Here is an 82,427-nt window from a genome sequence, read left to right as displayed (position 1 = left end):
GCATGCTGACGGCGGACCGTGACGCCTTCTATGATGAGGCCGTTCTCCTGCTGCGCCGCGTCCGCAGGCGCGGCAGGCTCCCCATCTGGGCCAACACCCCTGAACGGAATTAGTCGGGATGGCTTAGAGTGCGCGTCCATGCGCGGGTGCTTTGTCTTTCTTGCAGTGCTGGGGCTGTTGTCCGGATGCAGCCACTACGGCCTTCCTCCTCCCAACGCGAACCATGGTCACCTGACCATGGCGATGGACGCCTACCTGCGGCACAAGGCCTCCTATCCGTATCTCCTGGATGCGGAGAACTTCGGGGTGCCCGTCCTCCGCAGGGCGGAGACCGATGCTCCCGCCCTGGAGTTGGACGCCGCACAGGCGGCCCTCGTCCACGAAGAGGTCGTCCGGACCTTGAAGGGCAAGCCCACGGAAGGCGAGGTCCTCCGGGCGCTGGGGGACCTGCGGGCCGCGTGTGACGCGGGCCATGAGCCGGCATGCACGTACCTGGAGAAGGAGTTCCAAGCGCCCAAGCGCGGCGAACACCCGTTGAGGTACCCGGATGTGAAGAAGCTCCCGGGGGGCGTCGAGTTCGCGGTCGTCATCGTCCAATGCCATATCTCCGCGGACGGGCGGATGCGGGGCTGCGATGTCATCGAGGACGGGGCGGGGGAGTTCTCACGGAGCTTCATCGAGCAACTGGGCGCGCACCCCTTCCAGCCCGCGACGCTCGCCGGCCACCGGTTCGCCTCGGAGTACCTGTTCGCCGTCACGTGCAGCAGGGGAGGGAACTACAAATACAAGCTGCCCCTGGAGCAGAAGATGGGATGGGCCCGGCTGAGGGTGTCACGCTTCCCGGAGAGCTCGGCGGCCTGGATCAACCTGGCCATGCAACTCGCCCTGCACGAACCCCAGGCGCCGGAGTATCCAGCGGTCATCGAACGGGCATACGCGCTGGCGCCCCGGGCCCGGTGGGTCGCCACGGAACATTCATGGCGGCAGGTCCAGGCGGGGCAGTACGCCGCTGCCCTTTCGGCCATCCGCCCCGCGCTGCATGACTCCGAGCAGCGGGAACACCCCAATCCCTACGTGCTGGAAACCGCCGCCGCCGCGCACTTCGGGCTCCATCGGTGTCCCGAGGCGCTGGCCGCGCAACGGCAGGCCGTGGACGAGCTGCCCATCGAGTGGCCCACCCCTGAGCGTGAGCGCTTCAAGCACAGGCTCCAGGAGTACGAAGCCACGTGCGGTGCGGCCCCGGCCGTCAGCGCAAGATGAAGCGTGACAGCCAGTCCGCCGCGTCGCGGGTCGCCTCCTGCCAGTCCGCTTCTCGCATCATGTGGCCGGACTCCGGGAACTCGCGGTGGCGCAGCCGCTCCGGGGCCTCGGCATAGAGGGGCTTCAGTTGCTCGTGGAGCGCCTTCGCGGGACCGGGAGGCACCACGTCGTCCTTCCCTCCGGTCTGGCTGAAGAGGGCCGTGGGGAAGAAGCGCTGCGGGTATCGGTGCGGGCTGGCCGGTCTGGGCAGGCCCCACTCCGGTGAGCCGAGGAACGGCACTGCGGCGCGCAGCCGCGGCTCCCGCACGAGCGCCGCGTAGGTGATGTATCCGCCCAGGGAGACACCGCCGATTCCCAGGCGAGCCGGGTCCGCGCCGTGTTCACCCACCAGCGCATCGAGCAGGGCGGGCACCTCGCTCGCGGTGGCCTCGACCACGTCGAGGAACTCCTCCAGCCCGCGGGGATTCCCATCGGCGAAGCGCGCGTCGAAGTCCGGGAAGCGGCGCTCGCCGTGTCCCACGGCGTCCACGCCCACCGCGAAGAGCCCCTGATCCGCGAAGAGCCGCAGCTCGCGCTCGTGGACCTCCGTGCCCCCGCCCAGCCCGTGGAAGAAGAGGACCACGCCCCGACGGAGCGCTTCCTGCCTCGACCCCTGGTGGACGCCCATCACGGGAGCCCGGGCCAGGACGAAACGCGACGTGTGGAGACTCATGGTCAGACTCCTTTGTGGCGAGGGCACTTGCCGCGAAGTGCTAGACCCCAGGATATGCTCCCCGAGAAGATCTACCTCATCGACCGCTCACCGCAGTTGGTGCGGGCCTGGACGGAAGCCTTTGATCCGTTCGACTTCGTCGCCGTGCGGGAGGAGGACTTCTTCGCCATTCCGACGGATGCCATGGTCAGTCCGGCCAACAGCTTCGGCATCATGGACGGCGGATTGGACCTGGCGATCCGCGACACCCTGGGCCTCCAGGTCCAGGAGGCCGTGCAGCGTGCCATCCTGGCGGAGCACCACGGCGAGCTTCCCGTCGGCGCCGCGGTGGTCGTCCCCTCCGGCGATACGCGCTGGCCGTTTCTCGTGGCCGCGCCGACCATGCGCATCCCGGAGAGCATCGCGCAGACGGTTCACGCCTATCTCGCGTTCCGCGCCGTCCTGCTCGCCGTGAAGCGCCACAACCAGTCCGCGGGCGCTCAGGCCATTCGCACCCTGGTCTGCCCGGGGCTCGGCACTGGCATTGGCGGGATGGATGTCCGGCGCTGCGCCGTCCAGATGCGGATGGCGTTGATGCACGTCCTCGACCCCGCGCGCATCCCATCCTTCCGGGACATCCACCTCGTGCACCGCGCGATGCGCTCCGTGTAGGACGGAGCCTCTCTAAAATCCGCGTGACATCTCCGGATGATGCATTGCGCACGCGCGCGGCCGGGGGCTCAAGGCGCGCGGCGGTCGCCCGTCGCACTCCCGCGCCAGGCCACCGTTCGCCGGAGGGGAAATGTCCCGCATGTGCCTCATCGCCGCGCTCATATGGCTCGCGGCCTGTAACACGCAGGTTTCCAACCCTGAGGAGCACGCGGCCCATGAACAGGTGGTTCAGGGCGAGCTCGAAGTCCGGGTCGTGGATGCGCCGTCGTTCAAGGCGTCACGTGAGGAGTTCTTCCTCTTCGTCGGGGACAAGCATCTGCCGCTGGTCTTCACCGGTGGAACACCGGAGGGGTTGCGCAGCGGTCAGCGGGTAACGCTGCGCGGGACCCAGGGGGAGCAGCGCTTCATGGCCCGGAGCGTGGACGTGGACCGCCACGCCGCGGCCGTGCAGGCCACTTCGGGCGAGTGTGGCGTCACCGGGGTGCAGCGCAGCCTCGTCATCCTCGCGGCCTTCCCGGGCATGCCCCAGCCGGCAGCCACCCCGCAGGGAATCCATGATGCGTTCTTCTCCACCACGCAGCGCTCGCTCGCGACCTACTGGAGTGAGGTGTCCGAGGGCCGCACCACGACCACGGGCAACGTGCGGGGCTGGTACACGCTGGACCGCGCCTATTCCTGCTCGGAGACGGACGCCATGCGTGACGCGGCCGTGCGCGCGGCGGACGCGGACGTGGACTTCCGGCAGTACGACCGCATCTTCATCGTCCACCCCAATCCCACGCAGGGTTGCGCCTACGCGGGGCAGGCCACCTTGTCTTGCGGACAGGTCGCGACGGCGGATGGCACCGTGACGGCCTCCATGGCCTGGCTCGTCGCGGACTGGATGACGAGCCACGACACCGCCGTGAAGCTGGTGACACATGAGGCAGGTCACAACCTCTCGCTGAACCACGCGAGTTCGCGCGACTTCGGCGCGCAGCCGCTGGGCATGCCGGGCACCCTGGGGACCATCGACGAGTACGGGGACCTCTTCTCGTCGATGGGCGATTGGAACCTGGGCCACTACGCGGCGCCGCACAAGGCACGCATCGGCTGGTTGGATTCATCCGCGGTGGCCCAGGTGGAGGGCACCGGCGGCACCTTCACGCTCGCACCGGTGGTGGCGTCCGGTGGACTCAAGGCGCTCAAGGTGCGCCGGCGCGCTGGTGCCAACGACTGGCTTTGGGTGGAGTACCGCCGGCCCGTGGGGTTCTTCGAGTCGACGTTGGCGTCCCAGGTGTTCGGCGGCGCGCTCATCCACCTGGAGGACGCGGACACGCGGGATGGCACCCACCTGCTCGACTTCACGCCGGGGACGTCCTCCTGGGGCGACCCAGCCCTGTTGCCGGGCACGACGTGGAATGACCCGTACAGCGACCTCTCCCTCACGGTGGATGCGGCGACGGCCGCGGGGCTGACGGTGAGCATCCAGTACCGCACGACGACCTGTGTGCAGGCCGTGCCCGAAGTGCGGGTGACGCCCCTGGAGCCGACCTTCTGGCCCGGAGCGCGGCCGGAGTTCGCGCTGGAGTTGATCAACCGGGATTCGGCCGGCTGCGGTCCGAGCACCTTCCAACTCTCCGCCATCATCCCCCCGGGCTGGGGCTTTGACCCGCTGCCCGCGCAGCGCACGGTCGCCGCCTCCAGCACCGACACCCTGGGCCTCCAGACATATGTGCCCTACAGCACGCCGCCCGGGCTCTACACGGCGGGTGTCACCATCACGAGAGGCAGTCAGAGTGTGCAGGGCACTGCCACGGTGGAGGTCGTCGAGCGTTGCATCGCGACGCCGCCCACGCTGTCGCTCTCGCCCGCGACCGTGACGGCGGCCCCGGGCTCGGACGTCACGTGGACGGTGAGCGTCATCAACAACGACTCCGCCTCGTGCAATTGGGTCTGGTACGACTTCTGGAGCACCCTGCCGGATGGCTGGGACACGTCCTTGTCTGACTGGGGCGTCAACCTGCCTCCGGGCGGCGACTACACCTTCACGATGACCAAGACCGTGCCTCCAGGCGCGCGCGGCACGCACACCGTGGACCTGATCATCAATCAAGATGAGTTCGGCATCGCGGCCAGTGCCACGGCCACGGTGAACGTGGTCGGCAGCGCGCGGTGACGGAAGCGGCGGTCCGCGTGCACCTCCCGACGCGGACCGCCTGCCTCTCCCTGTTGCCACCCGGCGCGTGCCGGGTTCCTCCCTACGGGCCGAAGCGCTGCCGGTACTCAGAGGACGTGATGAGTCCGTTGACGACGCCCCTGTAATCCCCCGTATCGAGCAGGTACCGGTACCAGAAGAGGACGCCGTCGGGGTCGCGGGTGCGTTGGAGGAACTTCCAATAGACGTGGTTGAGGAATGCGTCGTCGTAGTTGGGCGATGACGGGTTGAGCTCGGGGTACATCGACTGGCTCTCCGGCGACCGGAGCATGTCGAGCGCGATGGTGGCCCGGGTGGAGGCCACGCACGTCGGGTCGCCATTGCACGCGTTCAGCAGACCCAGATGGTAGTTCCACCCGGAGGTGTCTGGCTTGCGCTTGAGCACGTCGTAGTAGAGCTGCTGCACGAAGAAGCTCGACTGGGCAATGGGGTTGGCCGCTCCGTAGCTGACCGCGGCATTCACGGCGGCGGTCGCGTCGACGATGCCAATGCCGCACCCCATGCAAGCCGCCGGGAAGGGCCTGGACGTGGAGCGCAACAACGAGGTCACCGCGTCGACTCGCAAGAATGGGTTGGCCGACAACATCAGCGCCGCCACGCCCGCCACGTGCGGCGCGGCCATGGAGGTGCCGGAGCTGTAGTCATACGTGTCGCTCCCCGGGACGGTGGTGCCCGAGTTGTACGTCGAGAGGACATTCTCCCCGGGCGCCGCGAGCGCCACCGTCGGACCGTGATTCGAGAACCACGACCGGGCGCCCGATGCATCCAGCGAGGCCACGGCGACCACCCCCGGGCAATTGGCCGGCGCGGAGTTTGCGGCGTCAGTGCCGCTGTTGCCCGCGGCAACAACCACGACCGCCCCCCGGAGCCGAGCGCTGTCGATGGCATTGGCGTAGGTGTAGTTGCAGGCGCCGGGGCCCCCCAGCGACAGATTGATCACGCGCGCGGGAGTCGTGTTGTCAGGCACTCCAGCGACCGGCGCGCCCGCGGCCCACTGGATGCCGTCCGCGATGTCAGACGTGTAGCCGCCGCACATGCCAAGCACGCGCACCGGCAGGATTCTGGCGCCATGGGCCACGCCCGCGACGCCCAGGCCATTGTTCGTCAGAGCGCCGATGGTGCCGGCCACGTGGGTGCCGTGCCATGAGCTGGTCTGTCGATTGGGATCGCTGACGCACCAGTCGCCCGGATCCCGCGCATCGCCGTCGCGCCCATCGCCGTCATTGGGATTGACGGCACCACCCCAGAAGGGAAGCGTGACGAAGTCGTATCCCCCCAGGAGGTTGGCGGCCAGGTCGACATGCGGGCGATACCCGGTGTTCACCACCGCGACGACCACGCCGGCCCCTCGGGCGCGGTCCCACGCGGCGGGGGCGTTGATGCCCGGAAGGGAAGGGGAGAGATTGGGCTGGAAGGCGTAGAGCGGATCATTCGGCACCAGCGTGGGCCGCATGATGAGGTCCGGCTCGGCGTACTCCACCTCCGGGTTGGCGCCGGATATCCGCTGGGCCAACGCCAGGGCTTCCTCATACGCCATCTTCCGGTCCACGGCCCACACCTGCGCTCCCCGCCCGTCGGTGCGCAGTTGCCGGGCGCCCAGTCCGCGCTGCAGGGCCACGTCCATGACCTGGCGGCTTGCCAACCGCGCGGCGTCGGCGCTCTTCCGGGCCGCGGCATGGTCGCGGTAGCGGACGATGATGCGGTCCGTGGGATACGGATCCACCGCCCGGGTTTGCTGGCCCGAGGACCCGAACGCGAGCAGGGGCGTCAGCGTCAAAAAGGCAGCCAATCCCCTGGCGCGAGGATGAAGTGAAGAATGCACTGTCATGGCAAGGGTCCTTGAGAGGATGGGGGGCTGCCATCGAACCAGAAAGGGCCTCCAAGGCGGTATCGGAAACAGGAGGGTCAGTTCCTCGTGAACGTGAACTTGAATTCCCTCTCAAGAACGTCCATTCGCGTGGCGAGCGAGTAGTTGTCCCGGGCCTCCAGGTCGTACTTTCCGGCGTAAAGCAGCCCAACCGCCTCATTCGTCTCGGCATCGACCCAGACGGACCCCGAGTCGCCATGGTCGGCGACGGCGCCGCCTGCGAAGGGCATGATGACGAACTGCACGCCCTTGTCATTGGTGACAGGGGACTGGATTGCCTGGATGATCAGCATTCTGTCGTCGAGATGATGAACCCGCCCGTAGGTGACTCCGGTCACCGCCCCTGACTTCTTCACGATCATGCCGAGGCGTGGGGCCACTGCTGGCCCAATGAGATACGGCGGATTCCCACGGGCGTAGAAGCTGAAGTTGACGTTGTCTTCCAAGGGGCAGATGGCGACATCCAGCGCCTTGTTGGCAAGCATCGGCGTCGCATAGGCGATGACACGCGCCAGGCGATTTCCACCCCCGCCGTACTTGGGGTGGAAGATGGGGAGCAACTTGTTGGTCGTGGCCTTGGTCCACCAGGCCGGCAGCGGCCTTTCGTACAAGGTTGCTCGCATGGGCATCCGCTGCTGGAGCTCCTTCTGTTGCTCGGCCTCATCCGAAAACGCGACGTGGTGGTTCGTCAGAAGGCAATTGACGCCTCCAATCTGGACGAACGCACCCAGAGTTCCTTTGTCCGCGATGGTCGCACCACTGATGGACAGCCCGGGAGTCACCTGGATGTGAGTCTCTTCAGGCGGCGCAGGCTTCCTGTTGAGCGTCGTTGGCATTGCGTCCTTGGGGATGGAATGGGGTGCAGGAGGGGCGGCAGCAATCCATGTGCCAGCGCGGGCCGGCTCGTGGAGGATGGGCTCACACCGGGAGCGCTGCGTCCGAAGATAACGCAGCGCTGGCCGGGAAGGACGCGCTTCGCTGGGGCGTCAGCCGTACAGCTCACTGAGCGGTCCGGGCGCGATGCGCGTGCTGAACTCCAGCCCGAGTTGAAGTACGAGTAGGAGCTGTCGCTGGCGCGCTGGCCCTCGTCGTCGAACCCGGAGGTCTTCGCGGGGTCGTCCTTGAAGCCCAGGGCCAGGTGCTCGTAGCCCAGCCAGCGTCGCGGTGCGGTGGGGCGGGTTGGGCTCGGGCTCCTGCGGAGCGGGTCTTTCTGGCAGAGTGTGTGCTTTCGCTGGGGGCCCGCCATGCAGAGCAGTGTCATCACGGAAGTGTTCCTGCCGATTGCCCTGGGGGTGATCATGCTCGGCCTCGGGCTGAGCCTCACCCTCGCGGACTTCCGCCGCGTGGCGGTGTATCCGCGCGCGGCGCTGGTGGGCCTGGGCTGTCAGACGCTGCTCATGCCCGCGGTCTGTTACGCCATCGCGACCGGCTTCGGGCTGCCTCCCCAACTCGCCGTGGGGTTGATGCTGCTCTCCGCCACGCCGGGCGGTGCGACCGCGAACCTCTTCAGCCACCTGGCCAAGGGCGATGTCGCGCTGAACGTCAGCCTGACGGCGGTCAACAGCGTGCTGTCGTTGCTCACGCTGCCGCTCATCGTGAACTTCTCCCTGGCGCACTTCATGGGGGAGGAGCGCGCCATTCCGTTGCAGTTCGCCAAGATCGTCCAGGTGTTCGGCATCGTCCTGGTGCCCATCTCGCTGGGAATGCTTGTGCGCGCGAAGCGGCCGGCGCTCGCGAATGGCCTGGACCGGCCCGTGCGCATCATCTCGGCGCTGTTCCTGGTGCTCGTGGTGCTCGCGGCGACGCTCAAGGAGCGGGACCAGCTGGGCACGTACTTCCAGAGCGTGGGGCTCGCGGCGCTTGCCTTCAACCTGGCCAGCATGGCGGTGGGTTTCGTGGTGCCCATCCTGCTGCGTGTCGAGCGCAAGCAGGCGGTGGCGATCGCGATGGAGGTGGGCATCCACAACGGCACGCTCGCCATCGCCATTGCCTCCAGCCCCCGGTTGCTCAATGACGGCGTGATGGCCATTCCCGCGGCCATCTACAGCGTCATCATGTTCTTCACCGCCGGGGTCTTCGGCGCCCTGGTCGCCCGGAGACAGGCCACGAGCGCGACCGCGGAGGAGCTGCAGCCGCGCAGGGCTCCGTGAACGTCCTTGTCCGTGCACGGCTGAAGCACTGACACGACAGGCCTGCTCCCCCAGGACACCTCACGGGGGAACAGGCCTGTTCACGACGACCGCTGGGTTACACCTGCCGCGGGTCGCTCAGTACGTGCAGCGCAGGACCTGGCGGTAGGTGCCGCACTGGCTGAAGTCCGTCGTGCCCGCGGGCTTCGAGTGGTAGCAGGCGGAGACGGCGGGGTCGCAGGGCGCGCTGGGCCAGACGTCGTAGGCGTCGCCGTCGGTGAGCGCGAACTCCGTCACGCGCGCCACCAGCCGGGCGGTCTTCTGCATCGTCGCGCCGTTGTCGCCGCCAGCACTGAAGGCGAGCGGAACCGTGTGCGGGTCGATGGCCTCGTGCAGCTTCGTGTACGTCCAGTCGAGCTTGTAGTTGGGCCGGCCGTAGACGGACGGGATGCCGTCCGGCGCCGTGACGGAGAGCCAGTCGGTGTACCCGGCGACCGCGGCGTGGCCCCGGTAGATGAGGTTTTCGTTGCCCTGGACGACGTAGCGGGGGGTGACGGCCTCGTCGATCCAGATGCCCGAGTCGCCACGGAAGTCGTAGAAGCGCGGGGCCACCACGATGCGCGCGGTATACGAGCGCGGCGTGCCCGTGTTGGTGGTGACCTTGACGAAGAGCGGCAGGCCCGAGAGCATCGTGTTGAGCTCGTGCCCCTCGTGGAGGACGATCTCGAACCGGCGCTCGCTGATGACGTTCGCGTCGCCGAAGGCGTCGTCCGGAACGAAGCTGAGGACGTCCGCGAGGTAGCGGTTCGCGGTGGCGCGGATGACGAGCGCGCGGACGCCGTCACGCTGCTCGAAGGTGCCGAGCGTCTCGAAGCTCAGCTCGTTGTTGCCCACCGTGGCGTAGAGGCGGGTCGCCGTCTCCGCGGCGGTGCTGACGCCCAGCTCCTCCTGGGACTCGGCTTCGATGGGGGTGTTGTCACAGGCCGCGAGCGCGGTGAGGCAGGTCAATGCAAGGGCACGTAGATGCATGGGGGGATCTCCAGGTGAAGCATTATCTGTATCACACGCCCCTGACACCGCCCCTGATTGGGATTGTGCCAGCCTTGTCACAAGACACTCGTCACGGCTCTTCCTCCCGATGGGGGAATGGGGTCCACTTGGCGCCCCTCCACGAACGGGTGCCTGCTCCATGACGAAGAAGACGGTTGCTTCCGATGTGAACCCGACGGGGCTCTCCCGCCGCACGCTCCTCGGGGCCGCGGCGGCCGTGACGGGGGCGCTGGCCGCCCGCGATGCGCGCGCCGCCACGCCGACCGCCGCCGCGCCCGGGGCGTTCGCGCTCGAGGAAGCGACCGTCGCGGAGCTGCGCGCGGGCCTGGAGTCCGGCAAGCACACCGCGCGCGGGCTGACGGAGGCCTACCTCGAGCGCATCCGTGCGCTCGACCGCACCGGGGACCTGCCGTTGTGTTCGGTCATCGAACTGAACCCCGACGCGCTCACGCTGGCCGACGCGCTGGACGCCGAGCGCAAGGCGAAGGGCGCGCGCGGGCCGCTGCACGGCATCCCCGTGCTCATCAAGGACAACATCGCCACGGCGGACAAGATGCAGACCACCGCGGGCTCGCTCGCGCTGGTGGGCGCTGTTCCCCCGCGTGACGCGTTCATCGTGGAGCGGCTGCGCGCCGCTGGCGCCGTCCTCCTGGGCAAGACGAACCTCAGCGAGTGGGCCAACTTCCGCTCCACGCACTCGATGAGCGGCTGGAGCGGACGTGGCGGCCTGTGCCGCAATCCCTATGCGCTCGACCGGACCCCTTCCGGTTCAAGCTCCGGTTCGGGCGCGGCCACCGCGGCCAGCTTCTGCGCCGTGTCGGTGGGCACGGAGACGGACGGCTCCATCGTCTCACCCGCGTCCGCGTGTGCGCTGGTGGGTTTGAAGCCCACGGTGGGGCTCGTCAGCCGCGCGGGCATCATCCCCATCTCCTCGACCCAGGACACCGCGGGTCCCATGACGCGCACCGTGGCGGACGCCGCGGCGCTGCTGAGCGTGCTCGCGGGCGAGGACCCACGCGACGCGGCCACCGCCGCGGGCAAGGGCCGCGCCCACCCGGACTACACGAAGTTCCTCGACCTCCAGGGGCTCAAGGGGGCGCGCATCGGTGTCCCGCGCGAGCGGTTCTTTGGCTACCACCCGGCCACGGACGCGGTCGTGGAGCGCGCGCTCGAAGTGATGAAGGCGCAAGGGGCCGTGCTGGTGGATCCGGTGGTGCTGCCCAACCTGGCGAAGCTCGACGAGCCTGAGTTGGAGGTGATGCTGTATGAGTTCAAGGCGGGCCTGGAGGCCTGGCTCGCACAGCTGGGGGAGGGCGCCCCCGTGCGGACGCTCGCGGACCTCATCGCCTTCAACGAGAAGAACCGCGAACGCGAGATGCCCTACTTCGGCCAGGAGCTGCTGCTCCAGGCGCAGAAGAAGGGCCCGCTCACGGACACCGCCTACAAGAAGGCGCTCGCGGCGTGCCGCCGGTATTCGCGCGCCGAGGGCCTGGACGCGGTGATGAACAAGCACAAGTTGGATGCGCTCGTGGCTCCGACGCAGGCACCGGCGGGGCCCATCGACCTGGTGCTGGGCGACCACTGGCTGGGCAGCAGCTCCACGCCCGCCGCCGTGTCCGGCTACCCGACCCTGACGGTGCCCGCGGGTGACGTGTACGGGCTGCCGGTGGGGGTGTCCTTCCTCGGCCGCGCCTGGAGTGAGTCCGTGTTGCTCAAGCTCGCCTATGCCTACGAGCAGGCCTCGCACGCGCGGCGCAAGCCTGGATTCGTCCGGAGCGTGGACCTGCGCGGCGCGTAGGGGAGGGCGGAGGCTTCGGCCGCTACATGAAGCCGAAGCCCTTCTTGACGAGCAGCTTTCTGGAGGAGCTTGCCTTCACGGTGGTGAGCTCGATGGTGTCTTCGCTCACGCCGGTGACGTCCTCCTTCAGCTCACCGACGAACTTACCGTACTCCCCCGTCTTGGGATTCAGGACCAGGATGGAGACGATCTCGTCGTAGCCGTAGATGTCGAACTTGCACGACATCCCTCCCATGCTTCCACATTTGAGCTTGATCTGGATCGCCGCGTTCGTGGCGAAGCTGTCCAGGATGCCCCGGGCCGCCAGACAACTGTAGATCTTGATGGTGATCGCCTTGTCGGTCAGCCCGTCCGAGAACACCCGTGAGGCAAGCTCGTGCGGCTGGAGGACTTCCTGGGTGCCACCTTCCATGGGGCCCCGGTCGACCATGTGGTTCGGCGTCACGTCGCCGTGGCCAATGATGTAGAGCGTGTCACCGCTCTTCAGGTCGCCGAGCGGCTTGTCCGGGCCGTGTCGCACCCGCACCAGGTCCTTGGTCCAGCCCCGCGTCTCCTCTGCCTTGATCCACCTGTCGATGAGGTCTTCGATGCAGTCGCTCTTGAAGGGATTGTAGAGAAACACTCTGGGCATGTGCGTCATTGCACCATGCGTCCCCCTTCGAAGTCGAGCCGCACCGTCAACCGTACGGGGCAATGCATTGCTCGCGCTACAGGAAGCCATCGTGTGCTCGCTGAATGCGATGCTGGCCGAACTGGGCGAGCACGGCCTCCAGAACCAGGCGCTGTGGGAAGGGGCCGTGCCGGGCAATGGCGGCGACCTTGATGTCGCCGGGATGACCCGGGACTGCGCGGCCGCATGGCAGGAGGTGATGCGCCTGCGTGAGGCCGGCTGTGAAAGCCAGGCGCTGGTTTCACCGTATGTCGGCGGTTGGATGGACCCCATCGGTTCGCCGGACTGGCTGGACAGGCTGCGGCAGGGAGTGGCACGTCGAGACGCGAAGTGGGTCGACCGACTCACCCGAAGTCTTCGCGACGACGAAGCGTCCGACTGACGCCGCGCCCACTGACCTGGGATGCGTCTGCCCTTACGTCTCAGCGCCAGTCCTCCTCGGCCCCTCCACTCCAGCTCTTACCCTCAACATGGCTTCTCTCCCGCCTATACGCGTCCCAACAGCTACCTCCAGTCCTGCATGACTCCGAAGCCCTGGGCGACGAACTCGGAGCACTCACCGTCACCGAGGACGGACTGGTCGTGCTCAAGGTCGGTAAGGGGACGTCCCGCATCAGCATCTACAGTCGCTACCGGAAGAACTACCTGGATTGGGTGGAGAAGACCCACGGCCGGGCAGCTCGAAAGGCGGCGGAGGTTCGCATTGGCAGCGGTAACCCCATGCACCACCTCATCCCGGACGCGGTTGCCCAGAGACATCCGCTGATCCGCAAGGCCCTGGAGCGGATCGAGGGCTACACCATCGACCGAGGCACGAACATCCTCGACATGCCCTGCAAGGATCCGAAGGGGAAGATCATGCACCTGGGCAGCCATCCCAAATACAACAGCTACGTCACCACGCTGCTGGATGATGCACTGGAATCACTGGATGACGCCCTGGGTAAGCGCAAGCCCGGCTCCAACCTGACGCCGCGCGAGATCGAAGACGCGCTCCTCGAAATCGAGATGAACCTTCGCGAGGCCATCGAGTCTGGCAACCTCCCCATGGATGTCCTCAAGGAGTTGAGCGAGGATGGAATCGTCGTGGGCAAGAAGCTGGCGCTGCTGGAGTTGCCCTCCCACGAGGAGTCGCTCACGGCATGATGTACGCATTGACGGCCGACATCTCGCACATCGAGGAGGAAGGTGTCTTCGACGCTACCCTCATTGAGTTCGACGGCTTCGAGTCCGTCACGTTCCACAAGCCGGGCATCGACTATCAACGGGAGCGAGGCGCTCCCGAGGTCATCGAGTTCGTCGGCAACTTGAAGAACGCGGCCCGGCTCGATCACCTGTTCACCGCGCCCCGGGGGCTGCTGCTGCTCTCTCGGCGCATGATGGGGGTACTCGAATCCGTGGGGCCGTTCCGCCACCGACTCATCCCCACGGTCATCTACGCGGAACGCATCAAGTCCCTGGTGCGCGACCGCTTCACCGGGCAACGGACCTGGCACGCGTTAGAAGACCCGACCCTGAAGAACGAGGACTTCGTCATCCTCCAACTGCTGGAGGAGACCGACTGCCTCGACCGCGAACGTACCCTGGTGAAAGGGGTGCCCTTCCACCAGTCCAGAGCGGGATTGCTAGGCAAGGAGAAGGCGCACCCCCTTGTCCTCGAACCTCCAGTGGGAGGTTTTCCTCCGGTGTTCTCCGTCCCCGAATTCTCCTTCTACTGCTTCACGGAGGAGGCCCGGCAGGCGTGTGAACGCGCGGAACGGAAGGGGCTCTGGTGGCGTCCCCAACGGTGACGAACCTGCCCTGAGCCGCTACTTCCGCGGGGGCTTCGGCGCTTCCGCGGGTGGCGCCTTGGGGAAGGCGAGGTAGCCCTTCTCGGTGTACCAGGCGAGCACCTCCACCTGCAGCCGGCCCGCCTTGACCATCGGGTCCTGCTCGGCGAGCTGCCGCGCCTCCTGCTTCGTGGCCGTGCGGTAGATGCATGCGCCGCGCATGCCCACGTCGTCCTGCTCGTCGAAGGGGCCCGCGAGCACCATCTTCCCGCTCTCCCCCATGCGATTGAGGTGCGCGAGGTGCTCGCCCTGCAGCTTCTGGAGGGCATCGGGCTCCATCTTGGGCGCGTTGGGCGCGCGCTTGAGCAGGACGAGGTAGTGCTTGTCGAACTCGACCTTCTCCTCGGCCGGGGCCGCGGCCTTCGTTGCCGGCGCGCCTGGCGCGGCAGGAGTGGAGGAGAGGGCGAGCAACAGCAGCGTGGTGGTGAGCATGGTGTGTGGGCACCCTAGGGGGCTGACCCGACATCGTGCCATTGTCCCGCGGTGAAACCGGGTGCTCCGCGAGCCGGAACCGTTGAGGCTCCGGCTCGCTGCCGCCGTTGAGCGCGGCGGGCTATCCGCCCCGCCCCTCGAGCGCCAGCCCGCTGCTGTGCGCGGCGGTATACGCGTGCGCGGGGTGGGCGACAGGCTCCTCCACGGGCGCGGGCTGCATGAGGCCCGCCCCCAGGAGCGCACCCTCGAGCGAGCCGTGCATCCGCCCTTCGAGCAGGTGCTTCGAGAGCGGCTCGAGCGCGGCCTCCAGGTGGGGCGGCACCTTCACCAGGGCCAGGTGCGCGCTGCGCACGGCGAGGAACTCCGCCAGGTACTGGAGCGTCGCCACACCGGCGGCGTCCACCAGCGACACCCTCGACAGGTCGATGACCACCAGCTTCGCCCAGGGCGGACCGTCCACGAGGTCGTAGAGCTTGAGGTGGTTGATGAACAGGATGGGCCCGTCCACACGCGCCACCATGAGGTCCAGCGCCTCGGGGGCGTTGAGCGCTTCCGGCGCCTGCATGTGCAGGCCGCGCTGCAGCTGCGACGCATCCGTCACCCGCTGCACCTCCAGCCGCAGGGCGCCATGGCGACGCACGTAGAGGAGGCTCGCCAGCGCGAGACCGGCCCCGATGCCGACAAACACGTTGAACATTGCGATTCCCAGCGCGGTGACGAGCACCACGCTCAACGTCGACTTGGATTGATTCCACATGGCAACAAGGCCCTCCAGATTGAGCAGGCGCACCCCCACGACCAGCAGGATGGCGGTAAGTGCGGCAATGGGGATGCGCGCCACCAGCGGCGCGAGCAGCGCCATGGCCACGAAGAGCCACAGTGCATGCATGACGGAAGCGGCGCGGGTGCGCGCGCCCGCTTGAATGGAAGCGCTGGCGCGCACGATGGCGCCCATCACCGGGAATCCGCCAATCAGTCCGGCGGTGATGTTGGCCAGGCCTTGCGCCATCAGGTCCTGGTCCAGGTCACTGTGGGTGCTCGCACCCGTGAGCGCATCGAGCGAGCTCGTCGCGAGCAGCGAGCCGAGCGACGCAAGCAGCGCGAGGCCGAAGGCCGCCGGCAGGAGGCTCGCGAGGTGCACGCCCTCGAAGGACGGCAGCGTCGGCATGGGCAGCGAGCGCGGCAAGGCGCCCACCGCGTCGTAGCCCGCCCCGAGCCAGACCATGAGCACGGTGCCAATCGTCAGCCCCACGAGCACCGCGGGGATGCGCTTGTGCACCTTGGGCAGGGCCACCATGGCCAGCGCCGTGAGGGCTCCGGCGGCAACCCCGAGCCAGCCCACGCGCTCGCCCCAGTTGTGCTGCAGCGCGAGCGCCACGGCGTCCGCGTGCGTGTCCTCCACCGCGAACAGCCGCGGCAGTTGCGTGTTGAGCAACAGCAGACCAATGCCCACCGTGAAGCCCATCACCACCGGACGTGGGATGAGCCGCGCGAACCGCCCGGCGCGCAGGAGCCCCAACGCCACCTGCATGGCGCCCGCGAGCACCGTGGCGATGGCGAGGCCCACGGCCCCGTGCGCCGCCACGATGGCCGCGGCCAGGGGCAGCAGCGCCGCCTCCGGGCCCGTGACCTGGAAGCGGCTGCCGCTGAACAGCCCGCCCACGACGCCCGCCACCACGCCGGAGACGAGTCCCACGCTCGCGGGCAGTCCCGCGGCGGTCGCGAGCGCGACATTGAGAGGAAGTGCCACGCACGCCACGCTCAGGCCGGCGGCTGCGTCGGCTGGCAGGCTGCTGGGCTGTACCATCTCGCGCCAGCTGTGGATGAGCTCGCCCGCACGCCGGGTCGAGAAGGATGGCTTGGAGAGAGCGGTCGTCGAACGCATGGACGACACGCCTTTCAGGGGCCGTGCCAAGGGCCGTCTCAGAGGGGAGCGTGCCCCGCTGTCGGTCCATCCCCTCAGCGCCCCTGTCGGCTCGGACCAACACTGTTGGGACCGACAGACGGCCGTGCGAAGTGACGGGCCGTGCGCGCGGACGCGGGTTAGATTGCGCGCCATGTTGGTGCTTCGACTGCGTGCCCGGCTCTTGTTGTCCTACGCGGTGGTTACCGCGCTGCTGGTGGCCGCCTTCTCCCAGATGGCCGTGGGCCTCATGCGCACCCACGAGGTGGTGGCGAGCGTGGGCCGCGAGGAGCTCGCCTCCTTCGAGCGAGAGCAGCGCGTGTACGTCGCGGCCTGGGCGCTCGAGCTGGCGGTGCGGCGCGGAGTGGTGGCCTGTGAGCAGCACGACAGCAGCGCGGCCTCCGTGCACCGCGCTGTCGCCAGCGCGCGCCACGTGCTGCAGACCGCGCTCGGCACCGGCACGGTGCATCTGGATGCGGGCATCCGCGCGAGCGCCCAGGACTATGTGCAGTACGCCCTGCAATTGGAGCAGGCCGGCACCTGTGAGTCGATGCTGTCGTTTCCCCTGCGTGAGCGGCGGCTGCACCTGGATGAGGTCCTCACCACGGTGTGGTCCGAGCGCACGCGGGACATGCGCCTGGCCATCCAGGCGAAGGAGGACCAGGCGCGCTCCATCGGGTCGGCGGCGCTGAGCTCAGGCGGGCTTTTCGGCCTCCTGGGCATCGTCGCCGCGGGAGTGCTCGCCTTGTCGCAGGCTCGCGCGGTGTCGAACTCGGTGGCGCTGCTCTCCACGCATGCGCGCCGCATTGGCCAGGGTGACTTCAGCCCGCTGCCTCCATTGCGCGGCCCCGAGGAGCTGCGCGCGCTCTCGCTGGACCTGGACCGCATGCGGGGGCGCCTGGCGGAGTTGGATCAGCTCAAGAGCGCGTTCGTGGCCTCGGTGTCCCACGACCTGCGCACGCCGCTGGCCCGGGTGCGCGAGGCCCTCTCGCTCCTGGGCGATGGCAGCACGGGCCCCCTGACGCCGCAGCAGGCCCGCGTGGTGAAGCTCGCACAGGCCGCGTGCGAGCGTGAGATTCGCATGGTGACCTCCGTGTTGGACCTGTCGCGCGTTCAGTCCGGCCAGCCGCTGCAGCGCAATGCCGGGGCCTCGGTGGACCTGATTGTCCAGAACGTCCTCCGGGACCTCGCCTTCGAAGCGGATGAGCGCAAGGTCCAGCTGGTGTACGAGCCAGCCGCGAAGCCCGTGCGTGCGCCCATCGATGACCCCTTGGTCGAGCGTGCCCTGTCCAACCTGGTGAGCAACGCCATCGCTGTCTCCAGCGCGGGCAAGACGGTGCGCATCACGTGTGAGCTGGTGACCCGCAAGCGCCCTGGCGCCGCCAGCTCCGTGCCCGCGGTCCAGCTGTCCGTCGCGGACCAGGGCCCGGGCGTGCCCGCGCACGCGCGTGATTGGATCTTCCGGCCCTTCGCGAGCCTTGAAGTGGGCGGGCGCCGCAGCACGGGGCTGGGCCTGACCATCGCGCGCGAGATGATCACCGCGCACGGCGGTGAGCTGTCGCTCGCGGACACGTCCGGGCCCGGCGCCACCTTCACCTTCTGGATTCCCCTTGAAGACCCTGCGTCCCCTGGAGGCCGTCTTGACGCCTGAGTCCCCCGTCCAGCAGCCCCATGTGCTCCTGGTGGACGATGACCTCCAGCTCGCGGAGCTCATGTCCATGCGGATGACGTCACGCGGCTACCGCGTGACCGTGGAGGGCGAGGGCAAGAGCGCACTGCGCCGGCTCTCGCAGGAGCGCGTGGACGCGATGGTGCTCGACCTGCGCCTGGAGGACATGGATGGCATGGACGTGCTCCGGGCCGCGCGACAGCGGGCCCCCGAGCTGTCCGTCATCATGCTCACCGCGCACGGCTCCATCGAGACCGCGGTGCAGGCCATGCAGGAGGGCGCCTACGGCTTTCTCACCAAGCCGTTTCACGACCACGAACTCATGCAGAAGCTCACGCACGCGCTCGAGCGCTCGCTGCTGCGCCGGGAGGTGGCCGAGCTGCGGCGGCGCATGGGGGAAGAGGGCGAGCCCCTGCTCCTGGGCATCAGCGAGGCCATTTCGCGCGTGCGCGAGGTGATTGCCCGCATTGCCCCCACCGACGCCACCGTCCTGCTCACCGGCGAGAGTGGCACCGGCAAGGAGCTGGCGGCGCGGATGCTCCACGTGCTCTCGCGCCGCAACGCGGGGCGCTTCGTCGCCGTCAACTGCGGCGCCCTTCCGCCAGAGCTGCTGGAGAGCGAGCTGTTTGGACACGTGAAGGGCGCGTTCTCCGGCGCCGTGCGCGAGCGCGAGGGCCTGTTTGGCGCGGCCAACGGCGGCACGCTGTTCCTGGATGAGATTGGCGAGGCGTCCCCGTCCGTGCAGGTGAAGCTCCTGCGCGTGCTGCAGGAGCAGCGGCTCACGCGCGTGGGCGCGGACGTGGAGGAGTCCGTGGACGTGCGGGTGGTCGCCGCCACCAACCGGGACCTCGCGGAGGAGGTGGCCGCGAAGCGCTTTCGTCAGGACCTCTACTTCCGGCTGCACGTGGTGCCCATCGAACTGCCACCCCTGCGCGAGCGGCTGGAGGACATCCCCTTGCTCGCGCAGCTCTTCCTGGAGCGCACCGCGAACCGCTATGGCCTGCGTCCGCCACGCCTGGCGCCCGCGACGGTGGAGCTGATGCAGCGCTATGGCTGGCCTGGCAACGTCCGGGAGCTCATCCACGAGATGGAGGCCGCGGTGCTCCTGGCCGGCGCGGACGAGCTTCAACCGCGACATGTGCCGCGCCTGGGGCAGGCGCTGGAGCGGCCCCCCGCCGAGAGCGCGCAGCTGCCGGGTGTTCCCGTCGGGGCCGAGGCCTTGCCATCGCTGCGCGAGGCCCGCGATGCCTTCGAGCGCGCCTACCTCGCGGAGGCCATGCGCCGCAGCAGCGGCAGTGTCAGCGCCGCGGCTCGAATGGCCGGGCGCAACCGGAGCGACTTCTACGACCTGCTCAAGCGGCACGGCCTGTCCGCCGCTGACTTCAAGGAAACACCCTAGGGCGGGTCCTCACGCCATACCCACAGTGCCCTGGCGTTGGCATTGCAAAACCAGGGAAAAGCAGGCGAACCTTACGCATTCCCCGGGAGACACCATGGGCAAGATGAAGACGACCTCCTCCATCAATCAGGCCAGGCACTCGGTGCAGAACAACCCGATTGCCTCCAAAGCCCAGGTGCAGGCCGCGCAGGCGCAGGCGCAGGCCAAGCCGAAGAAGGAGCCGGCCCTCAAGCCGCCCCCGGAGCACAAGGTCTTCACGGACGGCTTTGGCGGCGCGGTGTACGGCTCCAAGAACCCGGACAAGACGCTGAAGCTGGACGACGGCAAGGCCCTGACGAACGAGCACCAGCGGCTGGCGGGCCTGGAGGCGAATGCGCGCACCGAGGGGGTGAAGGGGCGGAAGGAGGGCGGCGCGGGCCTGAGCAAGAACACCAACTTCTTCGCCACGTCCTTCGGCGCGGTCCACACGCAGGGGGCCTACACGAAGTCGGCGGGCTCCACCGTGCCTCCTCCGGAGGCGATGAAGCGCATGTACCACCCCAACGTGCATGACCTGACGAATGACGGCAAGCGCGTGTCCGTCAGCGGGATGAAGGACTCGTCGACGAAGACGCCCGGTTACGAGTTCAGCGGCTCCAAGGTCGCGGGCTCGGACGACTTCGGCCGCACCCCCAAGCGCAACGCGCTGCAATCCGGAGCGCCCGCGGAGGCCCGGTATTCGAAGCCCAATCCGCCCAGCGCGGACTTCAACACGACCTTCGCGCACAGCGAGCAGTCCGACGCCGCGAGGCTGATGGCGCCGGGCGCGGCGAAGGACATCGCCGCGTCCTTCAAGGGCACGCTGCCGCCGGGCTCGAAGATCCACGCGGTGACGTACAGCGGCCACACCACGCGCTTCACCTGCGCCAACTGCGAGTACACGACGGGCCACCTGGCGAAGAACCCGGGCCTGTTCCGCAAGGACCTGAGCGCGGAGTTGCAGGCGCAGGGCTTCCAGGTGCCGAAGGACGGCGTGCGCCTGTTGCCCATCATCTCCGCCCACGAGAAGACGAACGGCGTGCGGCAGAATCCCCAGACTCCGCGCCGTCCGCTGGAGGCGGGGGAGGTCGACCTCAAGGACCTCGCCGGCAAGGGCAAGTTCATCGAGACGCCGCTCGCCAACGTGAAGTGAGCCGCGCGCTCCTTCCCTCCAGGATCCGCTTTCGATGATGACCTCTTCCGAGACGCAATCGCTTCGCCAGCTCGCGGATTGTCAGACGCCGGAGTACGGCGCGGTGTCCGTGCATGGCACCACCTGCACGGACGACGGCTGCCTGTGCGACACCGTGAACCTGAAGGTGACCGCGGGCGGCGAGCAGAAGGCCCTGACTCTCACCTCCGACGGCACCTTGTTGGATGACGAGCTGCGCCCCGCCGAGGACCGCTGGGGCGGCGTCGTGCGCGCGGCGTCGCAGGCGCCCGGCTTCCAGGAGGGCTTCGACACGCTGGTGACCCAGCGCCGCACGCAGGTGCTGGAAGCGATGGGCCGGCTGGAGGGCGCCTTCGAGGTGCAGCTGCCGGAGTCGCTGCTGGGTGAGGGCGCGGATCTGGAGCGCGACATCCTGGGCCGCGTGGAGCTGGACGGGCAGCGCTACGCCTGGCGCATCGAGCTGTGCTCGGACCCCAAGTGTGAGTGTGAGAACCTCTTCCTGGTGGTGTGGCTGCCCGGGGAGCCCCAGCGCGCCGTGTTCGCCATCACTGCGGACGGCCGCTGGATGGTGGAGCAGGCTGGGAACGCGGCCCTGACCATGGACGCGGTGGAAGGGGCGCTGGTGGCCACGGAGGCGTTCCAGGCGCTGCTCGGCCAGATGCGCGTGGAGCGCATCCTCCAGAAGTATCACCGCTCCTTGCGAGGGCCCTCGGCCGTCTGAGGCGGGCCCACGACCACCTGCCCGTCCTTCATCACGAACCGGACCTGCTTCAACGCCCGAATGTCTTTCAGTGGATTCCCCTCCACCGCGAGCAGGTCCGCGAGCTTGTTCGGCGCGAGCGAGCCAACCCGGTCCTGCATGCGCAGCAGCTCCGCCGCGTTCACGGTCGCGGCACGCAGGATGTCCACGGGTTTGAGCCCCGCCTCGGCATAGGCGATGAACCACTTCACGGTGGCCTGGCCGCGCGTCAATCCTGGCATCACGATGTACATGTCCGAGCCGGCTGCGATCCGCACACCCGCGGCCACCGCGCGGCGGAGGCGTTCCTGGGCCTTGGCCATGTTTTTCTTGCAGCGCTCCTTCATCTGACGCCGGCGCTCGGCATTGCCGGTCTGGGTATCGAAGGAGTCGCACACGTCCATCGGGCCATCCGTCGGTACCAGGAAGATGCGATTGCGGACCATGGGCGCCAGCACGTCATCGGGGAGCGAGTACCCATGCTCGATGGAGTCGACGCCCGCCTGGACCGCGATGCGGATGCTGTCGACGGTGGTGGTGTGCGCCGCCACCGGGCGCTTCATGCGGTGGGCCTCCTCGACGATGACCTTCAGCTCCTCCAAGGAGAGGAGGTTGTGCCCGTTGTCGACGATGACCTTGATGCAGTCCGCGCCGTCCATGAGCGCCTGCCGCACGGCGCGCCGGGCCTCCTCCACGCCGGAGACGGTGACGTACTCCTGCTCGATGAGGGACTGCGCCGGAGGTTGGAGCGTGGGGAACTGACCGCCCTGGGGCGCGAGCGCGCGGGTGCAGGCGGAGATGCGCGGGCCCTGCACCCAGCCACGCTGGATGGCGTTGCGCAGCGCCACGTCGCCGTTGACCCCTGAGTTGCCCACGTCGCGCACCGTGGTGACGCCCGCCTCGAGCATCTCGCGGCCCAGCTTCGCGCCCATGAGCGCTCGCTCGGTGGTGCCGTTCTGGGCGACGGGGGTGAGGAGTCCGTCGACTCCGTTCTCCGGGTCGACCTCCAGCAGCAGGTGCGAATGCGCGTCGATCAGCCCGGGCAGCAGGGTGACGTCGCCCAGGTCGATGATCCGTGTCCCCGAGGGGATGGGGAGGCCGGTGCCCACGGCCTGGATGGACGAGCCTTCGATGAGCACGACCGCATCCGGAAGGAGCCGCTCACTCTTCCCGTCGAAGAGCCTGGCGGCCCGGAGGGCAATGCGCGGGGGCTCCGAGGGAGAGGGCGTCTGGCCCCAGGACGGCAGGGAAGCGCAGCACAGGAGGAGCGTGCCAACGACAGTCGTCAACAGGCGTCGGGACTTGGATGGCAAGGCGTGGCTCCTGGGTGCGCGCGGCTCAGTCATCGCACGCTTGCCGTCCCATCTCCTGAAAGCAAGCTCCCCGCGGCTACGGCATCCCGGGGGGCCTATCGGGGGGCGAAGGAGCCTTCGATGATCGAGCCGTAGATGCTGTTTCCGTAGAACGTCGGATTGCCTGGCAGCACCATGCCCACGGAGCCGTCGAAGGACGTTGCGTTTGGAAAGCGCGGGTAGCCGTCCATGTCCATTCCCAGCAGGCCGGGGAGGTACAAATCCATCTGGAGCGCGAGCTCGCCCGACACGCTCGTCAGCTCAACGGGCCTCATATAGACGTAGGAAATGGGCTGTGAGGTATCCGCTTCCAGGATGAACTGCATGGGAAGGCCCTGAAACGCTGGGATGACCTGGTGTTGCAAGACATCCGAGTGCTCGCCTCCGAACTGGAGGGTGATGGGGCTCGTCTGGATGATGAGTAGCTTGCGGAAATCCTCCTCGGCCCGGGTCGCCGTCGTCGACTCGAAGCTGATGACGAAGGGAACGGTCTTCTCCCACAGCTCATTGAAGAAGCCGAGGTAGTCGGGAGGGAAGTAGGGGGGAGGCGGAGGGCGAGGCCCGAACTTGAAGGATCCGGAAATCCACCCACCGTCGTCCACACTGAACCCCACGTCCGTGAGGATCTCTCCGGGGACTTTGAAGAGGAACCGCACCGGGCGCATCTCCCCCTCCGCCAGCGTGAACCGCATGGGGTTCGGAGACACCAACGTGGCCTGCACCGTCTGGCCGGGCGCGTCGGTGCGCTCGATGTGCCACGAGCCATTCATCTGGATCGAATAGTCGCCAGCGATCAGCGGCACGCTCACCGTGTCCGCCGACGTGTCGGTGATGGTCACGGACTGTTCCCCCGTGATGACGAACGTCGCCCCCACGAGCTTGTAGGTCCGCCCCGCCGCCGACGTTGAGACCAGGGGCAACTCCAGCGTCCCCTCACCCTTTTGCATGATGGGGCTGGGCTGCACGGACGAACCACCGCATGCGACCGCCAGCAGCACAATCGCTGTCATGAAACACTTCGTAAAGCTCTGCATGGAACTCCCCCTCACGAGAGGAGGGACGATAGGGTTTTGGACATTTCAGCGTCAAGTCAGGCGGGTTCTCACGGAGGGCGCGAGCGCGGGGCTTGCGATATCAACCAGGAAGGCGCGGAGGACGGAGGCGAAGGCCACGCTTCGCGCGGACGCACCTTGAGTGGACCCCGCGCGCACCGGGCCGGCATGGTTCCCGTGGTCCTTGGCGTCGCGCTGGAGTTCTTGGGCCGGGGTGGCGACGGCGGCGTGCCGGTGGTGCTGCTGGCCGGACAGGGCAACACGGCGTGCACCTTCGGTGACTTCAGTCCGCGCCTCACGGACCGGTTCCATGAGGTGGCCCTCATGCGCCGGGGGGCGGCCTCTCCAGCAAGGCCGAGGTCGGGAGCACGGGCGGCTGGCGAAGAGGGTGTGCTGAAAAAGCGAAAGGCCCGGAACCTTTCGGTTCCGGGCCTCTCTAGTGGCGAGGAGTACGGGACTTGAACCCGTGGCCTCCGGCGTGACAGGCCGGCGTTCTAACCAACTGAACTAACTCCCCACAAAAATCTATATGGGCGGAACAGGGATTGAACCTGTGACCATCGCCTTGTAAGGGCGCCGCTCTACCGCTGAGCTATCCGCCCTGCGCGGCCCCGCCGTGATTCAGTGAGGCGGCTTGTACCGTCCTCGTTCGGCCCCGTCAAGCATCTGTTTTCGGGCCCCCTGAATCACGCTCCGCTCCCTCGGAAGGGGGCGGATCCGACGGGCGCGGATCCGCCTGCTAGGCCCGGACCTTCCACCGACGCACGCGGCGGCGGGAACGGGGAATCATCACCACGGCGCCCACCAGCAGGGCCACCGGCACGAACACCAACATCGTCTGCATCATCGCCTCCATGCCCGACACCATACGGAGGCCCTCTGACATCCTGACGGGGAGTTCGTGACTTTCAGGAAACGACACTCCAAGCCGCCGGGTTTCCAGCCGTCCTGGCGAGCAGGGGGCCGGACTGCGAGTGGAGGACTATTCGCCTCGGGGAGGACCCCCCCGGCCGCCGTGGCCGGGACCGTGCGAGCGGCGCTCCGATTCCAGGAGCGTGCGGGCCTGGGTCTTCTGGGCATCCGTCAGGACCTGCTCGGCCTCCTGGTATGCCGCCATGTCGTTGGCGCGGAGTTGCTGGAACAGGCCTCGCGCCTGCTCATGGGCGGCCTGGTCCTGGGCGGACGGCGTGCCCTGGGTGCGGTCCGGCGGCGCGGGCGGGCGCAGGGCCTCCAGGGACTGCTTCACGGGCGCGTTCTTCGCGTCGAGCGCCGTTTGAATCCGGGTCAGGCTCGCGGCCTGGGCGTCGGTGAGGGCCAGGTCCTGGCGGTGGTCGATGATCACCTGGACGGGCGACTTGCGCTCGAAGGGGGGCGGCCGGCGCGCGCCCTGGGACGCGTCCTGCGTGGTGGTGGTGGATCCGGCGAAGGTGGGAACGGCGAACAGCAGGCCCAGCATGAACAGATGGCGCTTCATGGTGATGTGTACCTCCAGCTTGCGCGTGATGACCGCACCCGGAAGCCGTTGGCCTGATGGCACGGTGGACACCGTGAGGGACCGACTGGGAGGGGTTTGTCCCCCACGGCGTCCCGTGCCGTTCAGGCCCGGGGCTCCCGGGCTGACACGGTGCAAGGTGCTCCCGCCATGTGCCGCGAAAATGTCCCGCGCGTTACTGAATGTGTTTGCAGCCGCTATTCGGCCGCGGTCTGGATTTCCTGCGCCGGGACTGGCTTGTCCGCCGAGGCAGGGGCCTTGCCGTCGAGCGCGAGGTAGATGTTGAACCACGCCAGATAGGCGCGCCAGGCCGGGTCGCGCTGCTCGATGAGCGTTCGCCGCGCCTGCTCCATCCGCTGGGGCACGTCGAAAGGCATCCGAGTCTTGTCCTCGGATTGCAGCTGCGCCGCGAACCAGAGCACGTCCAGTTGGCCGGCATCGACCGGCGCGTGCGTGCGAGCCATCAGTGAGTCGGCGTGCTCCAGCGCCTTGCCCAGCCATTGCGCCGCCTGCGCCGGGTCGCGGCGGTCCACGGCGTTCTCCGCCAGCCGCAGCTCCGCCAACGTCACCGCGCGGATGTCCTCGTCGCGATCCAGTTCGTCGAACTGCTCCAGGAACAGCGCGCGTCGCTGCTCCAGCGCCCGGGCGGCGGCGTCCATGCGCCCGAGCCGCGTCTCCGCGTTGGCGCGCAGCCCCGCGGCGATGATGCGATACGCGCGCTGGACGAGCTTGGGCGCGGCGCGCGCCTGCTTCAGCGTGGCCTGCACGGCGGGCGTCGCCAGGTCCCGGTCCACCTGGTCCAGGTCCTCCAGCGCCCGCTGGGGTTGATCCGCGCCCAGCGCCGCGCCGCAGCGGGCCAGCCGCAGCACCAGCCGGTTGCGCAGGCCCTCCTCGTCGCGGGGGCCGGCTTCGATGCCGGGCAGCACGCGGTCGTAGAGCGTCAGGGCCCGTTCGAATTTGCCCGCGGCCAGGTTGTAGAGCGCCGCGCGGTCCATCACCAACGGGATGAACCGGGCCATCTTCGGCACGGACTCCACCGTGGCCAGGGCCTTGTCCGCCGCCTGCGCGGCCTCCGCCTCGCGGTTGACGTGCAGGAGCGCCCGGGCCCGGGCCAAGGCCACGGACAGCCCCGCTCCGCTGTCCGCGTAGGGCAGCTTGTCGCGCTCGTCCAGGTAGCCCAGGGCGATGTGGTAGTTGCCCACCTGCGTGTGCAGCAACCCCAGCGCGCCAAGGATCATGGCCTTGTAGCGCGCGTTGTTGCGCACCAGGTCCAGGGCGACCAGGTAGTGCCGGTTGGCGCGCTCGGCGGCGGCGGGGTTGCGACCGCGCAGGAAGTCCTCGTGGTGGATGGCTCCCATGAGGGCCTGCACCTCGCGCTGGTTCTTGAGCTCCTGCCACGCCGCGCGCAGCTCCGCGAGGCCGGTCTTCACCGCCTGGGCGTGGGCGTCGTCATCCAGCTTGGACAGCCGGCGCGTCGTCACGTAGGCCTTCACGAAGTGCGAGAGCGATACGGCCTTGCTCGGCACCTCCGTGGTGACCTCCTTGATCACCACCTCGGGGGCGACGCCCGCGCGCAGGCGCAGGCTCATGGACTCGACGGCGCTCTCCAGCGAGCCCGTCCTGCGGGTCACGAGGTCGAAGTCCGCGCGCGCCTCGTCCATCCGGTCCCGCCCCATGCTGCGGTAGGCGCGGCCCATCAGCGCGCGGCGGAACAGCCGCTCCGCCCGGCGCCGCTCCTCGGTGCCGGCCGGTGCGTCGTCGACGTAGAGCGTCGCCAGGGCCTCCATCACGCCGTCGGCGCCCAGGCTCGCCGCGCGCTCGGCGGCGTCCTGCACCACCATGCGGCGGCGGAGCGGATCCGTCTGCTGTTTGTAGAACGCGACCAGGGCGTCCCGGACGGGGCGGGGAGGGCGCTCCTGGTTCAACGCATTGACGTGGCGGCCCAGCTCCAGGGCGAACGCATACGGCGTCCCGGGAGGCTCCGCCGCGAGCGCCTGGGCCATGGTGGCGTCCGCTTCCGCGTAGGGGCGTCCCCGGTACAGCGCGCGGACGGCGCCGCGCGCGAAGTCCAGCTGGTCGTCCTGCTTGAAGACCTTGTTCTGGGAGAGCTTGCGGCCGGCGGCGACCAATGCGTTCCGGTCGTCCAGCTCGCGGTACAGCGCGTCCGCCTGTTCGTACCAGCCTTCCAGCACCGCGCGCGGCGTGGTGTCCGTCAGCTCGGCCGCCTCCAGCTCCTGGCGGGCGAGCGCGAAGTCGCCGGATGACTGCGCCAGCTCGCTGCGCACGACGTGACGGTAGACGGCGGAAGGCGGGCTGGGCGCGGCGGCGGGATCCAGGGCCGCCATGCGTTGGCGTTCGCCCTCCTGCAGCTCATCCACCATGCGGCCCCGGTCGCGCTCCTTCAGGGCCTTCCGGTGGGCGATGAGGATGCGCAGCGGCTCCGACAGCCCGGCGGTGACAGGGTCGTCCACCTTCGACATCTGGCGGGCGTAGAAGTCCGCGGCGTCGAAGTCGCCGTAGGCCAGGTGGAGCTGGCTCAGGCGCATCATCAACAACCGGCGGAGCTTGGGCCGGGTCTCGAGCAGCAGCCGTTGGCGGTAGAGGATGAGCTGATCCGCGCGCCGGCCCACCATGCCCAGCTCCTCGCTGAGGCGCTTCACGTCCCATTCACCGGGCACCTGTCCACCCAGCGGCAGCTGATACACGTCCAGCGACTGGCCCCGGGAACAAGTCGTGATGAGCGACGCGGCGGTGGGGGACGGGTACTCGCAGTTCCACGCCTCGCTGGTGAGCTGGTCCGGACTGGCGGCGGCGGCCTGGGCGGGCGCGTCGTCGCGCTCGGAGGCGAAGGGCACGCGGAACAGCACCCCGCTGTCGCTCGCGTCAATCACTCCGTCCCCGTTGGAGTCGGTGAAGAACTGCACCACGTACAGTGAGCGTCCGTCGCGCGCGAACACCGGCTGGCCCGTCTTCCCTGGGATGTCCAGCGTCAGCGGGACGGGGGCCGCGCCGGGGACATCCAACCGGATGGCCTCCAGGTGCGGCGCCGCTCGCGCGGCGAAGCCCGGTCCCACCTCCTGCACGGAGCGTTGGACCGGGACGTACACCAGCCAGCGTCCATCCGGGGAGATGGTGGGGCTGGTCAGGTTGCGGTCGAGCAGCGGCGTCACCTGCCATCCGGCCCCGAGCGCCACCTTCGACAGGCGCAGGTCTCCCTGGATGGTCGCGCGGCTCACCAGCGCGATGTGCGTGTCGTCGATCCACTCCGCCTGCAGCGCGCTGAGCTCTTCTTCCAGACAGCGGCGCTCCTTCGCCTCTGGCAGGTCCCTCACGCAGAGCTGGCCGCCGGCCTGGGTGCGGAACGAGATGTAGAGCAGCTGCTTGCCATTGGGGCTGATGCGCGGCCACGTCACGTCCGCGCCTTCGTCGAAGAGTCGGCGCTCGCGGCCCTTCTCCAGGTCCTGGACGAAGATCTCCGTGGCGATGTCCCGGTTGGACACGAACAGCAGCGAGTTCTCGTCGGGCCCCAGCTGCCCCAGGAACTGGTCGCCCATGCCCACGGTGAGCCGCTCGGGCAGGGCCATGCCTCCGTCGTTCTCGTCGTCCTGGGCCCAGGCGCCGCTCGCGAGGAGGACGGCCAGGGCCAGGAACCAGGGGCCTTGGCGCGTCAGCACTTCTTCTCTCCCCAGGTGCCGTCCTCGGCCTCCATCCAGCCGCCGCAGACGACGCCCTCCGCGTGCGCCAGACGCCAGTTCTGGCGCAGCGTCGCCTCCGGCACACCGGGGCGCACGGTCTTCATCCACTGCCAAAGCTGGCGCCGGGCGCGGTTCACCCGCTCCACCAGGGCGGCGTCATCCGCGGACACGCGCCCGGCCGTGCACTGCTTCCGGGTGAGCACCAGCAGCCCGTCCTTGCCCTCGCCCACGCAGTGGCGCCGCACCAGGTCGTCCACGCGGTCCGCCTGCGTCTTGCCCAGGTTCTCCACCAGCGGCGGTGGCTGGATGCCCAGGTCCTCCAACTGGTTGGGCGTCAGCGGCACCGGCGTGGGGTTCATGCCCGCGCGCGCCAGCCGCTGCTCCACGTCCTTGTACGAGCCCGCGGCCTGCTCCTCGAGCGCCGTCGCCCGGTCCACCATGACGATCTCCGGCGCGCTGATGCACCCGGAAGCCGCGAGGGTGGCCACGAGCAGCAACCCACGATGTGTCATGGCAGAGCCTCTGGAGGGAACATGGTGGTGATGAGGCGGTCGACGATGGGGCCCAGGGGGATGCCCCGGATTTCATCGATGCTGACCAGCTTGGCCAGGCCGCCCATGGTGATGAGCAGGCTGCCGAAGCCCTGCTTGAAGCTCACTCGCACGTGCTCCGGATACCCCAGGCCCAGCGCGTAGCGGACGCGGTTGGTGGCGGGGTCCGTGTGGTGCGGATCCTCCACGTCCAACAGGTCCAACAGGTGGCGGTTGCCGATGCGCAGAATCTCCGCGCGCCCGTTGATGCTGCGGTCCCTGGCGGAGATGACCATGGCGGCGTTGCCGTCGAAGGGCTCGCCCCGGGAGGACTTCACGCCCGTGGCCCGCACGTGGGCCTCCAGCGTGGAGTGCTTGCCCTGCCAGTTCAGCATGCACTGGCCGGTGATGCGCCCTCCGCGGACGCCCATCTCCAGCTGGCTCATGGAGAACACGTTCTGGTTGATGGCCAGGTTGCCCGCCAGCGGCGCGATGGTCACCCACGGCGTGGTGATGCGGTCCGCGGACATGAAGCCGCTGCGCGTGAGCAGCGGGTGTTGATCCGCGAAGCGCAGCATCGAGTACGGATTGACGTCCAGGTCGTTCAGCAGGCGCACGCCGTCCTGGGAGACCTCCACGTTCTCCGTCAGCGGCACGTCGCCGTTGAGCGCCTCCACGACGATGCCGGACTCGGGCATCCGCACGTTCACGTCCTGGAGCTTGAGGCTGGACGTGGTGCGGAAGACCACCAGGTCCGGCGACGCCACGCGGAAGTCCACCGTGACCTTGCCGCTGCCTTCGACCTGGCCGGGCCGCGCGAGGTGGGCCAGGTCCTGCTCCAGCGAGCCCCGGAGCCCCATGCGCTGCTGATCATTGCTCAGGTCGAGCCGCCCCCGGACCTTCAGCAGCGTCTGCGTTCCGCCATTGGACAGCCGCAGGTCCGGGATGCGGATGACGCCGGTGGGCTTGCGCACGACGGAGAACGACGCCTCCACGTCCTGGACGGGGTAGGGCAGCGCCGGCTTCTGTTCCATCGAGCGGACCTTCACGAGCTGCTTCAGCTCGATGTCCCCCTTCTCCCATTGGTCGGTGAAGGTGGCGGTGCTGGCACTGGACAGGTCCGCGAAGGTGAACCGGCGGTCGTTCATGCTGACGGTGAGCTTCTCCACCGCCAGGGTCGTGCGGACATTTCGCTGGGCGCCGTCGGCGTGGGACTCGCCCTCCCAGCGCAGGGCGGGGACGTTGATGGTCTGGTCCGCCTGCTTCCAGCGCACGCCGCGCAGGTCCATGTGGGCCTTGCCCTCGAAGCTGGCGGCGCGCGGAGGCATGGGGGCCAGGCGGAAGCTTCCGTCGGAGCCCAGGTGCGTGATGAGGCCGGTCAGGGTTCCGTGCAGTTCGCCGGTCATCGCGAGCTTGGAGGGGTCCACTTCCGGGGGCACGCGCGCCTTCGCCAGGAGCGGCGACAGGGGACCCAGCGGCGGGAAGTCGCCCTTCACGTCCATGCGGAGCGCGCGAGCCTTCGGGTTGAACGCCAGTGCCGCGTCGGCGGCGACCTTCAGGCCCTCATGGCCGGTGAGCCCCAACTTGAGCGAGAGCTTGCGGCGGTCGACGTCGAACGTCAGCGTCTGGTGCTGGGTGCCCGCATCGGTCTCTCCAATGCGCAGCCCTTCGACCTTCAAGGCCAGGTCTCCCTTGTGCTTCCACTCGTCGCCCTGGGAGCGCAGCGCGAGCGTGGTGCTGGCGGCCGAGATGTCGTCCCAGCCCGCCTTCTTCAGGCTCAGCTCCGTCTGGTGGTCCACGCGCGGCGAGGGCGCGAAGAGGGCCGTCAGCCTGCCCTTGGAGGCCAGCGTCACGGCCAGGTGCTTCCAGGGGAAGCGCGCGGCGACGTCATCCGGGATGAAGGGCCGTGCCATGACGAGGTCCGGCAGCTGGGCGTCCAGCGAGTACGCCACGTCGTCGGTGCCCTTCGTGGCGTCCAGCGACGCGTGCAGCGAGCCCACGTCCAGCTCCAGCCGTGCGCGGGCCTTGCTCAGCCGTGGCTCCTCCATCGTGGGGAATGCGTCCGTCACGTGGAGCTGCACTCGCGCGGGACCCTTCAGTACCTCGCGGCCTTCGGTGGTGATTCGCAGCACCTCCACGGGTACGTCCGCCTTCACCGAGAAGGGGGGCTTCGCCGTGAGAGGCACCTGGAGGTTGAAGCCCAGGCGCTCCGCCATCGCTCGGTATCCGGGGGCACGGACATCCAGTGCTTCCACCTTGGCGGACAGGGCCGCATCCCCCGCGACCCTGAAGGGCGAGGAGAGGTCGGGCCGCAGCTGATGCCCCGTCAGCTCGCCAGAGGCCTTCGGAACGCGAAGCGGAGTGGCGCCTCCGACGTCGAGTCCCTGGAGCGCGAACGTGAGCCGCGCGGCCAGTCCCTGGGGGGCATCTGGAGTCGCCGTCAGTGAGATGCGTCCATCGCCAAGCTCCACCTTGAGTGCCTCCTGCACGAGGAGGAGCTTTGCCACGTCGACGTCCAGCCCGAGCCGGCCCTGGGCTCCCAGCTGGGGCATGTCGCTGAGCGTGACCTCGCGGGCCTCCAGGTGCACCTTGCCGCGCTCCAGGGAGAACGGGCGCAGGTCGTCGGGGATCCATCGCAGCAGCCGTCCGAGGTCCACGTCCGCCAGGGCTTGTGTCAGCACGGGCGGGACTTCCGACGCATCCGGAAGCACCAGCTGGGCCTGCACCTCGGCGCTGTCGGTCAGCTTCGTTCGCTCAAGCTCGACGGTGGTGTGTTGCTTGCTGGCGTCGAACCTGGCTGTCACCGCGCCGTGCAGCAGCGAGCGGAGCGTGAAGCGCGGATCGAAGGTCTGCTTCGCGACGTCCAGGTCCACCTTCACGTGCGCGGCGTCCGTGCTCGCTTCCACTGACAGGGCCAGCTCCAGCAGGGCTTCGGCGGCGGGTGCTTCACGGTTCAGCGTCAGGGCCAGCGGCTTCCCGGCCTTGCCGAGGTCCACGAGCAGCTTCCAGCTCTTGTCTTGCGGCTTCGCTTCGATGCCGGCTTCGAGCCCGCGCAGTGACCAGCGGTCCACCACCGCGCCGTTCTGGACGCGGACATAGGTCAGCGACACGTTCGACAGCTCGATGCTCGAGACGGGGAACGGGGAGGCGAAGAGATCCGCGACCTGCTGGGAGGTTCCGGGGGACACTTCATCCACCGGTTCCGGCTCCGGCGGTCCGGTCAGGTTCGTGAGCGACGTGGTCCCTTTTTCATCCGCCACCAGGACGACAGTCGCGTCGCGCACCGCCACCCGCTCCACCCGGACCGGTCCCTTCAGCAGGGCTCCGAACGACCACGCCGCCTCCAGCGTGCCGACCCGCAGGAACTCGGGCGCGACGTCCTGGAATGGCGGCGGGGTCCGCACCACCAGTCCTTCCATGCGCAGGCCGGAGAGCACGTCGATCCGCGCGGTCTGGTAGTCCAGCCGCACGCCCGAGGCTTCTTCCACCTGCGAGACGACGTGCGGCTTCAGCCAGGGGTGGTCGAGGTTGTGAAGCGCGGTCACGACCGCGATGAGCAGGAGGACGATCGTCGCGAGGAGGATCAGGCCCGCGCCCGCGATGATTCGCGTCAACCGCCGACGAGGCCGTTCAGCACCGGGGGAGTCCATGATGTTCCGTCGAGGCGACCGGCCCGCCTCCTCCTACCATGCGACGGAAGCGGGCTTCAATCCGAGCATGCCTCGCGAGCCGGGCGGCGCCGTGCACCCGGAAAAACGCTTCAACCGAAGCTGGACGGAGTCATTCCCGCGGTGCCGCCCGCGAGGGGTTTGTAGGGGAAATAGAGGTTTCGCACGAAGCGGGTGAACAGGTGCTCCTCGTTCCAGCGCTGTCGGGCCATGCCGTACACGCCGGGTGCGCGCAGGTCGTGCGCGGAGACGCCGGTGACGAACTCGCGCTCGCTGTAGATGGCGAAGACCTCGTCCACCGCCGCGCGGCTTCGGTAGGTGCGGAGCATCGTGCGGTAGATGAGCTCGCTCTCCTTCTGGGTGAAGGCCAGCCCCTGGATGGCGTGCGCCATCTCGTGGAAGACCAGGTACTGCTCCGACTCCAGCCGGTCCTGCTTCAGCGCGATTCGTGCCCGGGGCCAGTCCGGATGATCCCAGAACAAGCCCGCGGTCTGGGGGGACACGGCACGGGGATAGCCGTACTTCGTCAGCGCGTGTCCGGGGGGAATCAGCTCCAGCGTCAGGGGCCTCGCGGCCTCCAGGCGGGCGATGAGCTGGAGGTTCCCGGCGAGCTGCCGGATGATCTCCTCCTGCACCCGCTTCACCTGCGTCGCCGGGGCGCCGTACGGCTTGAGCTCCAGCTTCGCGCTCACATAGGCGCGGGCGCGCGCGGGGCCTTCCGCGGGGGGACGGCCTCCGCGTGACTCGAAGACGTCGCCGCCCTCCAGCAGGGTGAAGGCGCTCAGCGGTTGCTTGAGCCCGACCTCCGCCGCCAGCGGGGTGACGTCCGGCGTGGAGCCGTCCAGTGTCTCGTAGCGCTCCGGGGCCATGGGCTCAGGAGCAGGTCTTCGCCTGCTGCTTGCAGGAGTCGGTGCAGGCCGGCGTCTGCGTATCGAGGGTGAGCCGCTCCGCGTTGCCCTGCACGGAGTCCGGCGGCTGCCTCGAGGCGGGCCGGCCGCGCGGCTGGCAGCTGTTGAGACACGCGTCGTACTGGTCGCGGCAGGCCGGCGACATGTGCGACGTGTCGAGCGTCGCGCAACTGGACAGCAGGGACAGGGCGGCCGCGAAAAGGGTGATGCCACGGACGAGGTTCATGCCAGGAGTCTAGACTGGGAGCCCCGGATGGGCACCCGGTGGAGGAGCAGGGCGTGAAAGGACCTGGAACAGCATGCCAATGGGAAGAACCTGGAACCGGAGCCTCGTCCCGCCCTCGCTGTTCGCGGCGCTCCTTGGGGTGGCGTTGGTCGCCTGCTCCCCAAGTCCCGAGCCTTCCGCGCCAGTGCTACCTTCCGATGCGGGTGTGACGGCGGCCGACGCGGGAGTGACTCCGGTGGCCATCGCCAAGCGCCGGCCCGACGTGTGGTGTGAGGGCCTTCCGCCAGAGCGGTGTGGTGAATTCCCCGAACTCTGCATCCGGCTGACGTACTGCGATGGTCAGCCGTTCTGCGCATCCCGCATGAACCGCCCAAAGGACCGCAAGTGTGGTTCGGTGAGCGTCTACGGCCTGGGCGAGCCGTGCTGCTCCGGACTGGTGAGCCGTTGCGGTGTGCTGACGCTGGACGACACCTGCGAACCGCAGCGCGACCCGATGGACATGCCTTCGTGTCTGGCGTGTGGCGATGGCGTGTGTGACGTGCACGAGCAGCGCTGCAATTGTCCCGAGGACTGCGCCGTCACCGCGAAGCGGCCCGGCATCCGCTATCGCGGCAGCAGCCCCGAAGGGCCCACCGGCCATCGCAACACCGAAGGCGTCACCCGCCCGGGGCAATGCCTGGATGCGCTGGAGAAGCCAGACGCCGTTCGACACTGCTTGAGGGAATGGGTGATGGCCCTCCTGGGACGCAGGTCCGCCAAGGAGCTTCGGCAGGCCGTGGACATCAAGCCGTTCGCCCGCTTCGACCTCGACCTGTTGGAGTGCCTGGATGAACCGGAGGACCGGGATCCGCCTGGAACCCGCTCCCGTCGCGATGTCTGTCTCGAAGCGCTCCAGCGGCGGACGAAGGACACGCGGCTGCGAAAACTGATGAACCCCTAGCCATGTCCCCCGAGCACTCCATGTTCCCGCGCTCCGCCCGTCATTCGACCTGTCTCGCGTCGCTCCTCGTGCTCCTCCTGGCCGGGGAGACCGCGCAAGCGACGTCCTATCCGCCCTGGCAGCCGCCAGTGAGGCGCGCCATCGTGAATGACGATGAGGTGGCCTTGCGTGCGTTACTGGCCGAGGGTGCGTCCCGGAACGTCATGGACGATCCGAGTCATCCGGGGGCGTATTCCCCGCTCATGGTGGCGTGCGAGGAAGGGAAGGAGAAGGCCGCCAACGTCCTGCTGGATGCGGGCGCGGATCCGTTGCTCATTGTTCCCCGGCATCAACGGTACTGGCCTCCGCCGGGATGGAGCGCTGTGTGCTTCGCGCGATTCAAGGGCCTGAAGCGAATCGAGCAGCGCCTGTTGGACGCGGGCGCCTCCGCCCGGTCCGCGTGTCTGTTGGATGCGGACTTCCTCGCTGCCGCCGTTGCGCGCCAGCCCCCCCAGGTGGAGCGCCTTGCCCGGCAGGGTCGGGGTGGAATCTCCCCCTCCGTCATCCAATACGCCATGGGGCAGGCCTTCGCCCACCGGGACGTAGCGCTGATGCGTGCCGTGCTGGTCGCGGGTAGGCCCGTCTCGTCCCGCGACGGGGCCGCCCTTCTCGAACGTTGGCTCAGTGACTTCAACGCCGTGAGTCCCGCGATGGTGGACGTCCTGCTGGAGGGTGGGGTGCGTCCGCCGCTTCTTCCGCTGGCGAAGGCGGGCCTCACGGCGCAGGTGGCGCGAGTCCTCAAGATGAGCGCTTCACCCGACAGCCGCCCGGATGATCTGAACTCCTCGTTGCAACTGGCCGCGAGGAATGGGCACGTGGAGGTCGTGCGGCTCCTGCTGAAGGCGGGGGCGGACCCGAATGGGACGAAGTTCAGCAACCCCGTTCCGCTGCTGGATGCGGCGGATCGGCTTCGTGAAGACAAGGGCGACCCCACGATGATGAAGCTGTTGCTGGATGCCGGCGCGCGCGTGGACGTCAAACACTTCGGCGGCTCTCCCCTCACGGTGGCCGCGAACGGCTGTAGCGCGGAGGTCGTCTCCCTGCTGCTGCGCAAGATGTCCCGTGGCGCGATCGCGGAGGAGCCGGGCACCTATCTGTATGCCCAGGCCCTGCGCGCAGGGGACTTCTGCACGGAGGCCAGGTCCGTGAAGGTCCTTCAGGCCCTCCTCTCGGGCGGGGTCCGCATCCGGGAGCAACGGGACATGCACGGGGACTTCCTCGTGACGCGGGCCCGGGAATCCCGCGCCATCAGGGCTGAATTGGTGAAGGCGGGGCTTCATCTGTCCGAGACGCCGTGAGTGGGCTGGCGTCCTCGCGCCCGGCGTGTCCTGCCCAGCGCCCAGGCCGCCCATAGCAGGACTCCCGCCACGGAGACGCCAGGGGCCGCGCCGCAGCCGCCCGCGTTGCCTTGCCCGCCCGGCTCCCCTGGACCGCCTGGAACCTGCGGCTCCAAGGGCATGGAGACAGGCGCCCCGCCCATGCGCGGGGCGGATGGGTTGCCCAAGGTCAGCTCCCCGTAGCGCTGGATGAGCCGCAGCCGCGCGCCATCGAACGCGGCGCCGTCATCCGGTACCTGCCATGCGTTGGGAATGAGCTCTCGCGCCACCTGGTGCGCGAAGGCCGGGTCGCCCGCGTCGCTCACCGCCTTGAGCCATTCATAGTCCTGCATGCCCTGACGGATGAGCTTCAGGCGCAGGGAGGCCACCGGCACGTCCGTCCGTCCGCCGATGATCGCGGGCGTGCCCGGGTAGAACAGCGTCCCGTCCCCGTTGCCATCGAAGTGGTACTGGTCCGTCCACGCCGTGGGGAGCATGCCCGCGGTCTCGTAGTACAGCTCGCCCTTGCAGCCGAAGAGGAAGGACAGCCACTCCATCGCGCGGGCCTTCGTCGAGGGGCGGTCCACCATGTACGACGGCCAACCCGCCCCCGGCTGGTTCTGCGGCACGGAGACGCTGGGCGCGCAGCCGTGGATCGCGCAGCTTTGATACATCCACAACTCCGTTCCAGGCCGCGAGAGGAACTCCACGTACGTCGCGGTCTGGTTTCCCACGAAGCCTGGATCCGTGCCCTCCAGGTGGTTCACCATCGGCACCATGATGTCCACCAGGGGCACCAGGCCGGTGGGCTTCAGTTGGCTGGCGTTCGTCGTCAGCATGGTGCGAAGGCCCGGCGCGGCCTGCCGCACCAGCGTTCCGGCGGCTTGCACCTGCTCGTAGCTGATCCAGATGGGCGGCTCGTCGCCGATCAGCGCGAAGGCCCGGTCCAGCCAGCCGCGCTCGCGCATGTGCCCGGTGAAGGCCGACAGGCCGCCAGCGGTGAGGGGCCCTGTGTATTCCAGGCTCGTCATCCGCGCGCCGGACAGCCGCGTGGGCGCGGTGCCATCCAGGCTGGGCCCCCACGTCGCGTCGAAATCGCTCCATGCCTTGGGCCCGGACGCGCGCAGGTAGAGCCGGGGCTGCGTGATGCGGTGCTCCAGCGCCATCTGCTGGTAGCGCACGAGGAACGGTTGCAGCTCCTCGTGCGAGCAGTCCGCCCGGCCCAGATGCGCGAGGCACACCTGGGCCGGCGACAGCGAAAACGCCGAGGCCAGTGAGGAAGTGCTCGGCATCACCGCTTCCACCACCGTCAGCCTCGCGGTCACCTGCCGCTGGAAGCCGCCTTCCGCCTCCACCGTCACCGTGCCCGTGTAGTCGCCGGGGGGCGCGTCCCCGGGCACGTGCATGTCCACCCAGACGGCTCGCGCCTCGCGCGCGGGCACGTCGAAGGGGAAGGCATTGCGTTGCTCCCTGGCGATTTCGTCCGTGTCTGGCACCAGCCCGTCCGGCCAGCGCCCCACCGGCTGCCCGGGCTCGGAGCCCTGCTTCGTGGTGATGTACGCCTGCCGGTACAGCGTCACGTCCGGTCCCGTCAGCGTCGCGGGCCCCTCCAGCGCGGGCAGGCGGGCGCGCACGCCCCTCAGGCCCCGGTCACCGCCGTGCAACGCCACCTGGAAGGAGACGAACTCATTGCGCGCGGCGGTGAGTCGTACCTCGGTGCTGCTTCCTGGCGCGGTGTTGTCGGGACGGACCTTCACCATCATCCCTTCGCCCCACACCGCGGGCTCGGCCGCGAACACCGGCCAGGCCGCGGACAACGCCAGCCAGCCGAGTCCACACTGTCGAAGTGCCAGCATGGGGAATGGATGCGCACGGGCCGTGTGCGGCTCCAGCCTCCCGGCTGTCCCGTCACCCGGGCCCACCAGCGCTCCCAGGCTCGGATGCCGAAGGGCGGCGCCATGGGCAGACACGAGAGGCCATCGACGGCTTGCTTCCTCGTCTGGTCGAGTAAGGTGCGCGCTTCGCATGACGGCGCGAGGCCTGGGGAGACTTCCGGTGGATGGCAGGGAATGGCGGGTGCGGGTCCTGGGGCTGGCGCAGCTGTGCGGCCCTGACGGTCAACGCGTGAGGTTGGAGCGGCGCACCGCGGCGCTGCTGGCGTGGCTGGCATTGCAGGGCCCCTCGCCCAAGTTCGCGCTCGCGTCCCTCCTGTGGCCGGATTCGCCGCCCACGACCGTGCGAAGCAACCTGCGGCAGTTGCTGCGCCGACTGCGAGTCGCCACGGAGGATGCGCCCCTGGTGGAGGGCGACGCCGAACGGCTGGCATTGGTCTCGCCCTCGTCCGTGGACGCCGCGGGCCTCAAGGCCGCCACGGAGGCCCGTGCCCATGCGGAGGCCCTGGCGTGTGTGGACGCCGAAGGCAACACGTTGCTGGCGGGCTTCGACTTCGATGACTGTCCGGAGCTCGCGCGCTGGCTGGACGGCGCCCGCGCGGGCATCGAGGGATGGGTTCGCGAGGCGCGCGAGGCCCGCATCGCCCAGCTCACCGCCGCGGGCGATTGGACCGCCGCCCTGGGGCTCGCGCAGGCGTGGGCGCGGCAGGAGCCCGAATCCGAGCAGGCCGGCCGCCACCTCATCCGGCTGCACTACCTGCAGGGTGACCGGGGAGCAGCGCTCGCGACCTTCGAACACCTGCGCGACGTGCTGGACCGGGAGCTGGGCGTCACCCCCATGCCGGAGACGCTCGCGCTGGTGCGGGAGGTGGAGCAGGCCCCGCCGCGCTCACGCTCCGTTCCAGGTGCTCGGCCTTCGCTGCCTCTTTCAGTGCTGCGTCCTCCGGTGCTGGTGGGCCGGGACGCGGCGTGGCGGCAGCTGGAAGCCGGCTGGGAGGCGGGCCAGTTGCTGTTCATCTCCGGTGAGCCCGGTAGCGGCAAGACGCGGCTCGCGGAGGAGTTCGCGGCCACGCAGGGCCGCTGGGGACGCATCGAGGCGCGAGCGGGAGACCGGGACGTGCCGTTCGCCTCCCAGGCGCGCGCCTTCCGCACACAGCTGCGGCGCTGGCCGGACGTGAAGCTGCCGGACTGGGTGCGCACCGAGCTGTCGCGCATCCTCCCGGAGCTGGGAGATGCGCGGCTGCTGCCGCCCCTGGCCTCCGAGGCCGGCACGCTGCGCTTCTACGACGCCATCGTGGCTGCGCTCCAACTGCTTCACGAGCACGAGGACATCAGCGTCGCGGACGACGTGCAGTACTGGGACGCGGCCAGCGCCAGGGCCTTCACCTTCGCGCTCTCCCGGCTGGCCGACACGGCCCCTCCAGGCGCACGCAGCCTGCGCTTCATCGACTGCTATCGCCGGGGAGAATTGTCGCCCGAGACGCGGATGCACGTGGCAGGGCTCGTCGAGGCGGGATTGGCGCGCGTCGTGGAGGTGGACGCGCTGACGGACGAGGACGTGAAGCGCATGGTGGCGGGCATGGGACTGCCGGGCGCGGAGGCGCACCTGGATGCCCTGGCCCGCTACACGGGCGGCAATCCCCTGTACGTCGTGGAGACGCTGAAGCACCTGCTGGAGACGGACTCGTTGCACCGTGAATGGCCCCAACGGCTGCCGCCTCCAGGGCGCGTGGGCCCCCTCATCCAGCGGCGCCTGGAGGGGCTGTCCCCGCTGGCGCTCCAGTGCGCGCGGCTCGCGGCGCTGGCGGGGGCCTTCTTCCGGACCTCGCTCGTGGCCGGGGGACTCCAGGTGAAGCAGGCGGAGGGTCATGAGGCGCTCGCGGAGCTGGAGGCGGCCCAGGTGCTGATGGGCGAGCGCTTCAGTCACGACCTGGTGATGGAGGCGGTCCTGGCAGGGATGGGGCCCGGCGAGGAGCGCGTGCTGCACGCCCGGCTCGCCTGGGTGTTCGAGGAGGACGGCGCCCCTCCCATCCTCCTGGCACACCACTGGCTCGGAGCTGGACGGACGGAGCGGGCACTGCCCCACCTGCTGGCGTCCGCTCGCTCCGACGAGCAGGTCCTGCCGCCCGAGCTGGCGGCGGAGCATTACGCGCGGGCCGCGTCGCTCATGCTGTCGCTGGGACAGCACGAGGACGCCGTGCAGGCGCGGGCCGCCGAGGCGCGCTGCCGGCTCCAGGCCACCTCCGCGGGAGTCCTCACCCCTGGGCCAGCAGCAGGCCCAGGCGCTCGCGGTCGCCGCGGCTGAGCTTCAAAGCCGGCTCAGGCGCAGTAGTACGTCGGGGCCAGCTCCAGCACGCGCTGCTCCGCGAGGGGAGAGAGCGCGCGCAGGCGGGAGAGGAAGAGAGGGGCCTTCATTCCCATCCCGATGAAACCCCAGACATACGAACGCTCCTGGGACTCGGACAACTGCTGGCGTTCGGTGGGCGTGAACGTGCGCCCCACCGCCTTCTCCAGCGTCTGGAGGTCCAGCGCGAGCTGCGCGTTCAGGGTGCCGCGCAAGGCCTGGAGCAGCTCCGAGTATTCAGTCAGGGCCGCGTCCAGGGCTTCGGGCGCCTGGGCGAGGATCTTCTGGGCCTCCAGGAAGTCCAGCCGGGTGTGCTGCGCCTCTTCCAGCCAGTGGTGCTTGAGCAGGTTGCAGAACAGCGGATCCAGCGTCTCGTCTTTGTTTCCGCGAACCGTCTCCTGGTAGTGCTGCTGCGTCATCAGCTCCATGTGCAGGTTGAAGATCAGCACGCCCAGGTTCGACTTCGCCATGATGGCCCGGGCCACCTCCACCTGGTTGTCGAGCAGGGCAGGGGCGACCTTGAAGCCCTTCGCGAACGCGCCGGTGAAGCGCGCGAAGAGCTGCTGGTGCTTCAGCTCCTCCTCGGTGAAGCGCAGCAGCGCCCGCATGTGCGTCGGGTTCCCGTGAAGCTCCAGGCCGGCGCGCTGGGCGGCCAGGGCGACGGCGTACTCCTCCAGGAACAGGAACAGGTGCGCGTAGCTGTTGGAGCGGATGTGGTTCAACATCAGCCGCTCCTCCGCGCTCAGGAAGGGAATGTCTTCCGTGCCGGTCAGCGCATCCGAAAGGAACCGGTGGCTGAAGTCGAGCACGGTGTCCTTGGGCAACAGCTCATCCAGACGCCAGGACACCCGTTCGGAACTCTGGATACAGGACTGGTACTCCGGGGTTTGATTGAGCATTGATGAATCAAACGGGTTTTCCCAGCCTTGGGTCAATGGTTGGGACTTCATTCCTACTCACCGCGGTGGGTCATTCCTGCCTGGGATTGGGTTGAGAGGGAGGGGTGGGCTATGAAGTCGCCATGCCCAGAAACCTCGTTCTGCCTTTGTTCGCGCTGCTCGCGTTCGTCGGCTGTACCCACCAGGTGCGGCCGAGCCCCGCGCCCATGTCCAACGCGGGGACGCCGCTGGCGCTTCGCGCGCGCTACTTCATCTCCCCCGAGCAGAAGGCGCGCATCGACTCGGACAGCTACTTCGTCCTGGGCGCCGGGCACACCTGGAACATCACCATTGGCGAAGGGCTCACGCGCAGCTTCCCGCAGATGATGGGCACCGTCTTCCAGTCCGTCCAGGAGGCGTCCAGCCCTGATGACATGGGCGACGCGGACGTGCTCATCGTCCCGGAGATCCAGTACTTCGACGTCAACGGCGGTGGCTTCGTGTCGCAGTTGAAGCTGACGGTGCGCTCCCGGGGGACCCAGGACGCCATCCAGGTGAGTGACCTGATCGAGGGCGAGTCCCAGAAGAGCAAGGCGGCCTCGGCGTGGTTGGGTGGGGCGTCCGCGGGGCAGGAGGCCCTGCGGCAGTCCACCGAGCTCGCCTTCGAGGACGTGATGCCCAAGGTCGCCACCCGCCTGCGCGAAATCTTCGCCAAGACGCAGGCCAAGGCGTCTCCGGGCGTGCTCTGACCCAAGTCTCCAGCGTCAACACACGTGAACACTCGAGGGCCCGGAACCAACCGTTCCGGGCCCTTTGTTTTTCCCAGACACGCTAACGCGCTGCGTATTGAGACCCCGGAATCCGGGGCCTACAAGGTTCCTTGTTGTCAAAGTGCCAATAGGCGCGGAGGCCGTGTATGAGACTGCGATGGAGCCGTACGTGGGCGTGTCCGAGTTCGCTGGTCCTCTTCCTGGTCAGTGCCGCGGCTGCCGCGGCTCCCTTACCGCTGCTGGAGACCACGGCGGTGCGGTCGCCATTCGTGGCGGCCTGCAATGGGAAGCCGGACTCAACGCCGTTGCCGGTGGATCCGCGCACGCTGGTGGTGCCGGGCGTCAACAAGCCGGGGGCGGCGGTCCAGTTCAACGCGTACTGGGTGGATCTGCACAATCCCCCGGCGCCGTTCGTCTCCACGCTGCCGCCCAATCCCACGACGTGCGGTGAGTTCCGCGCGAGCGTGGCCCGGGGGCGCAACAACATTGAAACGCGCGCCTACTTCCAGCCGTTCACCACCTCGCTCGCCTACTACAACCTCTACCTGCTCTGGGGCTTCCTCATCCGCCCTTCGGACTTCGACGAGCAGGTCATCAAGCGTTACGGCATGGCGAAGGCGCCGTTCCGCAATCCCTATCCGCTGCCGTGGGAGAACCCCAACCTCACCAACGGCGGCAGCGGCCAGCTCCCCCTGGGGCTCGTGCAGGAGAAGGACTCGAACGGGCGCTATACGGGCGCCATCAGCTCCAGCTGCTCGGGGTGCCACGACTCGCGGTTGGGGACCGAACAGGAGGCCGGCTTCGTGTGGGGGCGCACGAACGACGCGCTGGACGCGGGGTTGATCCAATCCGACTTCTTCCGCTCGACGGGCGTGGGCACCGTGCTGCAACTGGCGCCCGTGCCCTGGAGCGTGGGCCGCGGCACCAGTGACGCCATCGGCATCGTGGACCTGCTGCCCGCGCTCTTCGACATGGACTCGCTCGCGCTGGCGCCCAGCCTGCTCGAATACTTCCCCTCCCACGCGGGCGGCCAGTCCCGCGCGCCCAGCTGGTGGCACCGCGCCTTCAAGACGCGGCAGTTCTGGGATGGCGCCCTCACGTCGGACAACGTCCGCTCGGAGATGGCCTTCAGCATCGCGAACCTGGGGCGCACGCCCGCGCAGCGCCGGGCGATGACCGTCGAGTTCGAGGACAACGACAACTTCTTCATCTCGATGTCACCCCCCACGTACCCGAAGACGGTCAACACCGCGCTCGCCGAGCAGGGCGCGGTGCTCTTCCACGAGCGGGACCTGTGGGCCAACGGCGCCAACGCCAACATCCCCAAGGCGCCGGGCAACGGCTCCTGCGCGTCCTGCCACGGCGTCTATTCGCCGCGCCATGCCGCGGACCCTGCGTACCTGCCCGACCCGCGCCTCAAGGGCGTGGCGGGCGTGATTACGCCCATTGAGACCATCCGCACGGACCCCGCGCGCAAGGACCTGATGGCGGACATCCGCAAGCGCAAGGCCTGGAACTCGTCCTTCCTGGCCTACAACGACGAGGCCCCCAACCACGGCCCCTTCTACGACGACATCATCACCAGCGCCCTGCGGCGCGTGCCGCGCAGCGCGTATGACAACGGTCTGGGCCCCGTCTATTCACCCCTGGGGCCCAACGAGTGGATCAGCCCGTTTGGCTACATCGCGCCGCCGCTCTATGGCGCGTGGGCCTCCGCGCCGTTCTTCCACAACGGCAGCGTGCCCACCCTCTGGGACGTGCTGAAGCCGGCGGACCGGCCGTCGGTGTGGAAGCGCCTGCAGACCTCCGCCAACATCCTGGGGACCAACGCGGGCTACGACGCGAGCTACGCGTCCTATGACTTCGGGAAGCTGGGGTGGAAGGTGTCGTCGCTGCCCTGCGCCAACTCCCCGTCCAACGACCCGTTCATCCCGTGCAGCGAGGAGATGGCGACGGCCGACGTGCTCTTCGCGAACATCGCGAACCTGGTCGCCAACTACAACTCGCTCGCCTACCAGTCGCCGCCGCCCATCACCCAGAAGCAGATCCGCTCCCGGATGATCTTCAACACCCACTTCTACGGCATGGGCAACGAGGGGCATGACTTCACCCAGTCGCTCACCGACCCGGAGCGCTGGGCCCTCATCGAATACATGAAGACGCTGTAATCAGAGGGGAGGGGGCGCGGAAAGGGTCCGCGCCCCCTGGCCCGTCACAGGAAGCGGCGGAAGAGGTCCAGCTTCCCCGTGTAGGGCGGGTAGCGCAGCTTCATGTCCAGGATGAACGGCCGCTTCACCACGCTCTTCTTGTGGCTGAAGGCGTCGAAGCTGGACTGGCCGTGGTAGCCGCCCAGGCCAGACTCGCCCACGCCGCCGAAGGGCATCCCCTCCGCGGCGAAGTGGACGCACACGTCGTTGGTGACGGCGCCACCGCTGGACGTCTCCGCGAGCACGCGCTCGTTCACCGCGGCGTCCCGCGCGAAGGTGTAGAGCGCGAGAGGTTTCGGGCGGGCGCGCACGAAGCGGATGGCGTCGTCGACGTTCGCGCAGTCGACCAGCGGGAGCAGGGGGCCGAAGATCTCCTCCTGCATCAGCGGGCTTGTCAGCGGCGCGTCGGTGATGACGGTGGGCGCGAAGAAGCGGCTGGCTGCGTCGCGCTCTCCACCGAAGGCAATGTTCCCATGGGACGCGAGCGCGCTGACGCGCTCGAAGTGGCGGGCGTTGACGATGCGACCGTAGTCGGCGCTCGTGCTCGCGTCGTCGCCGTAGAAGCTCCGCACGGCCTTCTGGACCAGCGCCGTGAAGCGCTCCTGGAGGTCGGAAGGGATGAGCACGTAGTCCGGCGCGATGCAGGTCTGCCCGGCGTTGACGTACTTGCCCCAGGCGATGCGGCGCGCGGTGACCTCCAGGTCCGCGCTCCGGTCGACGATGCAGGGGCTCTTGCCGCCCAATTCCAGGACGGTGGGCGTCAGGTGCCGGGCCGCCGCTTCAGCGACGGTCCGGCCCACCTGCGGGCCTCCGGTGAAGAAGATGAGGTCCCACCGCTCGTCGAGCAGCGCGCGGCTCTCCTCCACGCCGCCCTCCACGACGGAGACGACCTCGGGCGGGAACGCCTCGCCCAGCATCTTCGCGAGCACGCGCGAGGTCGCTGGCGCGTGCTCACCAGGCTTCAACACGGCGGTGCAGCCCGCGGCGAGCGCCCCGATGAGCGGCGCCAGCGACAGCTGATAGGGATAGTTCCAGGGCGCGATGATGAGCGTCACGCCCAGGGGCTCCGCGTACTGCCAGGCCTTCGCCGGTTGGATGACGAGCGGCGCGGAGCCCTTGCGGGGCTCCATCCAGGCCTTCACGTGCTTGAGGGCCGTCTTCAGCTCCCCGTAGATGCTGCCCACCTCCGTCAGGTAGGCCTCCTCCGGGCTCTTCGAGAGGTCTGCCTTGAGGGCGGCCAGGATGGCCTCCTCATGCCTGCGGGCCGTCGCTTCGAGCGCCCGCAGCTGCTCCTGCCGCCATTTCAGCGGGAGCGTGACGCGGGTTTCGAAACAGGCGCGCTGCCTTGAAACGAGTGCCTTCACGTCATGCTCCCGCTGATTCCTCATGGGGCGACCTCTTGTGTGGGTAAGGGGTTACTCGAGCAGCTCTCCACGTTCAGCCTTGGCGACCAGGGACGCGGGCGGCAGGAAGTGCTTCCCGTAGCGCTCCGCCAGCTGGCGCGCGCGGACGACGAAGCCGCGAGGCCCCGTGCCGGAGGGGCCTTCGTAGCCGTTGATGTACTGCACCACGCCGCCCGTCCACGGCGGGAAGCCGATGCCCAGGATGGAGCCCACGTTCGCGTCCGCGGCCGAGCGCAGCACGCCCTCGTCGAAGCAGCGCACCGTGTCGATGGCCTCCGCGAAGAGCATCCGCTCCTTCATGTCCTCGAAGGGGATGGTGTGCCCGGGCTTGGTGTAGTGCTGCGCCAGCCCCGGCCAGAGGTTCGTCCGCTTGCCGTCCGCGTAGTCGTAGAACCCGCCGCCCGTGGAGCGGCCCTTGCGCCCGTGCTGATCGATGAGCGCGTCCATCACCGCGTAGCTGCCGTGGTCCACCCACGGCTGGCCCGCCGCCACCACGGCCGCCTTCGTCTCCTGGCGGATCTTCCGGGGCAGCGTCAGCGTCAATTCGTCCACCAGCTGGAGCGGGGCGGCGGGGTAGCCCGCCTGGAGTCCCGCCTGCTCGATGGACGCGGGCGCGATGCCCTCGCCCACCATGGCGATGGCCTCGTTGAGGAACGTGCCGATGACGCGGCTGGTGAAGAAGCCCCGGCTGTCATTGACGACGATGGGCGTCTTGCCAATCTGCACCGCGATGTCGATGGCCTTCGCCAGCGTCGCGTCACTCGTCTGCTTGCCGGCGATGAGCTCCAGCAGCGGCATCTTGTCCACGGGGGAGAAGAAGTGCATGCCGACGAAGTCCGGCGGCCGCGTCACGCCCTCCGCGAGCAGGCTGATGGGCAGGGTGGAGGTGTTGGACCCCAGCACCGCGTCCGGCGCCACCACGCCTTGAATCTCCTGGAAGACCTTGTGCTTGAGCTTCACGTCCTCGAACACCGCTTCGATGACCAGGTCGCAGCCCGCGAGCGCGGCCGGGTCCTCCGCGGGGGTGATGCGCGCCAGCAGCGCGTCGCCCTTCTCCTTCGTGACGGAGCCCTTGGAGACGGCCTTCTCCACCAGCTTGACGGAGTAGCCCTTGCCCTTCTCCGCGGCGGCCAGGGTCACGTCCTTGAGCACCACGTCGATGCCGGCCTTGGCGCACACGTAGGCGATGCCCGCGCCCATCATGCCCGCGCCCAGCACGCCCACCTTCTTCGCGGTGTGCTGCGGGAAGCCCTTGGGACGGCCGCCGCCGGAGTTGATGTGCTGCATGTCGAAGAAGAACGCCTGCATCATGTTCTTCGCGACCTGACCGACGACGAGCTCCGTGAAGTAGCGCGATTCGATGGTGAACGCGGTGTCCACGTCCACCTGCGTGCTCTCCACCGCCACCGCCATGATGGCGCGCGGCGCGGGCATGTTCGTGCCCTTGAGCTGCTTGCGCAGGTTGGCGGGGAAGGCGGGCAGGTTCGCCGCGAACGCTGGGTGTGAAGGCGTGCCGCCGGGAATCTTGTAGCCCTTCTGGTCCCACGGCTGCTGCGCCTTCGGGTTCGCCTTCACCCACGCCTTCGCCGCGGGCAGGAGCGCGTCCACGGAAGGCACCACCTCATGCACCAGCCCCAGCTCCTTCGCCTCCTGTGGGCGGTAGCGCTGGCCCTGGAGCAGCACCTTCATCAGCGCGTCCGTGATGCCCAGCATGCGCACCGTGCGCACCACGCCGCCGCCGCCGGGCAGCAGGCCCAGCGTCACCTCCGGCAGGCCCACCACCGCGCCCTTCACGTCCGCGAGGATGCGGTGGTGACACGCGAGGGCGATCTCCAGCCCGCCGCCCAGCGCCGCGCCGTTGATGGCCGCGACCACGGGCTTGCCCAGGGTCTCCAGCGCGCGCAGCTGCGCCTTGATCTCCTGGCCCAGGTCGAAGACCTGCTTCGCTTCGCTCTTCTTGACGTTGCGCAGGTCGTTGAGGTCGCCGCCCGCGAAGAAGGTCTTCTTCGCGGAGGTGATGACGACGCCGGTGATGCTGTCCTTCTCCTTCACCAGCCGGTCCACCGCCGCGCGCATGGACTTCACGTAGGCGGCGTTCATGGTGTTGGCGGACTGGGAGGGGTCGTCCATCGTCAAGACGACGATGCCGTCCGCGTCCTGTTCCCAGCGCAGGGTGTTCTGTTCGCTCATGGTGTTCGCTCGAAAGTCTTTGAAAGGGGAGGGAAGGGTCAGACGCGCTCGACGAGGGTGGCCACACCCATGCCGCCGCCGACGCACAGGGTGACGACCGCGCGGCGCGCGTTGCGCCGCTCCAGTTCATCCACCACGGTTCCAAGAATCATGGCGCCGGTGGCGCCCAGCGGGTGACCCATGGCGATGGCGCCGCCGTTGACGTTGAGCTTCTCGTCCGGGATGTCCAGGTCCTTCTGGTACTTGAGGACCACGGAGGCGAAGGCCTCGTTGAGCTCGAAGAGGTCGATGTCCTTCACCGACAGGCCTGCGATGTCCAGCAGCTTGCGGGTGGCCGGCAGCGGACCGGTGAGCATGATGGTGGGCTCCGCGCCGGACGTGGCCACGGCGGCGATGCGCGCGCGAGGCTTGAGGCCCAGCGTCTTGCCCACCTTCTCCGAGCCCACCAGCACCAGCGCCGCGCCGTCCACGATGCCGGAGGAGTTGCCCGGCGTGTGCACGTGATGGATGCGCTCCACCGCGTGGTACTTCTGGAGCGCCACCGCGTCGAAGCCGCCCATCTCACCCATGGTGGTGAAGGACGCGCTCAGCTGGCCCAGCGAGGCCACGGTGGAGTCCGGGCGCATGTGCTCGTCGCGGTCCAGGATGATGAGCCCGTTCTGGTCCACCACGGGGACGACGGACTTCTGGAAGTAGCCGTTCTTCCACGCGTGGGCGGCGCGCTCCTGCGAGCGCACGGCGTAGCGGTCCACGTCCTCGCGGGTGAAGCCCTCCATGGTCGCGATGAGGTCCGCGGAGATGCCCTGTGGCACGAAGTAGGTGTCGTAGTTGGTGGCGGGGTCCATGGCCCACGCGCCGCCGTCCGAGCCCATGGCGACGCGGGACATGCTCTCCACGCCGCCCGCGATGACCAGGTGCTCCCAGCCGGAGCGCACCTGCTGCGCGGCCATGTTCACCGCCGTCAGGCCGGAGGCACAGAAGCGGTTGAGCTGCACGCCGCCGGTGGTGTCCGGCAGGCCCGCGGCCAGCACCAGCGTGCGCGCGATGTCCGCGCCCTGGTCGCCCACGGGGGACACGACGCCCAGCACCACGTCGTCGATGTGCTTCGGGTCCAGGGTGGGGTTGCGCTGCTTGAGCGCGTCCACCAGGCCGACGAGCAGCGACACCGGCTTGGTGCCGTGCAGGGCGCCCTTCTTGCCCTTGCCGCGAGGGGTACGGACGGCGTCGAAGATGAATGCTTCCTGGCTCACGGGGAGCCTCCTTGTGAGAAGGGAGGGGCTACAGGGACCGGGCGACGAGCTCCTTCATGACCTCGTTCGCGCCGGCGAAGATTCGCAGGACGCGGGTGTCCGCGAACAGATGGGCGATGGGGTATTCCTTCATATACCCATACCCGCCGAACAGCTGGAGGCAGCGGTCCACGACGAGGCAGGCCTGGTCGGACACCCAGTACTTCGCCATGGCCGCCGTCGTCACATCGAGTGCGCCTTCCAGGTGGGACGCGACGCAGTCATCCACGAAGGTGCGGCAGACCCGCTGGAGGGTGGCGCACTCCGCCAGCTCGAAGCGCGTGTTCTGCAGGGCGAAGAGCGGCTTGCCGAAGACGTGGCGCTGCTTCGTGTACTCGACCGTGAGCTGGACCGCGCGCTCCAGGCTCGCCACCGCGATGATGGCCGTGGTCAGCCGCTCCTGGGGCAGCTGCTGCATGAGCTGGGCGAAGCCCCGGCCCTCCTCGCCTCCCAGCAGGTTGACGGCGGGGACGCGCAGGTCGTCGAAGAAGAGCTCGGTGGTGTCCTGTCCCTTGCCCCCCAGCTTGTCGAGGATGCGGCCGCGCTGGAAGCCGGGCGTCGTGTCGGAGACCTCCGCGCACAACAGGGAGATGCCCGCATGGCCCGGCTGCCCGGTGCGCACGACGATGATGATGAAGTCGCACACGTGGCCGTTGGAGATGAACGTCTTCGCGCCGCTCACCCGGTAGAAGTCGCCTTCACGCACCGCGCGGGTGGAGATGGCCTGGAGGTCGGAGCCCGTCCCCGGCTCGGTCATGGCGATGGCGCCCACCCACTCGCCGCTGGCCAGGCGGGGCAGCCACTTCTCCTTCTGGGCCTCCGACGCGTAGGCCAGCAGGTAGTGCGCGACGATGGCGCAGTGGACGGGGAAGCCCATGGATGGGTCCCCGGCGCGGATCTGCTCCTCGATGAGGACCGCCTCGTGCGCGAACGTGCCGCCCACGCCGCCGTAGGCCTCCGGGATGGACATGCACAGGAGGCCCAGCTCTCCGGCGCGGCGGTAGAGCGCCTTGTCCGGATGGCCCTGCTCCACGTGCTTGGGCAGGTTGGGGAGGACCTCCTTCGTGAAGTAGGTGGCCGCGAGCGTGCGCACCTGCTCGACGTCATCCGAGCTCCACCGGGGACGTGCCGTCGTCATGATGTCTGTCTCCTAGAGTCCGAAGGTCTTGCCGATGATGTCGCGCTGGATTTCGCTGGTGCCGCCGTAGACGGTGGAGATGACCGTGGCGCGCAGGTGCGACTCCATGTCGTATTCGGTGGCGTAGCCGTAGCCGCCCATCATCTGCATGCCCTCCAGGGCCACGCGCTTGGCGGTCTCCGTCGTCTTGAGCTTCGCCATGGAGGCCTCGCGGGGGAGCATCCGGTCCGGGTGCTCGTCGGCCATGGCCGCCACGCGGTAGACGAGCAGCTCGCAGCAATCCAGCTCCGTGGCCAGGTCCGCGATGCGGTGCTTGAGCGCCTGGAATGAGCCGACGGCGCGGCCGAACTGCTTGCGCTCCTTCACGTAGGCGACGGCGTCGTCGAACGCGCGCCGGCCCCGGCCCAGCATGGACGCGGCGAGCAGGAGCCGCTCGCTGTTGAGCCCCGCCATCAGCTGGGGCCACGCCTGGTCCACGAGGCCGACCACGGAGGACTCCGGCAGGAAGCAGTCCGTGAAGAAGACGTCGTTGACCTCCTTGCCGCCCATCGTGGGGATGCCGCGGATCTCCATGCCGGGCGTGCCCGCGGAGACGCAGAACATGGTGAGGCCTTCATGCCGCGAACCCACGGAGTTCGTGCGCGCCACGAGCAACACGTGGTCCGCGAAGTGCGCGTTGGAGCACCAGGTCTTCTGGCCGTTGACCACGAAGCCCCCGTGCGTCCGGAGCGCGCGGCAGGTGATGGCGGCGGCGTCGGATCCGGCTCCGGGCTCGGAGATGGAGATGGCCTCCACCCGGCCGCGCGCGATGCCGCCGAGGACGGTCTCCTTCTGCACCGGGGTCCCGAACTTCGCGTAGGGGCCCGCCGCCACCGCGGTGGTGATGTATCCGCCCACGGGCGCGAGCCCATAGGCGGTCCGCTCCGCGAAGAGGCACATCTCGGACATGCCTCCGCCGGACCCGCCGTACTCCGTGGGGATTCCCACGCCCAGCCAGCCCAGTTCGGCCATGTGGGCGTAGAGGCCGGGGGCGTGGGCCTCCGTGCCGTCGTGGGTCAGCGCGTCCCGCTGCGCGCGCGTGCCCGTCCTGGCGCGGCAGAACGCGTCGATGGCATCCGCGAACGAGGCTTGCTCCGGGGTTCTCACATGCATGGCGGTTCTCCGAAGGGACGTCAGGCGATCGCGTAGAGCACGGCGATGCGTTCGGCGTACTGCGCGAGCAGCACGCGGCGCTTGAGCTTGAGGGTGACCGTCAGCTCTCCCGTCACCGGGGACCATGCTTCCGGGACGACGTGGAAGCGTTTGATCTGCTCGGAACGGGAGAGGCGGACGTTGGCCGCGGCGACGAGGGATTCCAGCTCGGCCTGGACGGTGGGGTCTCGCGCGAGCTCCTCCAGCGACACCGAGGACAGGCCCCGGGCCTTGGCCCAGAGCGGCGCGGCCTCCGGATCCAGGGAGACGAGCGCCGTCACGTAGGGGTGGCCGTCGCCAATCGCGATGGCCTGGGCCACCAGCGGGTGGGCGCGCAGCATGCCTTCGAGCTTGGAGGGGGCGATGTTCTTCCCGCTCGACGTGATGATCAGCTCCTTCTTGCGGTCGGTGATGCTGAGGAATCCGTCCGCGTCGAGCGTGCCGATGTCGCCAGTGGCGAGCCAGCCGTTCGCGTCCGTCGCGCGGGCAATCTGGCCGTCCGCCGCGAGGTAGCCCATGAACACCACCGGACCGCGCACGAAGATTTCCCCGTCCAACGCCAGCTTGAGTTGGAGCCCGGGGATGGGCCGCCCCACGGAGCCGACTCGGAAGTCGGTGGGAGTGTTGATGGTGGCGCAGCCGGTGGTCTCGCTCATGCCCCAGACCTCCAGCACCTGGATGCCGAAGCCGCCCAGGTACTCGAGGATGTCCACGGGGATGGGCGCGGAGCCGCTGCTCGTCCAATGCAACGCATCCAGGCCCATGGACTTGCGCAGCGGTTCGAGCACGCGCGCTTCGGCGTCCGCGGCCTTCTGCTGGGCCTCCGGCGGCACGGCCCTGCCAGAGCCGCGCAGCCGGAAGGACTCCAGCGCGGCGGCGTGGGCGGCGAGCAGGGGCTCACGCTGGGCGGAGGGGAGCGCGTCCACCTTCAAGCGCAGGCTCGACGCGAGCTTCTCCCAGAGGCGCGGCACGCCGAAGAACGCGGGCGCTCGCGAGCGGGCCAACAGCGGCACCACGCCCGTGGGGTCCGTGCACAGGTGCATGTGCAGCGCTTTGTAGAGCGCCCGGTACAGCCCCAGCTCGCGCTCCGCCACATGCGCCAGCGGGAGATAGGCGATGGAGGGGACGTGCATCGGCACGGGGACGCACTGGTCCACCGCGACGGCTTCATAGAAGGCGTTGAGGTGGCTCAGCACCACGCCCTTGGGGTCGCCGGTGGTGCCGGAGGTGTACATCATCGCCAGCGGATCCTCCGGGCGGATGTCCTTCCAGGCGTCCTCGAAGGACTGGGGGTTGGCCTCGTGGAGGGCGCGGCCTTCGGCTTCGAGCTCCGCGAAGGAGATGAACCGCGAGTCCCCGCGTGGAAGGGCGGAGGCGTCCACGACGACGATGCGCTTGAGGGCGGGGAGCGATTCGAGCACCGGCCACCACCGGGCCAGCTCGTCCGCGCCCTCCAGCACCACCACCGTGGCCGCGCTGTGCCGGGCGACGTAGCCCACCTGTTCGGTGCTCAGGGTCTGGTACGCGGTACAGGAGATGGCGCCCAGGTGGGCCGCCGCATAGTCGATGATCCAATGCTCCGGCCGGCCGGACATCATGATCATCATCCGCTCGCCCCGCTTCAGCCCCAGCACGCAGAGCCCGCGGGTCATCGCGGCGGTGCGCTGACGCAGCTGGCTCCAGGTGAGGGTGCTGTTCCCGGAGGTGAGGGCGGGCGCGTCCGCGTACTCCGTGGCGTTGCGCTGAAGGAGGCGCGGCAGCGTGAGCTGGGCCGCGAGGGACAGGCACTGCGCTTCCAGGTTCGCGTCAAACGCACCCATGGACACACCTCCGCCAGGTCAAAGGACAATCAGGTTGTCTGTCGTGCTTCCTCTTCAGGGATCGACGTACAGGTCGAGCGCTACATCCGGGCCGCCGCCGTAGCGGCTGAAATCAGTGACTCCACCCGCGCGCAGGACGTCCTCGTCGATGAAGGTCTGTCCGGTGCACTCGCGCGGCGGGCGCTGGAGGATGGCCACGGCCGCGTCCGCCATGATTTCCGGCGCGCGGGCCCGCTCCATGGACGCGTCCCCGCCGAGCAGGTTCTTCACGGCGGCGGTGGCGATGAGCGTGCGAGGCCAGAGCGCGTTCGCGCCAATGCCGGCGTCCGCCAGCTCCGCCGCCCAGCCGAGCGTGAGCAGCGTCATGCCGTACTTGGCCATCGTGTACGCCGGGTGCAGGCCCATCCAGTGGGGCGCCAGGTTCACAGGTGGGGACAACGAAAGGATGTGCGCGTGGGACGAGCGCCGCAGGTGCGGCAGCGCCGTGCGCGTGAGCAGGAACGTCCCGCGCAGTTGAATCTGCTGCATCAGGTCGAAGCGCTTGAGCGGGAGCTCTTCGGTCTTCAGCGGGGCCAGGGCGCTGGCGTTGTTGAGGCAGAAGTCGATGCCGCCGAAGCGGGCCACCGTTTCGTCCACGGCGCGCTGCACGTCCGCTTCGTCCCGCACGTCGCCCACCACCGCGAGTGCTTTGCCGCCCGCGGCTTCAATCTCCGCGGCGGCCGTGTGGACCGTTCCCGGCAGACGCGGGTCCGGCGTGCCCGTCTTCGCCAGGAGCGCGACGTTGGCGCCCAGCCGTCCGGCCGCGACACCGATGGCCAGCCCGATGCCACGGCTTCCGCCGGACATGAGCAGCGTGCGTCCGGTGAGCGGGCCCGGACCGGCCATCGGCCGCGTCACTTCTGGGCCTTCGGCTTCGCCGGGGTGGCACGTCCGGGCGTGGCCGTCTGGGCGAGCTGGGGGAGCAGGTCGCGCACGATGAGCAGGAGTGATTCGCTCAGGAGCAGGTGCGTCTCCTCGCGGGTGAGCGTCCCGTCGCGGAGCCACTCGCGGATGGAGGCCTTCACCAGCCCGCTGTAGGAGCGGATCATCGCCCGCTGCCGCGAATCGTTGCCGACCTCGGCCTTGAGCCCCAGGAACTCGAGCGTTCGCGACGCGGCCACGTCGTCCGCCTCGGCGATGATGCGGTCCACGTCCGGATCCGCGCCGATGCTGCCGCTCCCGATGACGGCCAGGTACGTCTTGCCGTGGGTCGCCACGGTGTCCAGGTACCACTCGACGCTGCGCTCCACGCGCTCTCGCAGGGTTCCGGTCATGGGGACGCTCTTTTCGATGCCGGGCATGAGCAGCATTCGCTTCACGACCTTCAAGTAGAGGTCCCGCTTCTGCCCGAAGTAGTGATTGAGGAGTCCCCGCGCGACGCCCGCCTCCTTGGCGATGTCAGTGGTGGAGACGTCCGCGTAGGGGCGCTCGCCGAACAGGCGCATGGCGCACTCGAGGATCTGCTTCCGGCGCTCGTCCGGTTCCAGCCGCTTCCAGCGGGGGGCCAGGGCGCTCATCGCCGGGTCTCCTGCCAGGGGAGGAACACAGGCAGGTCTTGGGTCACCGTCCGGGAGAATCGCGCGGGTCGCTTCTGCATGAAGGCCATGACACCTTCTAGCGCGTCCGGGCTCTCTCCGAGGCTCGCGATGAGCTGACTGTCCAGGGCGAACGCGGGCTCCGGCGAGGGGAGGGCGCTCATCCGGTAGAGCGCCTGACGGATGACGGCCACGGATACCGGCGCGGTTGATTCCACCAGCTCCCGAGCGAGCGTCTGCGCCGCGGTGGCCAGGGCCTCGGGTTCATGGAGGGATTGGACCAGCCCCGCGCTGAGTGCCTCCTCCGCGGGGACGAGCCGCCCGCTCACCATCCAATCCATGGCGCGGCCCAGGCCCACCAGCCGAGGCAGGAACCAGCAGGAGCCCGCTTCCGGGTAGATGCCTCGCCGGCTGAAGACAAACCCGAAACGGCTGTTCCTGGCCGCGAGCCGGAAGTCCGCGGGGAGGATCATCGTGGAGCCCACGCCCACCGCCGCGCCCTGGATGGCGGCGATGACTGGCTTTCTCAACATGAACAGCTGGCGGGCCACGCGCGTCGCGGGTTCGACCCAGGCACCGCCGGGGATGTCTGTGTTCGTGACCTCCAGGGACTGACCGCTGAGGTCCGCTCCCACGCAGAAGTCCTTGCCGGCGCCAGAGAGGATGACCACCCGCACCGCTTCATCCGCGTCCGCCGCGGCGAGCGCGGAGGCCAGTTCATCCGCCATGAGCACGGTGAAGCCATTGCGCGCTTCGGGCCGGTGCAGTTCCACATTGGCGACCCGGTCCGCGTAGGAAACGCGGATGTGTTGGTAGCTCATGGTTGGAAATCCTGGCTCATGTGCTGGGTATAGTGGAGACTTGTTGGCGCGGCGTCAACAGCAAGAGTCATTGCCATCGCCCCGGAGTCTTCGACGTTTCGCGTCATCGATTGCCTGCCCTGGAGCCCGTTCATGAGTGTGGATGCGTTTGGCCTGGAGGGCCGCCGTGCGCTGGTGACGGGCGCCTCCGGAGGGTTGGGTTTGCACTTCGCGGAGGTGCTGTCCCGGGCGGGCGCGGAGGTGGTGTTGGCGGCGCGGCGCTCGGACCGGCTGACCGCGGAGGTGGAGCGGCTGCGGGAGCTGGGGCTGCGTGCCCATGCGGTGTCCATGGACGTGACGCTCGCGGCGTCCGTGCAGGAGGCCGTGGCCGAGGCGGAGGCGCTGGCGGGTGGGGTGCTGGACGTGCTGGTGAACAACGCGGGCGTGTCCGGCGACGGCTTCTTCCTCCAGGTGGAGGAGGCGCAGTGGGACGCGGTCATCGACACCAACCTCAAGGGTTCGTATCTCGTGTCGAAGGCCGTGGCGCGCCGTCTGGTGGAGCGCGAGGCGCCGGGCAGCATCATCCACATCGCGTCCATCCTGGGCCTGCGGGTGGGCGGCGGGGTGGCGCCCTACTGTGCCTCCAAGGCCGGGTTGATCCACCTCACCAAGGCGATGGCGTTCGAATTGGCTCGGCATCGGATCCGCGTGAACGCGCTGGCCCCTGGCTACATCGAGACGGACTTCAACCGGACCTTCTTCGGGAAGGACGCGGGACAGAAGCTGCTCGCTCGCATTCCCTTCCGGCGGCTGGGACACATGCGGGAGCTGGATGGGCCGCTGCTGCTGCTGGCGTCGGAGGCCGGCAGCTACATGAGTGGTTCTGTCATTGAAGTGGATGGTGGCCACCTCTGCTCCACCTTGTAGTCCTTCCTTCGGACTGGTGACTCCATGGACTTCTCGCTGTCCCCTGAAATCGAAGCGTACCGGCTGCGCGTGCGTGAGTTCGTGGCCACGCACGTGCTGCCGCTGGAGAAGCAGCCGGATGCGTTCGACGCGCACGAGAACCTCCGCGAGGAGGTGGTGGCTCGGGTGCGGGAGCTGGCCCGCGCGCAGGGGCTCTGGGCCTTCCAGATGCCCAAGGCTCGCGGAGGGCAGGGGCTGGGCGTGGTGGGCATGGCGGCCTGTTACGAGGAGGCGGCGCGTTCGCCCTTCGGGCCCGTGATGTTCAACGCCGCGCCCCCGGATGACGGCAACATGATCGTCCTGGAGAAGGTGCTCGCGACGGAGGCGCTGAAGCAGCGCTGGTTGCAGCCGCTCATCGACGGCCGGGTGCGCTCCGCCTTCGCGATGACGGAGCCGGATGGCTGCGGCTCCGACCCGTCACTCACCTATACGCGGGCGGAGAAGCAGGGCGACGAATGGGTGCTCACGGGCCGCAAGTGGTTCATCACCGGTGCCCAGGGCGCGCAGCACTTCATCGTCGTGGCGCGCACCTCCGACGACGAGCGCAAGGGACTCACTGCGTTCCTCTTCGACGCCAGTCAGCCTGGATGGCGTATCGAGCGGCGCATTCCCATCATGGGGCCCGAGGAGCACGGTGGTCATTGCGAGCTCGTCTTCGAGGGGCTGCGCATTCCGGACGAACATCGCCTGCTGGGCGTGGGTGATGGCCTCAAGGTGACGCAGATCCGTCTGGGCACGGCGCGCCTCACGCACTGCATGCGCTGGCTGGGATTGGCGAAGCGGTGCCTGGAGGAGGCGGGCGGTTACGTCTCGCGGCGGATGAGCTTCGGGGAGACCCTGGCTCAGCATGAGGGCGTGCAGTGGATGTTGGGCGACGCGGCCAAGGACATCCACATCGGGCGGCTGCTCACCATGAGCGCCGCCTGGAAGCTGGACCAGGGGGACTTCGCGCGCACGGACATCTCCATCGCGAAGATCCACGTGGCGGATGCGCTGCACAAGGCCGCGGATACGGCCATCCAGTTGATGGGCGCGCGCGGCTACTCCAAGGACACGCTCGTTGAATGGATCTACCGGTACGCGCGTCAGGCGCGGTTGGTGGATGGGGCCAGTGAAATCCACAAGATGGTGCTGTCGCGTGCCTATCTGTCGGAGGGCGCGGACTTCTTCCGGTGGGGCGTGGGATGACGATGCGCGAGGAACACAGGCACGCGCTGGAGTCCTTCCTGGCCACGAAGGCGGAGGCCCGCGAGGTGCGGCTCGTCGATGCGCGCCTGCTCTCCGGGGGCGCCATCCAGGAGAACTGGCTGCTGACGGCTGTGGTGAGCGGAGGGCCGCATGAAGGCGTGCTGGAGTGCGTGCTGCGCTCCGATGCGGCCTCGGGCGTCTCCGTGTCGCACGACCGTGCCCAGGAGTTCGCCCTGCTGCGAGAGGCCTTCCGCGCGGGCGTGACGGTGCCGGAGCCGCTGTGGCTGGGAGATGGCTCCGTGCTTGGGCGCGCTTTCTTCGTGATGCGCAAGGCCCGGGGGATCGCCGCCGGGCATCGCATCGTGAAGGACCTGGGGCTGGGCGGAGACCGCGAAGCGCTGACCGAACGGCTGGGTGCGGAGCTGGCGCGGCTGCATGCCATCCGTCCTCCCGTGGAAGCCCTGTCCTTCCTCCCGGTGCCCGCGCTGTCGCCCGCGCTGCGGGGCGTGAAGGAGTTCCAATCCTTCCTGGACGGCCACCACACGGCGTTTCCCGCGCTGGAGTGGGGGATCCGCTGGCTGGAGCGGCATGCGCCAAAGACTCCGGAGCTGGTGCTGACGCATCGCGATTTCCGCACCGGCAATTACATGCTGGACGAAGCCGGCCTCACGGCCGTGCTGGATTGGGAGTTCGCGGCGTGGTCGGACCCACTGGAGGACCTCGGGTGGTTCTGCGCGCGGTGCTGGCGCTTCGGCCAGTTCGACAAGGAGGCGGGAGGCATTGGCTCCCGTGAGGCGCTGGCGCGCGGCTATGCGCGCGTGAGCGGCCGCACGCTGGATTGGGAGGCGGTGCGCTACTGGGAGGTCTTCGCCCATGCGCGGTGGGCGGTGATTGCCCTGCAGCAGGGCGAGCGTCACGTCTCCGGCCGCGAGCCCTCGCTGGAGCTGGCGCTGACGGCGCATGTCGTGCCGGAGCTGGAGCTGGAACTTCTTTCGATGACGGGAGGACGGAATGCGTGAACAGCCGGACGGGGCCGCGCTGCTGGCGATTGCTCGCGAGGTGCTGCTCCGGGAGCTGCTGCCCGGGCTGCCGGAGGACAAGGTCTACGCGGCGCGGATGATCGCCAATGCGATGGGTATCGCGGAGCGGCAACTCCGCGCGGGTGACGAGCCCCAGCAGGAGGAACGCGGGGCGCTGTCGGTCCTGCTCCAGCGCGAAGGGGGGCTCGCGGAGCTGAACCGCGAGCTGGCGGCGCGGATCCGCCAGGGCGGGTTTGATGGAAACCGCGAGGCCTGGTCGCTGCTCTGGGACTCCACCCTCCAACGCGTCCGGGAGAGCGCACCGAAGGCCCTGCCGGCCTCCGACCGCATGGGGTAGAGGTCGGGGCATGAAGAAGAAGGCGTCCCCGTCTCCCGCCCGCGACCTGCCGTTCGAAATCTTCACCTGGTCCCAGGTTCGCGACGAGGTGAAGGCCCCTGGCAATCGCGAGGATGACTCGGACCGCGTGCTCGTCCTCACCGGGAATGTCGTCATGCCCTACGACCTGGGGCTGGACTTCCACCAGGGAATCTTCGCGCAGGACGACGACGATGAGCCTCCGTTCACCGGCCTCATCGTGCGAGGCAACCTCACCGTCGAAGGCTGCGTGCTCAACTGGGAGAACGACTTCGGCCCGTTCCTCCAGGTGCACGGCAACCTCGTCGCGAAGCGCATCGCCATTGGCGGTGCCCGGATCCATGTCACCGGCGACTTGACGACCGAAGACCTGGTGGCGGTCTACAACCACGGCAGCGTCTCCGTGGGCGGCAACCTCAAGGCCCGCACCCTTGCCTCGCATTACTCCTTCAAGGTGGCGGGCGCTGTCGACGCGCATCGCTACCTGGGTCAGGACTCGAAGGTGTTCGCGGTGGCCGGCGGGGTGGAGGACGTGAAGGACCCCTACGAAGGGAAGGGCGTCTTCGTCCCGTCGGTGGTGAGGGACGGCCGCGTCGATCTGGAGAAGGTGCGGGAACGGCTGGCGGACGGCAAGCCCGTTGCCCGCGACGCGTTCACCAGCATCCGGGAGGCGTTCCGTCAGCTCGTCGCGAAGAAGAGCGCGGAGCCCGACAAGGTCAAGAGCCTGACGCTGGAGGACAAGGGACTCACGTCCCTTCCGGAGGAGCTCTTCCTGTTCCGCAAGCTGGAGAAGCTCAACCTCCGCCGCAACAACCTCCGCACGCTCCCGGAAGAGCTGGGGCAGCTCACGGAGCTGCGCGAGCTGGACCTGCGGAGCAATGGCCTGTTGGAACTGCCCGAGTCCATCGGCGAGCTCAAGAAGCTGCGGGTCCTGGACCTGGAGGCCAACTGCCTCTGGCGGCTGCCGGAGTCACTGGCCGGATGCGTCGAGCTGCGGCGGGTGAACCTGGTCAACAACCCCTACGCCTACGTCCGGTGGGCCTTCGGGAGCTGGCGGAAGGTCCAGCTCATGTTCGACTTCCCGGAGGTCCTCACGCGGCTGCCGAAGCTGGAGGTGCTCACCTTCGAGGGAACGCCGCTGCGCACGCTGCCGACGCGGCGCTTCGACAGCACGACCTTGAGCAAGGCCACGGTCCTCCATTCGCTGGTGACACAGGTGGATCCGGAGCTGCACGGCCAGCTCCAGGTGGACGTGGAGCGCAGCCGCGAGAAGGCGGCGGCCTATATCGGCTACTGGTTCAAGCCGGAGACCGTGCGCCTGGAGTCCTTCTATGACGCGAAGGCGGACCGCTACGACTTCGCGGAGGCCCTCGCGCTGCTGGCGCTGCTGCTGCGCATCAACATCCCCACGGCGGCGCCCTACGAGGAATCGCTGGAGAAGTTCCGCGTGCAGAGCGAGTCGATCGCCCGGCACCTGGACTGGGACGGCGACAAGCCCCGGCACGTCCACGCGCTCTTCGGAGCGCTGCGCGACGCGCTGGGCCCCCTGGGCGAGCCGTATCCCGGCGACGCGCTCATCGCGGGCCTGCGGGACGTCTTCGCGGCCCGCGCTGGCTGATGCCCCCTGGTGACGCCAGACATCAGCTGGTGAATGGCGTCATCGCGAAGGGCGGGGATCGCCTGGCCCAAGTGACTGATTTCACGGAGTCCAGGGGCTGGCATGCGTCCTGCTCTTGGGTCCCGGCATGTCCATCTCCTCCCTGAACCGCGCGTCCTCCTTCCAGCCTTCCTCGAGCATCTCCCAGCTCAAGCCGGCCGCCGCTCCGGCTCAGGGTGTGGTGGGGGCTTCGGTTCAGCAGCCCCGGAACGACCTGCGCCGGATGTTCATGGCCGACTCGTTCGAGCAGGGCCCGAGCAAGGTGGGCGGTGCCTCCGGGGACTTCCAGAAGCAGCTGTCGGAGGTCGTGGCCCAGCTCACGCAGCTGGTGAAGCTCCTCCAGACGCAGTCGCCCGCGGGCCTGGGCCAGGGCGCCGAGGGTGCCGCGTCCGCGGTGGGCGGCGTTGGCGGTGCGGCTCCGGCGCAGCAGGCGGCTCCCTTGTCTTCGGCCTCCACCTTCGAGGCTCCCGCGTCGGCGGCTCCCCCGACTCCTTCGGCGGCGGCTCCTTCGGCGGCGGCTCCCTCGGCCCAGAGCGCGGCTCCGGCCTCCAGCGCGGCGGCTCCGGCGCACCCCACGTACAACAGTGACGCGGGCCCTGGCTTCGGTCCTCCGTCCGCCGGCTCCACGGAGCCCGCGCCCGCGAACGCGCCGTGGCTCGCGAAGAACAACGTCGGGTCGCCCTACAACAGCAACATGCAGCTCATCGACGAGAGCCAGAAGGGCCAGTTCAAGTACACGAACACCTTCACCAATAAGACCCGCGAGCCGCAGACCATCACGCTCTGGAACAAGACGGGCGAGAACGGGAACCCGAACGACGGGCAGAACTTCGACAAGAGCACGCCCAAGACGTTCACGCTCCAGCCCGGCCAATCGCAGGTGGTGGCGTTCGACAGCAACACCAGCGTGGCGTGGGCCGCGTCGAAGGACGGCACGGCGAAGCCCGGCGCGAACTCCGGTCAGACCTGGGGCGAGGCCACGTTCGCGAACTCCGGCACGGGTTGGAGCGGCTTCGACACCAGCCAGATTGCCCCCGCGGGCCACAACGGCAAGATGTCCATCTCCAACGAGGCGACCGGCAAGACCGTGACGGAAGCCAACGCCTGGCAGACGGAGAAGGACGACCCCGCGCTCCACGACGTGGGCGTCCCCGCCGGTCCGCTGAACCTGCGCACTGAGATTGGCTGAAGCCTGGCCGGCCCGCGCTGACTACAGGCCGAGCGCCGCCTTGCACGTCTTCACATACAGATCCCGGAAGAGGTTGTCCGGGTCCGTGCGCTGCTTCACGGCCTGGTACGTCTCGCGGTTCCAGATGCTCCAGAAGGTCGCCTCGTCGTAGTAGTTGTACGAGATGAGCGTCTTGGTTCCGTTCACGCGCTGGAGCTCGTCCTCCAGCTCCTTGTAGACGTTGCGGCCCGGCGGCTGCGGCATGCCGTACACGGCCAGATCCAGGAACAGTGGGTCGTTCATTCCGGCCCACCACTGGGGTGTCAGCCATTCGTAGTCACGCGTCCGCCGGAAGGGCACGCACCAGACGGGGTAGTGGCGCATCTCGCGGTGGTACCAGTCCATGAAGTCCGCTGAGCGCGAGAAGGGGATGAACACGTCCACGATGACCGGCGGGTCCTTCTTCGGCAGCAGCTGGGTGAAGCGGTTGGCGGTCCTCAGCACGCTGTCGGAGTGGATGAACTTTCCGAACAGCGCCCTCGCGAGCAGGTTCTGCGGCCGGGCGTGCGTGACGCCCCGGTTGTAGCGGAAGAGGTAGTCATACGTCGTGAGGTAGTCCTCGCTCCGGCGCGGGATGGTCTCGCAGTACGCGGTGAGCCATTCGTAGCGGCTCACGTACGGCGCCCGGTCCACGAAGTGGCCCACGCACAGCACGTGCTTCGTGGGCGAGAAGATCTGCCCGTCCAGGTAGTCCGCGCCCGGCTCCTGGAAGTGGTGCCAGATGCCCTGCTGGAAGGACTCCAGCGTGGAGTGCGTCTCGTTCGTCACCCGCACGTAGGGCGCTGCTCGCGTGAGCTTGAAGCGCACCTTGGACAGGATGCCCAGCGTTCCGAACGAGCCGTGCATCATCTGGAAGAGGAGCGGCTCCTCCTTCGGCGAGCAGCGCAGCACGTCCCCCTTCGCGGTGATGACCTCGTACTCCAGGCACGTGTCGTGGAAGCCGCCCTGTCGGAAGGACATGGACTCGATGGAGCACCCCGCGATGGCGCCCCCGAGCGTGATGGTCTTGTGCTCGGGGACGATGAACGGGACGAGCCCGTGCGGCAGCGTCGCGCGCACCACCGCGTCGAAGGTGGCGGCGGGCTCGGCGGTGCAGGTCATCCCCACGGGGTCGATGTCGAGGATGGCGTCCAGGTCCCCCAGGTCCACCTTCTCGTCGCGACGCCGCGAGTCGAACCGCTTGGGCACGCTGTGGGGCGGGGACTTCTTCTTGAAGGACGCGGGCCCCGTTCCCTTTCGCTGCCGCAGCTGCCGGGCGATGGCCTCCACCTTCGCTTCGTGAAGCGACACCGTCCGGGGACCGCCTGACACCGACTCCGTGAGCATCCATTTCCTCCGTTGGCGGAAGGGTGGGGATGCCGCGGCGCGTGGTGAGCCCTTGCCTGTCGGAGCGGGGCCAACCCGGACGCCCGCCCACCGGCCGGGCGTCCGGGCGAATGATACTGCTCAGGTGGCTTCGAGCCGACGGCGCAGCTCCGTGGTGCTCACCTCTCCCGTGCCGTCCCGGTCCATCAGTGACTGGCCATCCGCGGAGTAGAGCGCCGGGCGCTGGTACAGCATGCGCAGGGCGTGCAGGTGCGGGTAGACGATGGAGGACTTGAGGCTCAGCTCCCGCAGGTGCTTGCGCAGGAGCGGGGCGTACCTGGGGCTCTGCGCCGGGAAGATGTGGTGCTCCTGGTGGTAGCTGAAGTTGAAGTGCATCCAGTTCATCAGCGGGTGGGTCTCCACGCTGGCGGTGTTCACGAAGGGGTTGTCCGCCTCCTCCGCCGCGGGCTGCATCCAGTGGTTGGTGGCGATGTAGATCATCAACGTGACGTTCCCGATGAGCAGCGGGAGCACCAGCGCGTAGAACGCCGCGCGGGGCCCCAGGACCCACCCGAGCGCCACCCAACCCACGGTGACGAGCACCGTGAGCACGCGCTCCCGGGCCCGGTGCAGGTGCACGTGCTGGAACGCGGGCAGCCGGCAGTGGTGCCAGAGGAAGGCCTGGCCCTGCGCGGTGAAGAAGACGCTGAAGCTGATGAAGCTCAGCCAGTGTCCGGACCCAGGGGACATGGCGTGGAACAGCTTCGCGAATCCCTGGGTGTGCCAGTCTGTCCTCCGCGGGAGGATGTCCGGATCCCTCACGAGGACGTTGGCGGCGCTGTGGTGAGCCTGCACGTGCCAGGCCCTCCAGTTGCCCGGTGTCACCAGGAAGGGCGCGAAGCCCACCCAGCCCAGCAGGCTCTCCCACTTGCGGCTGTGGAACACCGAGTGGTGCAGGGCTTCATGCGCGGCGAGCCCCACGGCGGTGACGAGCTGTCCCAGCGCGAATGCAATGAGCAGACACGCCCAGTGGGGCAGCGTCCAGGTGCCGAGCACCCAGATGAGCGCCGCCTCCACGGGCACCAGGCAGAGCGCGACGATGCCGCGCAGGGGTTGTCGTTCGAAGGCCTCCGGGGGCAGCACGCGGCGCAACTCCGAGCGGAGCCGTTTGGCGTCATCCGGGGGCAGGGGACTGGACGAAGAGAAGTCGTTCATGGCGGTTGCCTGAGCGGGAATGAGGTTCAAGCCATGGGGCGGGCGATGCCGCCTTCAATGAGCATCCGAAGTCGGCCGGCTTCGTCATGGGCCGCCACGGTGCCGCACTGGAGCAGGTCGCCCTCCACGCGAGGAGCGAGCGACTTCAGCGTGAGCCGGCGAGGAGCCCTGGCGTCGTGCGCGACCAGGTCCCGGTCGAACGTGGCCCGCTGGACGCCCACGGGAGCGAACACGTCATTCGACACGCCCTCTACGTGCATCGCGCTCAGGCGCAGGGCCGCGTCCAGCACGAGCGCCGGCACGCCGTGGCCCGCCTGCCGCGTGGACTCCGGAAGCCCGAGCCGTGCGAAGCGGGCGTCTTCCTCCAGGCGGATCTCCTCCAGGCAGTCGAACATCCTGCGCAGCTCGATGGGGGAGCCCGTGGCGCAGTGCGGGTCGTGCACGGCCATGCCCTGGCCCGAGGCGTGGGCGGCCTCCAGTCGGTGTGGGGACCGGGGCGGTTCCGCCGTCAGCGTGAACCGGGCCTCGGCGTAGACAAGGTCACGCTCCAGCACCACGCCGGAGGCATGGACGATGTCGCCCGTGAGTTTCACCTGCACGCTGTGCTGGCCCGGGGCATCGGTGAGTGGAGTGCACTCGGCGCGCAGGGCCTGCTTGCCTCCGGGCTTCACGCGGATGAAGCGGGAGAACCGCACGTCCTCGATGGTGACGGTGCGCAGCTCGGGGCGCGTGTCGTCCAGGGCCGCCTGGAACATCAGGTCCAGGGCCCAGGCGCCGGGCAGGGTGGGTGTGCCTCGGACGAGGTGGTCCTCCAGGCACGGGACGCTCGCCGCGTCGACCGTGAGGTCCCTTCGTGTGGGGCGCGGAGGTTCTGGGGTGGGCGCGGGCGGGGCGATCACCTCCAGGCCGTAGAAGCCGCGCTCGCTCTCGGTGAGCTGGACGTTGATGGGTTGGACGGGCTGGCCGTCCACCAGTTGGAGGAATAGCGCCTCGCCCTCGTCGGCGCGGATGCCGCGCAGCCGGCGGCTGGCTCCGAGCACGCGGTACTCCGACCCGCGCGTCATGCCGATGCCGTCCCAGGCGAGCCAGCCCACGCTGCACCACTGCACGTCCTGGCGCGAGTCACTGACCCAGGCGCAGAGCCGGTCCAGCGCTTCGTTCGCCGCGCCGTAGTCCGCCTGTCCGTCATTGCCGATGTAGCTGAACGCGGACGTCAGGACGTGGAAGGGCACGGGGGCCGGGAGGCGGCGTGCGCAGGACTCGCGCAGGTTGCGCAGTCCCAGCAGCTTGGTGTCCAGCGTGCTCCGAAGCTCCGTGAGCCGACGGCGGTGGAGCTTCTTGGAAACCTGCGTGCCCGCGCCATGGACCACCAGGTCGAGCCGTCCGTGTTCACGGATCAGCTCCTCCACCACGCGGTCCACGTCCTCGGGACGGGTGACGTCCGCGGCGCGGTAGGTCATCTGGCCGGGAAGCCGCATGAGTCCGTCGAGCGTGGCCCGCAGCTCACGCACGGCCAGGTGGCGCTCGAAGCGTGCTCGCAGCGCGGGCATGCGCACCGTGCTGTCACGGGCGAGCTCCGAGGCGTAGAACTCGCGCTCCACGGTACCCAGTTCCTCGTCGGGCGCCTGGAGCACGCGTGCGGGGGCGTCGGAAGGGTCGCTGCGGCCCAGGAGGACGACCTTGCAGCCGTACCGCTTGAGCAGCGCTCCGGCGAGGACGGCCGTCACGCCACGTCCACCGCCCGTCAGCAGGACCACCGAGTTGGAGTCGAGCGTGACGGCGGGCCGTGCCGGGACGTCCGTGGGCTGGAGCAGCCGGACGCAGCGGACGGAGCCGTCGAAGCAGACCTCCACGGGCGCGGTGTCGTCACCGGTGCCCAGTTCGGCAGCGACATGGTCGAGCGCCGTGCGAAGCGGAAGCGAACCCGTGGCGATGGCACGGATGCCACGCGCTGGGACCTCGCGGCCCAGGGACTTGAGCAGGCCGGCGAAGAGGCCGGTGACGGGATGCAGCGTCCGGCGCGCACCGACACCGCCGATGCACAGGCTCGCCAGAGTCACGGTGCCAGCGGACAGTCCCTCATAAGCGCGGCGAGCGGACAGGAAGAGCAACTCCAGCGCCTCATGGCGCAGGGCCGTGTCCGCGACGACGGAGGACTCGCTCTCCTCTGAGGACATGCGGCACACCGAGATGATGACCTGTGGCTCGAAGCCGAGCGCAGCCAGGTTCGCCTCCGCGGTCTCCTCCCGTGTCAGGTCGATGCCGTGGATCCGCGCTCCCTCATCGGAGGCGCCCGAGTGGAGGATGCGGAACTCAGAGCCGCAGATGTCGTGTGCCTGGGCCGAAAGCTCACGGGCCACGGCCTCGCCTTGAGCGATGAACAGCACCCGCCGACCACGCAGCTGCGACGCTCCAGTCGTCAGTGCCGGACGCTCGACGAGCACCGGCGCGTGGTAGCGGATGGGCGCCGAGTGGTCGAAGCCGTCGGACGCCTCCGGGATGGAAGTGGCGGATGCCGCGACCGGTGCGATGGCTCCTGATGCAAACGGAGCGCCAGTCCCACGGACATCCAAGGTGCCCGCCTCCGGACCGGAGCGGCCCAAACCTGTCCGACTGTCGGACAGGTTTTCGCGGCCCGGCTGAGGAGAGGGCTCGTCCCGACCGACCGAGTTCTCCAAACCTGTCCGACTGTCGGACAAGTTTCTCTGGCTCGACTGAAGGGGGAGCCCCTCCCGGCCGAGGTTCTCCAAACCTGTCCGACTGTCGGACAAGTTCCTCTGGCTCGACTGAGGGAGGCGCCCGTCCCGGCTGAGGTTCTCGAAACCTGTCCGACTGTCGGACAAGTTTCCGTGGTTCGGCTGAAGGGGGAGCCCCTCCCGGCCGACTGGGCTCTGCGAACCTGTCCGACTGTCGGACAAGTTTCCGTGGTTCGCCGCCGACAGGGCGGTCCCGCCGAGGTCTCGATTCTCAGCACTGGAGACAGAGGGCATGCCCGAGGACCTGGCGGCGTTGTCCATAACGCGGCGCTCCGCGGACAGAGGTCCTGCCGCCACCGCTTGTTCCTCCGGTGCTCCAGTCTGGGCTCCGAGGTCAGGATGAAGCTGGAGCACCAGCTGGGTGCCGGTCGCGGCATCCGGATGGAAGCGCAGCGTGAGGGCCTGTCCTTCGGTGGCGGCCCGCACCGCGCTCAGCACCTCCCTCGCTTCGTGGGCGGAGTGGGGCGGCAACGTGACGCCCGCCCCTGAACCGGAGCCCGCAGCTTCGGACATCCGCAGGTGGCACAGCGGCTTCAAGCCCCGCGCTTCAGCCTTCGCGGCCGTGGTCACCGCCAGCATCGTCATGCCCTCTTCAGGCGCGGACACAGCGGCGCCTTCTCCGGGCCTCTTCACGTGAGCGCTGCCCACGAGCACCAGTTCGAAGCCGCTGTCCAACAAGGCCCGTGAAGCGCGCAGTGACGCGGCCAGCGTGCCGGCCCCCGCGTCCACCACGAAGTTCGGTCCCTTGGTGTCGAGCACCCCCGCCACCCGCCCCGGCGTGACGTTGGGCATCATCCCCTGGAGCGTGTACGGACCGGACGGACGCAGCGCGCCCACCGCAGCATGGAGCCGGTCCACCAGCGGCAGGAGCCGCGTGGAGTCCGGCGCTCGCTGGATGTGCTCACGCAGCCTTCGCCGAGTGGAGTCCGCCAGCACTCGCTGCGTGGCCTCCACGCCCCGGCGCGTCTTGCCCTCCAACCCCAGGACGATGGCCGTCCCCGTCCGCAGCGAATCGAACGCCCCGAGCTTCTTCACGACGTCGCTCGCGACGATGAGCCCCAGGTGCTGCGTGAGGTCCATGTCCTCGGTGATGTCCGGCAGCAGCCGCACGGATGCGGGCAGACGCATCCCCTTGGCGTCGAATCGCACCTCCGGGAACATTCCCTCCGCGGCCACCACCACCAGTTCTTCGCTCGGAAGCTGCGTGGACCTGGCGCGCGGCGCGAGCGGGCCTCCCTGGTACTCCTCCAACACCAGGTGCGCGTTCGTGCCGCCGAAGCCGAAGCCGTTCGTGGCCGCACGGCGCGGATGGTCTCCATTCTCCGGCCACGGCTGCTCCCGCGTGCTCACCTCGAAGTCCGGCCCGAGCGCTCGCAGCCCCGCACCTGGACGGTCGAAGTGGGACTGCGGCGGGAAGCTCCGGTGCTCCAGCGCCTTGCACAGCTTGATGATCGATGCCGCACCCGCGGCCCACCCGACATGGCCGATCAACGCCTTCACGCTGGCGAGCTGGAGGCCCTTCCGCTTGCCTCCGAAGACACGGCCAATCGACTGCAACTCGGTGGTGTCCCCGGCCGGCGTGGCCGTTCCGTGCGCTTCGATGTACTGGATGGACGCCGGTTCAACGCCCGCCGCCGCGTAGCACGCCTCCATCGCGGCCACCTGTCCGTCCGCTCGCGGGACGTTGGCGGAGCTGCTGCGTCCGTCGCTGGACAGCCCCGCGCCGCGGATGACCGCGCGGACCTTCAGCCCCGCGGAGACTGCATCCTCCAGACGCATCAGGCCGACCACTCCCGCGCCCTCGCCGAAGATGACGCCATCCGCGCGCTCGTCGAACGGTCGGCTCCCCGTCGCGGAGAGCCCCTTGAACTGGGAGAACAGGCAGCTGTTGCCCGGTCCCGGAGAGAACACTCCTCCAGCGAGCACCAGGTCGGCCTCGCCGCGCTCCAGTGCCTTCATCCCCAGCGCGATGGCGTAGAGCGAAGAGGCACACGCCGCGTCCAACAGCATCGTGGACACGCTTGGACCCACCACGTCCGCCACCACCGACTGGAGGGTGGGGTGCGGCGCCAGTTCGGAGGACGTCGCGGTGACACCCAGCGCCTCACGCATCAGCGCGGAGAACTCCCGCGCCGTCTCTCCACGAGCACGCAGCAGGGCCTCTCCCGCTTCCACGCACAGCGCGTCGTCGTACTCGGGCGAACCGTCCGCGGTGGATCCGAGCAGGCACTGGATGCGCCCAGGCGCGCGCGGCGCGGTGGACCGCAAGGACTCCATCGCCTGACTGAGCGCGATGGCCAACAGCCGCTGCTCACGGCCATAGCGTTGGAATCGGTCCGGCACGATTCCCAGAGGCGGAACGAGGTCTCTGTCCAGGACCCGCCCGGTGAGCAGCGTGTACGTGCGGTCCGGAGTCACCGCAGGACCCACGAAGTCCACGACCTGGTCCGGATGGCTCACACCCGTGTCGACGATGCCGCTGATTCCCCGCTGGATGTTCCGCCAGTACGTCTCCGGATCCTTCGCGCCGCCCGGAAGCAGGCAGCCCAACGACACCACCGCGATGGCCGGAACCACGGGCGCTGCATTCAGCGCGACAGTCGTCACGGCCGGGGGACCCACGGGCAGCGAACGGTCCACGGACGTCATCGCCACGGGCGTGTCCTTGGGGAGGATCCGCTGGACGATGCGCGTCAGCCGTCCCCCCGTGCCGCAGTCCACGAACCGCGTGCAGCCCGCGTCCACCAACGTCTCCACCGCGCCCGGGAAGTCGAAGGGACGCACCAGGTGGGACGCGAGCGCCCCTGCCAGCTCGGACCCGCCACGTCCGTAAGTCCGCCGCTCGATGGGCGAATAGATGGGCCCTCGCGCCGGATGCACGGCCAGGTCCGCGAGGCTCGCGCGGAACGCGGTGACCGCGGGCGCCAGGCTCGGGTGATGGAACGGGTAGCGGCTGGAGATGAACGTGAAGCCCTTGCCCTGCCGCTCCAGGAACGCGCGCAACCGCTCCAGTTCCTCACGAGCCCCCGCGACCACGGTCTGCCGCGAATGATTGCGGCCCGCGATCTCCAGCGACCTGGCTCCACTCTCCGCCACGGCCTGGACGGTCTCCGCCTCGGACAGGGCGACCGCCGCGAGCGTGCCCAGATCATCCGGCACGGTCTGGAGCGCTCGGATGCGCCGGCACACCACCTCCGCGCCCGTGCGCAGGTCCATGGCTCCGGACGCGGTCATCGCCGCGATCTCCCCGAAGCTGTGCCCCACGAACACATCCGGACGAGTGCCCTGACGCTCCATCCACCGCGCCCCCAGCACTCCGGACAGGAAGATGCCGAGCTGATCCAACAGCGGCGCTGCGTCCAACGCCCGGCCCACCTGGGTGACGTCCTCCGCCGCGAGCAGCGGGCCCACGTCGATGCCCTGCGAGCGGCAGGCCTCCTTCACCGCCAGCAGCTCGTCACGCAGCTCCGGCTGGAGCGCCTTCAACTGGAGGAAGAGGGTGGGCTCGAACGTGCCCTGTCCCGCGAACAGGAACGCGGTGGCGTTGGCTGGTAGCTGAAGGCCGGGCGCGGGCACCGACTCTGGGACGCGGACCATCCGCGAGACGCCGCGCGGAGCGGTGTCCGCCAGCAGAGTCCGCGCCAGTGCTCGCACGGCCTCCGGGAACAAGGCCTGCACTCCTCCGCCTCCCTGCAAGGCGAGGTCGCGGAAGCTCTTCGGGCCCGTCGGTTCATGCATCGCCGCCAGCGACTCGAAGCTGCGCTGGAAGGACTCCGGAAACGCGCGCAGCGCTCCCTGCCGGTCCGCGCAGAGCACGGTCTGGTAGCCGCATGCCACCGGCGTGCCGTCGCTCTTCAACGTGCGGAAGCAGAAGCGCAGGGATACCTCGCCGCGCTCCTCCAGTGACGTCAGGATGATCAGCCGGTCCCCCAGCGCCGCCGGGGCGAGGTTGCGCGAATAGCCCTCGTAGGTGAGCAGGAGCACCTGGTCGAAGTCGCGCCGGAAGTCGGGCTCTTCGAAGGCGTGCGGGCTGAAGAGCAGGTACTCCCGGCCGGCGCACTGGAACTTGAAGTTGGTGAGGAAGTGATGGCTCCCGTAGGCCATCGTGTCGTCGAAGTGGATGTCGTACGGGACAGCGAAGAAGTCCATGGTGATGGCTCCTGGAAGGTGAGGGGTCAGGACGCGCGCGCGGCCGGCAGCAGGCCGTCCACGGTTCCGGAGAGGCCGGCGTCCACCACCCAGATGGCGCCATTCACTCGCTGCGTCTTCGGCCCGAGCAGCAGCTCGGTCACATCCGCGACGTCGTCCGCGGTGCACAGCCGTCCACCGGGCGTCGCGGACTCCCAGCGCGCCACGCGCTCCGGCGCGTCCGGGAACATCCCCAGCAGGTCACCGTGCACGGGCCCCGCGGACACGCAGTTGGTGCGGATGCCCTCCGGCGCCAGCTCCGCGGCCAGGTAGCGCGTGAGGGACTCCACGCCCGCCTTCACCACGCCCTGGCACCCCAGGTCGTGCATGTACCGCTGCGACATGGACGTGGACATGGTGACGATGCTCCCGCCCCCACGCGCGGCCATCAGCGGACGGGCGCGCATCGCGCACTCGTAGGTGCCGGTGATGCAGGTGCGGAACGCCTTGTCCCAATCCCGGGGCGCGATGCGGTCGAACGGACCGATGAGCCCGTTGGACGCGTTGCACACGAGCAGGTCGAGCCCGCCCAACTGCTCGCGGATCGCCGCGAACATCCGCTCCAGGTGATCCTCCTGCGCGACGGAGCCCCACAGGTGGACCGCCTTGCCACCCGCATCGCAGATGTCCCGCGCCGTCTTCTCTCCGTCCTCGCGGGAGTGGAACGAGTTGACGACCACCGTCGCGCCCGCGCGAGCCAGCCGCGTCGCGATGACCCTGCCGATGCCCTTCCCTGAACCCGTGACGAGCGCGACCTTGCCAGCGAACGGCAGCTCCGTGCGCGACGGAACAGGCGCGGGTGCCACGTGGACGGGAGCGCGAGGCCTGGCTTCCACGACGGGCGGCGCGGCTGGCAGCAGCGCACGGGCCGCGTTGGCGATGGCGGCCATGGTGCGCAGGCGCTGCGAGGGCTTCGGCGCGTCGCTCAGCCCCAGTTCCTTCATGAGCACGGCCATCACCTCCGCCTGCTTCACGGAGTCGATGCCCAGCTCGTCCTCCAGGTCCGCGTGCGGCGTGAGTAGTTCCTCCGGGTAGCGCGTCACGCGTGCGAACACGGCGCGCACGCGGGGCAGGAGGTCCAGCGTGGCCGGAGCACCGGTGCTCGCCTTCGCATCACCGGTGCTCGCCTTCGCTTCGACGACAGCGGGGACTACGGACGTGGCGACATGGAGCGATGGTCCGGGCTCCGTGCCCAGCGCCTCCGTCACCGCCCCGGCGATGGCGCCGAGCGTGCGCGCCTTCCCGTTTCGCGGCAGCCGGTCCGGCGGCAGCTGGAACTCACGCGCGATGACCGCGGCGATCTCCGCGAGCTTCACGGAGTCGATGCCCAGCTCGTCCTCGAGCTGCGCATGCTCCGTCAGGATGTCGAGCGGATACCGCGTGACGGACGCGGCGCACTGCCGCACCTGCTCCAGGATGTTCGAAGGCGTGGATGTATGGGATTGAGAAGAACGCGCGGACATGATGGCCCCTGTCGGTTCAATGCGTGACGGGGCCGACTGTAATTGGGGGTCTGACACGTGCCGCGAAGCCACGTGCACAGCTCTCAGCAATCAAGGAGGCAGCGAAGACTCCTCGTGCGCGGGAATACGCACGCCCTGTTCGCGAGCCACGCGCGCACGCCGCCTTCCCAGCCACAGGGGAATGATCAGCGACGGCAGCGTGAGCAGATCCGTGATGTCCACCGTGTGAACCGTGGGCCGGACCGAGGGAATGCGCGCGCCCCCGAGCCATGCGCGCAGCGCGTAGAAGGGCCACTGCAGTGCGCCCAGCGCCCAGCGCCACGCATCCCCCGCGTCGGAGGAAATCTTCGTCGCGCCGAAGCACAGCCCCGTCAGCACGACCGCTCCCACGAGCACCGGGAACGAGGGGCGGAATTCCCGCGCTCGCCGCTGGAACGCCTGCTCCCACAGCGCCTGGAGGAGCACCGGGAACATCGCGAGCCCGGCGACGTCGGAGAGCTTCCCCGTCCACCACGACGGCCAGCGCGCCTTGAACACGTGGTCGTTCAGCACGAGCAGCACCACGGCCACCAGGACCACGGGGTGCATGAGACCGCTGGCCGGAGAGGGCTTCGCGCCGGTGGATGTCACGCCCGCGTGCATGGGGGGCACTGTCACATTCGCGGCCGGGACATGGGAAGTCCCGTGATTGCGAGGGTTTGGAAGTCGCGGTGGGAAAATAAAAAGGCCGTGTCGATTTCCCCCAGCCCCATTCGTTGCGTCCCTGAAGGCAACAGAAGAACACCCCCCGCGGCCCGACGGCGCGCGGCAGGAGACACGACCGTGCGCTTCATGATCATCCGCAGGGCGGACAAGGACACGGAAGCCGGCGTGCTCCCGGACGAGAAGCTGCTGGCCGCCATGGGCGCCTACAACGAGGAGATGGTGAAGGCGGGCGTGATGCTCCAGGGCGAGGGCCTGCACCCCAGCAGCAAGGGCGCCCGCGTGAAGTTCACGAACGGCAAACCGGCCATCGTCGACGGTCCCTTCACGGAGACGAAGGAGCTCATCGCCGGCTTCACCCTCATCCAGGTGAAGTCGCGGGCGGAGGCCCTGGAGTGGCTCAAGCGCTGGCCGTCCATGGACGCGGGCGGCAACGTGGAGCTGGAGCTGCGGCAGGTCTTCGAGGACGACGACTTCGGCGCCGAGTTCACGCCCGAGCTGCGAGAGCAGGAAGCGCGCATCCGCGAGCAGGCCGCGAAGAACATCCGCTAGTCGCGATGGCGCCTCCGCGTGACATAGGCTGCCGCGCTTCCAGGGCCGGAGCGAAGGCAGGTGCAGCGATGTTCCAGCGGATGGTGCTGCTGTGCGCGGTGTGTCTCATGGCGTGCGGAGGCAAGCGGGTGCCTACGGGGCCGGGCTCGCCTCCGGACCGGCTCGATGACGGCTGGGCCGTGGCCTCCTTCGAGGACACGGGCATTCAGCGCCCGTGGTTCGACGCGCTGGAGCACGACGTGGCCGAAGGCACGGTGGAGGCGCCGGACGCGGTGCTCGTCGCGCGAGGAGGCCAGCTCGTCTACGAGCGCTACTGGAACGACTTCACGCGGGAGAAGGCGCACGACCTGAGGTCCGCCACGAAGAGCGTCACGTCGCTGCTGGTGGGCATGGCGCACGAGCGCGGCCTGCTGCCGGACCTGGACGCGCCCGTGCTCCCACTCCTGCCGCACCTGGCGCCGGTGAAGAACGCGGATCCGCGCAAGGAGCGCATCACGCTGCGCCACCTGCTCCAGATGCGCTCCGGGCTGTCGTGCGACGACTGGGACCCCGAGTCCCCCGGCAACGAAGAGCGGATGTACGACACGGATGACTGGGCCCGCTTCATCGTGGACGTGCCCATGCGGGACGAGCCCGGCACCGTGACGCGCTACTGCACGGGCGGCGTGGTGCTGCTGGGCGCCGTGCTGGAGCACGTCAGCGGCCGCTCCATCCCGGACCTGTCGCGCGAGTGGCTGTTCACACCGATGCAGGTCCAGGACGTCACCTGGCAGCCCGCGGGCAAGAAGGGCACGGACACCGGCGGCCACCTGCGCCTGCGTCCGCGCGACTTCCTCAAGGTGGGGCAGCTGATGCTCGACGGCGGCGCGTGGCAGGGCGAGCGCCGGGTCTCCGAGGCGTGGGTGGCGGAGTCCGGCAAGGCGCTGGGGCCGCTGGGCGACGCGAACTACGGGCTCCTGTGGTGGAGCGCCCGCTTCGTCATCCAGGGCACGCCGGTGGAGGTGTCCTTCGCGCGGGGCAACGGCGGGCAGTACGTCTTCGTCGCGCCTTCGCTGGGCGTCACCGCGGCCTTCACCGGCAGCTACTATAATGATGCGGGCTCGGCGCTCCCCCTGCTCCTGTTCGGACAGTACGTGCTGCCGGCGGCGCTCGGGCTGGAGCGGCCGGGGGCTCGGGGCGGCTGAGCCGCCAGGTCTCGTGTCCTCCGCCAGACGGTGGAGGTCCGGAACTCATCTGGATTCCGACGAGGCGGTTCGCTTCTTGGATGACCGCGCGCTGACGGGTGGGCAACGTCCGCCCCGGCATGGCCACTCCGAAAGCACCGCGTTCCCGCAAGACCTCCGACCCCTCCGGCTTCGTCCGCGTCCGGGGCGCCCGCGAACACAACCTGAAGCACGTGGACGTGGACATCCCTCGCGACGCGCTGGTGGTCTTCACCGGCGTGTCCGGCTCCGGCAAGTCGTCGCTGGCGTTCGGGACGCTCTACGCGGAGGCGCAGCGGCGCTACTTCGAGTCCGTGGCCCCGTACGCCCGGCGCCTGATTGATCAGGTGGGCGTGCCGGAGGTGGACTCCATCGACGGACTGCCACCGGCGGTGGCGCTCCAACAGCACCGGGGCGCGCCGACGTCGCGCTCGTCGGTGGGCAGCGTGACGACGCTGTCGAACTCCGTGCGCATGCTGTACTCGCGCGCGGGCAACTACCCGCCGAAGCTGGAGCGGCTGGACTCGGACGCGTTCTCGCCGAACACGCCCGCGGGCGCTTGCCCCAAGTGCCACGGCATCGGCCGCGTGTTCGAGGTGACCGAGCGCTCCATGGTGCCGGATGACTCCTTGAGCATCCGCGAGCGCGCCGTCGCCGCGTGGCCGCCCGCGTGGCACGGACAGAACCTGCGCGACATCCTGGTGACGCTCGGGTACGACATCGACAAGCCCTGGCGCGACCTGCCGAAGAAGGACCGCCAGTGGATCCTCTTCACCGACGAGCAGCCCACGGTCCCCGTCTACGCGGGCTTCACGTCCGCGGAGGTGAAGCGGGCGATGGCCCGCAAGGAGACGCCCAGCTACATGGGCACCTTCACGGGCGCGAAGCGCTACGTGATGACCACCTTCGCGACGACGCAGAGCGCGATGATGAAGAAGCGCGTCGCCCGGTACATGGTCGCCAGCGACTGCTCGCTGTGCGAGGGCAAGCGCCTGAAGCGCGAGTCCCTGTCGGTGACGTTCGCGGGCCGCGACATCGGCGAGCTGTCCCGCATGCCGCTGGAGCAGGTCGCGGAGCTGATCAAACCCACGGCGGAAGGGAAGGGGAAGGACGCGGACGTCATGGCCCGCGAACACCCGGAGAAGCTCATCGTCGCCCAGCGCATCACCAAGGACCTGCTCGCGCGCATCCAGGTGCTGACGGACCTGGGCCTGGGCTACCTGTCGCTGGAGCGCAGCACGCCCACGCTGTCACCCGGTGAGTTGCAGCGGCTGCGGCTGGCCACGCAGGTGCGCTCCAACCTCTTCGGCGTGGTGTACGTGATGGATGAACCGTCCGCCGGCCTGCACCCCGCGGACACGGAGTCGCTGCTCACGGCGCTGGACCGGCTGAAGGAGGCGGGCAACTCGCTGTTCGTGGTGGAGCATGAGGTGGACGTCATCCGCCACGCGGATTGGATCGTCGACGTGGGCCCCGCCGCCGGTGAGCACGGCGGACGCGTGCTCTACAGCGGGGTGCCGGAAGGACTGGCGAAGGTGGAGGCGTCCCGGACGCGGCGCTACCTCTTCGAGGAGGAGGCCCTGCGCCGCCGCGAGCCCCGGAAGCCCACGGGACGGCTGCGCCTGGAGGGCGTGAAGCGCAACAACCTGCGCGGCCTGGACGTGGACTTCCCGCTGGGCGTCTTCACCACGGTGACGGGCGTGTCCGGCTCCGGCAAGTCCAGCCTGGTGAGCCAGGCGCTGGTGGAGCTGGTGGCGGGAAGATTGGGCCAGACGCTGGCGCCGGAAGAGGAGGAGGGCGAGCCGCTGGACCGAGAGCCGGTGATGGCGAGCGAGGGACATATCCAGGAAGGGATGGAGGCCATCCGCCGGCTTGTGACGGTGGACCAGAAGCCCATCGGCCGCACGCCGCGCTCCAACCTGGCGACGTACACGGGCCTCTTCGACCACGTGCGCAAGCTGTTCGCGGCGACGCCGCTTTCGAAGTCGCGCAAGTACGGCGCGGGGCGCTTCTCCTTCAACACGGCGGGAGGCCGCTGCGACACGTGCGAGGGCGAGGGTTTCGTGAGCGTGGAGCTGCTCTTCCTGCCCAGCGTGTACGCGCCGTGCCCCACGTGCCACGGCACCCGCTACAACGCGAAGACGCTGGAGGTGCGCTACCGCGAGAAGAACATCGCGGACGTGCTGGGCCTGACGGTGGACGGCGCCTTCGACTTCTTCACCGAAGAGCCGCCGCTCCAGCGCGCCCTCAAGGTGCTGCGAGACGTGGGCCTGGGCTACCTGCGCCTGGGCCAGCCCGCGACGGAGCTGTCCGGCGGTGAAGCCCAGCGCATCAAGCTGGCCACGGAGCTGCAGCGCACGCAGCACGGCGACACGCTCTACGTGCTGGACGAACCCACCACGGGCCTGCACCCGGCGGACGTGGACAAGCTGATGACGCAGCTGGAAGGACTGGTGGACGCGGGCAACACGGTCATTGTCGTGGAGCACGACCTGCGCGTCGTCGCCGCCAGCGACCATGTCATCGACGTAGGGCCCGGCGCGGGCAACGCAGGAGGCCGCGTGGTGGCGCAGGGCACGCCGGATCAGGTGGCGAAGGTGAAGGAGAGCCGCACCGCTCCGTACCTGGCGCGAACGCTCGGGTGACGGAGCGGTGGGACGGCGGGGATGGGTTCAGTCCTCGCCGCCGCTCCGGCCGCCGTGGCGGTCGTGGTCATCGTCGTCCTCGCCGCCGTTGCGGTCGTGGTCGTCGAAGGCATCGATGGACTTCTGGAGGTTGTTCTCCAACTGCGACCGGGCGCTGGACTCGCGCGGGTCCAGCCGCTTGCCGTCCTTGTCGGTGAACCAGCCGCTCGGGTCGATATTGAAGGTCACGTTCTGGTCGTCGCCCTCGGCGATTTCGAAGCTCACCTCGCGCTCCTGCTCCACGCGGAGGCTGGAGACGAACTGGAAGGGCTCGCCGTCGATGTGGCCGTCGATGATGAGGGACGCGCCCTGCTCCGCCAGCTCCTTCAACGCGGTCGGGGCGGTCGCGGGGTCGACCTTGCCGATGTCGAATTCGATCTCGTCGTAGGTGCCGACGTCCACGGAGATGTCCTGCAGGCGCACCATCTGGCCGTCCAGCGCCGTGCCGGACAGGTCGATGAGGAAGGGCCCCGTGCGCTGCTTGAACTCGGACTTGTCGTCGTCGGTCCCGGCATCGGAGTCGTCGTCGGAGCGGTCGTCATGGTGGCCTTCGCGCTTGAGCTCCAGCTCGCGCACCGACAGCCGCACGCGCTCCACGGTGATGCCATTGGAGAGCTCCAGCCGCTGGCTGGACGTGCGCGTCAGGGCCGAGCCCGTGACCGCGCTCCCCATCCGCGTGCTCAACCCCACCGAGGACGTGCTGTTGCCGCACGCGGACAGCCACATGAGGGACGCGAACAGACCGATGAAACGACGCATGACGTGTGTCTCCTGGTTCCGTGGGGGATGACGGGCCCGTGGACTCGCACCGGCCGTGCGATGTCCGCCCGTCATCCCTTCCGCTGAAGGAAGGGAGTCCGGCCGCGAAAAACGGCCACGGGCCGGATTTTCCGCGCGGATTTCCGGAGGGAGGCCTGGGGAATCGGCCGGGCGTACGTGGCCGGAAAAGCCCCCCGTGACTCCTTCCTCAGGGACGGTTACTGAACAGGGGTCATGGCTTGCATCCTCTCACCTGGACCGGCATCGCCTCGGGGGCCCTGCCCCGGCACGCGGTCGTCGCGCGCGTGCGCGAAGCGGGCGGGGAGGGCGGCGTGACGGAGCAGGAACTGGCGGACTGCATCCGCCGGGCTGCGCGGGGTGATCAGTCCGCGTGCGGTCAGCTCTACCAGCGCTTCCACGGGGCCGTGCGCCGCGTGGCCCAGGGCTCGGGCGTCCTGGGCACCGCGGAGGTGGAGGACGCCGTGCAGGAGACGTTCGTGCGCGCCTTCCGCGAGCTGCCCCGGCTCCAGCATCCGTGCGCGTTCAGCGGCTGGCTGCTGACCATCGCGCGGCATCACGCCTACGCGCTCAGCCGTGGCGCGAAGGCCCGGGCCCGCGTGGAGGAGGACCTGGCGCGCGAACTGGACACCGTCGCGCCCGCGCTGCCGCCGTCGTTGACGCTGGAGCGCCGCGTGGCCGTGGTGCGCGCGCTCATTGAAGGACTTCCCGAGGGCCCGGAGAAGGAGACTGTCCGCCTCTTCTATTTGGAGGGCGAGCTGAGCGCGCGGGAGATCGCCGACCGACTGGGGCTGGGCAAGAGCGCGGTGACGATGCGGCTGGAGCGCTTCCGGGCCCGCGTGAAGCGCGAGCTGCTGGCGCGGCTGCTGGCCGCGGAGGTGGGCTGAACCATGGGCGCGAGCGACAGACATCTGGACGTGGAGTCCGCGAAGCAGCTCGAACGACGCGAGCCCGAAACGGTGCGCTACTTCGCCGAGCACCTCTCGCATCCCTGTGAGACGTGCGAGGCGTTCCTCGCGCGCGACCACGCGGAGCCCGGTGAGCTTCCGGGGTTGAACGCGCTGGCGGATGAAGCGCTCGTCGCGGTCTCGGACCGTCCCGTCGGGGAGGATGCGGTCGGTTGGGCGCGGGTGCGCCGGAAGCTGCGCGCGCCCCAGCGTGCATGGCTGACCGGAGGACTGGGAGCGGTGGCCGCCGCGATCCTCCTGGCGCTCGTGGTGCGTCCGGGGGCCGGAGGTCCGGGCAGCGTGGAGCCGCCCTCGCAGCGCATCAAGGGCACTGCACCGCTCGCGCTGGAGCTCACTGCCGCGGCGCGCTTGCCGGACGGCGAGGTGCGCGCGGTCGCCGCGGACGCGGTGCTTCCGCCCGAAGCCGTGGTGCTGCTGCGCTACCACGCCAGTGAGTCCGCGGACGCACTGCTGGTGCGCGAAGCCCCCGGTGTGCCGCCGCAGGTGCTGGGCCGCCATGCATTGACGCCGGGCACGCACGACCTGCGCGACGGCGAGGACCTGGCGGGCGTGTCTCTGGAGGATGAGCGCGGACCCGTGACGCTGGTGTTGGTCGCCTGGCCGCACGGTGAACAGGAGAACGCGGCGCTGGAGGCGGTGCGCGTCAGCGGACAGGTGCCACCGGACGCGGCCCAGGCCCGCCTTCGCTTGAAGGTGGAGTCGGGGCATGCTGCTCCCTGAGGAGCCGCGCGTGTCCCGCCTGCTGTTCATCCCCGTGGTGCTGGCGCTGGTGGTGCTCGGCGCGTGCCGCTCCGTGGAGTCGCGGGAGAAGGGCCGCGCGGTGCGGGTGCGCCTGGATGATGGCGTGCTGGCGTCGGCGCAGGAGGGCGAACGGCACGCGCTGCTCATCGGCATCTCCGCGTACACGGACCCCGCCTGGAACGGGCTGCGCTACGCGGCGAAAGACGCGGACGACCTGGGCCGAGTGCTGGCGGATCCGGCGCGCGGAGGCTTCCGCTCCGTGACGGTGCTCACGAGGCCGGAGCAGACGACGCGCACGTCGGTGCTCGCCGCGCTCCAGGCCCTGGAGGCGCGTCCCTGGCGGCCCCAGGACACGGTGGTCGTGTACGTGTCCGGGCACGGTTCGCTGGCGCGCGACGCGAGGGGCGAGCTGCAGCGCTACCTGGTGACGTCCGACACCCGCTACCGGGACGTGGCCGGCACGGGCCTGGACATGGCCACGCTGGAGCAGTCGCTGGAGCGGCTGGGTTCACGGCGGCGCGTGCTGGTGCTGGCCACCTGTCACAGCGGCACGGGCAAGTCGCTGCTTCCGCCGGAGGTCCGCGACGAACTCGCGCACACCAAGGCGTCCTTCCTTCCGCAACCGTTGGAGGCGGCGAGCCGCGCCTCGCTGGTGCTGTCCGCCAGCGACTGGGGCGAGGCCGCGCGAGAGGACGACGCGCTGGCCAATGACATCTACACGCACTTCCTCATCCAGGCGCTCGACGGAAGCGGCGACCGCAACCGCGACGGCGCGGTGAGCGCCACCGAGGCCCACGATTGGGCCCGCCGCAACACCTGGGCCTATACGGAAGGGCGACAGCGTCCCAGCGCGCAGATATTGGAAGTGGGCGCGGATCCGGTGCTGCTGTCCGGTTCCTTGCAGCGGCCGGGACAGCCAGAGGTCTTCTCCTACAGCGCGAGGCTGGAGGGTTTCACGCTCAAGGTGGACGGCCACGACGCGGGCGAGCTGCCCGGAGGCGTGGTGGTGCCGGAGGGCAAGCGGAAGCTGGAGCTGCGCAAGGGCGGCCAGGTGTTGTGGGAGGACACCGTGGCGCTGCGCTCCGGCGAGCGGCGCGAACTGGAAGCGTTCCTGCGTCCCATGACGGACGGCCCCAAGCGCACGGTGACGCTGGGCGGAGGCGTGCTCGGCTTCCTGGATGGACAGAGCCGCGAGCAGGTGCTGCCGGCGTCGGCGCAGGCGGGCGTGGGGC

General features: G+C 69.1%; 62 protein-coding genes and 2 tRNA genes. 29 read left to right on the top strand and 35 right to left on the bottom strand.

Annotated features, from left to right (window positions below; genetic code table 11):
- Positions 1-138 precede the first annotated feature (138 nt).
- Positions 139-1,260, top strand: coding sequence for a hypothetical protein (locus D7Y11_RS03760; protein WP_126933037.1), 1,122 nt, complete (start codon positions 139-141; stop codon positions 1,258-1,260).
- Here D7Y11_RS03760 and D7Y11_RS03755 read toward each other — a convergent pair.
- Positions 1,247-1,972 (bottom strand): S9 family peptidase, encoded by a 726-nt coding sequence (locus tag D7Y11_RS03755; RefSeq protein WP_126933036.1) that lies wholly within the window; start codon positions 1,970-1,972, stop codon positions 1,247-1,249. The two genes, D7Y11_RS03760 and D7Y11_RS03755, sit on opposite strands and share 14 nt — an antisense overlap.
- 54 nt (positions 1,973-2,026) lie before the next feature.
- On the opposite strand from D7Y11_RS03755, the gene D7Y11_RS03750 reads away from it, so the two are divergent.
- Together D7Y11_RS03750 and D7Y11_RS03745 are read left to right on the top strand one after the other, a co-directional pair.
- Positions 2,027-2,623 (top strand): macro domain-containing protein, encoded by a 597-nt coding sequence (locus D7Y11_RS03750; RefSeq protein ID WP_120575205.1) that lies wholly within the window; start codon positions 2,027-2,029, stop codon positions 2,621-2,623.
- A 130-nt stretch (positions 2,624-2,753) separates the two neighbouring features.
- On the top strand, positions 2,754-4,781 hold the full coding sequence (locus tag D7Y11_RS03745; protein WP_126933035.1) for a zinc-dependent metalloprotease family protein: 2,028 nt from the start codon (positions 2,754-2,756) through the stop codon (positions 4,779-4,781).
- An 82-nt stretch (positions 4,782-4,863) separates the two neighbouring features.
- Here the strand turns inward: D7Y11_RS03745 and D7Y11_RS03740 are convergent, their stop codons facing one another.
- The gene (locus D7Y11_RS03740; RefSeq protein WP_199753685.1) at positions 4,864-6,597 is read right to left on the bottom strand and encodes a S8 family serine peptidase; all 1,734 of its coding nucleotides are present in this window, start codon (positions 6,595-6,597) and stop codon (positions 4,864-4,866) included.
- Between the two features lie 128 nt (positions 6,598-6,725).
- Positions 6,726-7,523: a hypothetical protein gene (locus tag D7Y11_RS03735; RefSeq protein WP_126933034.1), complete on the bottom strand. Its 798-nt coding sequence runs from the start codon at positions 7,521-7,523 to the stop codon at positions 6,726-6,728.
- 408 nt (positions 7,524-7,931) lie between these two features.
- On the opposite strand from D7Y11_RS03735, the gene D7Y11_RS03730 reads away from it, so the two are divergent.
- Complete coding sequence (locus D7Y11_RS03730) at positions 7,932-8,837, top strand: bile acid:sodium symporter family protein (RefSeq protein WP_126933033.1); 906 nt, start codon at positions 7,932-7,934, stop codon at positions 8,835-8,837.
- 117 nt (positions 8,838-8,954) lie between these two features.
- Here the strand turns inward: D7Y11_RS03730 and D7Y11_RS03725 are convergent, their stop codons facing one another.
- On the bottom strand, positions 8,955-9,845 hold the full coding sequence (locus tag D7Y11_RS03725) for a hypothetical protein (protein WP_126933032.1): 891 nt from the start codon (positions 9,843-9,845) through the stop codon (positions 8,955-8,957).
- Between the two features lie 160 nt (positions 9,846-10,005).
- On the opposite strand from D7Y11_RS03725, the gene D7Y11_RS03720 reads away from it, so the two are divergent.
- Positions 10,006-11,664, top strand: coding sequence for an amidase (locus tag D7Y11_RS03720; protein WP_126933031.1), 1,659 nt, complete (start codon positions 10,006-10,008; stop codon positions 11,662-11,664).
- A gap of 22 nt (positions 11,665-11,686) precedes the next feature.
- Here D7Y11_RS03720 and D7Y11_RS03715 read toward each other — a convergent pair whose 3' ends face one another.
- Complete coding sequence (locus D7Y11_RS03715) at positions 11,687-12,295, bottom strand: hypothetical protein (RefSeq protein ID WP_126933030.1); 609 nt, start codon at positions 12,293-12,295, stop codon at positions 11,687-11,689.
- Between the two features lie 91 nt (positions 12,296-12,386).
- Between D7Y11_RS03715 and D7Y11_RS03710 the strand changes: the two genes are divergently transcribed.
- The 3 genes from D7Y11_RS03710 to D7Y11_RS43735 all read left to right on the top strand — a co-directional run bounded on the left by D7Y11_RS03710 (position 12,387) and on the right by D7Y11_RS43735 (position 14,124).
- A complete protein-coding gene (locus D7Y11_RS03710) occupies positions 12,387-12,716 on the top strand; it encodes a hypothetical protein (protein WP_126933029.1) in 330 nt (109 codons plus the stop codon).
- A 200-nt stretch (positions 12,717-12,916) separates the two neighbouring features.
- Positions 12,917-13,480, top strand: a complete 564-nt coding sequence (locus tag D7Y11_RS03705; RefSeq protein ID WP_120575214.1) for an AHH domain-containing protein — start codon at positions 12,917-12,919, stop codon at positions 13,478-13,480.
- Positions 13,477-14,124: a hypothetical protein gene (locus tag D7Y11_RS43735; RefSeq protein ID WP_169819534.1), complete on the top strand. Its 648-nt coding sequence runs from the start codon at positions 13,477-13,479 to the stop codon at positions 14,122-14,124. Before D7Y11_RS03705 ends, D7Y11_RS43735 begins: the two co-directional genes overlap by 4 nt.
- Positions 14,125-14,142: 18 nt before the next feature.
- On the opposite strand, the gene D7Y11_RS03695 is transcribed toward D7Y11_RS43735, so the two are convergent.
- Together D7Y11_RS03695 and D7Y11_RS03690 are read right to left on the bottom strand one after the other, a co-directional pair.
- On the bottom strand, positions 14,143-14,595 hold the full coding sequence (locus tag D7Y11_RS03695) for a YciI family protein (protein WP_126933028.1): 453 nt from the start codon (positions 14,593-14,595) through the stop codon (positions 14,143-14,145).
- 121 nt (positions 14,596-14,716) lie between these two features.
- A complete protein-coding gene (locus tag D7Y11_RS03690; protein WP_158641885.1) occupies positions 14,717-16,480 on the bottom strand; it encodes a SulP family inorganic anion transporter in 1,764 nt (587 codons plus the stop codon).
- Between the two features lie 172 nt (positions 16,481-16,652).
- Here D7Y11_RS03690 and D7Y11_RS03685 point away from each other — a divergent pair, with 172 nt between their 5' ends.
- The 4 genes from D7Y11_RS03685 to D7Y11_RS03670 all read left to right on the top strand — a co-directional run bounded on the left by D7Y11_RS03685 (position 16,653) and on the right by D7Y11_RS03670 (position 21,476).
- Positions 16,653-18,149, top strand: a complete 1,497-nt coding sequence (locus tag D7Y11_RS03685; RefSeq protein WP_158628999.1) for a HAMP domain-containing sensor histidine kinase — start codon at positions 16,653-16,655, stop codon at positions 18,147-18,149.
- Entirely contained in the window at positions 18,139-19,566 is a 1,428-nt protein-coding gene (locus tag D7Y11_RS03680) for a sigma-54 dependent transcriptional regulator (RefSeq protein WP_126933040.1), read from the top strand. Before D7Y11_RS03685 ends, D7Y11_RS03680 begins: the two co-directional genes overlap by 11 nt.
- Positions 19,567-19,660: 94 nt before the next feature.
- A complete protein-coding gene (locus tag D7Y11_RS03675) occupies positions 19,661-20,737 on the top strand; it encodes a hypothetical protein (RefSeq protein WP_126933025.1) in 1,077 nt (358 codons plus the stop codon).
- A gap of 34 nt (positions 20,738-20,771) precedes the next feature.
- Positions 20,772-21,476 carry a hypothetical protein gene (locus D7Y11_RS03670; RefSeq protein ID WP_126933024.1) on the top strand — a complete coding sequence of 235 codons (705 nt, stop codon included), beginning with the start codon at positions 20,772-20,774 and terminating at the stop codon, positions 21,474-21,476.
- On the opposite strand, the gene D7Y11_RS03665 is transcribed toward D7Y11_RS03670, so the two are convergent.
- From D7Y11_RS03665 to D7Y11_RS03620, 11 genes are all read right to left on the bottom strand, one after another.
- A complete protein-coding gene (locus D7Y11_RS03665) occupies positions 21,443-22,807 on the bottom strand; it encodes an amidohydrolase family protein (protein WP_126933023.1) in 1,365 nt (454 codons plus the stop codon). The two genes, D7Y11_RS03670 and D7Y11_RS03665, sit on opposite strands and share 34 nt — an antisense overlap.
- A 95-nt stretch (positions 22,808-22,902) precedes the next feature.
- On the bottom strand, positions 22,903-23,856 hold the full coding sequence (locus D7Y11_RS03660) for a hypothetical protein (protein WP_126933022.1): 954 nt from the start codon (positions 23,854-23,856) through the stop codon (positions 22,903-22,905).
- 482 nt (positions 23,857-24,338) lie between these two features.
- A tRNA-Asp gene (locus D7Y11_RS03655) sits at positions 24,339-24,415 on the bottom strand.
- A gap of 13 nt (positions 24,416-24,428) precedes the next feature.
- Positions 24,429-24,500: transfer RNA gene (locus tag D7Y11_RS03650), tRNA-Val, on the bottom strand.
- Positions 24,501-24,637: 137 nt separating this feature from the next.
- On the bottom strand, positions 24,638-24,766 hold the full coding sequence (locus tag D7Y11_RS44920) for a hypothetical protein (protein ID WP_255431012.1): 129 nt from the start codon (positions 24,764-24,766) through the stop codon (positions 24,638-24,640).
- Between the two features lie 114 nt (positions 24,767-24,880).
- Positions 24,881-25,372, bottom strand: a complete 492-nt coding sequence (locus tag D7Y11_RS03645) for a Spy/CpxP family protein refolding chaperone (RefSeq protein ID WP_126933021.1) — start codon at positions 25,370-25,372, stop codon at positions 24,881-24,883.
- Between the two features lie 215 nt (positions 25,373-25,587).
- A complete protein-coding gene (locus D7Y11_RS03640) occupies positions 25,588-29,064 on the bottom strand; it encodes a PD40 domain-containing protein (RefSeq protein WP_126933020.1) in 3,477 nt (1,158 codons plus the stop codon).
- On the bottom strand, positions 29,058-29,597 hold the full coding sequence (locus D7Y11_RS03635) for a DUF1318 domain-containing protein (RefSeq protein ID WP_126933019.1): 540 nt from the start codon (positions 29,595-29,597) through the stop codon (positions 29,058-29,060). Before D7Y11_RS03635 ends, D7Y11_RS03640 begins: the two co-directional genes overlap by 7 nt.
- Positions 29,594-33,265: a hypothetical protein gene (locus D7Y11_RS03630; protein ID WP_126933018.1), complete on the bottom strand. Its 3,672-nt coding sequence runs from the start codon at positions 33,263-33,265 to the stop codon at positions 29,594-29,596. Before D7Y11_RS03630 ends, D7Y11_RS03635 begins: the two co-directional genes overlap by 4 nt.
- Positions 33,266-33,375: 110 nt before the next feature.
- Positions 33,376-34,152, bottom strand: coding sequence for a hypothetical protein (locus tag D7Y11_RS03625; protein ID WP_120575228.1), 777 nt, complete (start codon positions 34,150-34,152; stop codon positions 33,376-33,378).
- Between the two features lie 4 nt (positions 34,153-34,156).
- Positions 34,157-34,417: a hypothetical protein gene (locus D7Y11_RS03620; RefSeq protein ID WP_120575229.1), complete on the bottom strand. Its 261-nt coding sequence runs from the start codon at positions 34,415-34,417 to the stop codon at positions 34,157-34,159.
- A 361-nt stretch (positions 34,418-34,778) separates the two neighbouring features.
- Here D7Y11_RS03620 and D7Y11_RS03615 point away from each other — a divergent pair, with 361 nt between their 5' ends.
- The gene (locus D7Y11_RS03615) at positions 34,779-35,357 is read left to right on the top strand and encodes a hypothetical protein (protein ID WP_126933017.1); all 579 of its coding nucleotides are present in this window, start codon (positions 34,779-34,781) and stop codon (positions 35,355-35,357) included.
- A gap of 2 nt (positions 35,358-35,359) precedes the next feature.
- A complete protein-coding gene (locus tag D7Y11_RS03610) occupies positions 35,360-36,694 on the top strand; it encodes an ankyrin repeat domain-containing protein (RefSeq protein WP_121751724.1) in 1,335 nt (444 codons plus the stop codon).
- Here the strand turns inward: D7Y11_RS03610 and D7Y11_RS03605 are convergent.
- On the bottom strand, positions 36,673-38,568 hold the full coding sequence (locus tag D7Y11_RS03605) for a DUF4091 domain-containing protein (RefSeq protein ID WP_121751723.1): 1,896 nt from the start codon (positions 38,566-38,568) through the stop codon (positions 36,673-36,675). The genes D7Y11_RS03610 and D7Y11_RS03605 overlap by 22 nt on opposite strands.
- Before the next feature lie 169 nt (positions 38,569-38,737).
- On the opposite strand from D7Y11_RS03605, the gene D7Y11_RS03600 reads away from it, so the two are divergent.
- On the top strand, positions 38,738-40,909 hold the full coding sequence (locus tag D7Y11_RS03600; protein WP_199753684.1) for a BTAD domain-containing putative transcriptional regulator: 2,172 nt from the start codon (positions 38,738-38,740) through the stop codon (positions 40,907-40,909).
- Between the two features lie 14 nt (positions 40,910-40,923).
- Here the strand turns inward: D7Y11_RS03600 and D7Y11_RS03595 are convergent, their stop codons facing one another.
- Positions 40,924-41,847, bottom strand: a complete 924-nt coding sequence (locus tag D7Y11_RS03595; protein ID WP_126933016.1) for a hypothetical protein — start codon at positions 41,845-41,847, stop codon at positions 40,924-40,926.
- Positions 41,848-41,969: 122 nt separating this feature from the next.
- Here D7Y11_RS03595 and D7Y11_RS03590 point away from each other — a divergent pair, with 122 nt between their 5' ends.
- Together D7Y11_RS03590 and D7Y11_RS03585 are read left to right on the top strand one after the other, a co-directional pair.
- Entirely contained in the window at positions 41,970-42,575 is a 606-nt protein-coding gene (locus D7Y11_RS03590; RefSeq protein ID WP_126933015.1) for a hypothetical protein, read from the top strand.
- A 275-nt stretch (positions 42,576-42,850) separates the two neighbouring features.
- On the top strand, positions 42,851-44,764 hold the full coding sequence (locus D7Y11_RS03585) for a hypothetical protein (protein WP_304485875.1): 1,914 nt from the start codon (positions 42,851-42,853) through the stop codon (positions 44,762-44,764).
- Between the two features lie 44 nt (positions 44,765-44,808).
- On the opposite strand, the gene D7Y11_RS03580 is transcribed toward D7Y11_RS03585, so the two are convergent.
- From D7Y11_RS03580 to D7Y11_RS03540, 9 genes are read right to left on the bottom strand one after another with little or no spacing between them, the layout of a single operon-like run.
- Positions 44,809-46,191 (bottom strand): aldehyde dehydrogenase family protein, encoded by a 1,383-nt coding sequence (locus tag D7Y11_RS03580; protein WP_126933014.1) that lies wholly within the window; start codon positions 46,189-46,191, stop codon positions 44,809-44,811.
- Between the two features lie 27 nt (positions 46,192-46,218).
- Positions 46,219-48,396: a 3-hydroxyacyl-CoA dehydrogenase NAD-binding domain-containing protein gene (locus D7Y11_RS03575; RefSeq protein WP_120578056.1), complete on the bottom strand. Its 2,178-nt coding sequence runs from the start codon at positions 48,394-48,396 to the stop codon at positions 46,219-46,221.
- 38 nt (positions 48,397-48,434) lie between these two features.
- Positions 48,435-49,646, bottom strand: a complete 1,212-nt coding sequence (locus D7Y11_RS03570; protein WP_126933013.1) for an acetyl-CoA C-acetyltransferase — start codon at positions 49,644-49,646, stop codon at positions 48,435-48,437.
- A gap of 28 nt (positions 49,647-49,674) precedes the next feature.
- Positions 49,675-50,823: an acyl-CoA dehydrogenase family protein gene (locus tag D7Y11_RS03565; RefSeq protein ID WP_126933012.1), complete on the bottom strand. Its 1,149-nt coding sequence runs from the start codon at positions 50,821-50,823 to the stop codon at positions 49,675-49,677.
- Positions 50,824-50,835: 12 nt separating this feature from the next.
- Positions 50,836-51,975, bottom strand: a complete 1,140-nt coding sequence (locus tag D7Y11_RS03560) for an acyl-CoA dehydrogenase family protein (protein WP_126933011.1) — start codon at positions 51,973-51,975, stop codon at positions 50,836-50,838.
- Positions 51,976-51,995: 20 nt separating this feature from the next.
- Complete coding sequence (locus D7Y11_RS03555) at positions 51,996-53,834, bottom strand: long-chain fatty acid--CoA ligase (RefSeq protein WP_126933010.1); 1,839 nt, start codon at positions 53,832-53,834, stop codon at positions 51,996-51,998.
- Positions 53,835-53,888: 54 nt separating this feature from the next.
- Positions 53,889-54,719, bottom strand: coding sequence for an NAD(P)-dependent oxidoreductase (locus D7Y11_RS03550; RefSeq protein ID WP_126933009.1), 831 nt, complete (start codon positions 54,717-54,719; stop codon positions 53,889-53,891).
- 8 nt (positions 54,720-54,727) lie between these two features.
- Positions 54,728-55,390, bottom strand: a complete 663-nt coding sequence (locus D7Y11_RS03545) for a TetR/AcrR family transcriptional regulator (protein WP_120595143.1) — start codon at positions 55,388-55,390, stop codon at positions 54,728-54,730.
- A complete protein-coding gene (locus D7Y11_RS03540; protein ID WP_126933008.1) occupies positions 55,387-56,229 on the bottom strand; it encodes an enoyl-CoA hydratase-related protein in 843 nt (280 codons plus the stop codon). The genes D7Y11_RS03545 and D7Y11_RS03540 overlap by 4 nt, the downstream gene beginning before the upstream one ends.
- A gap of 132 nt (positions 56,230-56,361) precedes the next feature.
- Between D7Y11_RS03540 and D7Y11_RS03535 the strand changes: the two genes are divergently transcribed.
- From D7Y11_RS03535 to D7Y11_RS03510, 6 genes are all read left to right on the top strand, one after another.
- Positions 56,362-57,135 (top strand): SDR family NAD(P)-dependent oxidoreductase, encoded by a 774-nt coding sequence (locus D7Y11_RS03535; RefSeq protein WP_126933007.1) that lies wholly within the window; start codon positions 56,362-56,364, stop codon positions 57,133-57,135.
- A gap of 24 nt (positions 57,136-57,159) precedes the next feature.
- Complete coding sequence (locus D7Y11_RS03530; protein ID WP_126933006.1) at positions 57,160-58,362, top strand: acyl-CoA dehydrogenase family protein; 1,203 nt, start codon at positions 57,160-57,162, stop codon at positions 58,360-58,362.
- Entirely contained in the window at positions 58,359-59,381 is a 1,023-nt protein-coding gene (locus D7Y11_RS03525) for a phosphotransferase family protein (protein ID WP_233607187.1), read from the top strand. Before D7Y11_RS03530 ends, D7Y11_RS03525 begins: the two co-directional genes overlap by 4 nt.
- Positions 59,374-59,739, top strand: coding sequence for a DUF6285 domain-containing protein (locus tag D7Y11_RS03520; protein WP_126933005.1), 366 nt, complete (start codon positions 59,374-59,376; stop codon positions 59,737-59,739). Before D7Y11_RS03525 ends, D7Y11_RS03520 begins: the two co-directional genes overlap by 8 nt.
- Before the next feature lie 10 nt (positions 59,740-59,749).
- The gene (locus tag D7Y11_RS03515; RefSeq protein ID WP_126933004.1) at positions 59,750-61,375 is read left to right on the top strand and encodes a leucine-rich repeat domain-containing protein; all 1,626 of its coding nucleotides are present in this window, start codon (positions 59,750-59,752) and stop codon (positions 61,373-61,375) included.
- A 127-nt stretch (positions 61,376-61,502) separates the two neighbouring features.
- Complete coding sequence (locus tag D7Y11_RS03510; RefSeq protein ID WP_126933003.1) at positions 61,503-62,603, top strand: hypothetical protein; 1,101 nt, start codon at positions 61,503-61,505, stop codon at positions 62,601-62,603.
- Positions 62,604-62,624: 21 nt separating this feature from the next.
- Here D7Y11_RS03510 and D7Y11_RS03505 read toward each other — a convergent pair whose 3' ends face one another.
- From D7Y11_RS03505 to D7Y11_RS03485, 5 genes are all read right to left on the bottom strand, one after another.
- Positions 62,625-63,968: an FAD-binding oxidoreductase gene (locus tag D7Y11_RS03505; RefSeq protein ID WP_120578042.1), complete on the bottom strand. Its 1,344-nt coding sequence runs from the start codon at positions 63,966-63,968 to the stop codon at positions 62,625-62,627.
- Between the two features lie 120 nt (positions 63,969-64,088).
- Positions 64,089-65,162, bottom strand: coding sequence for a fatty acid desaturase (locus tag D7Y11_RS03500; RefSeq protein ID WP_120578041.1), 1,074 nt, complete (start codon positions 65,160-65,162; stop codon positions 64,089-64,091).
- A 26-nt stretch (positions 65,163-65,188) separates the two neighbouring features.
- Entirely contained in the window at positions 65,189-72,067 is a 6,879-nt protein-coding gene (locus tag D7Y11_RS03495) for a type I polyketide synthase (protein ID WP_126933002.1), read from the bottom strand.
- A 26-nt stretch (positions 72,068-72,093) separates the two neighbouring features.
- Entirely contained in the window at positions 72,094-73,569 is a 1,476-nt protein-coding gene (locus D7Y11_RS03490) for an SDR family oxidoreductase (RefSeq protein WP_121755465.1), read from the bottom strand.
- Between the two features lie 90 nt (positions 73,570-73,659).
- Positions 73,660-74,157 carry a hypothetical protein gene (locus tag D7Y11_RS03485; RefSeq protein ID WP_233607186.1) on the bottom strand — a complete coding sequence of 166 codons (498 nt, stop codon included), beginning with the start codon at positions 74,155-74,157 and terminating at the stop codon, positions 73,660-73,662.
- 234 nt (positions 74,158-74,391) lie between these two features.
- On the opposite strand from D7Y11_RS03485, the gene D7Y11_RS03480 reads away from it, so the two are divergent.
- From D7Y11_RS03480 to uvrA, 3 genes are all read left to right on the top strand, one after another.
- Positions 74,392-74,823 carry a YciI family protein gene (locus D7Y11_RS03480; protein ID WP_120595156.1) on the top strand — a complete coding sequence of 144 codons (432 nt, stop codon included), beginning with the start codon at positions 74,392-74,394 and terminating at the stop codon, positions 74,821-74,823.
- Positions 74,824-74,891: 68 nt separating this feature from the next.
- On the top strand, positions 74,892-76,007 hold the full coding sequence (locus D7Y11_RS03475) for a serine hydrolase (protein WP_126933000.1): 1,116 nt from the start codon (positions 74,892-74,894) through the stop codon (positions 76,005-76,007).
- 119 nt (positions 76,008-76,126) lie between these two features.
- Complete coding sequence (gene uvrA, locus D7Y11_RS03470) at positions 76,127-78,670, top strand: excinuclease ABC subunit UvrA (RefSeq protein WP_126932999.1); 2,544 nt, start codon at positions 76,127-76,129, stop codon at positions 78,668-78,670.
- Between the two features lie 27 nt (positions 78,671-78,697).
- Here uvrA and D7Y11_RS03465 read toward each other — a convergent pair whose 3' ends face one another.
- Positions 78,698-79,468, bottom strand: a complete 771-nt coding sequence (locus D7Y11_RS03465; RefSeq protein ID WP_120579986.1) for a DUF4382 domain-containing protein — start codon at positions 79,466-79,468, stop codon at positions 78,698-78,700.
- A 239-nt stretch (positions 79,469-79,707) separates the two neighbouring features.
- On the opposite strand from D7Y11_RS03465, the gene D7Y11_RS03460 reads away from it, so the two are divergent.
- From D7Y11_RS03460 to D7Y11_RS03450, 3 genes are all read left to right on the top strand, one after another.
- Positions 79,708-80,373 carry an RNA polymerase sigma factor gene (locus D7Y11_RS03460; RefSeq protein WP_233597359.1) on the top strand — a complete coding sequence of 222 codons (666 nt, stop codon included), beginning with the start codon at positions 79,708-79,710 and terminating at the stop codon, positions 80,371-80,373.
- A gap of 3 nt (positions 80,374-80,376) precedes the next feature.
- On the top strand, positions 80,377-81,174 hold the full coding sequence (locus tag D7Y11_RS03455; RefSeq protein ID WP_126932998.1) for a hypothetical protein: 798 nt from the start codon (positions 80,377-80,379) through the stop codon (positions 81,172-81,174).
- On the top strand, positions 81,161-82,427 hold a 1,267-nt coding region (locus D7Y11_RS03450; protein ID WP_148139192.1), incomplete at its 3' end, for a caspase family protein. The genes D7Y11_RS03455 and D7Y11_RS03450, both read left to right, overlap by 14 nt.

It is taken from the genome of Corallococcus sp. AB018, assembly GCF_003986945.1.
Classification (GTDB): Bacteria; Myxococcota; Myxococcia; order Myxococcales; family Myxococcaceae; genus Corallococcus; species Corallococcus exiguus.
The sequence above is the reverse complement of the archived record's forward strand: the minus strand, read 5'-3'. Positions and strand labels throughout refer to the sequence as shown.

Excerpts from the sequence above, each read along its gene's own strand:
- D7Y11_RS03760 (WP_126933037.1), top strand. The coding sequence starts at position 139 with ATGCGCGGGTGCTTTGTCTTTCTTGCAGTGCTGGGGCTGTTGTCCGGA.
- D7Y11_RS03755 (WP_126933036.1), bottom strand. The coding sequence starts at position 1,972 with ATGAGTCTCCACACGTCGCGTTTCGTCCTGGCCCGGGCTCCCGTGATG.
- D7Y11_RS03750 (WP_120575205.1), top strand. The coding sequence starts at position 2,027 with ATGCTCCCCGAGAAGATCTACCTCATCGACCGCTCACCGCAGTTGGTG.
- D7Y11_RS03745 (WP_126933035.1), top strand. The coding sequence starts at position 2,754 with ATGTCCCGCATGTGCCTCATCGCCGCGCTCATATGGCTCGCGGCCTGT.
- D7Y11_RS03735 (WP_126933034.1), bottom strand. The coding sequence starts at position 7,523 with ATGCCAACGACGCTCAACAGGAAGCCTGCGCCGCCTGAAGAGACTCAC.
- D7Y11_RS03730 (WP_126933033.1), top strand. The coding sequence starts at position 7,932 with ATGCAGAGCAGTGTCATCACGGAAGTGTTCCTGCCGATTGCCCTGGGG.
- D7Y11_RS03725 (WP_126933032.1), bottom strand. The coding sequence starts at position 9,845 with ATGCATCTACGTGCCCTTGCATTGACCTGCCTCACCGCGCTCGCGGCC.
- D7Y11_RS03720 (WP_126933031.1), top strand. The coding sequence starts at position 10,006 with ATGACGAAGAAGACGGTTGCTTCCGATGTGAACCCGACGGGGCTCTCC.
- D7Y11_RS03715 (WP_126933030.1), bottom strand. The coding sequence starts at position 12,295 with ATGCCCAGAGTGTTTCTCTACAATCCCTTCAAGAGCGACTGCATCGAA.
- D7Y11_RS43735 (WP_169819534.1), top strand. The coding sequence starts at position 13,477 with ATGATGTACGCATTGACGGCCGACATCTCGCACATCGAGGAGGAAGGT.
- D7Y11_RS03695 (WP_126933028.1), bottom strand. The coding sequence starts at position 14,595 with ATGCTCACCACCACGCTGCTGTTGCTCGCCCTCTCCTCCACTCCTGCC.
- D7Y11_RS03690 (WP_158641885.1), bottom strand. The coding sequence starts at position 16,480 with ATGCGTTCGACGACCGCTCTCTCCAAGCCATCCTTCTCGACCCGGCGT.
- D7Y11_RS03685 (WP_158628999.1), top strand. The coding sequence starts at position 16,653 with ATGTTGGTGCTTCGACTGCGTGCCCGGCTCTTGTTGTCCTACGCGGTG.
- D7Y11_RS03675 (WP_126933025.1), top strand. The coding sequence starts at position 19,661 with ATGGGCAAGATGAAGACGACCTCCTCCATCAATCAGGCCAGGCACTCG.
- D7Y11_RS03670 (WP_126933024.1), top strand. The coding sequence starts at position 20,772 with ATGATGACCTCTTCCGAGACGCAATCGCTTCGCCAGCTCGCGGATTGT.
- D7Y11_RS03660 (WP_126933022.1), bottom strand. The coding sequence starts at position 23,856 with ATGACAGCGATTGTGCTGCTGGCGGTCGCATGCGGTGGTTCGTCCGTG.
- D7Y11_RS44920 (WP_255431012.1), bottom strand. The coding sequence starts at position 24,766 with ATGGTGTCGGGCATGGAGGCGATGATGCAGACGATGTTGGTGTTCGTG.
- D7Y11_RS03645 (WP_126933021.1), bottom strand. The coding sequence starts at position 25,372 with ATGAAGCGCCATCTGTTCATGCTGGGCCTGCTGTTCGCCGTTCCCACC.
- D7Y11_RS03635 (WP_126933019.1), bottom strand. The coding sequence starts at position 29,597 with ATGACACATCGTGGGTTGCTGCTCGTGGCCACCCTCGCGGCTTCCGGG.
- D7Y11_RS03630 (WP_126933018.1), bottom strand. The coding sequence starts at position 33,265 with ATGGACTCCCCCGGTGCTGAACGGCCTCGTCGGCGGTTGACGCGAATC.
- D7Y11_RS03625 (WP_120575228.1), bottom strand. The coding sequence starts at position 34,152 with ATGGCCCCGGAGCGCTACGAGACACTGGACGGCTCCACGCCGGACGTC.
- D7Y11_RS03620 (WP_120575229.1), bottom strand. The coding sequence starts at position 34,417 with ATGAACCTCGTCCGTGGCATCACCCTTTTCGCGGCCGCCCTGTCCCTG.
- D7Y11_RS03615 (WP_126933017.1), top strand. The coding sequence starts at position 34,779 with ATGAACCGCCCAAAGGACCGCAAGTGTGGTTCGGTGAGCGTCTACGGC.
- D7Y11_RS03610 (WP_121751724.1), top strand. The coding sequence starts at position 35,360 with ATGTCCCCCGAGCACTCCATGTTCCCGCGCTCCGCCCGTCATTCGACC.
- D7Y11_RS03605 (WP_121751723.1), bottom strand. The coding sequence starts at position 38,568 with ATGCTGGCACTTCGACAGTGTGGACTCGGCTGGCTGGCGTTGTCCGCG.
- D7Y11_RS03600 (WP_199753684.1), top strand. The coding sequence starts at position 38,738 with ATGACGGCGCGAGGCCTGGGGAGACTTCCGGTGGATGGCAGGGAATGG.
- D7Y11_RS03595 (WP_126933016.1), bottom strand. The coding sequence starts at position 41,847 with ATGCTCAATCAAACCCCGGAGTACCAGTCCTGTATCCAGAGTTCCGAA.
- D7Y11_RS03590 (WP_126933015.1), top strand. The coding sequence starts at position 41,970 with ATGCCCAGAAACCTCGTTCTGCCTTTGTTCGCGCTGCTCGCGTTCGTC.
- D7Y11_RS03580 (WP_126933014.1), bottom strand. The coding sequence starts at position 46,191 with ATGAGGAATCAGCGGGAGCATGACGTGAAGGCACTCGTTTCAAGGCAG.
- D7Y11_RS03575 (WP_120578056.1), bottom strand. The coding sequence starts at position 48,396 with ATGAGCGAACAGAACACCCTGCGCTGGGAACAGGACGCGGACGGCATC.
- D7Y11_RS03565 (WP_126933012.1), bottom strand. The coding sequence starts at position 50,823 with ATGACGACGGCACGTCCCCGGTGGAGCTCGGATGACGTCGAGCAGGTG.
- D7Y11_RS03560 (WP_126933011.1), bottom strand. The coding sequence starts at position 51,975 with ATGCATGTGAGAACCCCGGAGCAAGCCTCGTTCGCGGATGCCATCGAC.
- D7Y11_RS03555 (WP_126933010.1), bottom strand. The coding sequence starts at position 53,834 with ATGGGTGCGTTTGACGCGAACCTGGAAGCGCAGTGCCTGTCCCTCGCG.
- D7Y11_RS03550 (WP_126933009.1), bottom strand. The coding sequence starts at position 54,719 with ATGGCCGGTCCGGGCCCGCTCACCGGACGCACGCTGCTCATGTCCGGC.
- D7Y11_RS03545 (WP_120595143.1), bottom strand. The coding sequence starts at position 55,390 with ATGAGCGCCCTGGCCCCCCGCTGGAAGCGGCTGGAACCGGACGAGCGC.
- D7Y11_RS03540 (WP_126933008.1), bottom strand. The coding sequence starts at position 56,229 with ATGAGCTACCAACACATCCGCGTTTCCTACGCGGACCGGGTCGCCAAT.
- D7Y11_RS03535 (WP_126933007.1), top strand. The coding sequence starts at position 56,362 with ATGAGTGTGGATGCGTTTGGCCTGGAGGGCCGCCGTGCGCTGGTGACG.
- D7Y11_RS03530 (WP_126933006.1), top strand. The coding sequence starts at position 57,160 with ATGGACTTCTCGCTGTCCCCTGAAATCGAAGCGTACCGGCTGCGCGTG.
- D7Y11_RS03525 (WP_233607187.1), top strand. The coding sequence starts at position 58,359 with ATGACGATGCGCGAGGAACACAGGCACGCGCTGGAGTCCTTCCTGGCC.
- D7Y11_RS03520 (WP_126933005.1), top strand. The coding sequence starts at position 59,374 with ATGCGTGAACAGCCGGACGGGGCCGCGCTGCTGGCGATTGCTCGCGAG.
- D7Y11_RS03515 (WP_126933004.1), top strand. The coding sequence starts at position 59,750 with ATGAAGAAGAAGGCGTCCCCGTCTCCCGCCCGCGACCTGCCGTTCGAA.
- D7Y11_RS03510 (WP_126933003.1), top strand. The coding sequence starts at position 61,503 with ATGTCCATCTCCTCCCTGAACCGCGCGTCCTCCTTCCAGCCTTCCTCG.
- D7Y11_RS03505 (WP_120578042.1), bottom strand. The coding sequence starts at position 63,968 with ATGCTCACGGAGTCGGTGTCAGGCGGTCCCCGGACGGTGTCGCTTCAC.
- D7Y11_RS03500 (WP_120578041.1), bottom strand. The coding sequence starts at position 65,162 with ATGAACGACTTCTCTTCGTCCAGTCCCCTGCCCCCGGATGACGCCAAA.
- D7Y11_RS03495 (WP_126933002.1), bottom strand. The coding sequence starts at position 72,067 with ATGGACTTCTTCGCTGTCCCGTACGACATCCACTTCGACGACACGATG.
- D7Y11_RS03490 (WP_121755465.1), bottom strand. The coding sequence starts at position 73,569 with ATGTCCGCGCGTTCTTCTCAATCCCATACATCCACGCCTTCGAACATC.
- D7Y11_RS03485 (WP_233607186.1), bottom strand. The coding sequence starts at position 74,157 with ATGCACCCCGTGGTCCTGGTGGCCGTGGTGCTGCTCGTGCTGAACGAC.
- D7Y11_RS03475 (WP_126933000.1), top strand. The coding sequence starts at position 74,892 with ATGTTCCAGCGGATGGTGCTGCTGTGCGCGGTGTGTCTCATGGCGTGC.
- uvrA (WP_126932999.1), top strand. The coding sequence starts at position 76,127 with ATGGCCACTCCGAAAGCACCGCGTTCCCGCAAGACCTCCGACCCCTCC.
- D7Y11_RS03465 (WP_120579986.1), bottom strand. The coding sequence starts at position 79,468 with ATGCGTCGTTTCATCGGTCTGTTCGCGTCCCTCATGTGGCTGTCCGCG.
- D7Y11_RS03455 (WP_126932998.1), top strand. The coding sequence starts at position 80,377 with ATGGGCGCGAGCGACAGACATCTGGACGTGGAGTCCGCGAAGCAGCTC.